Origin of the sequence: Pseudoalteromonas sp. 20-92 (genome assembly GCF_030847595.1) — a bacterium.
Taxonomy (GTDB): Bacteria; Pseudomonadota; Gammaproteobacteria; order Enterobacterales; family Alteromonadaceae; genus Pseudoalteromonas; species Pseudoalteromonas fuliginea.
Genome location: NZ_JANJGQ010000006.1, coordinates 115344 through 225679, shown reverse-complemented (window position 1 = coordinate 225679; position 110336 = coordinate 115344). Strand labels below are relative to the sequence as shown.

At 38.7% G+C, this 110336-nt stretch carries 103 protein-coding genes and 1 pseudogene (1 of these 104 only partly in view); 48 read left to right on the top strand and 56 right to left on the bottom strand.

Annotated elements, in window-relative coordinates:
• Positions 1–135 (top strand): annotated as a pseudogene (locus NRL14_RS08715) (IS110 family transposase); the annotation flags it as partial.
• A gap of 39 nt (positions 136–174) precedes the next feature.
• Here the strand turns inward: NRL14_RS08715 and NRL14_RS08710 are convergent.
• The 3 genes from NRL14_RS08710 to NRL14_RS08700 form a co-directional block, all read right to left on the bottom strand.
• A complete protein-coding gene (locus NRL14_RS08710) occupies positions 175–1515 on the bottom strand; it encodes a DUF4062 domain-containing protein (RefSeq protein ID WP_306724462.1) in 1341 nt (446 codons plus the stop codon).
• 613 nt (positions 1516–2128) lie between these two features.
• A complete protein-coding gene (locus NRL14_RS08705) occupies positions 2129–2308 on the bottom strand; it encodes a DUF6435 family protein (protein ID WP_149614761.1) in 180 nt (59 codons plus the stop codon).
• 153 nt (positions 2309–2461) lie between these two features.
• The gene (locus tag NRL14_RS08700) at positions 2462–3637 is read right to left on the bottom strand and encodes a PQQ-dependent sugar dehydrogenase (RefSeq protein WP_149614762.1); all 1176 of its coding nucleotides are present in this window, start codon (positions 3635–3637) and stop codon (positions 2462–2464) included.
• 266 nt (positions 3638–3903) lie between these two features.
• On the opposite strand from NRL14_RS08700, the gene NRL14_RS08695 reads away from it, so the two are divergent.
• The 3 genes from NRL14_RS08695 to NRL14_RS08685 all read left to right on the top strand — a co-directional run bounded on the left by NRL14_RS08695 (position 3904) and on the right by NRL14_RS08685 (position 7189).
• A complete protein-coding gene (locus NRL14_RS08695) occupies positions 3904–4947 on the top strand; it encodes a flavin reductase family protein (RefSeq protein WP_149614763.1) in 1044 nt (347 codons plus the stop codon).
• Positions 4944–5996 carry an acyl-CoA desaturase gene (locus tag NRL14_RS08690; protein WP_024595642.1) on the top strand — a complete coding sequence of 351 codons (1053 nt, stop codon included), beginning with the start codon at positions 4944–4946 and terminating at the stop codon, positions 5994–5996. The genes NRL14_RS08695 and NRL14_RS08690 overlap by 4 nt, the downstream gene beginning before the upstream one ends.
• A 191-nt stretch (positions 5997–6187) precedes the next feature.
• Positions 6188–7189, top strand: coding sequence for a branched-chain amino acid aminotransferase (locus tag NRL14_RS08685; protein ID WP_262501086.1), 1002 nt, complete (start codon positions 6188–6190; stop codon positions 7187–7189).
• A gap of 79 nt (positions 7190–7268) precedes the next feature.
• Here the strand turns inward: NRL14_RS08685 and NRL14_RS08680 are convergent, their stop codons facing one another.
• Positions 7269–9839, bottom strand: a complete 2571-nt coding sequence (locus NRL14_RS08680) for a TonB-dependent siderophore receptor (RefSeq protein ID WP_149614764.1) — start codon at positions 9837–9839, stop codon at positions 7269–7271.
• Positions 9840–10348: 509 nt separating this feature from the next.
• Entirely contained in the window at positions 10349–10663 is a 315-nt protein-coding gene (locus NRL14_RS08675; protein WP_149606031.1) for a DUF962 domain-containing protein, read from the bottom strand.
• 165 nt (positions 10664–10828) lie between these two features.
• On the opposite strand from NRL14_RS08675, the gene NRL14_RS08670 reads away from it, so the two are divergent.
• Positions 10829–12985 (top strand): prolyl oligopeptidase family protein, encoded by a 2157-nt coding sequence (locus NRL14_RS08670; RefSeq protein ID WP_306724461.1) that lies wholly within the window; start codon positions 10829–10831, stop codon positions 12983–12985.
• 613 nt (positions 12986–13598) lie between these two features.
• Here the strand turns inward: NRL14_RS08670 and NRL14_RS08665 are convergent.
• A complete protein-coding gene (locus NRL14_RS08665) occupies positions 13599–14462 on the bottom strand; it encodes a hypothetical protein (RefSeq protein WP_096792916.1) in 864 nt (287 codons plus the stop codon).
• A 157-nt stretch (positions 14463–14619) separates the two neighbouring features.
• Positions 14620–15912 (bottom strand): anti-phage deoxyguanosine triphosphatase, encoded by a 1293-nt coding sequence (locus NRL14_RS08660; RefSeq protein ID WP_306724460.1) that lies wholly within the window; start codon positions 15910–15912, stop codon positions 14620–14622.
• 249 nt (positions 15913–16161) lie between these two features.
• Here NRL14_RS08660 and NRL14_RS08655 point away from each other — a divergent pair, with 249 nt between their 5' ends.
• On the top strand, positions 16162–16968 hold the full coding sequence (locus NRL14_RS08655; RefSeq protein WP_306724459.1) for a glucosaminidase domain-containing protein: 807 nt from the start codon (positions 16162–16164) through the stop codon (positions 16966–16968).
• Positions 16961–17629, top strand: a complete 669-nt coding sequence (locus NRL14_RS08650; RefSeq protein ID WP_188085285.1) for a DUF2987 domain-containing protein — start codon at positions 16961–16963, stop codon at positions 17627–17629. The genes NRL14_RS08655 and NRL14_RS08650 overlap by 8 nt, the downstream gene beginning before the upstream one ends.
• A 64-nt stretch (positions 17630–17693) precedes the next feature.
• On the opposite strand, the gene NRL14_RS08645 is transcribed toward NRL14_RS08650, so the two are convergent.
• The 3 genes from NRL14_RS08645 to NRL14_RS08635 all read right to left on the bottom strand — a co-directional run bounded on the left by NRL14_RS08645 (position 17694) and on the right by NRL14_RS08635 (position 21685).
• On the bottom strand, positions 17694–18698 hold the full coding sequence (locus NRL14_RS08645; RefSeq protein ID WP_306724458.1) for a LacI family DNA-binding transcriptional regulator: 1005 nt from the start codon (positions 18696–18698) through the stop codon (positions 17694–17696).
• Positions 18699–18981: 283 nt separating this feature from the next.
• The gene (locus NRL14_RS08640; protein ID WP_306724457.1) at positions 18982–20310 is read right to left on the bottom strand and encodes a glycoside-pentoside-hexuronide (GPH):cation symporter; all 1329 of its coding nucleotides are present in this window, start codon (positions 20308–20310) and stop codon (positions 18982–18984) included.
• 46 nt (positions 20311–20356) lie between these two features.
• Positions 20357–21685 carry a GH1 family beta-glucosidase gene (locus NRL14_RS08635; protein ID WP_306724456.1) on the bottom strand — a complete coding sequence of 443 codons (1329 nt, stop codon included), beginning with the start codon at positions 21683–21685 and terminating at the stop codon, positions 20357–20359.
• Positions 21686–21952: 267 nt separating this feature from the next.
• On the opposite strand from NRL14_RS08635, the gene NRL14_RS08630 reads away from it, so the two are divergent.
• Together NRL14_RS08630 and NRL14_RS08625 are read left to right on the top strand one after the other, a co-directional pair.
• Positions 21953–23227 (top strand): sugar MFS transporter, encoded by a 1275-nt coding sequence (locus NRL14_RS08630; RefSeq protein WP_306724455.1) that lies wholly within the window; start codon positions 21953–21955, stop codon positions 23225–23227.
• Positions 23227–25779, top strand: a complete 2553-nt coding sequence (locus NRL14_RS08625; protein WP_306724454.1) for an exo 1,3/1,4-beta-D-glucan glucohydrolase — start codon at positions 23227–23229, stop codon at positions 25777–25779. The genes NRL14_RS08630 and NRL14_RS08625 overlap by 1 nt, the downstream gene beginning before the upstream one ends.
• A 186-nt stretch (positions 25780–25965) precedes the next feature.
• On the opposite strand, the gene NRL14_RS08620 is transcribed toward NRL14_RS08625, so the two are convergent.
• The gene (locus tag NRL14_RS08620) at positions 25966–26856 is read right to left on the bottom strand and encodes a TIGR01777 family oxidoreductase (protein WP_306724453.1); all 891 of its coding nucleotides are present in this window, start codon (positions 26854–26856) and stop codon (positions 25966–25968) included.
• Positions 26857–27026: 170 nt separating this feature from the next.
• On the opposite strand from NRL14_RS08620, the gene NRL14_RS08615 reads away from it, so the two are divergent.
• On the top strand, positions 27027–28064 hold the full coding sequence (locus NRL14_RS08615; protein ID WP_306724452.1) for an AI-2E family transporter: 1038 nt from the start codon (positions 27027–27029) through the stop codon (positions 28062–28064).
• A 69-nt stretch (positions 28065–28133) separates the two neighbouring features.
• Here NRL14_RS08615 and NRL14_RS08610 read toward each other — a convergent pair whose 3' ends face one another.
• The 6 genes from NRL14_RS08610 to NRL14_RS08585 form a co-directional block, all read right to left on the bottom strand.
• Positions 28134–29213: an FAD-dependent oxidoreductase gene (locus NRL14_RS08610; RefSeq protein ID WP_306724451.1), complete on the bottom strand. Its 1080-nt coding sequence runs from the start codon at positions 29211–29213 to the stop codon at positions 28134–28136.
• A 39-nt stretch (positions 29214–29252) separates the two neighbouring features.
• Positions 29253–29663 (bottom strand): hypothetical protein, encoded by a 411-nt coding sequence (locus NRL14_RS08605; protein ID WP_007375449.1) that lies wholly within the window; start codon positions 29661–29663, stop codon positions 29253–29255.
• Positions 29650–30987 (bottom strand): ATP-binding protein, encoded by a 1338-nt coding sequence (locus NRL14_RS08600; RefSeq protein ID WP_007375448.1) that lies wholly within the window; start codon positions 30985–30987, stop codon positions 29650–29652. The genes NRL14_RS08605 and NRL14_RS08600 overlap by 14 nt, the downstream gene beginning before the upstream one ends.
• Positions 30981–31655: a response regulator transcription factor gene (locus tag NRL14_RS08595; RefSeq protein ID WP_007375447.1), complete on the bottom strand. Its 675-nt coding sequence runs from the start codon at positions 31653–31655 to the stop codon at positions 30981–30983. The genes NRL14_RS08600 and NRL14_RS08595 overlap by 7 nt, the downstream gene beginning before the upstream one ends.
• A gap of 3 nt (positions 31656–31658) precedes the next feature.
• Positions 31659–31922, bottom strand: coding sequence for a PepSY domain-containing protein (locus tag NRL14_RS08590; protein ID WP_007375446.1), 264 nt, complete (start codon positions 31920–31922; stop codon positions 31659–31661).
• Positions 31923–32070: 148 nt separating this feature from the next.
• Positions 32071–32373 (bottom strand): YciI family protein, encoded by a 303-nt coding sequence (locus tag NRL14_RS08585; RefSeq protein WP_188085517.1) that lies wholly within the window; start codon positions 32371–32373, stop codon positions 32071–32073.
• Positions 32374–32562: 189 nt separating this feature from the next.
• On the opposite strand from NRL14_RS08585, the gene NRL14_RS08580 reads away from it, so the two are divergent.
• The gene (locus NRL14_RS08580; protein ID WP_007375444.1) at positions 32563–33987 is read left to right on the top strand and encodes a sodium-dependent transporter; all 1425 of its coding nucleotides are present in this window, start codon (positions 32563–32565) and stop codon (positions 33985–33987) included.
• Positions 33988–34056: 69 nt separating this feature from the next.
• Here NRL14_RS08580 and NRL14_RS08575 read toward each other — a convergent pair whose 3' ends face one another.
• Positions 34057–34698, bottom strand: a complete 642-nt coding sequence (locus NRL14_RS08575; protein ID WP_306724450.1) for a CPBP family intramembrane glutamic endopeptidase — start codon at positions 34696–34698, stop codon at positions 34057–34059.
• Between the two features lie 66 nt (positions 34699–34764).
• The gene (locus tag NRL14_RS08570; protein ID WP_306724449.1) at positions 34765–35340 is read right to left on the bottom strand and encodes an inner membrane-spanning protein YciB; all 576 of its coding nucleotides are present in this window, start codon (positions 35338–35340) and stop codon (positions 34765–34767) included.
• 191 nt (positions 35341–35531) lie between these two features.
• On the opposite strand from NRL14_RS08570, the gene NRL14_RS08565 reads away from it, so the two are divergent.
• Together NRL14_RS08565 and NRL14_RS08560 are read left to right on the top strand one after the other, a co-directional pair.
• Positions 35532–35801, top strand: a complete 270-nt coding sequence (locus NRL14_RS08565; protein ID WP_077538106.1) for an HU family DNA-binding protein — start codon at positions 35532–35534, stop codon at positions 35799–35801.
• 301 nt (positions 35802–36102) lie between these two features.
• Positions 36103–36681, top strand: coding sequence for a type 1 glutamine amidotransferase domain-containing protein (locus NRL14_RS08560; protein ID WP_007375439.1), 579 nt, complete (start codon positions 36103–36105; stop codon positions 36679–36681).
• 64 nt (positions 36682–36745) lie between these two features.
• Here the strand turns inward: NRL14_RS08560 and trpA are convergent, their stop codons facing one another.
• From trpA to NRL14_RS08530, 6 genes are read right to left on the bottom strand one after another with little or no spacing between them, the layout of a single operon-like run.
• Complete coding sequence (gene trpA / locus NRL14_RS08555; RefSeq protein WP_306724448.1) at positions 36746–37567, bottom strand: tryptophan synthase subunit alpha; 822 nt, start codon at positions 37565–37567, stop codon at positions 36746–36748.
• The gene (gene trpB / locus NRL14_RS08550; protein WP_306724447.1) at positions 37564–38748 is read right to left on the bottom strand and encodes a tryptophan synthase subunit beta; all 1185 of its coding nucleotides are present in this window, start codon (positions 38746–38748) and stop codon (positions 37564–37566) included. The genes trpA and trpB overlap by 4 nt, the downstream gene beginning before the upstream one ends.
• A gap of 7 nt (positions 38749–38755) precedes the next feature.
• Complete coding sequence (gene trpCF, locus NRL14_RS08545) at positions 38756–40120, bottom strand: bifunctional indole-3-glycerol-phosphate synthase TrpC/phosphoribosylanthranilate isomerase TrpF (protein WP_306724446.1); 1365 nt, start codon at positions 40118–40120, stop codon at positions 38756–38758.
• On the bottom strand, positions 40113–41150 hold the full coding sequence (gene trpD / locus NRL14_RS08540; RefSeq protein WP_306724445.1) for an anthranilate phosphoribosyltransferase: 1038 nt from the start codon (positions 41148–41150) through the stop codon (positions 40113–40115). Before trpD ends, trpCF begins: the two co-directional genes overlap by 8 nt.
• A gap of 11 nt (positions 41151–41161) precedes the next feature.
• Positions 41162–41764, bottom strand: coding sequence for an aminodeoxychorismate/anthranilate synthase component II (locus NRL14_RS08535; RefSeq protein WP_033028422.1), 603 nt, complete (start codon positions 41762–41764; stop codon positions 41162–41164).
• 1 nt (position 41765) lies between these two features.
• Positions 41766–43334 (bottom strand): anthranilate synthase component 1, encoded by a 1569-nt coding sequence (locus tag NRL14_RS08530; protein WP_306724444.1) that lies wholly within the window; start codon positions 43332–43334, stop codon positions 41766–41768.
• A gap of 464 nt (positions 43335–43798) precedes the next feature.
• Here NRL14_RS08530 and NRL14_RS08525 point away from each other — a divergent pair, with 464 nt between their 5' ends.
• From NRL14_RS08525 to NRL14_RS08505, 5 genes are all read left to right on the top strand, one after another.
• Positions 43799–44653 carry a PHP domain-containing protein gene (locus tag NRL14_RS08525; RefSeq protein ID WP_306724443.1) on the top strand — a complete coding sequence of 285 codons (855 nt, stop codon included), beginning with the start codon at positions 43799–43801 and terminating at the stop codon, positions 44651–44653.
• Entirely contained in the window at positions 44650–45270 is a 621-nt protein-coding gene (locus NRL14_RS08520) for an L-threonylcarbamoyladenylate synthase (protein ID WP_007375432.1), read from the top strand. Before NRL14_RS08525 ends, NRL14_RS08520 begins: the two co-directional genes overlap by 4 nt.
• Before the next feature lie 6 nt (positions 45271–45276).
• On the top strand, positions 45277–46113 hold the full coding sequence (locus tag NRL14_RS08515) for a ScpA family protein (protein ID WP_008138354.1): 837 nt from the start codon (positions 45277–45279) through the stop codon (positions 46111–46113).
• A gap of 145 nt (positions 46114–46258) precedes the next feature.
• Entirely contained in the window at positions 46259–46810 is a 552-nt protein-coding gene (locus NRL14_RS08510) for a cytochrome b (RefSeq protein WP_002961572.1), read from the top strand.
• A 1-nt stretch (position 46811) separates the two neighbouring features.
• The gene (locus NRL14_RS08505; protein WP_008138356.1) at positions 46812–47387 is read left to right on the top strand and encodes a YceI family protein; all 576 of its coding nucleotides are present in this window, start codon (positions 46812–46814) and stop codon (positions 47385–47387) included.
• Positions 47388–47454: 67 nt separating this feature from the next.
• Here NRL14_RS08505 and NRL14_RS08500 read toward each other — a convergent pair whose 3' ends face one another.
• Positions 47455–48264 (bottom strand): TIGR02285 family protein, encoded by an 810-nt coding sequence (locus NRL14_RS08500; RefSeq protein ID WP_373462526.1) that lies wholly within the window; start codon positions 48262–48264, stop codon positions 47455–47457.
• Positions 48265–48424: 160 nt separating this feature from the next.
• Positions 48425–48592, bottom strand: a complete 168-nt coding sequence (locus tag NRL14_RS08495) for a hypothetical protein (protein WP_007375427.1) — start codon at positions 48590–48592, stop codon at positions 48425–48427.
• Positions 48593–48959: 367 nt separating this feature from the next.
• Here NRL14_RS08495 and NRL14_RS08490 point away from each other — a divergent pair, with 367 nt between their 5' ends.
• A complete protein-coding gene (locus NRL14_RS08490; protein WP_306724442.1) occupies positions 48960–49508 on the top strand; it encodes a hypothetical protein in 549 nt (182 codons plus the stop codon).
• On the opposite strand, the gene NRL14_RS08485 is transcribed toward NRL14_RS08490, so the two are convergent.
• On the bottom strand, positions 49503–50306 hold the full coding sequence (locus tag NRL14_RS08485) for a hypothetical protein (protein ID WP_008138360.1): 804 nt from the start codon (positions 50304–50306) through the stop codon (positions 49503–49505). The two genes, NRL14_RS08490 and NRL14_RS08485, sit on opposite strands and share 6 nt — an antisense overlap.
• 187 nt (positions 50307–50493) lie before the next feature.
• On the opposite strand from NRL14_RS08485, the gene icd reads away from it, so the two are divergent.
• A complete protein-coding gene (gene icd / locus NRL14_RS08480; RefSeq protein ID WP_306724441.1) occupies positions 50494–51762 on the top strand; it encodes an NADP-dependent isocitrate dehydrogenase in 1269 nt (422 codons plus the stop codon).
• 12 nt (positions 51763–51774) lie between these two features.
• Here the strand turns inward: icd and NRL14_RS08475 are convergent, their stop codons facing one another.
• From NRL14_RS08475 to NRL14_RS08455, 5 genes are all read right to left on the bottom strand, one after another.
• Positions 51775–52206, bottom strand: a complete 432-nt coding sequence (locus NRL14_RS08475) for a hypothetical protein (RefSeq protein ID WP_033028414.1) — start codon at positions 52204–52206, stop codon at positions 51775–51777.
• A 411-nt stretch (positions 52207–52617) separates the two neighbouring features.
• Complete coding sequence (locus tag NRL14_RS08470) at positions 52618–52824, bottom strand: hypothetical protein (protein WP_007375422.1); 207 nt, start codon at positions 52822–52824, stop codon at positions 52618–52620.
• Between the two features lie 29 nt (positions 52825–52853).
• Positions 52854–53303 carry an N-acetyltransferase gene (locus tag NRL14_RS08465; RefSeq protein ID WP_306724440.1) on the bottom strand — a complete coding sequence of 150 codons (450 nt, stop codon included), beginning with the start codon at positions 53301–53303 and terminating at the stop codon, positions 52854–52856.
• On the bottom strand, positions 53287–53421 hold the full coding sequence (locus NRL14_RS08460) for a hypothetical protein (RefSeq protein WP_264299604.1): 135 nt from the start codon (positions 53419–53421) through the stop codon (positions 53287–53289). The genes NRL14_RS08465 and NRL14_RS08460 overlap by 17 nt, the downstream gene beginning before the upstream one ends.
• Before the next feature lie 562 nt (positions 53422–53983).
• Complete coding sequence (locus tag NRL14_RS08455) at positions 53984–54931, bottom strand: LysR family transcriptional regulator (protein WP_306724439.1); 948 nt, start codon at positions 54929–54931, stop codon at positions 53984–53986.
• 117 nt (positions 54932–55048) lie between these two features.
• On the opposite strand from NRL14_RS08455, the gene aceK reads away from it, so the two are divergent.
• The 4 genes from aceK (at position 55049) to lepB (ending at position 58968) form a co-directional block, all read left to right on the top strand.
• Positions 55049–56821 (top strand): bifunctional isocitrate dehydrogenase kinase/phosphatase, encoded by a 1773-nt coding sequence (gene aceK, locus NRL14_RS08450; RefSeq protein WP_306724438.1) that lies wholly within the window; start codon positions 55049–55051, stop codon positions 56819–56821.
• Positions 56822–56885: 64 nt separating this feature from the next.
• The gene (locus NRL14_RS08445; RefSeq protein ID WP_306724437.1) at positions 56886–57848 is read left to right on the top strand and encodes a zinc-binding dehydrogenase; all 963 of its coding nucleotides are present in this window, start codon (positions 56886–56888) and stop codon (positions 57846–57848) included.
• Positions 57849–57910: 62 nt separating this feature from the next.
• Positions 57911–58165 carry a DUF2999 family protein gene (locus NRL14_RS08440; protein WP_002963210.1) on the top strand — a complete coding sequence of 85 codons (255 nt, stop codon included), beginning with the start codon at positions 57911–57913 and terminating at the stop codon, positions 58163–58165.
• Positions 58166–58317: 152 nt separating this feature from the next.
• Positions 58318–58968, top strand: a complete 651-nt coding sequence (gene lepB, locus NRL14_RS08435; protein ID WP_306724436.1) for a signal peptidase I — start codon at positions 58318–58320, stop codon at positions 58966–58968.
• Positions 58969–59004: 36 nt separating this feature from the next.
• Here lepB and NRL14_RS08430 read toward each other — a convergent pair whose 3' ends face one another.
• Together NRL14_RS08430 and metG are read right to left on the bottom strand one after the other, a co-directional pair.
• Positions 59005–59652 carry a bifunctional 4-hydroxy-2-oxoglutarate aldolase/2-dehydro-3-deoxy-phosphogluconate aldolase gene (locus NRL14_RS08430; RefSeq protein WP_096792946.1) on the bottom strand — a complete coding sequence of 216 codons (648 nt, stop codon included), beginning with the start codon at positions 59650–59652 and terminating at the stop codon, positions 59005–59007.
• A gap of 128 nt (positions 59653–59780) precedes the next feature.
• On the bottom strand, positions 59781–61802 hold the full coding sequence (gene metG / locus NRL14_RS08425) for a methionine--tRNA ligase (protein WP_024597613.1): 2022 nt from the start codon (positions 61800–61802) through the stop codon (positions 59781–59783).
• Positions 61803–61989: 187 nt separating this feature from the next.
• Between metG and apbC the strand changes: the two genes are divergently transcribed.
• Positions 61990–63066 (top strand): iron-sulfur cluster carrier protein ApbC, encoded by a 1077-nt coding sequence (gene apbC, locus NRL14_RS08420; protein ID WP_306724435.1) that lies wholly within the window; start codon positions 61990–61992, stop codon positions 63064–63066.
• A 6-nt stretch (positions 63067–63072) separates the two neighbouring features.
• Positions 63073–63657 (top strand): dCTP deaminase, encoded by a 585-nt coding sequence (gene dcd, locus NRL14_RS08415; RefSeq protein ID WP_007375413.1) that lies wholly within the window; start codon positions 63073–63075, stop codon positions 63655–63657.
• A gap of 16 nt (positions 63658–63673) precedes the next feature.
• Here dcd and NRL14_RS08410 read toward each other — a convergent pair whose 3' ends face one another.
• Both NRL14_RS08410 and NRL14_RS08405 read right to left on the bottom strand, forming a co-directional pair.
• Positions 63674–64459, bottom strand: a complete 786-nt coding sequence (locus tag NRL14_RS08410; protein ID WP_306724463.1) for a CLCA_X family protein — start codon at positions 64457–64459, stop codon at positions 63674–63676.
• 24 nt (positions 64460–64483) lie between these two features.
• Positions 64484–65080 (bottom strand): tRNA-uridine aminocarboxypropyltransferase, encoded by a 597-nt coding sequence (locus NRL14_RS08405; RefSeq protein ID WP_306724434.1) that lies wholly within the window; start codon positions 65078–65080, stop codon positions 64484–64486.
• Between the two features lie 154 nt (positions 65081–65234).
• Here NRL14_RS08405 and NRL14_RS08400 point away from each other — a divergent pair, with 154 nt between their 5' ends.
• The gene (locus tag NRL14_RS08400; protein ID WP_008138386.1) at positions 65235–65366 is read left to right on the top strand and encodes a hypothetical protein; all 132 of its coding nucleotides are present in this window, start codon (positions 65235–65237) and stop codon (positions 65364–65366) included.
• A 279-nt stretch (positions 65367–65645) separates the two neighbouring features.
• Here NRL14_RS08400 and NRL14_RS08395 read toward each other — a convergent pair whose 3' ends face one another.
• A complete protein-coding gene (locus NRL14_RS08395; protein WP_306724433.1) occupies positions 65646–66578 on the bottom strand; it encodes a LysR family transcriptional regulator in 933 nt (310 codons plus the stop codon).
• Positions 66579–66678: 100 nt separating this feature from the next.
• Between NRL14_RS08395 and NRL14_RS08390 the strand changes: the two genes are divergently transcribed.
• The 5 genes from NRL14_RS08390 to NRL14_RS08370 all read left to right on the top strand — a co-directional run bounded on the left by NRL14_RS08390 (position 66679) and on the right by NRL14_RS08370 (position 71942).
• Entirely contained in the window at positions 66679–67893 is a 1215-nt protein-coding gene (locus NRL14_RS08390) for an argininosuccinate synthase-related protein (RefSeq protein ID WP_306724432.1), read from the top strand.
• 9 nt (positions 67894–67902) lie between these two features.
• A complete protein-coding gene (locus NRL14_RS08385) occupies positions 67903–68661 on the top strand; it encodes a 2OG-Fe dioxygenase family protein (protein WP_149606063.1) in 759 nt (252 codons plus the stop codon).
• Entirely contained in the window at positions 68645–69553 is a 909-nt protein-coding gene (locus NRL14_RS08380; RefSeq protein WP_149606064.1) for a DMT family transporter, read from the top strand. The genes NRL14_RS08385 and NRL14_RS08380 overlap by 17 nt, the downstream gene beginning before the upstream one ends.
• A 459-nt stretch (positions 69554–70012) precedes the next feature.
• On the top strand, positions 70013–70357 hold the full coding sequence (locus NRL14_RS08375) for an Hpt domain-containing protein (protein WP_008134104.1): 345 nt from the start codon (positions 70013–70015) through the stop codon (positions 70355–70357).
• Between the two features lie 367 nt (positions 70358–70724).
• Complete coding sequence (locus NRL14_RS08370) at positions 70725–71942, top strand: pyridoxal phosphate-dependent aminotransferase (protein WP_007375409.1); 1218 nt, start codon at positions 70725–70727, stop codon at positions 71940–71942.
• 66 nt (positions 71943–72008) lie between these two features.
• On the opposite strand, the gene NRL14_RS08365 is transcribed toward NRL14_RS08370, so the two are convergent.
• The 4 genes from NRL14_RS08365 to NRL14_RS08350 all read right to left on the bottom strand — a co-directional run bounded on the left by NRL14_RS08365 (position 72009) and on the right by NRL14_RS08350 (position 75085).
• Positions 72009–72476, bottom strand: a complete 468-nt coding sequence (locus tag NRL14_RS08365; protein ID WP_007375408.1) for a glycine zipper 2TM domain-containing protein — start codon at positions 72474–72476, stop codon at positions 72009–72011.
• A gap of 178 nt (positions 72477–72654) precedes the next feature.
• On the bottom strand, positions 72655–73275 hold the full coding sequence (gene lpoB / locus NRL14_RS08360) for a penicillin-binding protein activator LpoB (RefSeq protein ID WP_007375407.1): 621 nt from the start codon (positions 73273–73275) through the stop codon (positions 72655–72657).
• Between the two features lie 11 nt (positions 73276–73286).
• Positions 73287–73712 carry a YcfL family protein gene (locus tag NRL14_RS08355; protein ID WP_007375406.1) on the bottom strand — a complete coding sequence of 142 codons (426 nt, stop codon included), beginning with the start codon at positions 73710–73712 and terminating at the stop codon, positions 73287–73289.
• An 8-nt stretch (positions 73713–73720) separates the two neighbouring features.
• Positions 73721–75085, bottom strand: a complete 1365-nt coding sequence (locus NRL14_RS08350) for a COG3014 family protein (protein ID WP_306724431.1) — start codon at positions 75083–75085, stop codon at positions 73721–73723.
• Between the two features lie 224 nt (positions 75086–75309).
• Between NRL14_RS08350 and NRL14_RS08345 the strand changes: the two genes are divergently transcribed.
• The 4 genes from NRL14_RS08345 (at position 75310) to NRL14_RS08330 (ending at position 78452) form a co-directional block, all read left to right on the top strand.
• Positions 75310–75768 carry a hypothetical protein gene (locus tag NRL14_RS08345; RefSeq protein WP_306724430.1) on the top strand — a complete coding sequence of 153 codons (459 nt, stop codon included), beginning with the start codon at positions 75310–75312 and terminating at the stop codon, positions 75766–75768.
• A gap of 175 nt (positions 75769–75943) precedes the next feature.
• Complete coding sequence (locus tag NRL14_RS08340) at positions 75944–76774, top strand: DUF692 domain-containing protein (protein ID WP_007375403.1); 831 nt, start codon at positions 75944–75946, stop codon at positions 76772–76774.
• On the top strand, positions 76771–77544 hold the full coding sequence (locus NRL14_RS08335; protein ID WP_306724429.1) for a DNA-binding domain-containing protein: 774 nt from the start codon (positions 76771–76773) through the stop codon (positions 77542–77544). The genes NRL14_RS08340 and NRL14_RS08335 overlap by 4 nt, the downstream gene beginning before the upstream one ends.
• A gap of 38 nt (positions 77545–77582) precedes the next feature.
• Complete coding sequence (locus NRL14_RS08330) at positions 77583–78452, top strand: DMT family transporter (protein WP_306724428.1); 870 nt, start codon at positions 77583–77585, stop codon at positions 78450–78452.
• 22 nt (positions 78453–78474) lie between these two features.
• Here NRL14_RS08330 and NRL14_RS08325 read toward each other — a convergent pair whose 3' ends face one another.
• The 7 genes from NRL14_RS08325 to NRL14_RS08295 form a co-directional block, all read right to left on the bottom strand.
• Positions 78475–79161 carry a M15 family metallopeptidase gene (locus tag NRL14_RS08325; protein ID WP_306724427.1) on the bottom strand — a complete coding sequence of 229 codons (687 nt, stop codon included), beginning with the start codon at positions 79159–79161 and terminating at the stop codon, positions 78475–78477.
• Positions 79161–80291: a succinyl-diaminopimelate desuccinylase gene (gene dapE / locus NRL14_RS08320; RefSeq protein WP_306724426.1), complete on the bottom strand. Its 1131-nt coding sequence runs from the start codon at positions 80289–80291 to the stop codon at positions 79161–79163. Before dapE ends, NRL14_RS08325 begins: the two co-directional genes overlap by 1 nt.
• Positions 80291–80635: an ArsC family reductase gene (locus tag NRL14_RS08315; RefSeq protein ID WP_008134091.1), complete on the bottom strand. Its 345-nt coding sequence runs from the start codon at positions 80633–80635 to the stop codon at positions 80291–80293. The genes dapE and NRL14_RS08315 overlap by 1 nt, the downstream gene beginning before the upstream one ends.
• A 4-nt stretch (positions 80636–80639) precedes the next feature.
• A complete protein-coding gene (locus NRL14_RS08310; protein ID WP_007375397.1) occupies positions 80640–81137 on the bottom strand; it encodes a PTS glucose transporter subunit IIA in 498 nt (165 codons plus the stop codon).
• Between the two features lie 3 nt (positions 81138–81140).
• Positions 81141–81527 (bottom strand): ACT domain-containing protein, encoded by a 387-nt coding sequence (locus NRL14_RS08305; RefSeq protein ID WP_007375396.1) that lies wholly within the window; start codon positions 81525–81527, stop codon positions 81141–81143.
• Positions 81528–81760: 233 nt separating this feature from the next.
• Positions 81761–83914, bottom strand: coding sequence for a phosphate acetyltransferase (pta, locus tag NRL14_RS08300; protein WP_306724425.1), 2154 nt, complete (start codon positions 83912–83914; stop codon positions 81761–81763).
• Position 83915: 1 nt separating this feature from the next.
• On the bottom strand, positions 83916–85130 hold the full coding sequence (locus NRL14_RS08295; RefSeq protein ID WP_008134088.1) for an acetate kinase: 1215 nt from the start codon (positions 85128–85130) through the stop codon (positions 83916–83918).
• A gap of 285 nt (positions 85131–85415) precedes the next feature.
• Between NRL14_RS08295 and yfbV the strand changes: the two genes are divergently transcribed.
• On the top strand, positions 85416–85862 hold the full coding sequence (gene yfbV, locus NRL14_RS08290; protein WP_007375393.1) for a terminus macrodomain insulation protein YfbV: 447 nt from the start codon (positions 85416–85418) through the stop codon (positions 85860–85862).
• Between the two features lie 38 nt (positions 85863–85900).
• On the opposite strand, the gene NRL14_RS08285 is transcribed toward yfbV, so the two are convergent.
• The 3 genes from NRL14_RS08285 to xthA are packed head-to-tail and all read right to left on the bottom strand — an operon-like array spanning position 85901 to position 88157.
• Entirely contained in the window at positions 85901–86701 is an 801-nt protein-coding gene (locus tag NRL14_RS08285) for a putative RNA methyltransferase (protein WP_007375392.1), read from the bottom strand.
• Positions 86698–87345 (bottom strand): energy-coupling factor ABC transporter permease, encoded by a 648-nt coding sequence (locus tag NRL14_RS08280; RefSeq protein WP_306724424.1) that lies wholly within the window; start codon positions 87343–87345, stop codon positions 86698–86700. Before NRL14_RS08280 ends, NRL14_RS08285 begins: the two co-directional genes overlap by 4 nt.
• 5 nt (positions 87346–87350) lie before the next feature.
• Positions 87351–88157: an exodeoxyribonuclease III gene (gene xthA / locus NRL14_RS08275; protein ID WP_306724423.1), complete on the bottom strand. Its 807-nt coding sequence runs from the start codon at positions 88155–88157 to the stop codon at positions 87351–87353.
• 240 nt (positions 88158–88397) lie between these two features.
• On the opposite strand from xthA, the gene NRL14_RS08270 reads away from it, so the two are divergent.
• From NRL14_RS08270 to rluB, 4 genes are all read left to right on the top strand, one after another.
• Complete coding sequence (locus tag NRL14_RS08270) at positions 88398–88829, top strand: hypothetical protein (RefSeq protein ID WP_008134083.1); 432 nt, start codon at positions 88398–88400, stop codon at positions 88827–88829.
• 223 nt (positions 88830–89052) lie between these two features.
• Positions 89053–89574, top strand: coding sequence for an EF-hand domain-containing protein (locus NRL14_RS08265; protein ID WP_007375388.1), 522 nt, complete (start codon positions 89053–89055; stop codon positions 89572–89574).
• A gap of 151 nt (positions 89575–89725) precedes the next feature.
• Positions 89726–90316, top strand: coding sequence for an SMC-Scp complex subunit ScpB (gene scpB, locus NRL14_RS08260; protein ID WP_007375387.1), 591 nt, complete (start codon positions 89726–89728; stop codon positions 90314–90316).
• Positions 90313–91182 (top strand): 23S rRNA pseudouridine(2605) synthase RluB, encoded by an 870-nt coding sequence (gene rluB / locus NRL14_RS08255; RefSeq protein ID WP_002959716.1) that lies wholly within the window; start codon positions 90313–90315, stop codon positions 91180–91182. Before scpB ends, rluB begins: the two co-directional genes overlap by 4 nt.
• An 85-nt stretch (positions 91183–91267) precedes the next feature.
• On the opposite strand, the gene NRL14_RS08250 is transcribed toward rluB, so the two are convergent.
• Positions 91268–92014, bottom strand: coding sequence for a YciK family oxidoreductase (locus NRL14_RS08250; protein ID WP_007375386.1), 747 nt, complete (start codon positions 92012–92014; stop codon positions 91268–91270).
• Positions 92015–92220: 206 nt separating this feature from the next.
• Between NRL14_RS08250 and NRL14_RS08245 the strand changes: the two genes are divergently transcribed.
• Together NRL14_RS08245 and sohB are read left to right on the top strand one after the other, a co-directional pair.
• The gene (locus tag NRL14_RS08245) at positions 92221–94650 is read left to right on the top strand and encodes a VolA/Pla-1 family phospholipase (RefSeq protein ID WP_306724422.1); all 2430 of its coding nucleotides are present in this window, start codon (positions 92221–92223) and stop codon (positions 94648–94650) included.
• Between the two features lie 100 nt (positions 94651–94750).
• Positions 94751–95767 (top strand): protease SohB, encoded by a 1017-nt coding sequence (gene sohB / locus NRL14_RS08240; RefSeq protein WP_149614803.1) that lies wholly within the window; start codon positions 94751–94753, stop codon positions 95765–95767.
• 97 nt (positions 95768–95864) lie between these two features.
• Here the strand turns inward: sohB and NRL14_RS08235 are convergent, their stop codons facing one another.
• Positions 95865–97199 (bottom strand): dicarboxylate/amino acid:cation symporter, encoded by a 1335-nt coding sequence (locus NRL14_RS08235; RefSeq protein WP_033029520.1) that lies wholly within the window; start codon positions 97197–97199, stop codon positions 95865–95867.
• Positions 97200–97391: 192 nt separating this feature from the next.
• On the opposite strand from NRL14_RS08235, the gene NRL14_RS08230 reads away from it, so the two are divergent.
• The gene (locus tag NRL14_RS08230) at positions 97392–100673 is read left to right on the top strand and encodes an Ig domain-containing protein (RefSeq protein WP_306724421.1); all 3282 of its coding nucleotides are present in this window, start codon (positions 97392–97394) and stop codon (positions 100671–100673) included.
• Between the two features lie 252 nt (positions 100674–100925).
• Positions 100926–103634, top strand: coding sequence for a type I DNA topoisomerase (topA, locus tag NRL14_RS08225; protein ID WP_008134073.1), 2709 nt, complete (start codon positions 100926–100928; stop codon positions 103632–103634).
• Positions 103635–103931: 297 nt separating this feature from the next.
• Here the strand turns inward: topA and NRL14_RS08220 are convergent, their stop codons facing one another.
• Positions 103932–104174, bottom strand: a complete 243-nt coding sequence (locus NRL14_RS08220; protein WP_007375379.1) for a hypothetical protein — start codon at positions 104172–104174, stop codon at positions 103932–103934.
• A 241-nt stretch (positions 104175–104415) separates the two neighbouring features.
• On the opposite strand from NRL14_RS08220, the gene NRL14_RS08215 reads away from it, so the two are divergent.
• Positions 104416–104961, top strand: coding sequence for a TIGR00645 family protein (locus NRL14_RS08215; protein WP_007375378.1), 546 nt, complete (start codon positions 104416–104418; stop codon positions 104959–104961).
• Between the two features lie 92 nt (positions 104962–105053).
• Here the strand turns inward: NRL14_RS08215 and NRL14_RS08210 are convergent, their stop codons facing one another.
• Positions 105054–106676 (bottom strand): alpha-glucosidase family protein, encoded by a 1623-nt coding sequence (locus NRL14_RS08210; RefSeq protein ID WP_306724420.1) that lies wholly within the window; start codon positions 106674–106676, stop codon positions 105054–105056.
• Between the two features lie 660 nt (positions 106677–107336).
• Between NRL14_RS08210 and NRL14_RS08205 the strand changes: the two genes are divergently transcribed.
• Positions 107337–110153 (top strand): TonB-dependent receptor, encoded by a 2817-nt coding sequence (locus NRL14_RS08205; protein WP_306724419.1) that lies wholly within the window; start codon positions 107337–107339, stop codon positions 110151–110153.
• Between the two features lie 109 nt (positions 110154–110262).
• Positions 110263–110336, top strand: partial view of a tryptophan halogenase family protein gene (locus tag NRL14_RS08200; protein ID WP_149606084.1) — the start only. It continues 1420 nt past the right edge of the window; the window shows 74 of its 1494 coding nt (coding positions 1–74); the start codon lies at positions 110263–110265; its stop codon lies off the right edge, out of view.

Sequence of the window (110336 nt, the reverse complement as noted above, 5' to 3'; positions counted from 1 at the left end):
TTGGCATTTAAGTGGATACGAATTCTATTTAGGTGCTGGAAAACACATACGCCCTACGATGAATCAACTTACTTAACCGCATTGAAAAGTAAGGGTTCACCGCTGTTAAAATTTGCGGTGGAAAGTGAGTTTTAGCGCTTGCTGTCCACCTCAGGGCGTGTTGTTATAGCGCCTTTACACTGCTATTTCAATTGTTTGAATATTGATTCCCTCATATTCTTCACAAATAGTTTGTACTTCAATTTGATGACATCCCGATGCCAGAGGAACGATCATATATTCGTCATCAAATGTTCTTTGCCTTGTATGAAGCAAATTATTTAATTTTATAGTCAGTTTATTACCATCCAACTTTGTCCACCAATTCTCATTTATTGGGCGAATATTATCCATAAGTCTTTGGTGGTGCGATACCATATTCACAGCGGATAGCGTTCTATCATTCATCCCTAACACATCATAGAATGAGGAAAGTGGATTCAATTTTTTCAGAGCTTCTTCTTGTTTTTCTTGGTATTTAGATTGTGCTCTTTTAATAGGGTTGAACGGTAAAGGATTTTTTGGTTCACTAAACTCCTTACCTTTGCTATAAACTAAAATTCCCTCGGGAAAAGTAATATCTATAAACAAATTATTGGCTTTTGTGGAACCTGTATTGCTAACATTAATTAGAAGAGGGATTGAATAATTATCTAGCTTGTGTTTTTTCTCTTGTTCAGAGTTATAATGCTCAATCTCCAATTGAGTTGGAAATTCGTTGTTATATTTTTCAATGTCATCGCTTGATACAAACTCTCGCAAATGCTCTTCTATCTGGTTTATATCAATCTTATTAGGTACTAATAATCTTTCAAACTCATTAAACTTTTCATCAATTTTAGGCGCGTCTATGGCTAATTCAATCATGGGTATTTTTGGTGAAACTCTTGATTCTAAGTCAGAAATCTTCTCTCTTAGCTGTCGATTCTCTTTACTAAGAGAGGTTAGCTCTTTAGTAAGTGCCTCTTCAGAACCCAGTTTGTCGCCTCTAATCCAACCTACAGCAGGTTTTTGCATTATTTGTTTCATTAATGATATAGAAACATTTTTTATTAACTCTTCTTTTGATTTCCAGAATTGCGCCATTTTTGAGTTTTTTAAAACGAGATCTCGAAAGTTATTCATTTCAGTAAGATCATCATCTCTTTTATCTTTGGACAAAGAAACCATTTCATCCATGACAAAAGCAAGTACTGGAATTTTCTTTTCCAAAGCATATTCATATTCTTTTTGTGTAAAGCTAATATCGTCAGAGGTTTTGGATCCGTATCGTAAACCCAAAACAAGAATATAATAATCACTAACCTCAATAGTTCTTCTTATGATTTCCCATTGGTCCTCGTCTTCAGCACTGAACATTTCCATTCCAATTGGAATATGGTACATCTCAAGGATGGCTTTAATAATGCTTTCTCGTTCTTCTTTTAGGTCTGAATATGTTGAACTAATGAAGACTTGATATTTTGTTGAATTCACAATACTTCCTTGAGATTGATCATGGCGCTATCACAGCTTTATCGAGGACACTTTCCTCTTTTTATGAGCAAAGTATGTCCTCTTAATTATTTTTAATATTAATAACAAATCCTGTAACACATTGCGAGTATTAAACTTTAAGTCGGGCTGTTCTTTTAATAATATGCAGAAAAGAGGAAAACGTCCTCATTTTTTGACTTAGGAGGAAAAACGCCAGCGGGGTACGTATATGCAGCAATTAAATATTTAAGATGAAAACCAAACCCGATTTTAAATCATTTAATATTCACTAAAAAAAGTCAGCGATAATGTAAGTAACCGCTTTAAGTACACTTGTTTGTGTAAGCATATTATAGAAGATGGTTTACGGATGGTGGAAGCAGTAAAACGAGGTCATGAATTATTTACTAAATGCGTCTTCCTACTTTTAAAACAGGGCAGACGCGATGTTTATACCAATCGACTTAAATATTTAGCCTTTCTAGCGTGCTAAATAAAGCGTTAACGGCGTTATAAATTTCTCATGTAGAACAACTATATGTCGAAATTTATGCCTTGTTATCACTCTATTTATCCGTCGCTATAAATGTCTAATAACTTAACACGATTGGTATTATTTGGCTTTTTTAGTCTCTAGAGTTTCTATTTCACTCCAGATTTTTTCGGCTTCTGCACTTAACATAGCGAAGCTTTTAATGTCGCCTTTTCTTTGTGCCTGCATGCCTTGCTCTAGCTTTACGTCGTATTCTTTACGCAGTTTTTTTACGGGATCAGGCTTTAAAAATGAAAACATTAGTATTCTCTTAATTTATTAAATTATATGTAGTTAGTGTACGCATTAATGGGCTTAATAGTTCTTTGTTTGGTGAAAATGTTTACTTTTCGCTTTAAAAGCGCAAAGTAAACAGGGTGTAATTATTAACGTACTGTGTGCTAGTTTTAGTGCTTACGTTTCTGGCTCCAGGCGTTTAATACCTTGGCCATCAATACCTAAATAAATAAAACCATCACTGCCTTGGGCTAAGCTGCGTACTCTGCCAATTCCATCGAGTATTTTATATTGCTTAACAACCTTACCTTTTGAGAGCTCTAGTGCGCTAATGAATGCAAATTTCATTGATGCTAGTAATAGTTTACCTTTAAGCTTTGGGTATTTATCACTCGTTACATACAACATATCGGAGGGGGCAATAGAAGGTGTCCAGTGTAATGCGGGCGATTGCATGCCGTCTTTTTCTTTAAGGTCGGTAAACTTGGTACCGCTGTAGTTAACGCCATAACTTACCAAAGGCCATCCGTAGTTAGCGCCTTTTTTTATTATATTAAGTTCATCGCCGCCGCGTGGCCCGTGTTCGTGAGACCATAAAATATTATTTTGATTATCAAACCACATGCCTTGTGGATTACGGTGCCCATAAGACCATGCCGCATGTTTTGTATCTTTTTGTTTAACAAACGGATTGTCGCTTGGGATACGGCCATCATCGTGTAAGCGATAAATTTTACCGCCGTCCCGCGTGAGATCTTGTGGGTTTATGTCGCGCGAGCCGCGATCGCCAATTGAAAAATAAACATAACCTTCATCATCAAATACAATACGGCTGCCGTAGTGCTGGCCTTTGGTACTATTATGCTCGCCTTTGTATAGCAATTGCTGATCAGACAACTGCGTATGATCGCTATTTAGCTTGGCGCGCATTAAGGCGGTGTTACTTCCGCTTCCTTTGCCCTCACTACTTGAGTAACTAAAGTATAGCCATTGGTTTTGCTTACTATCGGTGTGTAGTGATAAATCAAGTAATCCACCTTGGCCATTAGCGTCAATGTTGGGCAGCCCAGAGACTTTAGTTAATTTAGTGGTATTTTTAGGTAATAAAAATAACGTTCCACTGCGCTCAGATATTAACAAGTCACCATTAGCTAGAGGCTCAATAGCCCAAGGTATAACCACACCTTCTGCCGCTGTTATTGCGTTAACGCTAAGCGCTAAAGTATCGAGCTGTTTATAGTTTTTTACGTAATCGCTTTTTGCATGCACGGGTGCGTTAATAGCAAATATAGCAACGGCTAAGCCTGTACTTATTAGTTTAGGGAGTGTGTTATGTGACATTAAATTTATCATTATGGCTTCCAAAATTAATCCAATCTTACATAACCTTAACATGGCATAAATAAATTTGTTAAGCGTTGAGTTGAATGAAAAATGCACACTTACATATTTTAAAATTACCTCTTCACAGGAAATTGTTTAAGCAAATTGCGCTAATAAAAATTGAATAATTACTCTATTGGGGTTGAAAACTTAAAATTTGAGCGTACACTTGTGCGCTGAAGTTTGGGCGTACACGTGTAAGTTCAAAATAATTAAGATTTGATAGAGATTTAACCATGATGACTCAAGTATTAAACCAATTTTCAAAATGGTTTTTACACCATCAAAGTTTTGCAGGCTACATAGAGCCCGTAATGCAGGTGTTTAAACCTGCGTGGCGTGCAGGGCAGTTTAGAGCGCAAGTAGTTAGTACAACTGTACTTGGTGGCGGTTTTTTAAGTGTGCAACTTAAGCCAAGCAAACAATGGCAGGCGCATACGTCAGGGCAGCATATAAGTTTAACGGTTGAAATTAATGGGCGATTATTAACACGCGTTTTTACCGTGGCCTCAAGCGCTCAGCAATTTAAAAATACAGGTTTGGTGCGCTTACTAATCAAAACAAATGCGCAAGGGCGCTTTACTGGCTTACTAAGCAGTGCATTAAAAGCGGGGTTGTGGTGCAATATTTCTGCGCCAAGCGGCGATTTTGTATTTAAAAACACACATACGCCAGCCACTTTTATTGCAGGCGGCTCGGGTATAACACCTATGCTAGCTATGCTTGATGATTACTTAAGCCAAACAACGCAAAAAGTCTCGTTGGTGTATTACGCAAAAGCCACTGAGCATCAATGTGTTGATGAGCTAAGTGAGTTGGCAGCGCAGTTTGAGCATTTTTCGTTTTTATTATTAACGCGTGAGCAATCAAGCGATATAACCAGCAATATTAAGCCGTGGGAAAACCCAGACATTTACTGCTGTGGTCCTGCAGCATTTATGCAAACGGTGAGCGATTTCGCTAAAACGCATAAGCTAAATTACTACCAAGAAGCCTTTGGTTTAGCGTTGCCTAGCTTAAACGACGACAGCCAATTTAATGTAAAAATTAACGCCAGTGCCCATGTTGTGTCGGGCAACGATGTTTTACTGACTCAGTTTGAAGAAAAAAAGCTACCCGTTAAACGCGGTTGCGGTATTGGTATTTGCCATCAATGCCAATGTATTAAAAAGTCAGGCGTGGTACGTAATTTAAAAACAGGTGAATTGAGTGATAACGGCGAGCAATTAATCCAACTTTGCGTAAGCCAACCTGTTAGTGATTTGGAGTTACAATTATGAAAAACATTAACTATGACATGCTCGCAAGCGAGCTAGATGCCATTAAAATGGATACCCTTGGCAAAGTTGGCCAACAAGATGCCGACTATATTCGCTCTGTTGTGCGCAAACAGCGAGTGTGTGAATGGAGCGGGCGAATTTTGCTAATGCTTGGTTTTATTCAACCATTATTGTGGGTTGCAGGTGTGTTGCTATTAGCGCTTGCTAAAATTTTAGACAATATGGAAATTGGCCACAATGTAATGCATGGTCAATACGATTGGATGAACGACAAGCAACTTAACTCACAGCATTATGAATGGGACATAGCGTGCGACGGGCAAAGTTGGCACCGCGTTCATAACTTTGAACACCATACATATACTAATATTATTGGTAAAGACAGAGACTTTGGTTATGGCTTGTTGCGTTTAAGCGATGATTTTAAATGGCGCTTTAAAAATGTATGGCAGTTTTTTACGTATATTAATTTAAGTGTGTTATTTCAGTGGGGCGTGTCGTATCACGAGCTAGCTGCAGAGCGTGTTTTTATTGGTAAAAAGAAAGAAAACCGCGAAGGGCTTGTTTCACACTCTACATTAAAGCAACGCTTTTTTAGTAAAGGCGCTCGCCAGTTAATTAAAGATTATGCGATATTTCCGTTACTTGCAGGGCCATTATTTTTATGGGTATTGGCGGGTAATTTAGTAGCAAACTTAATCCGTAATTTATGGACGTCGACCATAATATTTTGTGGTCACTTTACTGAAGAAACGCAAACATTTAAACAAGAAGACTGCGTAAACGAAACGCAAGGGCAATGGTATTATCGCCAAGTACTGGGCTCGTCTAATATTAAAGGGTCGCATTGGTTTCATGTTTTAACGGGGCATTTGAGCTGCCAAATAGAGCATCACTTATTTCCTGATATGCCGTCTTCGCGCTATCAAGAAGTAGCGCCTCAAGTACAAGCCGTTTTGAAAAAACACGGTATTGATTACCATACAGGTAGCTTTTTTAAACAGTATACCTCCGTGTTAAAACGTATTATTAGGTATTCGTTCAAGTAAATTATTTACCTTTAAGAATCGGCTAGTGCAACTGCATTAGCCGATTTTTTTGTTTATAGCACCCAATGCGGTTGATTAGTAAACAGCACTTGCAAAAATTTCTCATAGTTAATTAAAAAAGCCTTACTTTAGCTATGGTTAAATAGCGTGTGATTGTCATACAATGGAGGAAAATAGACCACACAAGAGAGATTAAAATGGCCGCATTTGGTACCGTGTTTATGCCGCAGATGATTCAAGCTCGTTTTTCTGATAATAAATGGAGCGAAAGCTCAATTGTCCCTTCCGATAAACTTGAACTTCATGCTGGTGCGCACGTTCTTCATTATTCAAGTACATGTTTTGAAGGCTTAAAGGCCTTTCGCCATGAAGATGGTTCTGTTTATCTTTTTAGAATGGATGCAAACATTGCACGCATGCAACAAAGCTCAGCGCTATTAAGCTTACCGAGTTTTGATGGCGATATGCTAAAAACGATGATTATCGATATTATGCGTGAATACGCAGATGAAACGCCATTACCACCGGGCTCTATGTATATTCGCCCAACTCATATTGGTACTGAGGCGGCAATTGGTAAAGCGGCAGCGCCATCAATGAGCTCGCTTTTATATACGTTACTATCGCCAGTAGGTGATTACTTTGCGGGTGGTGCAACTGCACTGCGCGTACTGCTTGAAGAAGATGGCATGCGCTGCGCGCCACATATGGGTATGGTAAAAAGTGGTGGTAACTACGCCAGTGCTTTAGCACCTATTAGTGCTGCACGAACTAAGTATCAAGCAGATCAAATTTTATTTTGCCCAGGTGGCGACGTTCAAGAAACCGGTGCTGCTAACTTTATACTTATTGATGGCAACGAAATTATTACTAAAGCGCTTGATAGCACGTTTTTACATGGTGTAACGCGTAATAGTATTTTAACCATAGCCAAAGACTTAGGTATGACGGTAAGCGAGCGTAACTTTAGCGTTACTGAGCTACTAGAGCGTGCAGCAAAACCAGGTACTGAAGCGGCGCTTTCGGGCACTGCTGCGGTACTTACTGCGGTAGGTACGTTTATTCATAATGATAAAGAATATAAAGTAGGTACTGGTGAGCCAGGCCCAACGACTGCGCGCCTTCGCCAAGCATTGAACGATATTCAATGGGGTAAAAGTGAAGACAAGCACGGTTGGTTAACTAAAATCTAATTATAGATTTAGCAGCAATTCGCATTAAAAAGCCACCTAATCGGTGGCTTTTTTGTTTGGTTACTTTAAGCTGTGCTTATTAAAACTTCATTTCTATTTTGCCGTACACGTAGCGTCCGTTAAATCCATACGCTGAGAAGCTAGAGTAAGCAAATAAACGCGAGAAGGTTGTTAAATCGTCAACATTTTCACGGGTTGCGTCTGGGTAAACATCAAAAATGTTATTAGCACCTACGCTCAGCGATACGTTGCTAGTAAGCGAATAGGCAACATCTAAGTCGGTTATCCATTTAGGCTTTAACACTTCGTTACGTTCTGGATTATCTGAAGGGTCTTGAGTTTCTCCGTAACGTGTTGTTCTAAGCGTGGTACGAATATCATCGTTAGTCCATGTTGCACTTAAATTGTATTTATTACGCGGTGTACTTACTTCAAAACGACGTAGTTCGTTCCCAGAGAATAAGTTGTCTTGATCAAACCCTGCACCTTGTAGCTCTGCTGGTGGGTCAATTATATCGGTAACTTCATTTTTACCGTAGTTATAACCTAAGTTAAAGGCAACATCGCCGTAACCATCGGTTGCTACATTATAAGAAGCTACAACATCAACACCGCGCGTTTTACTGTCAATTGCGTTTAAGAAGAAACGACCTTGGTTAGCGCCTGTACCTTCAAGAAGCTGCTCAATAGCAGCGCCCGATAAGTTGTTTGATAGCACAATGCGGTCATCAATTAATATTTGGTAGTAATCAACCGATAAGCTGAAATTAAAGTCGGTAGACCATGTAAAACCAACACCGTAGTTTGTTGCTTCTTCAGCATCAAGACCAGGTGAGCCCAGTGCTTTCGCTACATCGCTGCTTGGTGCAAACGTACCTGTTTCGGTTGGTTCGCCATCAACAAATACAGTGGCCACTGAGGTAAAGTATTGTTGCTGCAAAGAAGGGGCTCTAAAACCAGTAGATACAGAAGCGCGTAGCGCTAGGTCTTCAGTTAATGAATAACGAGTCGCAACTTTACCGTTAAGTGTATCGCCAAAGTCTGAGTAATCTTCATAACGGGCGGCAACCGCTAAATTCCAATCGTCGGTTAGGTAGGTTTCAAGGTCTATATACAAGCTCACGTTGTGGCGGCTATTGTCGCCCTCTGATTCGGGTGTAAATCCCGGAAATACTTGTGCGCCCGCTGCGCCAAATGGGCCATCAACAGGGTCGGTTACTGCGCCGCCTGGGCCAAATGACCCTTGTGCATATGATGCTTCTTCGCCTGCATCTATTTGGTATCCTTCGCGGCGATATTCAGCGCCTACAGCGACACTTACTGAACTTTCTAAAAAACTGACGTCTACTTCGCGGCTAAAATCAACGTTTAAGGTAAGTTGATCGTAAGTAAGGGTGCCGGCATCAAAGCTTGTTTGGCTAGTAGGGCCATAAGAGGTATTTAAGCTATTTATAACACCAAACTCGAATGCATCTTGACCATATACGGCCGACACATCGTAATTCCATTCACTTACAAAACCTTTAGCGCCAAGTGCCAGTGAAAAATCATCTATATCTGAGGTAATAACAGGTAAAAAGCCATCAGGATAAACTTCTTCTATATTACGGCTATCGCTTGCACGACGATAAAAACCGCCGCCTTCGCCTTCGCGTTTGCTGTAAGAGCCAAACGAATATAAATCTACTTCGTTTGTTAATTGATACCCCGCGTTATAAAACACTGAAAAGTCTTCTACATCGCCATTACCAAAGTTATGGTTATATCGATTTACGGTAAGTTCACGTGGGTCGAGGGAGCCATCATCTAATCGTGCGTAGTTTTCGCGTTGGTCGTAATCAGAGCGGTTAGTTGAATGGCGGTCGCGGTATTCTGTTGAGATGTTTAAAAAGCCATTATCGCCAAGTTCAAAACCCATATTACCTTGCAGCGTTAATGTTTGACCATCGGTTAAAGAGCGCTCGCCCCCCTCGGTAAAGGCTAAATTACCATCACTGCCTTCAGAAACTGATTTTAGCTGTGGTACACCGTCCATTTCGGTTACGTTAGCGCCATATATAGCTGCCACTGAGCCACCGCTGCTAGCACTTTTAAGCACAATATTAATAACACCGGCTATAGCATCAGAGCCATATTGTGCTGCTGCACCATCACGTAATACTTCAATGCGGTCGATAGCATTTGCTGGAATTGCATTTAAATCAACCGATGATGAACCACGACCCGTTGAGCCATTTAAGTTAAGTAATGCGTTGCTATGGCGACGTTTACCATTAACAAGCACTAAAGTGTGATCAGGTGCTAAACCACGAAGTTGAGCGGGGCGTACATGGTCACTACCATCAGTAAGTGATGCTTGCGGAAAGTTAAAGCTAGGTAATAAACTGCTAAGTAGAGCATTGGTTTCAGTAAAGCCTGAATTTTTAAGTGCATCTGCACCAATTATATCGATGGGTACTGCACTGTCTTCTACTGTACGGCCTAATCGGCGAGAGCCAATTACGCTTATTTGTTCGATGTTTTCTTCTGCTTTAGTGTCTTGCTCTGCAGCATTTACTGAGAGCGAACCAAGTAGTGCAGCTGATGCGCTCATTGCGAGTAATATTTGTGGTACTGATTGCTGTAATTTAAATAACGGTTTTCTATTCATGCTGTATTTCCCCATACCCATTGAATTATTTTATTTTTGTACAAAAAGTGGGTAAACCTCTTTGTTACTTTGAACATATACTTAATTAACAAAGTCAGTCAATTGAATAACATTCAATTAATCTAGGGGTTTTTATAATTACATTTGGTTGTTTTTTATAATGACCATTGTTTTAGTTATATAGCTAAGGTGATTGCTAAGTAATTGATGAATAGTGAATTATATTTAAAAGTTAAATTTAACGTTTAGTTAACTGGTAAGATGAGGTTGGTGGGTTTAATTAATTGAGAGTAGGAAGCCGTTTTTATTGGGCTGGCAATAAACAGCTGTTGAGCTATAAATATTTTTAAAAAATGTAAAATACAAAACCACCCATTAAATGTTAACTAAATTAACATTTAATGGGTGGTTTATAAATTATGTACTACTTATTAGAACCTATACTCTAAAGCATGAAGTAATTTTGTTTTTATAAGTAATTGGTATAAAAAAGAGTGCTAAAAATAGTGTTAAAATTTAATTTTTCCAATAAGTATGTCTTTAAACATTACCCAATCTCCCCACAAACTGTAAAAAGGGTGTTTAAAAGTAGCAGGGCGGTTTTTTTCAAAAAAGAAATGCCCGACCCACGCAAACCCATATCCAATAACAGGTAATAGCCATAATAAACTGTATTGTTGTTTTATTAATGCTATTGCGCTTACAGCAAGAACCAGTGTACTTCCTATAAAATGTAAGCGGCGGCAAGTAACGTTGCGGTGCTCTTTTAAATAATAAGGGTAGAAGGCTTTAAAACTTTTAAATGTGGGGGTTGTACTTTGCATTGCGTGCTCTTTTATTGTTTTTTATTTTATGAGGGTTGTGCTATTAAAGCGCACCTTTACATTTGTTTACAACGACAAATGGGATTGAACGCATCTTAATAGACAAAAGGATTAAAAGTTAATAACTTCTTATGCTATTAATAATAAATAAGAACCGAACTCACTATGTTTAAGCAAACTTTAACATGTGCTGTACTTATGGCACTTAGCGGCTGTTCAGAGCCAACTAATACGGTAACTCAAGAAGAAGTAAAAGCACCTATGAAGCAAGTTAACGCAGTTATATACCCAGAAACAAAAAAAGGCGATGTCGTAGATACCTACTTTGAAGAAGCGGTTAGCGACCCATATCGTTGGCTTGAAGATGATATGAGCGATGAGACTGCCGATTGGGTTAAAACGCAAAACAATTTAACGTTTTCTTATTTAGAACAAATCCCTTATCGCGATAAGTTAAAGCAGCGCCTTGAAAAACTAATGAACTACGAAAAAATAGGCCCTCCTTTTACTGAAGGCGATTACACTTATTTTTATAAAAACGATGGTCTGCAAAATCAATATGTTTTGTACCGCAGTAAAGATGGCGGCAACGTTGAAGTATTTTTAGATCCAAACAAGTTTAGTGAAGATGGTACGACGTCTATGTCGGGTTTATCGTTTTCGAAAGATGGCTCGTTGCTCGCATATCAAATATCTGAAGGTGGTAGCGACTGGCGTAAAATTATAGTGATTGATGCACATACTAAAGAACAAGTTGAAGAAGCGCTTGTTGACGTTAAATTTAGTGGCATAGAGTGGCTTGGCAACGAAGGTTTTTACTATTCAAGTTACGAAAAACCTAAAGGCAGTGAGCTTTCGGCTAAAACAGATCAGCATAAAGCGTATTACCATAAGCTAGGTACAGATCAACCTGCTGATAGTGTTGTATTTGGTGGAACTGATGAGCAAAAACATCGCTATGTAGGCGCTGATGTAACTCATGACGGCCGCTACTTACTTATTTCAGCTAGTACGTCTACCTCAGGCAATAAGCTGTTTATAAAAGACTTAATAAAGCAAAACAGTGAGTTTGTAACGGTTGTTGGAAATACTGATTCAGATACATCAGTGATTGATAACGAAGGCAGTAAGCTGTTTTTAGTTACCAACCTTAATGCACCAAACAAAAAAGTAGTGACAGTTGATGCAAGCAACCCAAGCCCAGAAAATTGGGTTGATTTAATTCCTGAAACCAAAAACGTACTAAACCTTACAAAAGGCGGCGATACCTTTTTTGCCAACTACATGGTTGATGCTATTTCGCAGGTAAAACAGTACAACAAAAAAGGCGAGCTAATTCGCGAAATTACATTGCCAGGCGTGGGTACTGCACGTGGTTTTGGCGGTAAAAATGATCAAACAACACTTTATTATTCGTTCACTAACTACAAAACACCAGGTACTACTTATACGTTTGATGTAGCTACGGGTGAATCGGGTGTTTATCGTAAGTCGGCTATTGATTTTAATAGCGATGTTTACACGTCTGAGCAGGTGTTTTACACATCAAAAGACGGTACTAAAATACCGATGGTAATTACCTATAAAACAGGCATTAAGCTTGATGGATCTAACCCTACAATTTTATACGGTTACGGTGGTTTTAATATTAGTTTAACGCCAAGCTTTAGCCCCGTTAATGCAGTATGGCTTGAGCAAGGTGGTGTATACGCCGTTGCTAATATTCGCGGTGGTGGTGAGTACGGTAAAGACTGGCATAATGCAGGCACTAAATTGCAAAAGCAAAATGTGTTTGACGACTTTATTGCCGCAGCTGAGTACTTAAAAGATAAAAAGTACACCTCTAAAAAACGCTTAGCACTTCGTGGTGGATCTAACGGTGGTTTGTTAGTTGGCGCAGTGATGACGCAGCGCCCAGACTTATTTCAAGTGGCTCTACCTGCTGTAGGTGTACTTGATATGCTGCGCTACCATACATTTACTGCGGGCGCTGGTTGGGCATACGACTACGGCACCAGTGAGCAAAGCAAAGAAATGTTTGAATACATTAAAGGTTACTCACCACTTCATAATGTAAAAGCAGGTGTTGAGTATCCAGCCACTATGATCACAACTGGCGATCATGATGACCGTGTTGTCCCTTCGCATTCGTTTAAGTTTGCAGCTGAGCTTCAAGCAAAGCAAACAGGTAATAATCCAGCGCTTATTCGCATAGAAACCAATGCGGGGCATGGTGCAGGTACTCCAACGAGTAAAACAATTGAGCAGTACGCTGATATATTTGGTTTTACGCTATATAACATGGGCGTAGAGTCGTTATAAAAGCGCTTTAACAAAATAGTCAAAACAAAAAAAGCCGAGTAAAGTTAATTTACTCGGCCTTTTCTTTTTTTTTGTGTAAGCTAATGGATATAGGTTGTTTTTTAAGTATTTTTATTTGGGTTAATAATAAAAACCAGATTATAAAAATGAAAGTTAACTTTCCTTATTATCATGATACGAGCTCTTACAATTTAATATTCGCTCGATCACAAAACACATACACTGTAATAGCAGCATACTAGCACTCACCCACTGTAATCCATCATAGTTAAATATTATTGATATCAAAAATAAGCTACCAAATAGCCCAAGATATAATTTGTAATCTTTTAAATTAATAACTCTTATCTTACAATTTTCATATGAAAGTATAGTTAGCAATAAAATACTAAAAATTAAATATATTAAGGTAATAATGTAAGAGCTTATTGAACCAAAAGCAAAAAAATACAACCATAAAAGATAGTAATTTATAAAGCTTTCAAATGTTTCTTTACCAGAAAATTCAAAAATTTTAATACAAATAAAAGGTGATATAAGCGGTAATAAAAATATAAAAAGTATATCCATAATAACATCCAAAATAGGAGGGTGAAATTTTTAGATTATATGATTAATAACAGACTTGCTGTATTATGTCTCCCCCACCAGAATTAGTCCAGACGTTCATACATACAAAGCCTCTTTCAAGGGTTTCGACTCCATCCCAGTTACTCCCACCCTCTGAGCCACTTCCTGATGATTGGCTTGAGCGTATATTAATCAATTTACCGCCCTTAATGACTAGCGTATCACCTGCTTTTAAATCAGTTTGATACCAATTAGTACTAGTCAAAACCTCGTTTGTGGCTACAGCAGTAGCAGTAGCAGTGAGGTTCGCACTAATAAAAACTTTTAACGCTTTTGCAACCTGTGTTGCTAGCTTCCCCACCCGATGTGAAGTTATTAAGGAAATTGCAATTCTTCTCGCATCATTATTACCATCGATAAATGGCTGATTTATCGTAAGTTCTATTTTTTGGCTGGATATGTAATTTATAAAATCATTTTTCACCCATTGCTCACAGCTATAATCTGGGTCGTATTTACATTCTAAAGGCATATCTAATAACCCAATAGCATTATCTTTTTCTATATTATTACCCGCTAATAAAGTCGAGGATGTAGTAACGCCAGAATAAAATTCATCCAAGTAATCTTTTAGAGTAATGCTTTCAATGAATTGATCATCACTAAAAAAATTAAAAACCTGTGATTCACTCAAAAACGTATCATAAAAACTGAATAGATATTTCAGTTCTTTATGTATATCACAACCAAACTTACAGGTAATATTCAAATGCCCATTATCGTCTAGAGGGTAAATTGTAGGTTCCTTGGGTTTTATGGAGTTCATGTATTTTGTTAAGTCATTTGCGTTGACCACATTAGAAAAGCTTAGTACGGAGAGTAAAACAACTGAGCATAGTATTTTCATGGAATTTCCTTATAAATAAATTTTAATCAGTGAACCATAGCTTTTGTTTAACAAAAATTCAATAATTAATTTATCTTGTATCTCATTTTTTACTTTGTTTTTTAATTTAACAGGTAAGTGGTTTAAAATTAGTTGAACTTTACTTCGTATTACATTTTTATTGCATAGGTGAAAACAATCGTTGATAGGTTTTATAAGCGTACTCGTCGGTCATTCCGCTCAAATAATCGCAAATTATACGCATCCCTTGGTTTTGTTTTTGCGCTTCTATGTATTGTGCTTGTGTTGTTTCTGGCAATAAGCGCAGCGGATCACTAGCAAACGCGGTAAATAACTCTATTAGTAAGTTTTGACCTTTGAACTCTATTTGCTGCATTTCGGGGTCACGTATTAAGCGTTGAAACACAAAATGCTTCAGTATTTGCAATACGCTGTCGTATTGGGCATCTAATTTAGCGGTGTACTTTAAAATAGGGCATTCAAAGTTATCGTTTTGAATATCCAAATGTATATGAATAATAAAGGTATTAACCAGCTCACCTATGGCATCTTTTCGCTCATAATCATTTTTTGAAAACAAGCGCTGGGTCAGCGATTCAAGCATGTCGTTTAGCCAGTCAAAGTTTAGTGCTTTTAAATGGGGCAGAGCATGGGTTTGCCAATCGTCTAATGTGAGTACGTGGGTTGCAATGGCATCTTCTAAGTCGTGTACCGCATATGCTATATCGTCGGCATGTTCCATTATGGCGCTATCGAGCGATTTATACATTGTTTTAGCGCGGTACTTATCAATAGCGGCATGGTTACCTAACAATGTTTTATCGTTTTGACTCAGTGGTTCTACTATCCAATTGAATATGGCTGCATCGTCGTTGTATAACCCTTTGGCAGGTCGCCAATCATCCGCTTTAATAAATGCACGGCCTGTTGTTGCATCGGGAATGGTATGCCAAAGCGTATTAATAAACGCGGGGTATTTTATAAATCCTAATAAAGTACGACGAGTTAGGTTCATACCGTGGCCATTACTGTAAGGCTCAAGTTTTGCAACTATGCGCAGTGTTTGTGCGTTACCTTCAAAACCACCATGATCGCGCATCATGTAATTTAGCGCTATTTCACCACCATGGCCAAAAGGCGGGTGGCCAATATCGTGCGCCAAGCACAGTGTTTCTAGCAGTCCAGTTGATGGAAAGTGCGTAAAGTCGCTATGCTGCGCTTTTAAATGGCGCAATATGCCGGTACCAATTTGCGATACTTCTAAAGAGTGGGTAAGACGAGTGCGGTAAAAGTCGTTTAGGCCAATGCCCATAATTTGGGTTTTAGCTTGCAAACGCCTAAATGCAGCTGCATGAATAATACGCGAACGGTCGACCTGCCACGGCGAGCGGTTATCGTTAGGGCGATGTTTATATTGCTCTATTATTCGGCTTTGCCATTGTTTATCCATACTGCTTACTCACACATAGTTAATATTATTAAACTTTGCTCAGTATACCCATGCACTTATAAATTGCGAATGAACAAATGCACTACATAGGCTCTGTTTTATCTAAAACCCAAATACACTGCTGAAAATTCAACCGTAAAAGGTCATCAAACCCCAGTTATTCGCGTTTATAAAGTGGCTTAGGTATAATGCGCCTTCGTATGCTTGTGTATTAACCATGCATAATTAGTTGTTTGAAAGAGAGAATACATGCTAAGAATTATTTTTCAGTTTTTGTTAACCGTATTTTTTGTATGGGCGCTTGCATATCCGTTTATACAAAGTGACGATGTTGAATCGGAAGAACAAACGTCAGAACAACCAAAAAAAGTGAAGAAAAAAGAAAAACCATTACATAATGTAAAACTGCCAAAGTTTTCAGAATTTAGTGATGTTAAAGAAAAAAAACATGCATTTTTTAGCTTTATTCGTCCGCACGTTGAAGCCGAAAACAAAAAAATATTACAGCAACGCGCTAAGCTTGAAATAGCACGCATGATGCTACAAAACGAATTACCTTTAGAAAAAAAGCAAAGCAAAGATATTGTTAAAATTTTAAAGTCGTACGGCTTACCAACCACGATTGATACGCTAATACTTACACAAGCACTACGTCGTGTTGATATAATTCCTAAAGAATTAGCGCTTATGCAAGCAGCGAATGAATCTGCGTGGGGCACATCGCGTTTTGCACGTATTGGCCTTAACTTTTTTGGTCAGTGGTGTTATTCAAAAGGTTGTGGCATGGTGCCAAGACGCCGTAATACAGGAGCTGTGCATGAAGTGGCTGCGTTTAAGTCGGTAAGAGCGGCTATAAATTCTTACTTTAAAAATATCAACACGCATCCTGCTTATAAAGATTTACGCGCGATTCGCGAAAATTTACGCCTTGAACAAAAGCAGATCAAGGCGACAAAACTAACGCAGGGTTTAATGTCATATTCTGAACGTGGTGAAGCGTACATTGAAGAATTGAACACCATGATCAACCAAAATAGAGCTTACTTTGATGAATAAACGTATTCTAAATTGCGTGAGTGTTATCTCGTTGTTGTTGCTTAGTACGACGGTATTTAACGCCAATGCGAGAGAGTTTGTAATGTCGTACGACGGTTTTTACGATCGCTTAAAGGTAGTTAACAAAGGCGATTTTCAATATGCGCGAGTTAACTTTTATATAAGTGATATAGCAACTAACGAAGCGTGCGCAATAAAAAGCGGTACTATTTTAACCGAAAAAAACGAGTATCCGCTCAACTTTACCGATAAAGCACAGCTACTATTACCGTTCGATAAACAACTTGATAGCGATAAAGCGGTGATTGTTGTTCAGCCACAAAACCCTGAACATGATTGCCAATTAAAGTTACAAATAGAAGCAAATGAACTTGAAGGTTTAGCGCTTTCAAAGCAGTCGTTATATACCATTAACGAAGAACTTGATGAGCTGTTAACTGATCTGTCGGGCTTTTTTGTAAGTAAATTAATGTGGTTTTTATTACCAGAGCAAAAGGGCGTAGCAGTTACATTTAAAAGCCCAATGCAATTTGATGATAAGAGCATAACGTGTGAAAAGTCAGTGTGTTACTTTGCAGTTAAAGATAGCTGGGAAGATGATACCGCAGCACTTGGCGATATATCGCAGGTTATTAAAGTAACGCCTTGGATTGTTAAGTAGCTCACATACAAAAGCGGCATTTAGCCGCTTTTTTTGTACCAAAATCAGTATTCGCTTTTAGTCTTTATTTAATAAGTGGTGCAGATGAATCGCGCTGCATTAAAGTGGGTTCAAAAAAGCGATTTATAACAAGGTTTTTATTTTGATAAACGTCTTTAAGCACTAATTTAGCGGCCATTTCGCCCATTTTCCCTACCGGATTATCTATGGTCGTGAGTGTAGGGTACAGATAGTTTGCAAAAATAACGTTATCAAATCCAACAATCGATAAATCGTTTGGTAAATTATAACCGTGCTCTCGAGCATATTTCATAGCACCGGAAGCCATTTCGTCATTGGCGCACACTAGTGCAGTAAAGCTGAGCTTTTCATTAATAAAATGTTTTAAGCCTTCACTACCACCGGTTTCGTTAAAATCGCCAATGTAATAAAGCGCAGGATCAAATTTAATACCAGCCTCTGTGAGTGCTTGTTTATGACCTTCTAAGCGGTTAAAAGCATCGGCTTTAAACTGCGGACCTGCAATGTACGCTATTTGTGTATGGCCTTGATTTAATATCGATTTAGTGGCTAGGTAGCCACCTAATTGATTATCTAAACTGATACAGTTATCTTTTAATTGCTCTACGTAACGGCTCATTAAATAAACGGGCGTAGAGCCTTTACTTAGTTTTATTAGGTAGTCGTCTGAAACGGCTTCTACGTGCAAAATAATAGCATCGCAGCGTCTGCTAATTAAAAACTCAATGCCTTCTTGTTCTTTGTCTTCTTCACTGTGCCCGGTGGTAATAATAACGTGTTTACCCGCAGCACGAAGCTCCGACTCAATACCTGCCATCATTTGGGCAAAGAAAGGACCATGTAACTCAGACACTAAAATACCGACACTGTTAGTACAGTTAGAGGCTAAAGATTGCGCTATTGAGTTAGGCTTGTAGCCAAGCTGCTCCATGGCATCAAGCACTTTTTGTTTGGTTTTATCGCTTACACGGGTATTTTTGTTCATCACGCGAGAAACGGTGGCTAACGATACGCCCGCAAGCTCTGAGACTTGATAAATTGTTGCCATGTTATTTGTTCACTCGCTTATCCTTAACTAGGGTCTGTTGATCTTTGCGGATTAAAATTTGTTCAAACTAGGGGCTATTTAATCGCGGCGCGAGGTTTGTAACCTAGTGGGCTAAGTAAAAACCGAGCAACAAAGAGTAAATAGCCCCTAGAAAGAACCCTTTGGGCTGCGCCTGTTTGGCATTAATGCTACGTTATCGCCCATTTATGGGGAATAACCACACTACATAGGCTCTGCCTTGCCTAAATACCAAACAGACTGCTGCAAATTTAACCTTGAAAGATCAACAGACCCTAGTTGTTAGTTTAGATTGAATATTTTCAACAACCTGATTAGTCAGTGTATATTTTTTCATTATGTAGGCAACAAATAAAGATCCAAAAGCAGGTAAGACAGTAAATGAAAGTAAAATACCGTGTTGAGTATCAAGTGTTTGTACTGCATCGGCCTGATAGCTGTAAAAAGATAACAACCAGCCTGCAATTGCGCCGCCTACCGCCACGCCCATTTTAATAAAAAATATGACGCCTGAATAAACTAAACCCGTAATGCGTACACCTGTTTTTTCATGCCCGTAATCTATGGTGTCGGCCATTTTCGCCCACAACAACGGGGTTGCCATATCTAAAAAGAATTTCCATAAAATAAAGGCAGTAAATGCGAGTACTAATTGATCTTTACTAATAAAGTAGCTAAAACCACAAATAGCGGCAGCAATAACTTGTAAGCTTATATAGGCTTTTATTTTACAAAAGCGCTTTGCAAGCGGTTGAGCTAAAGCACACCCTAGCATGCTTGCTGCAACGCCTAATGTCATAAATAAGGTGATTAAATCGTCTCGACCTAAATAGTATTTTACGTAGTAAACAGCAAGCGTAAGCCTTAATACTTGACCGGTAAGTAAAAAGAACGCAGCTAAGCAAAGCGTTCGCCATTGATCGTTTTTAATTAATGCTTTAACACTTTGGGCAAAAGGAATGTTTTGCTCTTTTGGCTGTTGTATACGCTCTTTTGTGCCTAAAAAACAAAGTAAAAATAGTACAAAGCCTAAAATGCTCATTGCAGTCATGGTGTATTGATAGCCCTTAGCTGCATCGCCTTGGCCAAAGTACTCAACCATTGGCATAGTACAACCCGCTACTATTACGCCGCCTAGCATACCAAATACAAAGCGGTAAGACTGAATAGTCACGCGCTCTTTTGCGTCGCTTGTAAGTACACCGCCCAGTGCACAATAAGGAATATTGACAGCGGTGTAAGCCACCATAAGTAGTGTGTAAGTAGTAAAGGCGTAAATTATTTTATCGGTGCCTTCTAAATCAGGCGTAGTAAACGCTAAAATACTAATAATGGCAAAAGGAAGCGAAAGCCAAAGTAGGTAGGGGCGAAAGTGCCCCCAGCGCGTATGTGTTTTGTCAGCAAGGTTGCCCATTAATGGGTCGGTTACGGCATCAAAAATACGTACTGCTAAAAACATAGTACCGACAACAGCGGGTGATAAACCCACTACGTCTGTGTAGTACAGCATTAAAAACATCATAACTGTTTGAAAAATAATATTACTGGCGGTGTCGCCTAAGCCATACGCTATTTTTTCTTTTACACTGACCATGATTATTTATCCCGCTTTATACTTGTTTTTAGTTATGGGTATATTCTTATCTTTTAGAGATGAGTTCTTTATAAGCTAAGCCACTGTTTTTAATAGTGCGTTGCTGGGTTTTATAATCTACATACACAATACCAAAACGTTTTAAATAGCCTTCAGCCCATTCAAAGTTATCCATTAAGCTCCAAGCAAAGTAGCCATGTATAACAACACCTTGTTCAATTGCATTATGAACCGCGTTTAAATGAGTATTATAATAACTTAAACGGTCTAAGTCGTTAACTTCACCATTATTATACGTATCGGGCATTGCTGCACCATTTTCGGTTATATAAATAGGCGGTAAGGTGTATGTTTTATTAAGCGATACGAGCAAGTCAGTGAACGATTGCGGATAAATTTCCCACCCCATATCAGTTAGCGGGCCCGTAGGTGCAATAGGCTCATAAATGTCAGTAGGGTGCGCTTTATAAACTTGGCGGGTATAAAAGTTAATACCTAAGTAATCAATAGATTGAGAAATTAGTTCCATATCGCCCTCAAGAATCTCAGGCTGATGGTTTAATGGTAATTGATTAATTATATCGGGGTATTGGGCATCAATTATTGGTTTGATATACCACTGATTAAGGTAGTCGTCTGCAAATGCAGTGGCTTTTAAGTCTTCATCACTTTGAGTTAGGCTATAACACGGCGTAAAGTTTAGCACTATGCCATTTAAAGTATTAGGCGAGTTTTGCTTTAATACGCTCATAGCGAGTCCGTGGGCTAATAATAAATGGTGCGCTGCTTTACGACCATATTCTTTACCCACTTTACCCGGGGCATGGATACCAATTTCGTAACCCAAAAACGCGCTGCAAAAGGGTTCGTTTAATGTAGCGTAAGAATACACTCGTGTTCCAAATGCGTTAGTAATTAGTTCTACGTATTGCTCAAATGCGTAAGCTGTTTTTCTGTTGAGCCAGCCGCCTTCATCTTCAAGGTGTTGCGGTAAATCCCAGTGGTACAAAGTAACAAAGGCTTTTATATTTTTTCGTTTTAGCTCATCTAAAATATCAGTATAAAACTTCACGCCTACAGGATTTAACTTTGCGTCTTGAGTTATCACGCGCGGCCATGAAATAGAAAGCCTGTAAGCATCTACGCCAAGTGACTCAATAAGGTCTATATCATCACGCCAAAGGTTATAGTGATCGCACGCGGTATGACCGTTTGAGCTATCGACTATTTTATTGGGCGTATCGCAAAAAGTGTCCCAAATACATGGGAGACGATCTTGTGATCCGCCTTCTATTTGAAAAGAAGCCGTGGCCACACCGTACACAAAGTTTTTAGATAAAAGCGGTGAATGGGGCGGTAGTGATAATTTTGTCATTAATAACAAACCTTTTGTTGGTCATTTACAGAGAGATCAGCCCTGTGTTTTTACTTAATTAATGCTGTATGCGTGGTACAAAAAATAAAAAGTGTTGAAATATACAGCTTGTTCGTATTTAATTGCATATGAAAGCGCTTACATTTAAGGTTAGTGTTTATTAATTCTTAGGTCAACTCTTTAATGCTTCTGGATGGTTTAAAGACAGCTAAAACTAAAACAGAGCAGCTTAAGAATAGATTTATAATAATAAAATACGGAGAACACATGGCAAGTTCAGCACCAGTGACAACACACACACAGTCGCAAAACTATCAGGATAAAAATTACAGTTTTGCATTAACTTCTTTAACAACATTATTTTTTATGTGGGGATTTATAACCTGCTTAAATGATATTTTAATCCCACACTTAAAAGCCGTATTTAACCTAACGTATGTACAAGCAATGCTTGTGCAGTTTTGCTTTTTTGGCGCTTACTTTTTAATGTCACTTCCAAGTGGACACATTGTTAAAAAGCTTGGTTATAAAAAAGGAATCGTGGTTGGGCTTTTAATTGCGGCAGTCGGGTGTATATTATTTTACCCAGCAGCGTCTTTACATAGTTATCATGTCTTTTTATTCGCTTTATTTGTACTTGCCAGTGGCATAACGTTATTACAAGTATCTGCAAATCCTTATGTAAGTTTGTTGGGTTCAGCAAAAACAGCGTCGTCTCGACTTACGCTTACCCAAGCTTTTAATGCCTTAGGTACTACTGTTGCGCCATCATTTGGTGCTCTGTTAATTCTGGACTCAGCGTCGGATGCCTTTTTAACACCGGCTCAAAATGCAGAGTCAGTTCAACTTCCTTACCTCCTTTTAGCTGCGATGCTTATTTTACTAGCAGGTATTTTTGCTTGGCTTAAATTACCAGACATTATGAGCGAGCAAAAAGCAGAAGCCGAAAAATCAGAAGCAATTGAAGGCAGTGCTTGGCAGTATCGCCATCTTGTATTAGGTGCTGTGGGTATATTTATGTATGTAGGCGCCGAAGTGGCAATTGGTAGCTTTTTAGTAAGCTTTTTAGCACAAGAAAATATAGCAGGGCTAAAAGAGTATGTTGCAGCTCATTACATCACGTATTATTTTGGTGGTGCTATGGTTGGGCGTTTTATTGGCGCTGCTGTAATGCAAAAACTACCCGCAGGTAAAGTACTTGGCTTTAACGCAACCATGGCTATTATTTTAGTCATTATTGCCATGAGCACGTCGGGTCAATTAGCAATGTGGTCAATACTATTGGTTGGTTTATTCAATTCTATTATGTTCCCAACTATTTTTAGTTTAGCGTTAAATGGACTTGGTAAGCATACCGCGCAAGGCTCTGGTATTTTGTGTTTGGCGATTGTAGGTGGTGCAATAGTGCCACTTTTACAAGGTGCGCTTGCTGATAGTGTGGGTGTTCAACTTTCGTATGTTTTACCTATTTTATGTTACATATTTATTGTTTTTTACGGCCTACGAGGCAGCAAACCAGTATTAGTGAAGGAGCCATCATAATGAAAACGACTTTTAAACTTAATGCATTAGCAATTGCAACGTTAGTAGGAAGTGTTACTGCACTAAGCGGATGTACTAACGAAAGCAATGTTGAAAAAGTAAATGTTGAAGCGCAATCAAAGCTTGAGAAAATTTGGCCAAAACTTTCAATTGCAGTGAAAAAAGATCCAGTTATTGAAGCTCAAATTGTCACGTTTTTAGAAAATATGACGCTTGAGCAAAAAGTAGCGCAAATGATTCAACCAGAAATTCGTGATATTACCGTTGAAGACATGCGTAAATATGGTTTTGGCTCTTACCTTAATGGCGGTGGTGCTTTCCCTAATGGCGATAAGCATGCAACGCCAAAGGATTGGGTTGCACTTGCAGAAAAAATGTATCAAGCATCTATTGATGACTCAGTGGATGGCAGCAAAATTCCAACTATGTGGGGCACCGATGCAGTACATGGTCATAATAACGTAATTGGCGCGACACTTTTTCCACATAATATTGGTTTAGGCGCGGCTAATAACCCAGATTTAATAGAGCAAATAGCGTCTATTACCGCAGCAGAAGTAATGGCTACGGGGATAGATTGGGTATTTGCACCCACTGTAGCAGTAGTACGAGACGACCGATGGGGCAGAACGTACGAAGGCTATTCTGAGGATCCAAAAATTGTTCACGATTACTCAGCAGCGATTGTAAATGGATTGCAAGGTAAAGCCGATGGCGACTTTTTAAGTGATAAGCGCGTTATTAGCACGGTTAAGCACTTTATTGGCGATGGCGGCACTGTTGATGGGGATGATCAAGGAAATAATATAGACAGCGAGCAGTCGCTATTTGATATTCATGCCCAAGGTTACGTAGGTGGTTTGTCGGCGGGTAGTCAATCTGTTATGGCGTCTTTTAATAGCTGGAATGGCGTTAAAAATCACGGCAATAAATACTTACTTACAGATGTATTAAAAACACGTATGGGTTTTGATGGTTTCGTAGTGGGTGATTGGAACGGCCATGGGCAAATTAAAGGCTGTACTAACGAAAGCTGCCCAGAAGCGGTAAATGCTGGCCTTGATATTTTTATGGTGCCAACAGGCGCGTGGAAGCCGCTATATGAAAATACAATTGCACAAGTAAATGCAGGTAAAATAAGTATGAGCCGCATTGATGATGCGGTTGCACGTATTTTACGCGTTAAGTTACGCGCTGGGTTATTTGATAAACCAAGTCCGGCTAAGCGTCTTTACTCGGGTAAAACAGAGCTTATTGGCGCGCAAGCGCATCGCGAAGTAGCACGTCAAGCTGTGCGCGAATCGCTTGTATTACTTAAAAATAAAAATAACCTATTACCTATCGCAGCTAATCAACGCGTGCTTGTTGCAGGTGATGGTGCCGATAATATAGGTAAACAGTCGGGTGGTTGGAGTATTACGTGGCAAGGGACTAATAATAAAAATGCAGACTTCCCTGGAGCAACGTCAATTTACAAAGGGCTTGAAGAGCAAATATCTACAGCAGGTGGAAGTGTTACTTTAAGTGCTGATGGTACGTTTGAACAACGTCCTGATGTTGCCATTGTTGTATTTGGTGAAGAACCTTACGCAGAAGGGCACGGCGATAAAGATAACCTTGAGTTTGAGCGCGGAAATAAAAAGTCATTAGCACTTTTAAGCTCGCTAAAAGAGCAAGGTATTCCTGTTGTATCGGTGTTTATATCAGGTCGACCTATGTGGGTTAACAGCGAGCTTAACGCATCTGATGCGTTTGTGGCTGCATGGTTACCTGGTACAGAAGGTGCAGGTATTGCTGATGTTTTATTAAAAGCGGCAGACGGCACCATCCAAAATAACTTTAAAGGTAAGCTATCGTTTTCTTGGCCTAAATCGGCGGTACAAACTGCGGTTAATAAAGGCGATGAAAATTACGAACCATTACTTCCTTATGGTTTTGGTTTAACGTATGGCGATAAAAACGTGCTAGCTGACGACCTTGATGAAGACTCTAAACTTGATAACTCAGGGCTTACGAGTATGGATATACTTGTTGGTGCACCTGTAGCACCATGGCGCTTATTGTTAAAATCGGGCGATGAGCTTTTAGATGTATCGAGTAGTACCCATGAATTTGGTGCAATTAAATACCGAACTGAGGACAAAATAGTACAAGAAGACGCGCGCCAATTTAACTTCAGTGGTGCAGAAAAAGCCAGTGCTGAAATAGTAACAAGCTTTGCAGAAGATACCATTGCCTACGTTGAAGCAAACAGTGTGATTAGCTTTGATATTAAATTAAACGAAGTACTAACGAGCGATGTAGCACTTGCTATGACTTGCTCAGGTGAATGTGGTGCAAGCATTGATTTAGCAAACGTAGTGGACAAAGCTATTGAAAATAAATGGCAGTCAGTATCAATCGATTTAGGTTGTTTTGCTGATAAGGGTGTTAACTTTGCAAACCTAACAAGCCCATTTAGCTTACGCAGTAATGGTAAAACATCAATTTCTGTAGCTAATATTCAGTTTTTGCCAAATATGGCAGGCGAGGCTACGCTCTCTTGTAAGTAGTTTATTAACTCTATTGTGTGTTTACCAAAGCCCTTCAAATGAAGGGCTTTTTTTATGTAGAGGATTAATACTAACCTGCATACATACTTGAGTAATTTAACGAATTAAATAATTCTTAAACGTTGTTAATTTAGAACAACTAGATACAAAATCTAGCTTAATTTTGGCGCAGTTTATTTATAATGACTAAGTCAAACTTTCTAGGGCTGATTTAATATCAGGGTGATGAAAGCGATAATTATGAGCTTGCGCCTTACGTGGGATAACAAATTGCCCAGTGGTTAATAAATCTGACATTTCACCCATTAGCAGTTTAAGTACTGCGGTTGGCATAGCGATAAATGCAGGCCGCGACAATGCATTCCCTAAGCTTTTACTAAACTCGGCATTACTGACCGGGTTTGGTGCTGTTGCGTTAACTGGGCCTGAAATTTCTGGATGCTTAATTATAAAGAGTATTAGCTGAATCATATCGTCAATGTGTATCCACGACATACCTTGCTCGCCGTTACCAATCGGGCCGCCTAAGCATAATTTAAAAGCGGGTAGCATTTTACCTAATGCCCCACCTTTTTTAGCTAAAACAATACCCGTTCGTAAAAGGCACACTCTGGTTTGTTCTGATTGCGCGAGTAAAGCTGCATTTTCCCACTCTTTACAAAGCTGGTGGCTAAATTCGTCGTGTGGTTTTTCAAAAGTTTCATCAATAGGATTACTATTTTGTCGACCATAAAAACCAACGGCACTACCTGATATAAAAGTATGTGGGGGAGTGTTACTGGCTTTAATTGCTTCACTAATTTGCTGTGTAACACCAATACGGCTGTCTCGTATTATGTGTTTTTGTTTGTCACTCCAACGTTTATTAACAATCGGTTCGCCAGCTAGATTAATAACAATATCAACGCTGTTAAAATCCACTGAATTAACATTGCTTACGGCTTTAACTTTACGGCCCAATAATACGTTTGCTTTAGTCGGGTTTCGGCTAAGCACAGTAACCGTATTATGGTGAAGTAAAAAAGGGCATAAGTGCTTACCAATTAATCCGGTCGCGCCAGTAACAAATATATGCATTATTAATCCTTACAATAAAATAGTAGCAAGTGATTAAAAAATATACTCGCTAGCAAACAGCTTTGCAAATTTATACGTAAAGCAGACTTTTATGATCACTTGGTAATTATTTCATTTCATTAGCTTTTGCCTTACACTGGGGCAATATAATTAATAAAAGGATTAGTGAGTTGGCAAATTTAACTGGAGTGAATAAAAGTTTAATAGTTTTTGCTGCCTTGGTCGTTGTACTTGCGGGTATAAAAGCAGCAAGTGTAATTATTATTCCATTTATTTTAGCGGCGTTTATTGCCATTATTTGTAATCCATTTATTAAGTTTTTCGCGCGATATCGAATTCCCAAAGGTATTGCTGTTATGTTAGTGGTACTAATTATTGTTGGTTTAGGCGTAAGCTTAGGTGGGCTTGTTGGGCAGTCCATAAACGATTTTTCGCAGCAGCTTCCTGAGTATAAAACACAGCTTAAAGAAGAGTTTGTATGGCTGGTCGATTTAGCATCTCAATACAACATATTGATTAATAAAGAACAGTTAATCAATATGTTCGATCCAGGAAAAATGGTCGATGTAGCCACGGATATGCTCACTGGTTTAGGTGGGGTAATGGCCAACATGTTTTTAATTATTTTAACGGTTGTGTTTATGTTGTTTGAAGGACCGATGCTGAGTAATAAAATACACATGGCCCTTGATGATCCCGATAGTAAAATGAAACAAATAGACCGCTTTTTAGAATCGATAAACTCCTATCTTGCTATTAAAACATTAGTGAGTTTAGCCACCGGTATAATCGCTGCATTTTATTTATGGATTTTAGATATCGATTATTTTGTACTGTGGGGAGTATTAGCGTTTATGTTTAATTACATTCCTAATATTGGATCAATTATCGCAGCTGTACCTGCGGTATTACTTGCCCTTATTACTCAAGGCCCATTAGTGGCAGGACTTGTTGCTGCAGGATATTTAACAATAAATACGGTAATGGGTAATATTGTAGAGCCTAAATTTTTGGGTAAAGGGTTGGGTCTTTCAACGTTAGTGGTGTTTTTATCATTGATATTTTGGGGCTGGTTATTAGGTACCGTGGGTATGCTTTTATCTGTTCCATTAACGATGATTGTAAAAATAGCCCTAGAAGCCAGTGTAGAAGGTAAGTGGGTTGCCACTTTACTGGGCAGTGGTGAAGACGTTACTAAAAACAACTAATATCTATAACCATCAAGGCCTGTAGAATTAAAGCCCTTGATGGTTGAGTTATCAGTAAATACAGAGCTATTAATTAATAAACGACTTAATAGCGTCATCCACAGCGTTTATTGCGCCTTCTAAATATCCTGCTTCTTGTTTTGCAAACTCACTCGCTACAAAATGAATATTAAGGTTACTTAATTGCTCTTCCAAGTTTGAAAAATCAAATTCTGGATGCTGTGAAGGCTGAGTTTGATCGTCTCTATTAGCTACAAATTTATCCTCTGCCCAGTCTTTAATAAAGTACCCTGTTGCCTTTTTAGCATCCTGACCATAAAAGTAGCTAAGCTGCTGGACACAGGCTTGAATTAACTGCTCTTTAGTTACTTCGCTTCGTGATAAGTAGGGCACACCTATAAAACCAAATAATGCGGCGTAATTATCATCTTCAGCACTGGCATCGTGAATTTCGACCATAGGGCCGACACGGCTAAAGCATTGTCCTGATAAGTTATTATCACGCCAAAATGCATGTTCAAAAGTAGCTATAAACTTTGCTTGTCCTGCCATCCATGTCGGTACGCTGTTGAGGCGGCTTATGAGTGTTGGAGTAGCCCATTGTTCAGGTGTTAAATGGGCTGTCACCATGCGTGCAGGAATTGCTGACATTAGTTTGTTCGTATTTAAGTGTTTTATATTACCTAAATGATTCACTGTAATTTGCCAGCTATCACCGCTCTTTTTAAGCTCAGTGACATTGTGGTTTAACAATACAAAATCTGGATTAAGTTGCTCATACAATGCAGTTATTAAGGTATTCATACCGTGTTTGAGCCTAAATAATTGCATCTCTCCAGCGCCTGCAATTTGCTGTGGTTGCTCTGAATGTGGCGATTGGTATAACACATCGCCTTTGGTGTATTGCTCAAATAGACTTAAGTTGAGTGACTTGATTAGCGCTTGAATTTTTGGCTGGTGAGGAAATATCCACGTAGGGCCCAAATCAAAACTAACACCACTATTTATTGGTGATTGCGCCGAATAAATTCTGCCACCTAATTGCGATTTAGCTTCTAATAATAAATATGGGGCATTAAGTAGTTGCAACTGATACGCACTGTATAAGCCCGCCAGCCCGCCACCTATAATAATTACAGGTTTAATCATTTTATTACCTATAAGCAATCGATTAGTAGATTGCTTGTTTTAAAATGGTTTTTTAAGTGCATCAGTAAATTGGTTGATAAGTTGGATTTCACAGATTTTATAACTAATAGCCGCAGTTGTTGCATTAGGGAGTTTTAATAAATAACGCCATTGGCAAGCGCTTTCTATGTATTTTTCATTATTACTAATGCTGCGCATAAATAATGGAAGTATTTGGGTATTACCTGTACTTTCCTGTGATGTAGTGAGTTCGTATTTACGCTTTTGTATCCAACTGCCTTGCACTAGTTTTGCTTTATTTATTTGTGTATCTAGGCATTGTATATAACGCTTAGCTTCATCCGTGGTTGCTTTTTTTACTAAAGTACACGCTTCATCAGCAAAACTGTATTGGCTAATTACTAACAGTACAATTGCAGTTAGCCTTAATAAATTATTACTTTTTATCATTATAATTAAACTCTAAAATAAATTGAGCACCGCCCAAGTTATCAGCTTTAGTGATAGTGAGAGTACCGTGATACGACTTAACTAAATCAGATACAATTGCCATGCCTACGCCATGTCCGCTTTCGTATGTATCCAGACGAGTACCACGAGTGAGTAAAGACTCGCGCTTGTCTTCTGGTACACCAGGACCATCATCGCTAATACCAATACACAGAGTTTTACTTTGGGCTACTTGTATTTCGACTTGTGAACGACATGCTTTACAGGCGTTATCAATTAAATTACCCAATAGTTCCATTAAGTCGGTTTGATCACCTAAAAAGTAGTCTTTATCTGTTACTGTGCAACTAAAAATAATATCTTTATCACGATAAACTTTTGCCATAGCACTTAAAATAGAATCGAGAACTGGCTTAATTGGCGTTTGTTTCTTCCAAGTATCAGAGGCACCGGTTGCTGCCCGTTTTAATTGGTGCTCGATCATCACATTAATACGGTCAAGCTGCTCTTGTGCATCTGCATCATTAGCCAGCGGGCTTGATTTCAAAACAGCTAGTGGTGTTTTAAGCGCGTGTGCAAGGTCGCTCAATGAGGCTCTGTAGCGCTCTTTCTGACGTTGTTGAGAATCAAGGAGTAAGTTTAAATCGGACTTAATAGTTTGCAACTCAATGGGGTATAACCCTTTAATTTCTTGGATATCGCCAGACTCGATCGCTTTTATTTCTTTATCAAGTCGTTGCAGTGGCCGTGCACTCCAAATAAAACCAACCGCCATAAGACCTGCGATTGCAATGCCCATTATAAACATCCAATCAACAAGTGTTTGCTTAAAACCGTCCATTAAACGCAGTAGGGCATCGTTACGTTTAACTAATATGAAGCGTGCCTGTTCTGATTGATCTATGTTGTTTAAAATAACAGTAAGGCTAAGTTGCCAGTACGCAGTGTTTTTATATTCAACTCGTCTAAAGTCCGCTGCACCTGCTTTTGTTTCTACTTGTTGAGGTACAAAATTAACATTAACTGCTGATTCAGAATGCCAAATGGGTTCATCGTCACGATAGATCATTGCGTAGGTATCGGAGTTTAGTCTATTTAACTCAGGCGCTAAAATTGTACTTGGCATAATAATGCCATGCTCAGTAAAGTCGACTTCAGATATAAGCGAGTATAGCTGTGCTTCGAGAGTTTTTTCTGTCGCATCAACAAGTGAAGCGTAATACGCTTTGCCAATTGAATAAAACAGGATTGGGAGTGCGACTAACAAAACAAAGACAAGGATAAATCCTTGCCTTATTTTTAACGATATTTGCGGTATTACCACTGACTTTTAAGCCTGTAACCGCGCCCACGTAGTGTCTCTACTGGGTTTAATACACCTTCAGGGTCAAGTTTCTTGCGTAAACGCAGTACAAATACTTCGATAACATTTGAATCAAGGTCAAAATCTTGATCGTAAATGTGCTCAGTCAATTCTGACTTTGAGATTACTTTTTGCGGGTTTACCATTAAATATTCAAGCACTTTATATTCGTAAGCGGTTAGGCTGAGCTCTTTATCATCAACCCAAACTTGCTGCGAGCGTGTATGGATTTTGATTGGGCCTGCTGTCATTTCTGGGTTTGCCTTACCGGCACTACGACGAATTAATGCATTACAACGTGCAATAAGCTCTTCAACGTGAAATGGTTTTGTAAGATAATCGTCTGCGCCAGCATCTAAACCTTCTACTTTGTCCTGCCAGCGATCACGCGCTGTTAAAATCAGAATAGGGATAGTAATACCTTGTGCACGTGCTTTATTAATCAGTTCGATACCGTCTATTTTAGGTAAACCTAAATCAACAACGGCCATATCAAGCGGATATTCAGTAATATGGAAAAGACCTGCTTCACCATCGTGGCATAAATCCACGCTGTAACGTTCTTTTTCTAAAGCATTACGTAGGTTATCTGCTAAATGTAAATCGTCTTCTATAACTAAAATTCGCATCGGTTAATCCTTTTTTACTTCGCCAGTTTTTTTATTTATATGTAAATCGACGACATGGCCGTCAGATTTGAGTATTCGCACTGTATAAAAGTCAGTTTGTTCCGAAATCTTAAGCGTTTTACCGTTAATGGTTTTTTTTGCGAGTATTACAGCCTTCTTTTTGCTTACTTCAGCTTTAGCCGTTGGATTTGTGGCTGTTGTATTTACTTGAGAAAAGCTAGCAAAGCTAGTACAAGCAATAAAAGTAAGACTTAATAATATGCGCATGATAGAACCCCTAGACCAAACACACTTAGTTTAATTAACTAAGTTACTAAAATTCAAGTAAAAACACTAAATTAGCTTTTACTTTAACAATTTTAATTAAAAACCCGTGAACAAACCCTGAACTATGTTAATAAGCGATTATTTATAGTTAAGCAGGGAAAACTTTTTTAAATGGTTTAACAACAGTATTTTCATATACGCGTGCGGCAACATACGGATCAGCCGCAGCCCATTCACGCGCGGCTTCTATTGAATCAAACTCAGCCACAACGAGTGAACCGGTAAAACCAGCCTCTTGAGGATCTTCACTGTCAACTGCTGGAAAAGGACCTGCAGTAAATAAGCGATTTTGTGAATCAAGCTCATTAAGACGTTCCAAGTGTGCTGGGCGTGCTGCTTTTCTAAGCTCTAAGCTGTTTTCAACATCTGTTGAGTGAATCATGTACAACATAAGAAATCTCATAAAAATTGTTAAATTTGATTAACGCAATACTATCACAGCGTTGAAAATTGGTGAATTAAAAGCGTATTTAGGCAGGTTTACACTTCGATTTTATTTTTACACTGTATTTGCTTGAAAATATCTGTGTAACACTGGTAGAGTCGCTGAAATATACAAAATAATAAAAAGGTTTTATGCATGAGCGATAACAGAGAGCGATTTAGTTCCCGTCTCGGATTCATACTAGCGGCAGCAGGTTCTGCTGTGGGTATTGGTAATTTAGTTGGTTTTCCTGTTTCTGCTACCAAAAATGGTGGTGGCGCATTTTTATTAATTTATGCTTTATTTGTCGTATTCATTTGCTTACCTGTCATGATGGCTGAAATGGCAATGGGCCGTAATGCTCAAAAAGATCCACTCGGCTCGTACAAGTTGTTGGCAAACAATGACAAAAAGTGGAAGTTTGCAGGGTTTTTAGCTGTGCTTACGCCATTTATGATTGCAGTGTTTTACATGGTAATTACAGTGTGGATTTTCGGCTACTTAATGCAAACTGGTTTGGGGAATTTAGATTTACTTGCTGAACCTAGCCATTTTGGTGTTTTTATTAATAGCTACACTGTTTTTGGTTACATGGCGGTAGTGGTAATTATTGTTAACTTAATTTTATTAGGGGGTGTTAAGCAAGGCATAGAAAAAGCCGCTAAATTTCTGATGCCAGCACTTCTAGTCATGCTTCTTGCTTTAGTTATCTATGTATTAACACTTGATAATGCAATGGCAGGTGTTAAATATTATATTATCCCTGATTTTTCTAAAATGAGTGCAAGCGTACTTAATGGGGCGCTAAGCCAAGCATTTTTCTCGTTGTCGTTAGGTATGGGTATATTAATGACTTACGCGTCGTATATATCTAAAAAAGATGACATTGTAAGTAGTGCAAAAATGGTAGCAATTACAGACTCGTTAGTCGCCTTTGTCGCAGGCCTTATGGTGTTACCGGCTATATTTAGTTTTGATCCAAACACAGACCCATCAGCACTTTCTGACTCGTCAGTGTCGATGATTTTTGTGTATTTGCCGAAAATATTATTAGCACTGCAAAATGATATCGGATACGTAGGCGCATCAATTGTAGCATTCTCGTTTTTCTTGTTGGTATTTTTTGCTGCAATTACGTCATTGGTATCTATTGTTGAAGTACCGACAGCCACATTAAGCGACCGCAAAGGAATTAGCCGTAAAAAAGCATTGGGTATTTTAACACTTACAACTGGCGTGCTAACTATTTTATGTACTATGTCGTTTGGTATGATTGACAGCCTTACCTCGTTTACCAGTTATGGCGGTGTAAATAAGAGCTTTTTCGATATTATTGTTGATGTATTCTACGACACAATTTTACCGCTTAATGGCTTAATGGTGTGTTTGTTTGTAATGTACCGCTGGAAAAAAGCACGTTTAACACAAGAGCTAAGCTTAGGCTCGCCTAATTATGCTGGTAGCTTAATGGAAAAATACGTTAATTTTTCACTTTCAACGTTTATTCCAATTATTTTAGCGGTAATATTTATAAATACAGTCGCGACTAAGTTTTTTGCTCTAAAAATATTTGGCTTTTAAATACAGACCCAATTATATAAGCCGTACTTGTTGCGGCTTTTTTGTATGTAAATTTAAATAAAGGTTACTTTAATTAAATGCGCCTGAGTCGAGGTAGCTGCCAATGCCAAGGGTAAACATCCAAAGCCCCCATAAGCTATGCTCAATAACGCACACAAAGGTTGAGCGGCTTTTTGCGTAGGTATAAGCAAACAGTAAGCCACCTAAAAATGCTAAGGCTACTGCAATCCAATTTGCATACACAATATGCGCCAACGCAAATACACTCGCACTAACTACAATACGCACTGCTTTTTTTTGCATAATGCGTTTATAACGATGAAAAAAATACGTTCTGAATATTAATTCTTGAGGAATAACCGACAGTATTGGGTACAGCACCAACAGTAAAAGCCAATCATTAAATGAGTTACGGGGAAGGGTAAACCAGTTGCCTTGATGAATAATCCCGTAAAACATGCCTGAGAACAGCGCACCTAAAAAAAAGAAGCTAAACACACGCCTTTTAACAGCAGAAAATTGCCCAAGGCTTGTGAGTCTAAACCGTTTAAAATGGGGATCGCCTAGTAGCAACATACAACACACACTCATAAGTATAATAAGCGCAGGGATAAGCCAATTAGCTAAATGCTCGCGTAATCCAAAACCCAACAAGGGCAGCAATATAAAAATGAGGGTAAATTCAAACCAGCGGTATTGATTAGCGTTCAAGGTCGTCTCAACTTGCTTTTTTTAATAAGCTAGCAAGCTAAGACGACACTTTTATGACGAGGGGGCTTACTTTGCTGTTTCCTCTTCATCAGGGAGGTATTTGTACAAGGCAATAATGGTGGCAAAAATACTTACAAAGGTAATACCCATTAAACCAAATACTTTAAAGTTAACCCAAAAGTCGAGCGAAAAATTATATGCAATATAAATGTTTAGTGCTGCGATGCCAGCAGTAATTACAACCCACATTAAATTAAGCTTATCCCATAACGGTTCTGGGACAACAATGGCTTGTTTTGTATCATTAGCGTTTTCGAGGATTGAGCTAAGCGCTTTTTTAACGAGGTTTTTGTTAAGTACATAACGGCTAACAAGTAACGTTAAACTTAAACCTACATATATGAGTGTTGCTTTCCATTTAATGTATTGCTCATCATGAAGTACCAGCGTTAACGTACCAAACACGGCAGCAATGCCAAAAAATATCCAATGGCGAGTAGGCACATTGCCATGTTTAAAGTAGCTATAAGCAACTTGAATAAGCGTAGTGGCCATTAATAAACCAGTAGCCCAGTAAATATCGACGAGTTTAAACACTGCAAAAAACAGTATGAGTGGAATGTATTCAATTAATGCGTGCATAGTCTACCTAAATTATACAAAAAAGAGTCAAAGGCTTTTTACCACATAAAGCTTAGCAACTACAAGGTTGACTTGTTGCCCTGTAACCCTTAGCCTGCGTGGCTTTATTACCAATTTGGTTTGGTATTTTTCATATCATCATATTCCCACGCTTAACCAACACTGATTTGGCGTGTATTTAGGAGCCTAAAATGAATAAAGCAGAACTCGTTGCTGCCATTGCACACAAAAGTGAATTAACAAAAAAAGATGCTCAAGCGGCACTTTCAAGCTTGCAAAAAGTCATTACTAAATCGCTTTCTGAGGGCGATCAAGTTCAAATTAATGGCTTTGGTACCTTTGCACTAAGTTACTATCCAGCGCGTACTGGGCGTAACCCACAAACAGGGGCTGCAATTGAAATAGAAGGCGCAAATAAAGCGGTTTTTAAACCCGCGAAAGCGTTAAAAGATCTGCTTTAAATTTATTTAAGGTTTTAAACCTCGTATTGATAGATAAGTTACATGAGCGCGAAGTAAATTCGCACCTACGGGTATATGCTGTAGATCAGGATTACACGTCGCGTTTAATGGCTTTAAATTACATGAGCTGGAAATAAAGTAGCACTTATGTACATTATTCATAATCTCTAAATAATTTACATGGCAGCATAAACTCTATTACAATTTACTCCTTTATTTTCAATTGCTTGTTATCGGCACGCATCGTGCTTTTTTGATTGTGTATTTTAAATATAACTTTTAAGAAAATAAGGAGATCTCAATGAGTACATTACAAACAAGCACACGTTTACAAGGCAAAAAAATTGCAATTTTAGCCACTGATGGATTTGAGCAAAGTGAGCTTTTATCTCCACGCAGCGCATTACTTGATGTTGGTGCAAACATCGAAATAGTATCAATTAAAGAAGGCCAAATTACTGGTTGGAATGAAGACAAGTGGGGCGATAAAGTAACAGTAGATAAATTAGTTACAAATGCAGACCCCGCTGATTACGACGCGCTTATGCTTCCTGGTGGTTTATTTAATCCAGACAGTTTACGCCAAGATAAAGATGCTAAAGCCTTTATTGATGGATTTTTTGGCGCAGAAAAAAACAAACCCGTTGCTGCTATTTGCCATGCGCCGTGGTTGTTAGCTGAAATTAATAAATTGCGCGACCGTACTATTACCTCTTTTCCAAGTATTAAAAGCGATTTAATTAATGCAGGTGCTAATTGGGTTGACCAAGAAGTATGTGTAGATAAAGGTTTAGTAACAAGCCGAAGCCCAGCAGATTTAGAAGCATTTAATGCTAAATTTATTGAAGAGATTTTAGAGGGTAAACACCAAGCTCACTAATTTGCTTTTCAAAAACAAAAAAGGGCATTTAATTGCCCTTTTTTTATGTGTAAATTTACACTTTTTATAATGCGGTTGCGGCTTTCATTTCACTAACAAATGCTTTTAACTGCGTTGTCATTGCGTCTAAATTGTTAAGGTTAGCTTCAATAATTTTAACTACAGCAGAGCCTGAAATAGCACCTGCTGCGCCTGCGTTAAGTGCGGCTTTTACATCATCTGGTGTTGAAATACCAAACCCTAAAAGAGCAGGAGCTGCATGGTATTCTTTTAATTTAGTGACAATATTACCCGCTGGCATTTGTGCTTTAGTATCGGTACCGGTAACACCAGCGCGCGATAGTAAATACGTATAACCACGACCGTAAGAGGCGCATTGGCGAAGTGTGTCATCATCTGCATTAGGTGTGGCAATAAAAATTGGGTCTACACCGTTATCCATTGCCGATTTTCTAAATATTTTAGATTCATGCAGAGGCACGTCAGCCACTAAAATAGAGTCTACACCTACCGCTTTTGCATCTTTGTAAAATGCTTCTATGCCGCGCTTAAAAACAAGGTTTGAGTAAAGCAATAATCCAATTGGAATATCGGCGTTATACTCGCGTATTTCTTTAATAATATCAAAGCAATCTTGCGTGTTAATGTGCACATCAAGTGCGCGAATATTAGCTTTTTGAATTACTGGACCATCTGCAATTGGATCTGAAAACGGAATACCAAGCTCAAGCGCATCAGCGCCGCCGTCAATTAGACTTTTAATAATCGCAATACTTTGCTCTTTACCTGGGTCGCCAATCGTTACAAATGGTACAAATGCACCTTGTTTTTGCTCGTTAAGCGCTGCAAACATTTTGCCGTAACGATCCGTTTTTACTTGGCTCATAGCTGACCTCTTTCAGTTAGTACATTGTGAACGTGTGCTAAATCTTTATCGCCACGACCACTTAAATTAATCACTATAACACTTTCCTCGGTTAGCTCCTCTGCGTACTTAAGCGCATAAGCTAGCGCATGGCTTGATTCAAGTGCCGGAATAATCCCTTCATTTTTAGCAAGTGATTGAAACGCATCAAGCGCTTCTGTATCGGTAATACCCACGTATTGAGCGCGACCAGTTTCGTGTAAAAATGCATGCTGAGGACCAACTGCTGGGTAATCAAGACCCGCTGATACAGAGTAAGACTCTTCAATTTGGCCATCGTCGTTTTGCATAATGTACGTATAAGTACCGTGCAATATGCCTTTTGTGCCTTTACAAATTGTTGCACCGTGCTCATTTGTATCAAGACCTTTACCAGCTGGCTCAACACCAATTAATTTAACGCTTGGTTCGTCAATAAAGTCGGTAAACATACCAATCGCGTTTGAACCACCACCAACACAGGCAATAACAGCGTCAGGTAAACGACCTTCTGCTTTAAGTACTTGTTGTTTGGCTTCTTCACCAATAACTTTTTGATACTCACGTACAATTGTTGGGAATGGGTGAGGACCTGCGGCTGTACCTAGTAGGTAATGCGCGTCTTGATAATTTGCTGACCAGTCACGCAGCGCTTCATTTACTGCATCTTTTAATGTGCCAGAACCCGCTGTAACAGGAATAACTTCTGCGCCCATTAACTTCATTCTAAATACGTTTGGTTGCTGACGTTCAACGTCTTTTGCGCCCATATAAATACGACATTTTAAACCCAATAATGCACATGCAAGCGCGGTTGCAACACCGTGTTGACCTGCACCGGTTTCAGCAATCACTTGTTTTTTACCCATGCGCTTAGTAAGTAACGCTTGGCCAAGTACTTGGTTGGTTTTATGTGCGCCACCGTGTAATAAGTCTTCACGCTTTAGATACAGTTTTACTTTTGGGTTTTTAACTAAATTGCGCGTTAAAGTAAGTGGGGTAGGACGACCCGCATACTCGTTTAATAATTTACTTAGCTCAGCCTGAAACTCAGGATCTTTTTGTGCTTTGTTAAATTCGTTTTCTAACTGCTTAAGCGCAGGGACAAGTAACTCGGGTACAAACATACCGCCAAACTCGCCAAAATAAGCTGGATTTTGCATTTTAACCTCAATAATTTCTGATGCTTGTAAAAGCATTATGTAATTTGTTAGGGCACTTTTTACCCGCAGATTCTTCAACGCCTGAGTTTAAATCAAGGCCTAAGGCACCTTTAAAAAGCGCATCTTTAATATTGTCTGGATTTAAGCCTCCAGCGAGCATAAATGGAGTGCTTGCATCATGAAGCACCGACCAATCAAATGCTTTACCTGTACCGCCAGATTGTGTATCGCTGTGTGTATCGTAAAGATGTCGGTCAACGCCATTTACAGGCGTTGGCAATGCATCTTTTATTGCTTGGGCTTTCCAAATCTCGCAGCCGGTAGGTAACTGTGTACGCAGCTGAGCGATGTAATCGTCACTTTCTTGACCATGTAATTGAACTGCCGCCAATTTTAGCACACTTGCGTATTGAGCAACTTGCTCAATGGGGGCATCTACAAACACACCCACAAAATTAAGCGGGGCACTTTGGCTTAGCTCTTTTGCGCAATCTAAATCAACATAGCGAGGCGATTTAGGATGAAAAATTAAACCACCATAAACAGCACCGTTTTGATATGCCGTTTGTGCATCTTGGCTACGTGTTAAACCACATACTTTATTGTCGCCTAAAATAACACGGCGACATGCTTGCTCTAAATCACGCTCGCCCATAAGTGAGCTGCCAATTAAAAAGCCATCGCATAATGGAGCTAAACGTTTTACGTCTTGATGGGTATAAATACCCGATTCCGAAATAACCACTTTATCAGCCGGAATAAGCTTTCGTAGTTTTTCAGTAGTGGCTAAATCGGTGCTTAAATCGCGTAAATCGCGGTTATTAATACCAATAACTTGTGCATTAAGCGCAAGTGCGCGGTGTACTTCTTCTTCATTACTTACTTCTGTTAACACCGACATATTAAGTGAATCGGCAACAGCATGCAGTGCTTTATAGCTCTCGTCATCGAGTACTGAAAGCATCAGTAATATAGCGTCACCGCCATAAATACGCGCCATATATACTTGGTACTCATCTATAAAAAAGTCTTTACAGATAAGCGGTTGTTCTACTTGGCTGCGCACAAATTCAAGATAGTCAAAACTGCCTTGAAAATATTTAGCATCAGTTAACACGCTCATGCAGGTGGCGTATTTTTTATAAACTGAGGTAATTTCGGTTAAATCAAATGGCTCTCTAATTAACCCTTTTGAGGGCGATGCTTTTTTACACTCTAAAATAAACTGTGTGCCTGGGGCTGCTAATGCTTTGTAAAAACTACGGCTTGTAGGCACTGCAAGGTGTTTAAAGCTTTCAAGCGGGCGTGCGGCTTTACGCTCAATGAGTTCTAATTTTTTATCAGCAACAATTTTGTCTAATACATTAGCCATTACTTACCTCAATAATTGCATTTAGTGTGTTCATGGCTTGCCCTGAACTTAATAATGTTTGTACTTGTTTTGCCCCTTCTTTTAACGTTGCAGCTTTACCTGTTAGGTATAAAAGGGCAGCTACGTTAACCACAATAGCAGCATTATGTGCATCTGTGCCTTTGCCTTGCAAGATGGCGAGGCTAGCATTTGCGTTGTATTGTGGGCCTTCACCAGCGAGTTGTTCAAGTGAATAGTTTGCAAGGTCAAAGTCGCTTGGGTTTAGCGTGTACTGCGTAAGCTCGCCATTATTTAGCTCAACTACCGTTGTTGGACCGTGTAGAGCTATTTCGTCAGTGCCTGAGCCGTGAACAATCATAGCGCGCTTTGTGCCAAGGGTTTTAAGTGTTTGTGCCATTGGCATACATAACGCTTCGTTATACACACCTAACAATTGCACATCAGGTGCTGCTGGGTTAGCAAGCGGGCCTAAAATATTAAAAATAGTGCGTGTTTTAAGCGCTGTACGCACGCCCATCGCATGGCGTACGCCACTGTGATAGTGCGGTGCAAATAAAAAGGTAAAATTGGTTTGCTCAAGGCATTTTGCTGCCTGCTCTGGGCTCATATCTATATTAATGCCCAGCGCTTTTAGTAAGTCGGCAGAGCCTGAATTACTCGATACACTGCGATTACCATGTTTTACCATGTTAATGCCGGCAGCAGCGGCAACTATGGCTGCTGTTGTGCTTATATTAATTGTGTTTGAACCATCGCCGCCAGTGCCACAGCTATCGGCAAGTTGTGTACTGCTGGTAGTAAAAGCAACAGCGTTTTCGCGCATTGAGGCTGCAGCACCTGCTATTTCACCGCTTACTTCGCCTTTAATTTTAAGGCTTATTAGTAGGGCAGTTAGCTCAATCTCGCTCATGTTACCTTGCATTATTTCATCAAACAGTGCTTTGGCGTCTGCGTAGCTTAATGATTGCCCTGTAATTAGTTGTTCAATAGCGTGTTGAACATTTATGGGTTGTTCTGGTTGTGTACTCATAATGTCCTCTTTTATTTGGCGCGTGTTAAGTAAGCGACACTTTGCTGAAGTAGCATTGCGCCGTTTGGCGTCAGTATTGATTCTGGATGAAACTGGTAACCCAATGTGTTGTCATCATGATGATAAATAGCCATTGGGATATCTTCGTACTGGGCAATAACCTTAATATTATCAGGCACTTTTGTTGCCATTAATGAATGGTAACGTGCTACAGGCATTGTATTGCCCATACCATCAAATACAGGATGTTCGCCTAAATTAATAATTGAAGACTTACCATGTACGGTTTCACCCGCGTGACCGATTACTCCGCCATAGCTTTGTGTTAACGCTTGTTGGCCTAAACAAATGCCTAACATTGGGAAGTGGCCTTTAGAGAGTTCGATAAGCTCCATTAAACAGCCTGCATCGCTTGGTGTGCCAGGACCAGGGGAAAGTACTAAGAGTACTTGGCCTTGCTCTTGGCGCATTTTATTAAAAATAACCTCAGCGCTAATGTTGTTTCTGTAAACAACGAGTTCGCAGCCAAGCATCGTTAGCTCATCAACTAAGTTATATGTGAATGAGTCAAAGTTATCTAAAAAATAGATTTTAATAGGATTCGCTTTGCTCATTTTATACCGCCTTATACGTAGATTTTATGGCGGTGATAACCGCTTGTGCTTTAGCGCGAGTTTCGTTTGCTTCTGAAATAGGATCTGAGTCAAACACCACACCTGCACCTGCTTGCACGTAGGCTATGTTATTTTTAACAAAAGCTGAGCGAATAACAATACAGCTATCCATTGCGCCATCACCGGTTAAGTAACCAACAGCGCCGCCATAACTGCCACGGCGTTTCCCTTCTGTTTGACGTACAAGCTCAGCAGCACGTACTTTTGGTGCACCAACAAGGGTGCCCATGTTCATACACGCTTGGTAAGCGTGTAGTGCATCAAGTTCTGGTTTTAATGTGCCAACAACGCGTGATACTAAATGCATTACCTGTGAATAGCGGTCTACTTTTAATAACTCTTTGGCAAAACGCGTACCTGCAACACTGATGCGGGCTACGTCGTTACGTGCTAAATCAACGAGCATTAAATGCTCGGCGCGCTCTTTTTGATCGTTTCTTAGTTCCAACTCAATGCGGCTGTCTAGGTCTGGGTTTATTTGCCCGTTAGTAAATTTGCCGCGCGCTCGAGTACCAGCAATTGGGTAAACTTCTACTTGCTGATTACTTACGTCGTACTTAAGGGCCGACTCAGGAGACGCGCCAAATAATGCAAAGTCTTCATCGCGCATATAAAACATGTAAGGGCTTGGGTTTTGCTTTTTAAGCTGGCTATACGCATGTAAAGAATCAGGGCAAGGTAGTGAAAATGTACGCGACGGCACTACCTGAAAAATATCACCATCTACAATGTTCTTCTTAAGCTTAACAACTTGCTCGCAGTAAGTGTCATCGTCTATATCAACGCTTACCTCACATTCGCCACTTTGCATATCCGCACTAAATTCTGCTGCGTTATCGCACAGCGTATTTAAGCGCTCTAACTCTTTACCTACTTCAAAGCAGTTAGCGTGTACGTCTGGGCCGTTAAATACATTACCAATGAGTTCGGTTGTTTGCTTTTGATGATCAATAACAACTAAGGTTTCGGCTAAATAAAATACGTAATCTGGGCAGGTGTTTTCGCCATCAGGTACATCACTTAACTGCTCAAAGTTTGCTACCATATCGTAGGCAAATACACCGCCTAAAAATAACGAAAATGGATTGTTAGTTGTGCTTTTAATACTGTTAATACAAGTTCTCAGAGCGCTAAATGCGTTATCAGCAACGAGCTTGCTCGCTTCGTCAGTATCGCCGCTAGTGTCTAAATAACAAAGGGTAAGTGTTTCGCCGTCTAAAGTGGCATCACAGCTTTTAACATTTGCCTGCAAGTAGCTAAGTAGTTGTTGCCCATTATTAGATTGAGCATTAATAGTGACTGTTTTACCTTGGCATACGATGCGCAGTGCACAGTCGACTAAAATTAAACTTTTTACACTGTCTTTAGAATCAATCTCAGCCGATTCAAGCAGTAGTGAGTTAGGCTTATCAAGTGCCGCGTATAATGCAAGAGGGCTACTAATATAGTCGCGTACTTGCGTAATGCTTGTTACTTCGCCTGGTGTGGTAGTTATATGACTAAAAATCAAACCTCATTCCCTCAAAAAATTAAACCCCGCAATGCGTTAGCAGTGCGGGGTTTGAATAACGATATCTAAATTACAAACAGATCATTACCGTCCCGCTATATCAGGCGCCACCACCAACGATGTGTAAGAGTAAGACCGTTATTCATGTTTTTCTGCCTCAAAATTTATTAAATATTTTTAACGTATATGTTTCGTAAAATTTAGTTATAAAAAAACCCGCATAGTTGCGGGTTTTGAATTTTTGTTAGACACGACAATTCATCACCCGAAAATTACGAGTGCCACCACCAAATAGTGTTTAAGTTTGAATTGATCATTATTGTTAATTCTTAATGTGTCTGAAAGTGGCTACAGTAAAACGTATCTTATGCTTTTGTGTCAAGTGTTTATTTAAAACAATTTAGTCAAAAAAGTTGTTATACTTACATAAACACCAGTAACCCTTAATTTTAAGCAGTTTTCTTTTGATAAAATATGATTTACATAGCCATACCACACATTCAGACGGGCGTTTAACGGTTGAAGAATTATTGCATCGCGCTGTTGATAAAAATATTGATGTGTTTGCTATTACCGATCATGACACTGTGGCAGCTATTAAGCCTGCTCAGCAATTTATTAAAGCAGAAAACTTACCGCTTTCATTAATAACGGGTACCGAAGTGTCTACCAAATGGGAAAGCTTCGAAATTCATATTGTAGGTTTAAATATTGATATTAATAATATTGACCTTACCTCTTTATTATCAGCTCAGCAGCAAAAGCGAGAAGAGCGTGCGCTAGAAATTGGCGCACGCCTTGCAAAAAATGGATTTGATGGCATTTACGAGCAAGCTAAAGAGCTGGCAAAGGATGCGCAAATTACGCGCGCACATTTTGCACGCGCCCTTATTGAGCGCGGTGTAGCTAAAAATTTCCCGGGTGTTTTTAAAAAGTACTTAGGGCGTGGTAAAACAGGCTACGTGCCAAGTTGCTGGTGCACTATGCAAACCGCTATTGAAGCAATACATGCCGCTGGTGGTGTTGCTGTACTTGCGCACCCAAGTAGCTATCAAATGTCAAACAAGTGGCTACGCAAATTATTAGTAGAATTTAAAAGTGTAGGAGGAGACGCAATGGAAGTTGCACAACCTCAACAGGCGCCAAGCGAACGTCAATTTTTAGGTGAACTCAGCCGTGAGTACAAACTACTTTGCTCGCAAGGGTCTGATTTTCATTTTCCGACAAGCTATTTAGAGCTTGGCAAAAATTTATACTTACCGAAAGACTGCCAAGGTGTTTGGCAAGTTTGGGAAGGACAAGAAGGGGCATTAACATGAGTCAATTATTCCATATTCATCCTGATAACCCGCAACCAAGATTGATTAGTCAAGCCGTTGATATTATTAAGCAAGGCGGTGTTGTTGTTTACCCAACAGATTCGGGCTATGCCATTGGCTGTAACATTGGTAATAAGCAAGCCAAAGAGCGCATAGAGCGTATTCGTGGTATTGAAAAAAACGATAATTTTACGCTAGTTTGCCGTGATTTATCGGAGCTATCTACTTATGCTCGTGTAGATAACCAGCTATTTAGATTAATTAAAAATAATACGCCAGGGCCTTATACCTTTATTTTTAAAGGCACAAAAGAAGTCCCTAAGCGTTTATTAAACGACAAGAAAAAAACCATTGGCATGCGTGTAATTGAACACCCAATTGCTTGTGCGTTACTTGCCGAACTTGGCGAGCCGCTAATGTCGTGTTCTTTAATTTTACCAGGGCAACAATTTACAGAATCAGATCCTGATGAAATATTAGAGCGATTAGATAAGCACGTTGATTTAATTATTCACGGTGGTTACTTGCCAGAGCAAGCAACCACAGTAATCGATTTGTCAGAAGATGAAGTTCAAATATTACGTGTTGGCTGTGGTGATACAAGCCCGTTTGAGTAATAACAAGTGAGCGAAAATACTGCTGATACAAAAAGTAGTGAAAAGCCAGTGCAGCAAAAGCTGCCACTGGCTTTTTTGCATGGTAAAGCGGTTGTAGATAAACCAGAAGACTTATATATTCCGCCCGATGCGCTCGAAATAATATTAGAAACCTTTGAAGGCCCGCTCGATTTACTGCTTTATTTAATTAAAAAGCATAAGCTTGATGTGCTCGACCTTTCTATTTTTAGTATTACAGAGCAGTATGTAAGTTACGTTGAAATGATGACCGAGTTTCAACTCGAACTTGCCGGTGAATATTTAGTTATGGCCGCGTTACTTGCACAAATTAAGTCGCGCTTATTACTTCCTGTACACGAAGAGCTTGAAGAGGAAGAAGACCCTCGCGCTGAGCTTATTAAACGTCTACAAGAATATGAGTTATTTAAAAAAGCCGCCGAAAACCTCGATGATATCCCCCGTGTTGGGCGTGATATTTTTATAGCGCATGCCGCTATGCCAATAAATGAAGACACAAGTCAAAACCTCCCCGATATTGAACTTAAAGACTTAATGCTGGCGCTGAGTGATGTAATGGCGCGAGCAAAAACGTTTGAACATCATCAAATTACTGCCGAAGTACTCTCAACCCGAGAGAGAATGAGCCAAATATTACAACAGCTATCGAAAGCAAATTCAGCAGTGGTGTTTAATGCGCTTTTTACGCCTGATGAAGGGCGTAGTGGTGTGGTAGTTAGTTTTATAGCCATGCTTGAACTCATTAAAGAAGGACTTGTTACTTGTTTGCAAGTAAGCCCAGAGAGCTTAATTTATGTCAGCTTGAGCGAGCAATCCACTCTATAAACTTATCTGTTTAATCCTCAACTTCTAAAACTGACTTTAATTATCAAAGTTCTGTGCGTATACGCACGTAAAGTGTTTGTAAATGTTATTTTCATTTAAGGCTATGCACTATATTGTAACGTCATAGCATTATAGGACGTTACACATGTTTAAAAATACACCTTCATCTTACGGACTTGTCGCCATTATTTTACATTGGCTCATGGCGTTGACTATTTTTGGCCTGTTTGGTTTAGGTTTATATATGGTTGAGCTTACTTATTACGATAGCTGGTATAAAGGCTCGCTCGATTTACATAAAAGCATTGGTATTACGCTTGTGGCCGTATTCTTATTTAGAATTTTATGGCGTGCTTTATCTACACAACCTAAACCATTAGGTGAAAGTAAAGGCATGAACCAATTAGCACATACTGCGCATATTGCTATGTATATTATTTTGGCTGTTATTGTTGTTGCAGGGTATTTAATATCAACCGCAGACGGGCGTCCAATAGAAGTATTTACTTTATTTAATGTATCAGCGCTTGATTTTGCCTTTGATGACCAAGCCGATATTGCAGGAAAAGTACATTATTACGGCGCGTGCACATTAATCGGGTTTGCAGTATTGCATGCACTAGGGGCGTTAAAACATCACTTTATCGATAAAGATAAAACCTTAATTAGAATGATCAAACCATTAAAGGATGATTAAAATGAAAAAATTATTAGTAAGCACAGCCGTTTCGGCTGCAATGATGTTATCGGTAACAACTGCTAATGCAGCCGACTACGTAATTGACACAAAGGGTGCTCATGCATTTGTAAACTTTAAAATTAAACATTTAGGTTACAGCTGGTTACATGGCCGTTTTAATACCTTTGATGGTAAATTTAACTACGATGCTAAAAACCCTAATGCGTCGCAAATTATGGTTAATATAGATACAACAAGCCTTGATTCTAATCATGCCGAGCGCGATAAACACCTTCGTGGTAAAGAGTTTTTAAATGTTGATAAATACCCAACAGCGACGTTTAAAAGCACCAGTATTAAATTTGAAGACGATTCAGGTCAAGTAACAGGTGATTTTACGCTGCATGGTGTAACCAAAACCATTACTTTTGAAATTGATAAAGTGGGTGAAGGTAAAGATCCATGGGGTGGTTACCGTGTAGGCTTTGAAGGTGAAACAAGCCTTAAGCTTACCGACTACGGTATTGATTACAATTTAGGGCCAGCCTCTACCCATGTAGATATAGGTTTATTTATTGAAGGTATTCGTCAGTAATATATAAAATACTTAATTATAAACAATAAACAGCGTCATTTTTAATGGCGTTTTTTTCTATAAATACTTATTTTTCTATACGCTCTTGTAATAAAGGCCTTAAATGCTCTGGCAACCAGCGCATTAGCACATCATTATAAGCTGGTGTTTTTTTTATTACTTTGAGCTGCTCATTAAGCATTGCTATATCTTTTGCACCTTGCTCATTTTTAGTGCAACCAATAAAGCCATAACTTAACGCAGGGGATTCGGTTAACGGTCGTTGTGTTAAATTTTTATCAAAATTCATTAATTTAGCTAAATAATAATGTTCGCTTGGGTAACCCAATAAAATATCAATCCGTTTTAAATTAAGCATATAAGTAAGGCTCGCTAAGCTGTCGCGAGTAGGTCTTATTACTAAATCTATATCGGGAGTTGTGTTTATAACCGAATCTATCTCTTTTCCATAAGAACGACTCATTGATATGCCGAGTGTTAGCTTTTTATCACGTATTAAATCTAATAATGACACTTCAGTCGCATCAGGCAATTCAAGTGCGTCTGCAAGCTTGCTATGCATAGCAACAGAAGGTGATAGGCCTGTAGTTGAGCTTTCGTCTGTAAAGTAAATATGCTTTTTTCGGTAATCATTTTTATAAAGAGATAATGCGCAGGTATTATTGGACGTATTTGATAGCTCTTGGATTACTTTTCCCGAAGGGATGATAATTTGATTAAAGGTAATAGCGGGTAGTTGTTTTTCAAGTAGGGATATAATGCTTTCATCGCGGCCTTGGTGTTGATATTGGCCATTTAAAATGTAGTACGGTGCAAAGTCGTGCGTTAACCAATTAATGGTTTTAGCATTACTTACAGGGCTTACAAAGCAAAACATTAAAAAAAGTATACATAAACGGAGCATTACAGCAGTTGCCAATAATTATTATTGTAAAACTATTGTAACCATTAAAGGGCTAAAAAGTAAAATGCCAGCAACGAGGCTGGCAAAATATATTTTCAATAATCACAATAATAAAAAGCAATTAAAGTTTTGTTTAACTAGCTTTTAGCCATTTAACAAATTGGCGTGCATCACTCGCTTTTTGAAATAATGCATTTTTTAAACCTTGTGTATCACTAAAGATTACACGATGTTTATTTACTGAAATTGATTGCACTGGATGTGCAATTTGGATCATAGACCCATTATATTTATAAGACATAATAAAACTCACTTTATTCTTGTTATTTATTCTGCGCTATATTTTATAGCTTCGTGCAGTCAATAAATAAACGATGTTGTGTTTAGCTTCATTACAGTGTTGACGATCTTTATGACACTTTTGCGATGATAATAAAATTCATCTCGGTATTATTTAAGGGGTTCTCGCCGTACAATAACTTAGCTTTCAAATATACGTTTTGCGGGGCTTACTGGATCAGGGTAAATGGTTAACCGCGGCGGTTTCTTTAAACCAGAGAGGGAAAGTAACTTATATGTATATTATGTGCAAGCTATTTTTTATATTTATTTATAATACATTTTATCAACTGCCTATGGCCTCCAATTTTATTTACTAAAGGATAAGTATGAATTACCTAATTGCGAGCGATATTTTTGGTTTAACACCTGCTTTTACGCAGTTTACAGAGGGGTTTGACACTAAGGTAACGGTTATTGATCCTTATGATAATGAGTTACAACCTATTGATAGTGAAGAATATAACTACAATAAATTCATACAGAAATGCGGGCATGATAAATACACCGACAAACTTCAAAAATGTTTTGCGCATTTGCAAGCACCAACAACTTGTATCGCATTTAGCGCAGGGGCAAGTGCAGCATGGCGCGCACAGTTATTAACAGGCAATACACACCTTAAAAAGTTAATAGGGTTCTACCCATCACAAATTCGTAATTATTTAGCATTAGATGCAAACGTACCCTGTGAGTTTATTTTTCCTAAACATGAGGTACATTTTAATGTTGATGAAGTGATAGCCATTTTAAATAATAAGTCCGCAGTAAAGTGTAATAAAACAAACTACCTACATGGTTTTATGAACGAGCACTCAGTCAATTATAATGAGCAAGCGTACAACTATTTTAGCCATTACTTAAAAGTAGCGTTATAGCTGATTAATTTGCGCTTTTGTAATATTAGGAAAGTCAGTGCGGTTATTGTATTGTGCGTATAGAGTAGAAAAAACACTGCTTCTAGATTGTTTATCAAGCTCTTTTATAAACATTTTAGCGTTAGAGCGTGCTGGCCTACAGCATAATTGATACGCCTTTATAACACTTGCCAAAGTTTGCCCTTGTTTTTGCAATGCTAGATCTGCTTGGGCAAAAAAAGCTGCGCCTGTCCAGTAAACACGTTGCTGAGCACGTTGTTTCCACATATCGGCAGAGAGCTTATTAAGTGGCTGTGTTTTAGTTTTGGTTTGCAGGCGGGCACGATCAAACCCTGCATTTAAGCGTTGTACAAACTGCGGCTGGGTGATTATACCGCTGTCACGCATTATTACGTTTTGCATATAACTGGCAAAACCCTCGCTTAGCCAAAAACCGGAGTAGGGAAATAGCGGCAAATATAAATGTGAAAGTTCATGGTATAGCGTCCAATCTTTAGTGAATGCTTTTAAACTGGCGTAACGATCTATATGTAGTTCTAGCCCATCGGGATTATTTCGCTTTACAGTAGCCCAAGGTACTGGCTCAAAAGCAAAATATTGCGGTTTTAAATAAATAGGTAAGGTACTTTGTTTTAGAGGCCCTAACGTATTTTGTGTTTTTTCAACACTTTGATTCACCCAAGTAGACACCGTCCTTTGACCACTACTTGAGAGTGAATTGAGGTTGTGTATTACTACCTCAACGGCTAACGTTTTAAACGAGTTGATTGATAGTAGCAATATAAAAAAGAGTTTCATTAAAGTGTTCCACTGTAATTTAATAGCTAATACGATAAGGCTAATTAAACAAGACCAACTCATGACGTAAATAGTCACAGTTAATTTGTTATTTTTTTAAATGATAGTAACTATAAAAGTACAAATACAGACACTCCTTAATTAGCATGCTTTAATCATATTTATAGAACCTTTGTAGGTGTTAGCAATGCAGTACCAACATATAAATGCGCCAACGCAAGGTCAAAATATCACGATAGACCAATACGGACAGTGGCAAATTCCGTTAGAACCTATCATTGCTTCTATTGATGGCGATGGCGTGGGTTTAGATATCATGCCGGTAATGCGCCACGTTGTTGATAGTGCAATTGAGCATTGTTACAAAAACGCTCGTAAAATACATTGGATGCAGGTTTATAACGGCGAGCAAGCCGCAAAGCTGTATGACGGTGACTGGTTTCCACAAGAAACAATTAACGCAGTACGCGCCTGTAAAATTGCCATAAAAGGGCCGTTAACAACGCCGCTGGGTGGTGGCTTTCGCTCACTCAATGTAGCCCTCAGGCAAGAAATGGATTTGTTTGTAAATATGCGCACTATAAAAGGCTTTAGTGCACTCCCTTCTCCTTTAAAAAATCCTTTTTTAACAAACATAACCGTGCTGCGCGACAGCAGCGAGGATGTGTATTCAGGTATTGAATGGCAAGCAGGCAGTGTAGAAAGCGAAAAAATGCTCGACTTTTTATGCGAAGAAATGGGGGTAACGCGCTTAAGGTTTACACAAGAGTGCGGTATTGGCATTAAAAATATATCCAAAGAAGGCTCTGAACGACTAATGCGCTTTGCAATTAAGTATGCACTTAAAAACGATAGTGAATCCTTAACACTAGTGCACAAAGGCAATGTACTTAAATTTACCGACGGGGCATTTAAGCGTTGGGGGTTTGCACTTGCACAAAGCGAGTTTAATGCCACCGCACATGAAAATGGGCGTTGGCTGCAAATAGAGCGAGGACACCAAGCGCCCTTAATTATTAAAGAAGTCATAGCTGATAACATGCTGCAACAATGTTTAATGCATCCAGAGCAATTTGATGTAGTGGTGACGACTAACCAAAACGGCGACTTTTTAGCGGATATGCTAAGCGCACAAGTTGGTGGGGTTGGCATAATGCCCGCAGCTAATTTAAATAATGATGTTGCATTTTTTGAGCCCACACACGGCACGTTTGAACGTATAGCAGGGCAAAATAAAGCAAACCCCAGCAGTAGTATTTTAAGTGCGGTATTAATGCTTAAATTTATGGGATGGGAGGAGGCCGCATTACTGATAGAAAGTGCGTTAGAGCAAACATTTAAAAGTGGTGAAGTAACCTTTGATTTAGCGCAAGAGCAGAGCGATAACTCAAGTATTCATAACTCGACAACCTTAACTTGTACTGGCTTTGCAAAGAAGGTTATCGAGCACTTTTAAACACATTCATTATTAAGCTGCTGAGGCAGTTTTTACTCTGTGCATACAAGGGCGGTTGGTTAACTGCGCTGCACGATGGTAAATATCATGTGCTTGAGGTTCATCGCATTGTGTACCGCTAAGCGTATCCATTAGTGCGACAACAATAATTGCAGGAACCTGGCAGCAATATTCATCTAAAACAGCTTCTGTCGTTTGCGCATCAACATGGCAAAGCGGGTGGTTTTTAAGTTGGTATGCGTTTAATAATGTATCTACTTCTAATACATCATCTGGCTGATGTTTTGTTTTACGACATTTACAACCAAACTCATCAACTAAAGTAGCTAATGCTTGATAAGTCTCAGTGGTGTTAGCTTTAGTGCATAACTGCTCTTCAATAAACTGATGTAAATTAGCATCAATAAATAACCCGTCTTGTTGTGTGAAGCTTGATGTTGTCATAATTATTACTCTTAGTTTGTTGGCTTAACTTCACTCTAGCGCTAAGTGTATTATTAATGAAATTATTGTTTTCAATAACTGATATTGATTTCATCAATAGTAAGTTTTAAAACTAAATAAAAAATAGAAAACATACCTAAATTATACTAATTAATTTGGTGCAGAGTGGTAAAAACGTGCACAAAACTGGAACAAGGGGAGTCATTGAGGAATAAAGATGGATTCTTAGTTAATTGTTTTTATTGAATTTTAATTTTATTATGAAGTTGGTACTAAGCTTGCTAATCATACACTGTAGGTAGACTCCTATATCGACGATTTCCAAAAGCGCCATGGTATTTTCCCAAAGTTGAATACCACGGCGCTTTTTATTTTTCGCGTGTATTTTATTTAGTCGTAACAATAGTAATGCTAAATTTTAATAAAGTAAGGAATAGCAACCAAAATAGCGCCTACAATCAACAGCATGCTCACACTGCTCATAAAATACGGAAATACCAATAGCGATAAACCAATACAAAGTGGCACTACGGCTTTTTTTCTTCGCCCGTAAGTAAGGTAGCCAATACCAATGCCGCCAAACAAAACACTCCACGCAATTATTGATGCACTATCCATTTGTAAATTACCTATTGTGAAATACTGATTTAAATTACGACCGACATAGCCAGCTTCTCAATACCATGTGAAGGAGTCCATCTTTTAAATTCCACGAAGCCATGCTTTTTATATAAATTTATTGCAGGAGTATTAGCAACCGCAGTCTCCACTATTGCATGAGATAAATCACCCATTGCTAAAACATAACTTATTAGCTTACTTGCGATACCTTTTTTAAAATGATTAGGATCAACGGTTAAACTAAAAATATCTAAACACTCGTTGTTTGTATCTACTTCAATAACGGCTGCTAAACATTCATTTTCGCTGTAGCCATAAAAAGTTGTTTCTGACTTTTTTATACCTTTAATATTACGCGCTAAAGGAGGAAAGTTATGCGCGCCGATCAGTTTAGCCTCCATAGCATAGGATTTTTGAAAGACAGCAAAAATTTTATTTGCAGTATCGTTATTCTTATTATTAAGTTTGTTTATCATTGTCTTCTTTTTTAGAAAATAAAGTATGAATACCATATGCCGTAATAAAACCTCCGGCACCAATTGTGAAAAAAAGAAATAAATAAAACTTTTTCGGGTTATTTTCTAAAGATGCCACTGCCGGCTCATTGTATCTCTTATGAATGACACCACTTTCGTAATTAAAATAGCTGCGTAAAAGAATAAACAAACCTAAAACAATACACAGGAGCGCTTTACTTATTTTCTTAGTGTTATTTTCAGCTATTACTATTTGTTGCGCAGATTTCGGCTCGTTACGATTTGGTTTAGCTAATTCATCTTTAAGTCGTTTGTAGTTTTCGGGATATTTATGCGCATCAATACTTTCAAGTGCTTCGTTTAATTCACTAAGTGAATAAGTAGAGTAATCAATATTTATAAGAATGCGTCCTTAAGTTTTTATTATATAGAGTTGGTGTTTGATTAATGACTGTAAGCAGAACTTCAAACGATTTAATCAGAGTCCAGATTATTTAATAATTCTACTGATTAACTGTAGTGTTAACAACTGGGGTCTGTTGATCTCTGCGGATAAAAATTTGTTCAAACTAGGGTCTATTTAAGTACGGCGCGAGATTTGTAACCTTGTGGGTGAAGTAAAAGCCGAGCAACAATGAGTAAATAGCCCCTTAGTAAATGAATAAACAATTCATATTTAATTACCTATCTGCAATTGTTGTAGCAAACGCTAATAACTCACGCCTTAACCATTGGTGCGCTGGCGCATGGTGCAGCAGTGGGCTCCATATCATTTTTACTTCAATAGGCACTATTTGAAATGGTACAGGGCTGATAACTAAATCAGTATGAGAGGTTAATAACTTAGCTTGCCTGCGCGGTAGGGTGGCAATAAGTTGCTCTGATTGGCAAAGCAGGCTTGCAACCATATAGTGGCGAGTAAAAACTCGTATTTTACGGGTTTGTTCTAGTTGCCAAAGTGCTTCGTCTACCCAGCCTAATTTTTGCTTTCCTGATTTATTAGTAACAGCGGCTTCAGGCCCCCAGCCGGCACGATTTACCCAAATATGCTCTTTTTTTAAGTAGTCGTCTAACCCTGATTGTTGTAAAAATGTATTTTTAGGATGCGTTAAACAACAGTAGTTATCTCGCCATACACTGGCTTGATGAAACGAGCGTGGCAGGCCATTAAAGCGATTTATTGCTAAATCTATAGTGCCTTTTTCCATATCTTGTAGGTTTACGTCGCTTGGACTTAATACATCAAAATTAATACCGGGGTTTTTACTAAGCTGCGCCGTTATAAAAGGGGCTATTAGGGTCGACTCTATGTAGTCGTTTGCCATTATTCTAAACGTAACTTCAGCCGTTGTAGGGTTAAATTGCTCACTAGGCTGCGTAATTGCTTCGGCCATTTTTAATAGGGCCTCAACTTCAGGCTTTAATGCAAGTGCCTTTGCCGTTGGCGTCATAGAGCCTGCAGCACGCACAAGTAGCGGGTCGTCAAATAAATCGCGCAAACGTTTTAGCGCATTACTCATAGCCGGTTGCGTAAGCGCGAGTTTATTGGCAGCTTTCGACACACTTTTTTCATCGATGAGTACATTTAAGTAAACGAGAAGGTTAAGATCGACGTTTCTTATATTCATAGAATCAATTCTATTTATATGGTTTATTAATTATCTAAATTAAAGCCTGCTTGCTAAGGTGTAAACAATTAATAAAAAATAACCGCCATAACTGGCATCAATATAAGTGCTGTATTTATGCAAAATAGGCTAACAAATCAATCTAATAATACGCTGCAAAACGTTATTGCCAGCAAGCTTGCACGATCTGTTTTTGCTGGATTTGAGGCGATGTTTTCGCAATTTTTAAATATTACACTGGGTGCACAAAGCCGTTTTGAACAACGACAGTACCATAGTGTGCAAAGTGCTATGCGTGAGCGTTTACAGGTTTACGAGCGCGGGGTAAAAAACGTGAGTGAAGCCGTGAGAGTTATTGCTTATGCTGAGCTTACTTGCCCGCAAACGTGGCAGTTAGCTAAAAATATTTACGGCGATATGGTACAAAATCACGAAAATAAACCTATTGCGCATACTTTTTTTAATTCAACATTTGGTGCAATTTGGGACGATAAAAAAATTCGTACAGTGCATTTGTTTGTATTAAAAGCAAAGTATCGTAGTGAGCCACGCTCTTATGAAAGCTTAGTAAGTAGAGTATCGCTACACAATGGGTTTAATAACGCCGTTAAAACGCTTATCACTAATCAAGTATTTAGAGTGCCATTTAGTCAGTTAGAGCATGATGTAGCCATATTACAAAGTACGTTAATGCAAGGCGCTAAGCAGCAATGCAAACAGGTGTACGAACTTATAAATTTAAACGACGGTTATATTGAATACGCCAACTCATTATTTTTTAGAAACAAAGCCTGTTATTTAATTGGGCGCTGCATTGCTAAAAATGGCGACAATATGCCTTTTGCTATCGCTATTTTAAATACCGATGAGGGACTAAAGCTTGATGCTGTAATGATGGGCGCCGATCAATTAAGTTTATTATTTGGTTTTGCACGCACCTATTTTATGGTTGATACCGATAAGCCCGCTCGTTATGTAGATTACTTAAGTGTCTTAATGCCACATAAACAACGCTTTGAGTTATTTAACGCCATTGGTTTTATAAAGCACGCCAAAACTGAGTTTTATCGACACAAGGTTGATACGACTAAAAATAGCCCAGCCAACTTTAAGTATGTTAAAGCGCCAGGTACGCCGGGTATGGTAATGCTGGTATTTACTATTGAAGGGCTAGATTACGTTTATAAAGTAATTAAAGACAAATTTAGTGCGCCAAAAACAGCCACCAAAGCACAAGTGAAAGAAAAGTATAACTTTGTAAAACAAGCCGATAGGGTTGGGCGTTTGGTAGACACACACGAATTTAGATATTTAGCGTTTGATTTAAGCCGTTTTAGCGACGAGCTGCTTGAGCAGATGAAAAGCCAAATTGGCAGCAGCATAGTTATATCTGGCAAGGCACTCATTTTAAAGCACGTGTATGTTGAGCGTAAAATGACCCCGCTTAATTTATATATTAACCAATGCGATAACAAAACCTTAGAGAGCGTGATGCATGACTACGGTAAAGCAATTAAAGAGTTAGCGGGCGCTAATATATTTCCGGGCGACATGCTAATGAAAAACTTTGGCGTAACGCGATGGGGGCGAGTGGTGTTTTACGACTTTGACGAAATTTGCCCGCTTACCGATTGTAACTTTAGAGACGTGCCACAAACCCAAAATGCACTCGAAGAGCTAAGTAGTAACTCGTATTTTGATATAGCTGAAAACGATATATTTCCGAGCCAATTTAAGGTGTTTTTTAGTGCCAACGATATTGCGTTTAACTATTTTAATAATGAGCACAGTAACTTGTTTTTAGCGACGTTTTGGCAGAGTTGTCAGCAACAAATACATAATGGTTATCTACCCGATGTTTATCCTTACAAACAAAGTTGGCGCTTTTGAGGTTGTTTGAATCTGCGTTCATCCCCATCTATATGTTATTACAGTTTTTAAACTTGGAGTAATAATGAAATATATTTCTCATGAAGATGGCAACCTTGCATTTAGTGAAACCGAAAAGCCGGTTTTAAAGAGCCATGAAGTACTTGGTAAAGTTGCAGCAATAGGTGTAAACCGTGCAGACAGTATGCAGCGCCAAGGTAAATACCCGGCCCCTGCGGGAGATAGCCCGATTTTAGGTTTAGAATGTGCGGGTACAGTTACTGAGCTTGGAAAAAATGTAGATAAAAGCTGGCTAAACAAGCGTATTTTTACGTTGTGCTCAGGTGGTGCTTATAGCGAATATGTAGCAGTTGATGCAAAACAGCTTATGGAATTACCCGATGATGTAACAATGGCAGAGGGCGCCGCAATAAGCGAAGTGTATTTAACGGCATTTGGCGCATTATTTGAGCTTGGTAAATTACAAAAAGGGCAAACAGCGCTTATTCATGCAGGTGCTAGTGGCGTAGGCGGTGCAGCAATTCAAATGGCTAAAAGCGCAGGTGCTACCGTGGTTATTACCGCTGGTACGGATGACAAATGCCAACACGCAAAAGAGCTCGGTGCCGATCATGCAATTAACTATAAAACCACCGACTTTGTAGAATATATGAAAGCAAATGAGTTAACAGCAAATGCAATTGTAGATCCTGTTTCGGGTAGTTACTTAAATAAAAATGCCGCTATTGCAGCCATGGATTGCCAAATTGTAATGCTTGCATTTTTAGATGGACGTTTTGCAGAAGTTGATTTTGCGGCACTTTTACAAAAGCGTATTTCGTTTCATGCCTCAACGCTTAGAAATCGTAGTATTGAGTTTAAACGCCAGGTGCGCGACGACTTTGTAGCACGCTTTTACAATGATATTGCCACTAAAAAGTACGACTTTAACCTGTATAAAACATTGCCTTGGAGCGACGCAAACGAAGCCCATGCTATTTTAGAGCGTAATGAAAACGCAGGAAAAGTGGTTTTACTTGTAGAGTAACTCTTTAATTTTAGGGTTTAGCCCATATACTAAGCCCTATAAAAAATATTTAAGGTTTAATAATGAATCCAATACTAGCAATACTTAAAGAGCACAATGTAAGCGACGAAAAAGTAAAAGCATTGTTTGAAGCGTTTACTCAAAACCCAATGATGGCAATGGCGCTTGTTCAAGAGCTTGGTATTCCGCCAGAAAAGTTACAACAATTAATGGCAGTCGTGATGACTCAACCGCATCTTATTAAAGAAGCGACTGACGAACTTGGTTTAGATTTTGAAAAAGTAAAAGAAGCGAAAGAAAAACTAAATCAACAGTAATTGATAATCTAATTTTTAGATTGATCATATAGCAAGGTAAGCAACTACCTTGCTATACCCGCCGTAAAGCACACACTTTTTGTTACACTCTACATTGAACTGCTCAGCATTTAGTTAGTCATAATAATACTTAATTAACGCAGGGAAATAACATGAAACCGCTTTATAAGTTTTGGAAAAACAACCGCTCTCTTATCGTATTTATTGCACTAATGAGCGTATTTAGAAGCGCTGTAGCCGATTGGTACGAAGTGCCAACAGGCTCAATGAAACCAACAATTCAAGAAGGTGACAGAATACTTACCGATAAAATGGCCTACGATATTCGAGTCCCATTTACGCATATAAAACTACTTAAACTAGCGGACCCAAAAACCGGTGATATTATTGTTTTTGACTCACAAGCTGCCGATAACCGTTTAATTAAACGTGTAATTGGTGTGCCAGGGGATACCGTTGCGCTTGAAAATAATGAGCTTATTATTAATGGTAAAAAACTTAATTATGCTGATCAGCAAAGCAACATAGACTCGCTTGATAAAATCGAAGATTTAAACGGGTTAGCGCATTCGATAAGAGTGGCAAATATTCCTTCACGTTTATCGGGCTTTGACGCAATTACAATTCCTGATGATTATTATTTAGCAATGGGCGATAACCGCGACAATAGCGCTGACTCGCGTGTAATAGGTTTAATTCCGCGTAATGAGTTATTAGGAAAAGCAGAGCGCGTTATAGTGTCTCTTGATTACGATAACTATTACCTACCACGTAAAGATCGCGTATTGAAAAAGCTCAATTAAAAAAGATGATTAATTTTATAGTTAAAATATAACTGCCTATTTAGGCAGTTCACTTATATATTTTTTTACAAGCTTGGTAAGAACACTACGCTCTTGTTCGGTATTTAATACCTTACAAAAATCGCCACTGACTGCAGCGCCACAAGCACCTGCTTCAAACCACTGAGATATATTATCTAAATTTACACCACCAACAGGCATTAATTGTGCTTCTGAAAAAGGACCGGTTAATGCTTTAAAGTAACCGACGCCCATACTGCCGGCAGGAAATACCTTAATAATATCAGCGTTATATTCAATTGCATTTGCTACATCGGTAGGTGTTAGTGCGCCCATTAATACGGGTAACCCGTACTGGTGGGCAAGTTCGACAACCGATTTGTTGGTATTTGGCGTTACGATAAACTGCGCGCCCGCATCAATAGCTTGCTGGGCAAGGGTGGTGTTAATTATTGTGCCAGCACCAATAAGTGCGTTTTTATGCGCTGCGCGAGCTTTTGCTATTTCTTGCTCAAAGCCAGGTGTGTTTGAAGTGATCTCTAATGAGTGTATGCCCGCATTTATTAAACAATCAATTAATGGAGCTACATCGGTTTGTTGTTTTAAGCGCAGTATGGCGACTAATTTGTGTTGCTTTATTTGGCTACTTACTTTTGTTCTGTTGGTATCTAAAATTTGGGTCATAATTTCAATTCACTTTATTTAATGCAAAGGCGTTTGTATAAACGGCTAGGCTTAATATACGACTAAATATTAATTTTGCCCATAAAAAAACCGCTGACATATCAGCGGTTTTTATTGTATGAGTAATATTACATTACGCGCATACCAGGCTCTGAACCGTCATCTGGGTTAAGAATATAAATTTCTTTTCCGCCAGGGCCTGCTGCTAATACCATGCCTTCAGACATACCAAAGCGCATTTTACGAGGTTTAAGGTTAGCAACCATAACGGTTAGCTTACCTTCGATATCCTCAGGTGCATAAGCCGATTTAATACCTGCAAACACTTGGCGAGTTTCGCCGCCTAAATCAAGTGTTAGCTTAAGTAGTTTATCTGCGCCTTCTACGTGCTCTGCTTTAGCAATCTTAGCTACGCGTAAGTCTACTTTTGCAAAATCATCGAACTCAATTTCGTCGCTAATTGGCTCTTTTGCAAGCGGGCTGTTAGGGTCAATTGTTACTTTTGGTGCTAAGCTTTCTTTAGATTCTTCAACCATTTTGTTCACTTTATCCATTTCAACACGTTGCATTAACGGTTTAAATTTATTGATAGGGTGGCTTACTAGTGCATTTTGAACGCCGTCCCATGCAAGGTCGTCATTTAAAAACGCTTGTACGTTATCAGCCATTCCTGGTAACACGGGTTTTAAGTAAGTAATTAAAACGCGGAACAAGTTAAGACCAAGAGAACACACTTCGTGTGCTTCTTGTTGCTTAGTTTCGTCTTTAATTAATACCCAAGGCGCTGCGCCATCAATAAATTGGTTTGCTTTGTCGGCAAGCGCCATTATTTCGCGAATTGCGCGGCTGTAATCGCGGTTCTCGTAGTGTGTTGTAATGCTCGGTGCAGCAGCTTGAAACTCTGCTAAAAGCTCTGGTTGCATAATAGTGTTGCTTAGCTTGCCATCAAACTTTTTAGTAATAAAGCCAGCACAACGGCTCGCTATGTTGACTACTTTACCTACTAGGTCTGAATTTACGCGCTGTGCAAAGTCTTCTAGGTTTAAATCCAGATCAACAATACCGCTACTTAATTTTGCTGCGTAGTAGTAACGTAAGTACTCTGGGTTTAAGTTATCTAAATAAGTACGCGCTTTAATAAACGTACCCTTTGATTTAGACATTTTTTCGCCATTCACAGTTACAAAACCATGAGCGAATACGTTAGTTGGCTTTCTAAAATTAGCGCCTTCTAGCATTGCTGGCCAAAATAAGCTGTGGAAGTAGATAATGTCTTTACCAATAAAGTGATAAAGCTCTGCGTCTGAACCTTCAGCCCAAAACGCATCAAAGTCGAGGCCTTTTTCGTCACATAGGTTTTTAAAGCTCGCCATGTAACCAATAGGTGCATCTAACCAAACGTAAAAATATTTGCCTGGTGCATTTGGAATTTCAAAACCAAAATAAGGTGCATCACGGCTAATATCCCACTGTTGCAGGCCATCGGTAAACCATTCGTCTAGCTTGTTAGCCATTTCTTGTTGAATAGTGCCCGAGTGTAACCACTCCTTTAGCATGCCTTCAAATGCTGGCAGGTCAAAAAAGTAATGCTCAGAATCTTTAAGTACAGGCTCAGCGCCCGACATTACAGAACGCGGATTGATAAGTTCGGTAGGGCTGTATGTAGCACCACACGAATCACAGCTGTCGCCGTTTTGGTTTTCAGACTTACACGTTGGGCAAGTACCTGTTACAAAACGATCGGGTAAGAAAATACCTTTTTCTGGATCGAATAATTGCGAAATAGTGTGCTTTTTAATATGACCGGCATCGTTTAGGCGGTTATAAATAAGTTCGCTTAATTCTTTGTTTTCTTGGCTGTGCGTGCTGTGGTAGTTATCAAATTTGATATTAAAGTCAGCGAAGTCGCGTTGGCGCTCTATGCTCACTTGTTTTACCATTTCTTCAGGCGTGATCCCTTGCTTTTGCGCATTAAGCATAATTGGCGTGCCGTGGGCATCGTCTGCGCAAACATAATAAGCTTCGTGGCCTTGTAGTTTTTGAAAACGTGACCAAATATCAGTTTGAATATATTCCAATAAATGACCTAGGTGAGTAGGGCCATTTGCATAAGGTAATGCGCTGGTAATCAGGATCTTTCGCTGCGTCATAATCATTCCGAATTGAGGATAAAACGCCGTTTTTATTATACAAACGGCAATTATCATTAATTTATCTACAAGCTATCTGCTTAGAGTGCGCACAGCTTATGGATTTTTATTAATTGACTGGTGTTAATGCCCTGAATGTTACATAATTCCGTGGCACTTTTCATCAAAGAAACGCTATTTAATTGCTATGTTTGGACTGTCGAAACTATTCTCTTCTAAATCGGTGCAAAAACAACCGATTATAATTGCCTTAGCGGCATATCGTAGTGCGGCTTTTGCCGTCGGTATTGACGAAAGCTTTATCGATACTATTACTCAAAATGACGATAAATCACTACACATTAAATTAACTCTGCCATTTGCTGGGCAATCAGAAATGCCTTTAGTTGAGCAACACGTAAGTGAAAGCTTAAATGTGCCTGTAACAATTAGCGCCAAGGTTATCATTAAAGAGGTGGCTAAGTTTAAAGCGATTAAACATATTGTACTTATTGCCTCAGGCAAAGGTGGGGTAGGTAAGTCGACTACTGCTGTTAACTTGGCAGGCGCGCTTAAAAATGAAGGCGCAAAGGTGGGTATTTTAGATGCTGACATTTATGGCCCATCTATCCCAATGCTTTTAGGATTAGTGGGCGCAGAGCCCGTCACTAAAGATAACAAACAGCTACAGCCTTTTGATGCAAATGGCATTAAAGCGCAGTCAATTGGCTTTTTAGTTCCAAGCGATGATGCCACGGTATGGCGTGGACCAATGGCGTCAGGCGCGCTGAGCCAGTTACTTAACGAAACCGATTGGGGCGAGCTTGACTACTTAATTGTTGATATGCCACCTGGCACCGGTGATATTCAACTTACAATGAGCCAAAAAGTACCCGCTAGCGGCACAGTTATTGTCACTACGCCGCAAGACTTAGCCCTTGCCGATGCGCAAAAAGGCATTGCTATGTTTAATAAAGTAAACGTACCGGTGCTTGGCTTAATAGAAAATATGAGCCACTACATTTGCAGCCACTGCGGTGAGGCAAATCACGTATTTGGTAAAGACGGTGCACAAAAGTTGGCGCACAAGCATGGCGTGCCTGTACTTAGCCATATTCCACTTGCAATAGATATACGTGAGTATTCTGAGCAAGGTAAACTTATTGCAAACGATAACGACGCAACAATAAGCAAAACATACAGCGCAGCAGCGAGGCTAATAGCCAGCACGCTCTATTATCAACAGCATCACAATGCGATTGAAATTGTGATTACAGAAGATTAATAAATAATGAGACTTTCAGACACACATATTAAAGAATACCTAAGCGATGGCCGCATTGTTATTGAGCCTGCACCAACAAGTGATATGATTTCAGGCGTGACTGCCGATTTACGCTTGGGAAATAAATTTAGAACTTTTAATGCGCATAACGCCGCATATGTTGATTTAAGTGGTCCAAAAGATCAGTTAAATAAGGCCATGGAATCGATCATGAGTGAAGAAATAGTGCTTGATGAAGGTGAAGCATTCTTTTTACACCCAGGTGAACTTGCACTGGCTATTACCCATGAAAAAGTAACGTTGCCAGCAGATATAGTAGGTTGGTTAGATGGACGCTCATCGCTTGCACGTTTAGGTTTAATGGTGCATGTAACCGCGCACCGAATAGACCCAGGCTGGAGCGGTAATATTGTTTTAGAGTTTTACAACTCAGGTAAATTACCACTGGCACTACGCCCACTGATGAAAATTGGTGCTATGAGCTTTGAAATGTTATCGGGTCCGTGTGAAAACCCATACAATATTCGTAAAGATGCAAAATATAAAGATCAAAGCAGCGCAGTAGCAAGTCGTATTAGTGACGATAAATAATCACCAAATATAGGCATTACTCGTCTATTTTATGAAGCGCATAACCCAGTAGTTCAAAATACTGGTTAAGCGCTTCATTTGCTTTATTGATATGCTCACTATTTGGGTATATTAAATTACTACTTTTTAAGCCTCCCACTAAAAAGCTATTTTTTATATATGTGTGGCCTTCAATACAGGCTTCAAAACACCGTGCTGCAAGCTCTTCTGGCATGCTCATATAATTCATATTGTGGGCTTTATCGTGTTCTATACACGCTTGTACAAAATTATTTGCATCAATACCATCTTCATCTAAAAATACATGTTTATAAAAACTGTTCAAAGCATTATTAAGTGGATGCGATAAATTAGGCGTGTTTGAAAGCCACAATTTTGAGGCAAAGCCAAAGCGTGGTTTTGCTGCAAATAAGTGCTCGTTTATATGATGGTCAAACGCATGGAACCATTCGTGAGCAAGTGCACCACCGCCTGCATTTTTTGCAAGAGCAAGTGTTTGAGAGGCTGCGTAATAATGCGCTTGCACACCTTTTTGACCACCATGACCAAACGCAAAATTAAGCTTGCCGCGCAGGCCAATTGCTTTAGGTGGTAAATGCAGTATTTGTGCTAGGTCGGCCAGTGCATCGTAAATTAAGTTGGCGCTAATATAGCGCTCTTCTTTAGTTACCCATTTACCAACGACCATTGACCTAAAGCCGAAGGTATCTCTTATATCGCTAAAGTCGACTTGGTCGTCAAAGCGATAGTCGGGTCCTTGGCGAGTAAAGCCACGTTTTAGTCTGTTAGGGTAGTTACGCATTGCAAGTTTCATATAGTAACGAATTTAATCTAAGTAACGTGCTTTTACGTGCTCGGGCATGTGTTGGGTTTGTTTTTGTATTAATTCATTAAGCGTATTATAAAGTGGTGCGGGATTTAGCTGCTCTATTAAAAACAAACTATGCGCTACAGCCTCAAGTGTGGATAGGCTGTCGGCCCGAGGGGCTTTACGAATAGCATAACGATTTTTAGGTAGCTGTTTAAAACTGACCGTTTTAAATTGATTTAGTAATGTGGTGAGCTGCAAAATTTTGTAGGCTTTTTTCCATGTGCCATCAACCACGATTAAATGGGTAATGTTTTTTACACTGGGTTGCTCAGCGTTATCGTCTAAATTTATAGCGTTTTCGTTAGGGTAGAGTAAAACAGTTGAGCTTATTGGCAGCGTTTTTAGTATGGCAAAGTCATCATTATTTTCGCCTTTGATTATTTGGCAATCAGTTAGGCATAAATTGAGTAGCTTAGCGGTATTTTTTGCTGTTTTTTCTTCGCTTGGGTGCTGTAGAATAATAACCGTAACTTTGTTGTTTATATTTGTAATTGCGTCGCAAATACAGGTATTTAGTGCAAAGTTACAATGAGTACAAAGTGTGCGTGCCATTTAATAAACTTTTTGTTGCCAGTATGATCTTCACAATTATACATTTATAAGGTAATTAAGTTGGTTTTTTTACGCATCGATATAATGTAGCAACGTGGTTCAATGGATTCGACTACTTCAGTTAAGAGATAATCAACTTAACTGGAGATTGATAATGACAAAACGCAAAAAGTATTTCAAAGAATTTAAAGTTGATGCTATCGCACTAGTTGTTGAACAAATCTACTTTGGTATGGCCGTTAAAGCTATGAAACTTGAAATAAGTGACAGAATTAATAATCAGTAGAAATAACTATCTTTGAATGTTGTAACAGTAATTCAAAATGCTACGTTTATTTTTAAAAACAAGACATTGAGAATACAGGTAGACAAAAAAGTAACGTAACCGTTGCTAAACTCGGTAAGTATAATATCGCATAGCTCACTAGATAGTATTTTGACAGTCATTCATATCTAGGTTTGACGCATAAAGCGCAATAGGTTTCTCGGACACATGTACGCGCGAAAAATAGGCTGTTAAGTAAGATTATTTATTAAGTTTAAGCAGCTGATAATACAGAATTGACTATTCAATATTATTTGGTGATTCAACGTTGAAATAATCCTGCATATATTTAACAAAAACTTTAATCTGATTAGGTATATATTTTGATTGGGCATATTGAGCAAGTATTTCGCCCTGATAACTGCCACTTACATGCCAATCAGGTAACAATTCCACAGCTTCATTAGACTCAATATCTCGCAATATTACAAAATCAGGAAACACCGAAATTCCTGTCCCATTCAATACCGCTGCACGTCTTATTTCACTATGATTAACAACAAATGAACCACTAACATTGACTACGACTTTTTGAGTGATATTAGTGAATTTCCATACTTGATCTATCGGGTTTTCCCCAAGGCATAAGCAGTTATGTTGAGCTAAATCGTCTGGATGAATCGGTTTACCAAATTTTTCCACATAACCTGTACTCGCACATAATATAAGCCTGCATTCGCCAATACGTTTTGCAATAAGGCCCTCAATAGGCTTATTAGTGAGGTGAATGAGTACATCAACTTCATCGCCAATAGGATCAATCATAATGTCGGTGACTTTTAATTGAAATGTAACGTTAGGGTACTTTTGAATAAAATCGAGAATCATAGGCATCAAAACCTGCTTAGAAAGAGCTTTGGGTGCAGCGACTATCAATGAACCAGCAACATTATTTTGATCAGATTGAGCTGCCGATACAGCCATTTTTTCAGACTCTAACATATCACGACAAAGCATAAAAACTTCCTGTCCAGTTGAGGTTAATCTCATATTCCTTGTCGTTCTTTCTAAAAGCTTTTCATTCAAGAAGCCTTCTAAGCGTGAAACAGCACGACTGATTGATGATGGGGATACACCAATATTTTGAGCTGCACTTGAGAAACTACCTAATTCTACAACTTTTACGAATATTGCCATCTCATATAAAAATGGTAGTAATTTATTTGTGTTCACAGCGCAATTATCCTTTTCATTTCAGACTGTTGTTTCACTTAAGGTACTTATAGATAATTCACAGGTCAACAATTTCGGATAATTTAACTAGGAAATAGAAGTGAGAAAGATCATAAGTATTAATGATGTACGTGTATTAGCCGACAACACAAGTCACATTTTAACCTTATTTAGTGGTGGACTAGATAGCTCTTATATTCTTGAGGAATTAAAAAATAGCAAAGCAAAAGTAACTGCATTAGCTATTGATTTAGGAGATGGTGTAGATGAATCAAGTTTAAAAAAGATAACTAATCACTTTGGGGTTGATTTAGTAGTGATTGATGCAAGGAAAGAATTTGTTGAACATAGTTTAGTATCTGCTATTCACTCACAAGCATACTACCTTGGCGACTATCCAGTAAGCTCATCACTATCTAGACCTATTATTGTCAAAAAAGCAGTTGAATTAGCTAATAAACTGAATTGTGATGCGGTAATCCATACCGCAAATCAATCACAAAATAGCTTGCGCCGTTTGAATGGTGCACTAGAAACTAGTGATTTTAAGGGCTATTACGGATCACCTTACGAGTTTTCAGCGATTACAAGAGAGGAAAAAACGGCTGTATTGGCAAAATCTGGACTACTCAGCTTCCAAAACCGAAATGTTAGTGGCGACTCTAATCTCTGGTGCAGAGAATTTGAATCGGGTATTTTAGACGATCCAGAAAACTTTACGATGCCTGAAAACCTATATACATGGTCCTTATGGAATCCAGATAACCACTTACCTGATGACAAATTAAAGATTACCTTCCACAAGGGATATCCAGTAAGCATCAATGATCAGGCGATTAACTTTATGGATATGATTAACTTTCTAAATATCCACGCAGGTTCATATGAAATTGGTAGATATGTTGGCTTCGATCACCTAGATGATGATGAAAAAGTATTAGAAATTCGTGAAGCACCTGCTGCTTCTGTATTAATGAATGCTTATAAGTTATTAGAAACAGCTATCCTTCCTACTGACGTATTAAAAACTAAATCCACGCACAATGAAATATGGACACAAGAAGCTGTTGAGGGGCGCTGGGAAAGTATGTTACAAAAAGCATCTTACGCATTTACTTCTTATACAGCTGAGTATATCTCGGGCTCAATAACATTCAAACTTTCTCGAGGTCAAGCGCTAGCTAATCGAATTGTTGCTCAGGCTCCAATGTATTTACGTGACAGAGATAACTGGGAAGTTAATATCACCAAAAAACGCAGTATTAGTGAAATTAGCACTCCAAAATTAAAAACCGTCATTGATCAAGTCGCGTAAGGAAATAATATGAACGGTATAACAGCGTACAACAGTATAGTTACAAAGCTTTCTGAACAACTTAATCAAAAAAAATATGTATTAGCAACGGCTAAAAGTGTAAATAAAGTACTGAACATAGATAGTAATGATGTTGCTCTATTCAAAGAGTGTTGGAACGAATTAAAACGCGATACTTATATGGCTGATGGTGGAAAATATCGTTATCGCCGCTATGGGGAACTTGCAAAAGAATCAAATAGCGAGGGTTTCGCAATTTTACCACATGCTCCATATACGCAGCCATCCTACATTAATTCTCTTAACGGAGATATTGAACGTCACTTCTATCCATTAACAGATGAATTCACTTCTTCGCCCGTATTAACGAAAGTACTTAGCTTATTGAGCAGTGTTTATGATTCTGCTGAAGGAAAAAAACAAGACTGGAGTATACGCCTACACCCTTATCGAATTAAAACAACTGAAGCAGAGCTGGGTCACCCTGCGCCAGAAGGGTTACATCGAGATGGGGTTACATATATTGCATCGATGATGGTTTGTAAGAATAACATTATTGGTGGTTCTACGTTACTCACTAACAATTATAAAGAGGCGCTTACAAGTGTAACTTTAAATGAAACACTTGACATCATCATGGCAGATGATGAAAAAACTATGCATCAAGTCTCCCCAATAAAACCAGCTACACGGTATAAAGAAGCATATAGAGATGTGCTTGTTATTGCCTTTACTCGAAAGGAGAAGTCTAATGGACTTAATAGCTAATACTTATAAAAAAGCGCGTTATAAATTTCCAATTACTGAGTTAATGCTATTGATGGTAGCCCTTTTTTGGGGAACTAGTTACGGCTTAACTAAAAGTGTACTAATTTACACTAGCGTATTACTTTTTATTGCACTTCGTTTTTCTTTAACTTTTCTTTGTATGTTGCCAATGGTTATCTCGGATTTCCGTAAAGGTTTGAATAACGACTGGAAAATTGCAATCCCTACGGGGTGTATTCTATCAGCCATCTTTTATTGTGAAGTATTTGGAGTCTTACACACAACAGCGTCAAATGCAGCTTTTCTAATTAGCTTATCTATCGTATTAACTGCACTTGCAGAGCCCATTATCAATAAAAAAAGGATATCAAAAGCTTTAATCCTCCTCACTGTCACAAGTGTATTAGGGATCTTCTTTTTAACTAGTAGTGAAGAGTTTGAATTGGTGTTAAATAAAGGCGATTACTTTATTCTATTGGCTGCGTTGTTAAGAGCATTAATGGTGACGACAACAAAGCGATCAACTGAAAATAAAAAGATAACAACGCGTTCTCTTACTGCTATCCAGTCATTCATCGTAGCAATCAGTTCCCTAATCGCATTAGCACTCTTTTCAACTGAGGCAGAGTTATCTATCCCAACTGTAATTGAATTCTGGCTGATAATGTCATACCTAATTATATTTTGTACATTATTTGCATTTTATATACAAAACTATGCAGTGCGCCGAACATCACCAACAAGAGTATCTTTATTAATGGGAAGCGAGCCATTATTTGGAGCCATTTTTGCCATAATTTGGCTAAATGAATCATTAACATTATTACAAATATTTGGCGGTAGTTTAATTTTTGTTAGTGTAGTAATTACATCGCTGCAAAAAACACAGTAGCCTAAAAACACTCCACTAATCATGTAAATAATTGAGTACCTTAAAAATGTTGTGGCTTAAGTAATACTGGCTACAACTTTATAATTTTCTATTTCGCTATGGAGGCGAAAGCGTGGTGGTTTATTATAAAGGAAATAGGCACATAAAAGTTATACTGTAATTTTCTTAGATTACAATGTAATGTTTACGTGTCTGTTTAAGATATTCATGGCCCATAATATGAAGTAGCTTTTAAAGATAAGAGTTAATATTAATGTGCTAGATTTAGAACCTGGTTAGAGAAAAACATTAGTGTTCACATAGGGACTCTTTAACCTAGAAAATGAGATGTAATTAAGTGGTAAAACGAATATAATTATCTGATTAAACTCCAAGATTCAAACTAAAAGTGTAACATCATAACTGTTCTTATAAAACAATGGCTTAATAACTGTTACATGTAACGAGGTTTAGATAAAAATGACAGAGATAAATATTGATACATCGGCATTAGAGAGTATGGAATCGTTATTGGGTGAGCAGTTTGCTGACACGCTTGATTTTTGTTGCGCAGAGTTTGAACGTTTAGGCTCTGAAGTTTTAGCAACTATTGGTAAAGACAGAGAAGCGGCTATTCGTCACTCTCACAGTTTAAAATCGAACGCGGCGCAGTTTGGCGCTTCAAGCCTTGCTGAAGTATCGCGTGTTATTGAGCAAAATTTAAACCTAGATAACTTAGCTGAAGCTATCGACGCATCTAATAGCTTAATGGCTCAAGTAACAGGCTCTCAAGCTAAGCTAAATGAATGGTTAGCATCTCGCTAATTATTGAAACTGAAACGTGAATTTATTTCAGTATTAAGTAATCAAATACACTGGCATTTTACGCCTTTACTAGGTTAGTCTAAAGGCTCACTAGGGCGTGTTGATCTTTCGGGATTGAATTTGCAACGAGTGTCTGGTTTTTAGGTTAGGCAGAGCCTATGCAGTGTGGTTTTTCCACATAAATAGGCGATAACAGCACATAAAAACCAAACACGCATTGCCCAGAGGGTTCTTCCTAGGGGCTATTTTCTCTTTGTTACTCAATTTTTACTTAGCCCATTAGGTTACAAATCTCGCGCCGCGATTAAATCGCCCCTAGGTTGAACAAATTTAATCCATAAAGTCAATACGCCCTAAAGAGGTAAAAATGTCTGATATTAAAAAGAGTCACAAATTAGAAGGTGTATGTTATGACATTCGTGGGCCGGTTTTAGCACAAGCTAAAAAAATGGAAGACGAAGGTCAAAAAGTATTAAAATTGAATATAGGTAATCCGGCTGCTTTTGGTTTTGATATGCCAGAAGATATGCACCGCGATATTATCCGCAACTTATATTCAGCCCAAGGTTATTGTGACTCTAAAGGCCTCTATTCAGCCCGCGTGGCTATTTATCAGCACTACCAACAACGTGGATTACATAATTTAGATGTAGATAGCATCTATATTGGTAATGGCGTAAGCGAACTTATTCAGATGATCACCCAAGCGCTATTAAATAATGGCGATGAAGTGCTTATTCCAGCTCCAGATTATCCACTTTGGACTGCTTCTGTCACGTTATCGGGTGGTAATCCGGTGCATTATTTATGTGATGAAGAGCAAGATTGGTTTCCGGACATTGCAGATATAAAAAGCAAAATAACATCTAAAACTAAAGCGCTGGTATTAATCAATCCTAATAATCCGACAGGTGCGGTTTACAGTGACGATTTGCTAATGCAATTAATTGATATAGCGCGTGAACATAAACTACTGTTATTGAGCGATGAAATTTACGAAAAGATTTTATACGATGATATAACGCATACTTCAATCGGCTCACTTTGTGATGATGTACCAATCATTACTTTTAACGGTTTAGCTAAGACCTACCGTGCAGCGGGGCTGAGAATGGGGTGGATGGTGTTAAGCGGTCGTACCTCAGTTATGGATGATTTACGCAAAGGTCTAGAAATACTGTCATCTATGCGTTTGTGCGCTAATGTACCTGCGCAATATGCAATTCAACAAGCGTTGGGCGGGGTGCAATCAATTGATAATTTAATTAACCCTGGTGGTCGCTTATACGAGCAGCGCGATATAGCATGGCGCGGGTTAAACGCTATTGAAGGCATTAGTTGTAAAAAACCAAAAGGCGCACTCTATGCGTTTGCCAAAGTAGATACAGCACTTTTTAACATTAAAGATGATGAAAAGATGATGTACGATTTGCTAAAAGCCGAAAAGATATTACTTGTGCATGGCAGGGCGTTTAATTGGCCCGAGCCGGATCATTTTAGGTTGGTATTTTTACCAAGCAAAGATGATTTATCCGATGCGATGTTAAAAATGAAGCGCTTTTTTAAAGACTATCGCCAAGTATAGTTATTTAAAAAATAAAAAAACGAGCCAAATTTGGCTCGTTTTTTACTTTAGTCATGAATATATTAGCTAATACGCTTTATCTACACGTACCGTGTTGTCGTTCAAGTACACTAATCTTACATTATCGCCTTTGCTAAAGCGCATTGATTGGTCTTGATCTTGAACAACCATAAACTGATCGCCGTTTTCAACTTGTATTAATAACTCTACAAAATGATTTTGCTGATAATGACTTTGCTGCTGCCTATTATGCGCAACACTGCCGCCAATTACCGAGCCTAATATTGTTGCTACTGTGCGGCCGCTGCCGCCACCAAACTGGTTGCCTACAACACCGCCGAGTAATGCACCGCCGAAGGTTTTCCAGCCGTTGTTTTTGTCTTGAATGATTTCTTGTTCGGTAATATTGCGTACCGATTTTACGTCACCAAATAAAACTTGCTGCACAGGGACTGCTTTATTGCGCTCGTATTTAGCAAACGTAGGCGCACTTATTGTAAGTAAAGCGCACATCATTACAGTAATTGCTTTCATAACTTGCTCCTTTTATACCAACCTGCATAAATCTTTGATTAATTTAACGAATTAAATTGCGCTATAACGTCTTTAAAAATTTTTTATTTAGAACCACTAGATACAAAAATTTTTGCCTAGTACTAGCGTAATTTTCTTAACGTTAAATAGACCCCATATATAAGCCGATTGGTATTAGCTACCAGCCAAAGGTTGATTTTTCTTTCGTTTTACGAATTTCAGTTTCGTCTGCCCATTCAACTAGGCCGCTTTCCATATCCATTAGACGCATCGTAAATTTATAGTATACGTCTGACTTATCAGCATTTGATTTAACGATACTTGATAAATTTCCGTATAACATATATTGCGCGCCAATTTGTTTACCAAATGCAACTGCTGTAGCAGGGTTAACAAGGGCATCTTCGTTTTGAAAAGTTAATTGCTCACGTACTGACTCAACACGAGTCATATCTACAAAACGGAACTTACCGCTGCGTAGCATTTGTGTTGAGATTGAATCGGTGATTGATTCAGTATCAATGTGTTCACTGGTTTTGTTTTTAATACGCTCAACAAATACTACAGGGCGTTTATTAGCGGTCATTGTGCCAACAACGGGTGAGCTGAGTAATGAATCGGTCATTTGGCTCGCTACTTTTTGTAAGTCAGTAGAGCCAAAATTAATATCGGTTGTCTCTACTGCTTGTGCATCGCCATAACTTACTACGGCTTTATTAGCACAGCCACTTAATACTAAAGCGCTCAAGCCAACTAAAGCGTAAGTTGATGCTGTTTTAAATTTGTTACTGATGATCATGGTTGTTTCCTTTAATCTTTAAATTCTTGTGATTCGGTAGACACTTCTCTTACTGCTAAAGAAAAGGTAACTGCATCAGAGCTTGGTGCTAAGCCCGGTAATTGTGTTTTTGCAAAACCAAATAAGGTGAGTGCTTGCCAAGGTGAGTGGTTGCCTTTAATAACAAAGCCGTCTTTATCAAACCAATTAAATTGATACTGTAAATACTGTGATTTTTTATACTGACTCGAAAGTGTCACTACCACATCGGTTAACTGGTTTGTTTGACGGGTCTTTATGTCAGTTATAGTCAGCTTTTTACTTAAAGCTGGGTTATCAACACGTAATTGCTCATTAAACTGGCTTTTATTTTGTTCAACAGAAATACCGGATGTAATCGGTTTACTTGAACATGCACTTAGCATTAGTACTGCTAATAATGGCGCTATGTATTTCATGATGGCTCCTAAAGTTGAACTACGTGGTAATTAAAGTAGTTATTGATAGAGGTTAAGTAAATTAACGTTAACCCTTGCTTACTAATGGTGAAATTTATAGGCGCTTGTGTGCCTATGTGCAGAGAATGCTCACCTGTATTTAGGTTTTGCCTTGCAACACTTATTTGATTTGGAAGCGTAAGCCAACTGCGTGTATCAGCTTGCTCAGATGCCAAATTATAAATATTGGCAATTATGTTACCTACATCACCGGCGCTGCGAGTAAACTCTGCACGCACTTTTTCTTTTGCCACTAACCTAAGTACTTGACGGGCTACTTTTGCAGGTATTTGATCTTCTAATGTTTTGGCTGCAAGTGCTTCAATGTGTACCAGTGGACTAAGCGTTAAGCTTTGTGCATCAATGTTTATGGTGTTAAGACGGCGCACATAGGCGTTATCTTTATATACCGGCATTGCTAGGCTATAAAAGCGTGCATCGCCACGTGATGAATAAATTGGTAAGCGCAGTTTAAATTCATCTTGTTTTGGTACTAAGCCTTGTTCAAATAAAACAATCACTTCGCCTTGTGATGAAGAAATAGTTGGCGCATCACTAAAACGTTTTTTGAATTCACTTAAGTCTTGCGCAAACCCTTGTTTTTTAGCAAGGCGTATTACGTCCTGTTGTAAATAAATATTGTTAGGTTGTATAGCGAGTGCTTTTTTATAATCAATATAAGCATCGTCGTATTGTTTAGCACTTTGGTAAAGCAAAGCAGATAAGTAAAACGTGTAGGCATTTTGATAGCCATTTTTTACATCTCTGGTTACATTGTTCATACTCGGGTAGTGCTGTTGCGCTTCTTTTATTGTTGAGTCTACTTCAGTTTGATTTTCTGCAAGTGCATCAACTTGTACTTTATTAGCTCTACGAATTTCTACTAAAGCGCCTTCAATATCATTTTTATATACATAGTTAAGTGCTTTATAGCTATGAAGCATGCTCATTTCGTAAGCAGGTGGAACATAGGTAATGGCTGAGTCGTTAGTAAATAACGCATTACTTTGTTCAAGCCCTGCACTTACCTGTATTTTGGCGGCTTCACGTTTTTTTTGCATTTGCGTATACACATTCTCGAATTTGCTTTGTGCATCATTTGCTGTATTCGCTAAGTCGTTTAAACGAGCTTGCTCGAGTTGGTTGAGTAAGTAGCTGCTGTGCAGGGTGCTATTATTAGCAATAAGGGATTGCGCTTCTTCGATATTATTTTTCTCGATCGCATTTCTTATTGGTGTCATTTGCGTGGCATAGTCATTAAATAGGTCACTAAAACCTATTGTGCTACACCCACTTAAAATAAAACAAAAGCTTAAAGTTATACTTAGGCGCACTGCGCACTCCTCTTAATTTACCTGCATACATTAACATATTATTTTTAGCTAAATGTGTGAAATATTGTAAAAAATCGTAGAGTAAAATTGCCTGCTAATCTAAAAATATAAGATCACACTGGTGAACAAAACGTGAATTCTATTAATTTTTATCAACTACACTGAAATAGTAATTTAGCTTTTACGGTCTAGCTATTTGTTATATCACTCAGAGGAAATAAAAAATGAAAAAGTTCACAGGTGCAGCAATGGCTGTAATGGTTGCAGGTTTAGTTGGTTGTAATGCTACAGAGGCAGAAACATCACCATCAAGTTCTGTTGCAAATAATGGCGCAACAACTGATCTAGTTCATTGTTACGATGCAAATGTGTGTGGCGGTCATAACGATTGTAAAACAGCTGAAAATGCATGTGCTGGTCAAGCATCATGTAAAGGTACTGGTTTTGTAGCTATGCCTGCAAAAGCGTGTGCTGACGTTGGCGGTAAAGTAAAAGATAAATGGGTTGGCAGTGTAGCTAAAGCTGATTTAGTACATTGTAATGATGTAAATGTATGTGGCGGTCATAACGATTGTAAAACAGCTAATAACGCGTGCGCTGGACATGCATCGTGTAAAGGGACTGGTTTTGTATCAATGCCAGCAAAAGCATGTGGTGACATTGGTGGTTCTGTAAGTAGCTAATACCAATTTTATTAAAAATATGATCTTTTTATCGCATTAAATAGCACACTTATTGCGTTATTTTCTTAGCGCTATAATAGATCACTAATTTAATGCAATTGGTATAAAAATTTATCGAACGCATAAAATAAGCCTGAACGATGTATTTTATTATTCAGGCTTATTAAGGAAGTTTATGACAAATCGTTTTTTAGGTTTTGGTTTAGGACTAAGAGCCCCTCATTTTGAGCAAATTATTGCAGAGAAACCAGCTGTAGATTGGTTTGAAATTATTTCAGAAAACTATTTTGTAGCCGGTGGAAAACCTTGGCATTATTTAAATAAAATCAGATCTGATTACCCCATTGTGATGCATGGTGTATCAATGTCGATTGGTAGCACAGACGCAATCAACAAAGACTATTTAAATCAGTTAAAAAACACCATTGCAAGAGTAGAGCCGCAGTGGGTGTCTGATCATTTATGCTTCACTCAAGTTGGCGGCATAAATAGCCACGATTTACTGCCAATGCCTTACACCAATGAGGCGCTTGAACATTTAGCTAATAAAATATCGCAAGTTCAGGACTACCTAGGCCGAGAGATGATTTTTGAAAATGTGTCGAGTTATTTAACATACAACGCTTCACAAATGAGTGAGTGGGAATTTTTAGCGCAATTACATAAGCAAACTGGCTGTAAGTTTTTAATGGATGTAAACAATGTTTATGTAAGTGCACGTAATCACGACTTTAACGCAATGGATTATTTATCGGCTATTCCGAGTACTGCTATTGCGCAAATTCACTTAGCAGGACATCAAGACTTTGGTACGCATATTATAGATACTCATGATGAAGATGTCCCAGATGCGGTATGGGACTTATATGCTCAGTATGCAAAAACATTAGGTCCTGTAAGTACTATGATTGAACGCGATGATAATATTGGCTCCCTTGATGATTTAATAACTGAGCTTGAGCATGCTAAAACGCTAGTGAAACCGTTTTGGGATATTAGAGCATGAGCGATTTAGCGAAGCTGCAACAACAGTTTATGGATTTACTGCAAGGTGAAAGTTCGGATATTAGCGAGCAAATTGCGCAGCAAGGGCAGTTAAATACACAACAGCGACTCTCTATTTATCAAAACGCTTATAAAATTCGTTTAAGAGCTGTTGTAGAACAAGATCACGAACAGTTGGGCATTTACTTAGGTGATGATTTATTTGAGATGATGGTTGATGGTTATTTAGCTTTATATCCTTCAACTCATACGTCACTACGAATTTTTGCAGATAAATTACCTGATTACTTAGCCACCAATACTCCTTTTAACGATTACCCCATACTTGCAGATATAGCCAAATTTGAACGACTATTGCTAAGCGCGTTTGATGCAAGCGATAAAACATTACTCAATGTATCAGAGCTTGAAAGTATTGAACCACAGCAATGGCCAAATTTACTATTAAAATTACATCCAAGTGTACAGTTAGTCGCGTTTAATACGTTGGCGGTTGAAAGTTGGCAGGCAATAAAAGAAAAGCAAACACCGCCAGAACCAATAGCCTCAGAACCTCGTTTTTGGGTTATTGCACGTGATATTGACAGGCGTACACAATATTTAAGCGTTGATGCACAAGAGCATCGCTTACTGAATCTATTAAAACAAAACACACCCTTTGCACAGTTATGCCAATCCTGTTTAAATGAGCTCCCTGGTGAGCAAATCGCTGGGTTTTTAATTACTAAAATTAATCAGTGGCTTGAATGTGGTTGGTTAATTAACGAGTAAGTTTAAACAACAATGTTTTTTGTTGCAAAGGAATTTTTTTGAAAGCCACCATATACACAATCATTGCTTTAATTGCGTTTGCCGCAAATTCTCTTTTTTGCAGAATGGCTTTAGCCGAAGGCTATATAGATGCTTGGAACTTTACAGCTATTCGCTTACTAAGTGGTGCAGCGTGTTTGGGCATTATAATGGCTATTTATACCCATAATTTAAAACGTAAAGGCACATTTAACCCCGCTATTATAAGTGACAGAGGAAGCTGGCAAAGCAGTATTAGCCTTTTGGTTTATGCACTTTGTTTTTCGATTGCCTACGTAGAGCTCGATACAGGCACTGGCGCACTTATTTTGTTTTCCGCTGTGCAACTTACTATGATTGGCTGGGGTATTTATCAAAAAGAGCAATTAAATGTGCTTCAGTGGTGCTCGTTTATAGTGGCGCTAGGCGGCTTTGTATATTTAATGCTGCCATCCGCTGCAGTGCCTTCACTGTTTGGTGCATCACTTATGGCACTCAGCGGTATAGCATGGGGTATTTACAGTATTCGCGGTAAAGTGTGTGTATCGCCACTGCGTACTACTGGGTTTAACTTTATAAGAAGCTTAGTGGCTATCCCTGTTTTATTACTTGTAGGTATGAGTTATTTAAAAAATATGAGTATTGAAGGGGTGTTACTTGCGTGTGCCTCGGGTGCGATAGCATCTGGGATTGGTTACAGTGTTTGGTATGTAGCTATGCCACTGCTTAAAAGTACCCAAGCTGCTGTTGTGCAGTTGTGTGTGCCGGTACTTGCAGCCATTGCCGGGGTTTTGTTTTTATCAGAGCAGGTAACAATGGAGTTTGTAGTCGCAAGCGCGTTAATTTTAGGCGCTGTGCTGGTATTTATTTTAAATAAAAAGAAGGCATAATATTATTTGAGCGAGCCTTCTTTTAGGGGGGGCTTACGTTTGTTACAAAGCGTGTATAAATAGCAGGTAAGTTATCAAGTATTGCCTGCTTGCCCTGTAGTTCACTGTTTTTTATACATTCAAAAAGTACTTGCTCGCTAAGTTTATTCACTAATAATTGTGATTGCTTAATATGGCTTATATGCCAAAGCTCAGGTGCGACGCCACCTAAATCATGCTGGTAAGGGCGATAAAAGCCAAACTTACCCAAGTTGTCATCAAGCCAGTTACTTAAAGGTGCAAACGGCCCACCTTGCAGGTATTCATCAGGTGCTAGCTGCAGTTTATAATCATCACTTACCGCAGCTTTATCAAACACATCTAAGTCAGTCCCTAAATGATGCCTGCTTGCCCCAGGTAGTGCAGAGTAGAGCATTATTGCTATACATTTATCAATCTCGCTTAGCTTAGTTAAATCTACAACTTCTTGCTGTTTATTATAAACAGGTCGACTACCTAAAAACTTATTATTCCAAATAATTGACTGACGTTCAAAGTCGCGAAAACTTGAGGCAATAGTAAGATCAAATCCCGCTTTTTGAGCTGCACTTTGCAGCGCTAAAAAGTCGCTAATAATAGCGCTGTGCAAGCGATGATTTTGTATATCAGTTAAATGTGTATCACTTTGCCCTGTAATACACATTATTGGTGTTGGTTGAGTGGCATCCATTATGTTAAAAGTTGCTCTAATATTTGCTCGTAAATGTTGGTAAGGGCTATTAAATCATCGGTACTTACGCATTCATCTACTTTATGAATAGTAGCGTTACGTGGCCCTAGTTCAATTACTTTAGCACCTGTTTGCGCAATAAAACGCCCGTCAGATGTGCCACCTGTGGTTTCTAGGTTTGTGGTTAAACCGGTTACCGATTTAATAGCATTGACTGTGGCATCAACAAGGGGGCCGTGCTCGGTAATAAAAGGCAAACCATTTACTATCCAACTTAATTCATAATTTAAGTTATGCTTTTGTAGAATGTCATTTACACGTTGTTGTAATTGCTCATGCGTTACTTGCGTACTAAATCTAAAGTTAAACTGTATTTCTAGTTCACCCGGGATCACGTTACCAGCACCTGTGCCGCCATTAATATTTGAAATTTGAAAGCTGGTAGCAGGGAAGTATTCATTTCCGTTATCCCACACCGTTTGGCTAAGTTCAGTAAGTGCAGGGGTTGCTAGATGAATTGGGTTTTGTGCTAAATGTGGGTAGGCTACATGCCCTTGTACGCCCTTAACGGTTAAAAAAGCGGTGAGTGAGCCTCTTCGACCATTTTTAACAACATCACCTAGTACATCTTTTGATGAAGGTTCGCCAACTAGGCACATATCGATTTTTTCACCGCGTGCTTCTAGCGTATCAATTACACGAGTCGTCCCGTTTACAAATGGACCTTCTTCGTCAGAAGTAATTAAAAATGAAATTGAACCTTTATGATCTGGGTGCTTAGTAACAAAACGCTCGGTTGCTACAAGCATTGCTGCAAGTGAGCCTTTCATATCGGCAGCGCCACGGCCATGTAAGAGACCGTCTTCTATTAATCCTGAAAACGGCGGATGTTGCCAATTTTTTTCAGGGCCTGTTGGCACCACATCGGTGTGACCTGCAAAACAAAAGTGCGGCGATTGTGTGCCTTTTCGAGCCCAAGTGTTAAGTGTGTCGGTAAAAAATAATGGCTCTATATTAAAACCAACCGCAGCAAGGCGATCGTTCATCATTTGTTGGCAGCCAGCATCTTCGGGGGTTACTGACTCTCGTTGGATTAGCGCTTGAGCGAGTGCAATTACGTCAACAGTCATTATTTAAAAATCTCATCGTATTGAACTGCTTTAAAACCTAAATGGTAGCTGCCATTGTTTACGAGTACCGGACGTTTGATCATTGCAGGTTGTTCAACTAACAGTGAAATAGCACTCTCTTTAGTTAAGCTTTGTTTTTGCTCATCAGTTAATGCACGATAAGTAGTACCACGTTTATTAACAAGCTGTTCCCAATCAAGCTTATCAGCAAAGTCACTCACCATTTGCTCATTCACGCCATCTTTACGGTAGTCGTGAAAAGTAAATTCGACATTGTTATCGGTTAAATATTTTTTAGCTTTTTTAATCGTGTCACAATTGCTAATGCCGTATAAGGTAATCATAGATTTAATTCTTCTTAATAATAGTTAATAGAGTGTCTTCACCCGCTTGTACCAGTGAGTGAGAGTAATGAAATGTACCAAGGTTGTGGCCATTTAGTAAAATTAGGCTAGCAAGCATAGGAGTATCAAGCTCTCGTAAATCAAAATAAGCAAGGCGTTGGCCTTTGATTATTTTGCTACCATTGAGCTGTGCTATATGAGTGTGTGTAATTGGTTGCGATGTTGAAATGGTTAAGTTGATTAACACTTTTAACCCATTTTTTGCTTGTAATATAAACTCCGTGCCTGCATTTTTTACCTGTAATAAAGTGCCATCAAACGGCGCTAAAATTTTATGGTTAGTTAGTTGCACTATAATACCTGGCCCAAGTGTGCCAAAGCGAAACAAAGGTTCTGGATGTTCATTTAGCTCCAGTACTTTGCCTGAAAAAGGGCTGGTAATATTAATGGCGTTACGAGGTATTTTGTTTTGCGCAATATATTCTACTTTTTGTGCTTTCATAATTTATTCAGCCACCACATTGTAGCCATCTTTTTTTAGTGCCGTAATAGCTTGAAGTGCAGTCTGCTTTTTTACAAGTATGTAATCGGTATCGTAGGTTGAAATTGAAAATATAGATATTTTAGCACGTGCTAATACGCCCGAAATATTGGCCATTATCCCGGTCAGCGAAAAACCAAGTGGGCCAACAACTTCAAGTGCTTGCCAATTTGGCTCTGTGTCTAGGCTGTTTATTTCAAAGCTACTAGGGCATACAATTGAAAGTTCGTCGTGGGTTTTAGAAATAAAAAACAACGGGAGTTTTAACAGCGCCGCAGGTATGTCGGCATCTATATCTAAGCTATGTATAGATAAAACGGTGCTGTGTAATTGTAATGTTTGTTTTGACATTAAAAACCTGCGAAACAGCAATATCGGTAGGTTTATAGTATAGATTATTAGCTTTAAATTAAAGGTGTAACAGTAACTAACCTGATAGTAAGTGAGTTAATTCCCGAAGGTAGAAAAACTTACCCACAATTTCTGTGGATAAGTATGGGGGTTGCAGGGTATAAATAGCCTAACTAGTTAATTATTAAATAAATAATAGCTAGGCTATAAAAAGCACATGTGAGTGTTGATGTTTAATTAAGTGCTTCAGCTTGTGCTGCTTGAATGGCCGTTAGTGCAATGGTATACACAATATCATCAACTAATGCACCACGGCTTAAGTCGTTAACAGGTTTGCGCATACCTTGTAGCATTGGACCAATACTTATTAAATCAGCGCTACGTTGTACTGCTTTATAGGTAGTATTGCCTGTATTTAAATCAGGGAATATAAATACAGTCGCTTTACCTGCAACAGGGCTATTAGGTGCTTTTTTAAGTGCCACGTTTTCCATAATGGCTGCGTCGTATTGAAGTGGCCCATCAATGATTAAATCAGGACGCTTTTGCTGCGCTATTTTTGTGGCTTCGCGTACTTTTTCTACATCAGCGCCCGTGCCAGACGTACCCGTACTGTAACTGATCATAGCTACACGCGGCTCTATACCAAATGCAGCAGCAGAGTCGGCAGATTGAATAGCTATATCTGCAAGTTGTTCAGCATTAGGGTCGGGGTTAATCGCACAGTCACCATAAACTAACACTTGGTCAGGCAGCAGCATAAAAAACACGGATGATACTAACGATGATCCTGGCGCTGTCTTAATTAACTGCAGTGGTGGGCGAATTGTATTGGCAGTGGTGTTTACTGCACCCGACACTAAGCCATCTACCTTACCTTGCTCAAGCATCATTGTGCCAAGTACGACGTTATCTTGCAGTTGCTCTTGCGCGACTACGGCAGTTAGACCTTTGCTTTTACGAATTTCGACCATAGGCGCAATATAATCATTAATGATGCTTTTAGGCTCAATAATACTTACGTGTTCGTTAAGCTCAATCCCTTGTTGCTCTGCAATGCGCATTATTTCTTCGCGATCGCCAAGCAATATAGTTTTAGCAATGCCGCGTTGGCCACAAATAGCAGCCGCTTTAATGGTACGAGGTTCATTGCCTTCTGGTAGCACAACTGTTTTTCCGGCTTTACGGGCTTTGTCTGTTAACAAGTAACGAAATGCTGGAGGCGATAATTTACGTGTTTTACCTACGCTTTTTGCTAACGTGTCTAACCAGTCAGAATCAATATGTTCAGCGTTATGATCTTTTACTTTTTCAATTCGTTGGTCGTCGTCGTTTGGTACTTCCATATTAAAGTTATGCAGTAATAACGAGGTGCGCCATGTATCGCCATCAGTAGCGAGTATAGGCAAGCCAGTTTGCATAGCTTGCTCACACAAGGCCATAATACGTGGCTCTGGCTCAAAGCCACCGGTGAGTAATATAGCGCCAAGCTTAGTGCCATTCATAGCTGATAAACATGCAGCTACGAGTATGTCTGAGCGATCGCCTGGTGTTACCAATAAGGCACCTGGGGTAAAGTAATTTAAAATATTTGACACTGTACGCGCACAAAAAGTAATACGACGCAGACGACGATGCAGCATATCGCCTTCGTTAATTATCGTTGCTTTTAAATACGCGCTTAAATCTTTTACGCGAGGTGCGACTAAGTCAAAATCCCAAGGGATTGCACCAAGTAGCATAAACGGGTTTTTTCTAAAAATAGGTAACGACGCTAAACGATTTAATTCGTTTTCAAGTTCTTCTGGTTTGTATGTGTCAACTAAATCGGCGCGAGCGCGGCCCTCTTCATCAAGTGGCGCATTTACTTTATTAAAAATACAGCCAAGTACGCGAGGGTGATCAATTCCACCATAGTTACCCGCTGCGATTTCAAGGCGGTCTTCTATTTGTGTAATGCTGTAATTACCGGGGGTGAGTACAAATACAATGTCGGCGCCAAGTGTTTGTGCAATTTCACGATTTACACGTCCAGCGTAAGGTTGACGACGAGTAGGGACCATACCTTCTATGATGGCTACTTCATCGTTGTTTATTTTGCTCTCAAAACGCTCAACAATTTCCTCTAGTAGGTCGTCACCTTTGCCATCGCCAATCATTTGCTCTGCGTAATCGAGTGCAAAAGGTGTAGGTGGGTTAATCGGTGAGCCTTGGGTAACTATTTGCGTTGATTTTTCAGGGCCCGTTTCACCCGAGCGGGGCTGCGCAATTGGTTTAAAAAAGTTAACTTTAACTGTTTTTTGCTCAAGAGCGCGGACTAAACCAACAGAGACAGAGGTTAGACCAACACCTGTAGAGACAGGAATTAACATAATACGACGCGCCATATTAAAGCTCCTTTGCTATGTTTGCAGCATCAAGTGCAATAACCCACTCTTCATTTGTGGGCATGACAACGGCTTTACTACGTGCCTGTGAAGAGCTAATAATACCTTCTTGGCCAAAACGAGCATTAAGATTAGCTTGTTGATCGCAATCGAGTCCTAAAAAGGCAAGCTGTGAGATTACTTTTTCACGAATAATATCAGAGTTTTCGCCAATACCGCCGGTAAAAATAATCGCATCAAGGCGTTGTAGTGGTACCATATAAGCGGCAATTTGTTTTGAAAGACGGTAGCAAAACATATCAAGCGCGAGTATTGCTTTTTTATTACCGGCAACAGCCGCTTCTTCGATTGTGCGACAATCATTAGAAAGCTCGCTGATACCTAATAAACCACTTTTTTGATTGAGCAAGTTATCTATTTGCTGTGCAGTGTAATCGAGCTGCGTGGTTAAAAAGTTAAACAGGCCTGGATCTATATCGCCACTACGGGTGCCCATCATTAGGCCCTCTAGTGGTGTTAGGCCCATACTGGTATCTACACTCTTACCATTTTTAATAGCACACACTGAACAACCATTACCTAAGTGGGCACTGATAAAGTTACTTTGCTCAATAGGTTGATTAAGTAGTTTTGCTGTTTGGCCTGCAACATAAAAGTGGCTTGTGCCATGAAACCCATAACGTCTAACGCCAAATTCTGTATATAGCTTATATGGCAGTGCATAAAGGTAAGCTACTTCATTCATCGTTTGGTGGAACGCAGTATCAAATACGGCTATTTGTGGTAAGCCTTCGAACGATGCCTGTGCAGATGCAATGCCTAACAAATTAGCATGTCCGTGAAGTGGCGCAAGTGTTGCTGCCTGTGTAATACCCGCAATGACCTTCTCGTCAATCAAAACAGATTGCGTAAAATGCTCGCCGCCGTGCACAACACGATGACCCACAGCAATAAGTTGCTCATCTAAGCTATGATCTTTTATTAGGCTTACTAACGTATCTATTGCCTCTGCATGGGCTTGACCTGCTACTAAGTTAATGACAGTTTTAGCGCCGTTGAATTTATATTTTATAGAAGGAGTTGTTGCACCTAAGCGTTCTGCTAGACCAGATATAATTTCGTGGCCCGTGTTTGCATCAATAATGGCAAATTTTAAGCTGGAGCTACCACAATTTAGTACTAAAACGTGTTGTGACTTAGGGGAGGTTGTTGGCATAAATTCATTTCCATAAACAAAATTTAGTAAGTGAACGTGAAACATTAATCGTTACACTCAGAGTGATAAATAAGGCTAAAACATTTAATTAAGCTAAACTAAAATGTAGCTGAATCAATGCGAAATATTTTACCCCAGTTATGGAATTTAGTTTAGTGTTTTGCACACTTTAACAGCAAAATTAAGCACTTTTACTGAGAAAGTAAAAGCCCTTAAAATTGTGTTACACTTTAGAGATAATCAATTTAGTATTGTGTTTTAATAGAGTCACTGTGAGGAGTCATGATGCAAAAAAGTGTGATGTCACAAGTACAAACAGGGCGGTTGTATGCAAAACAATGGCCAATGAGAAAAGAGTTAGCACCTCTATTCATCGAGTTTAAGGTTATTAAAGCTACTGATCTTGCGATCACAGTTATGCCTATTTTAGCCATGCTTACGTTATTTTTTCAGCTGAATTACCTAGGTCCAGACTTCTTACCGCAAGCTATTGCGAGTGCTTTATTTTTTATCTCGTTACCGTTACAAGGGTTGTTATGGCTAGGTAAGCGTGCGCAAACACCTTTAGAGCCAGCCATGCAAAAGTGGTATCACGAGCTTTATACAAAAATGGTTGCCAACGGTTATCAAGCGCAGTTAAGCGAAAAAAAGCCTCGTTATTTGGAGCTTGCGAGTCTACTTAAAGACATGTTTGATAAAATGGATAAAGCGTTTACGAAAGAGCAATTTTAGACGTCGTTAAACTTACGCCTAAATAACCCCAAATTTGATTATGCAGTTTTTGTAAACTGCGTAATGTAAAATGACAAGGTGACAGTATGCTCGCCTTTTTCCTTAAGTGCTTCCCAATGTTCTGGCCTGAACTTCCATGCAAATGGCGTCATCATTATTAAGTTTTTAATATCAGTAAAGCTAAGCGCGACATGCTCTGTTAAAAGAGCTTGCTCTGATTTTTGAAACCCTTTTGGCGAAGATATTTCAGTATGTTCGTTTACTTTTGAATATATATACGACTTTAACTCTTTTAAATGACAAGGACCTGGGCTTGCAACCACTAACGTTGCACTTTGATTTGCAAGGCGCTCAAGCTCTTGCTCAAACAAAGGTGCAAATACGCTAACAAGTACATCAGCAAATTGGCTTTCAAAAGGCGCTTGGCTAATTGATGCCACACTAAAGTTGCAATTAGGGTAGCGCTTTGCTGCATATTTAACCGCAGATTTTGAAATGTCGACGCCGTACACAACTGCGTTTGTTTTACTTGCTATTGCTTGAGTATAAAACCCTTCACCGCATCCCAAATCAATAATAGTATTTGCACTTATATTACTGATTATGTCGCTAAGGTTTTGTTGCAAAAAGCCATAATAGCCACGCTCTAAAAATGCACGCCTAGCTTGTACCATTTCAAGCGAATCGCCTGGTTGTTTTGAGTTTTTTTGTTGCACAGGCAGTAAATTAACATAGCCCTCTTTAGCAACATCAAAGCTATGGTTGTTAGCACAACGAAGTGTTGAATCAGTTTTCAAAAGTGCGTGGTTACACAGTGGGCATTGATATTGTAGACTCATGAGTCTAGGTAGTCCTTATCGTAAAAAGTTTTTACCCAATGCGGGCGATAGGTGATCATAACTGTTATAGCCATACCGTTGAGCATTGCTTCAGGAAACCAAATTATGGCACTTAAATAAACGTAGTTATCTGCGAGTTCTTGCCAATTGTATTGCCCTATAGCTAAGTAAAATAAAGCACCTAGGCTTATTTTTATACAGGCTATAACCCCTGCAGTTATGAACGCACAAACAAATATATAAACAAAAAAATGACGAGGTAAATACTGGTAACTAATTATAAAGCCAAAGTAGCTTAGTAAAATAGGAATAAACGCACCAATAAGCAGTTGAACTGGTAACAGTTCAAGTTCAATTTGACCAAATGCAGTCAGTAGGGCTGTGGCAAGTAGGCTACTTAAAATAGTCAATCGCCAGCCTAAAATTAATGTTGCAGCTGTAACGCCTAATATGTGTAAATCGAGGCCAGTTAAAATTCCTGCTTTTATTCGCCAAAGCACTGCAAACACTAACGCACATGCAAGCACGCCAGTTTGACGGGCTGGCGTATTAAGCAATGTTTTATATGTTTTTTTATCAAAGCTTAGTAGGGCAATAATAATTACAAGGGCCCAAAGTAGCCCTTGTATTGTTATGCTGAGCATAGTAATTACTTAAATGTTGACCATATAGGGGCATGATCTGAGGGTTTTTCAATACCGCGCAGTTCGTAATCAATACCAGTATCTATACAGCATGCTGCAAGCTCATTAGTTGCAAGTACTACATCTATTCGAAGTCCTCGGTTATCTACAAACCCCTTAGAGCGATAGTCAAACCATGAGTATTGATCGTCTGTTTCTGGGTTTTGTTCTCTAAAGGTGTCTTTAAAGCCCCAATTAAGTAATGTTGCAAGCCATTCACGCTCTACCGGTTGGAAAGAACATTTACCCGTTTTTAACCAACGTTTAGCATTTACTTCACCAATACCAATATCTAAATCGGTAGGTGATATGTTGATATCGCCCATAACAATTATATCTTGATCGGGTGTATGGTTTGTTTCAAGGTGAGTCATCAAGTCAATATAGAACTGGCGTTTATAAGGAAATTTAGTTTCGTGATTGATATTATCGCCTTGCGGGAAATAGCCATTCACTACGGTTAAATCACGGCCGTTTTCTTGCTCTACAGTAACGCTTATCATGCGTTTTTGCGATTCCTCTGTATCGGTAGCAAATCCTTTTAAGACCGATTTAGGCTCTTTCTTGCATAACATAGCCACACCATAATGTGCCTTTTGACCATGGTAATAAACGTGGTACCCCATTTTTTGCACATCTTCTAGTGGGAACGCCTCATCATGAACCTTAATCTCTTGCAGTCCAATCACGTCTGGTTGATGTTTATCGATAATTGCTTGTAATTGATGAAGACGAGCACGCAGACCATTGATATTGAAAGAAATCACTTTCATTGAATTTACCTTAAAATTGGTTCTATTTAATGCACTAAATTGTATCAGTATTTACGCGTACATAACATGACTGAAATGGATAAAATCGCTGCATAATTGTTGACCAAATGGTGTTTAAAGTTTAAACATTGTTAATGCTATATTAATTTGTTAAATAAATAAAAAATTCAATTGATATCTAAAAAGCAGGTTATATAATGCGCGAAATCACTCAATAAGCTCGTTCAAATAGGATCTCACATGAAAACACAACTAATTTTAGCTGCAGCACTTTTAGCATCAACTACGGTCTCGGCACAAAGTAATTCGTATTTTAGTAAAGATAATAAAATAGAATCTAAATTGTGTGTATTAAGTGCCAATGAAGGCTTTTCTGCCGCTCGTAAAGAAGCAGCCCAGCATGGTGTGTTTTTATCACGCTTTTCACAAAGTATTTTGTGTAATGGCGAAGATATTCGTGATATTGCTAAAAAAGGAACAACTACTGAAGTGATTAAAACTAAAGTTGAAGTGTTTGCTAAAGACACTCAACAAGAAACACAACTGTGTATGACTGCTTTGAAACAAGGTTTAGCGCCAGTTCGTCAAAAAATCGGTAATTTAAACTCTCTAAAGTGTAATGGTCAAAAAGTAACTGATTTTGTAAAACGTTATCAAAATGCGGCTATTTAATAACACAAAAATTTGAAAAGCATGCCCAGTATATTTATATATACTGGGCTTTTTTTTGCAAAAATTACAAAGCACTTTGCAAAGTTTTCAGATATAACTTATTGAAATTGTTTGTTAAATGCTCTTTTTATTTGTAACTATTTGATTTTAATTAGTTAATTAACATTGGCATCCGAATTGTATTAGCTAAAGTGACATTTATTTAATTACAAGGACACGTCTTATGAAAAAGTTAACATTAGCAACAACAATTTTAGCATCTTTGAGCCTCGCGGCTTGTTCTTCAAATCAAGGCCTTGAGAAAATAGACAGTGATTTTGCAAGCCTGGACAATGACAGCGATGGCTACATTTCAAAAGTCGAAGCGGATGATGATAGCATCTGGGAGCATTTTTCGAATATTGATACCAATATGGATAATGAAATTAGCCGTAAAGAATTTAACGCCTACATGCAGCTAAATGCAGGTAAAGTGGCGACTGATAGTGACGTAAGTGAATCAGCGTTTAAAGCTGAAATAGCTAAGTTTGATAAAATTGAGAGTAGTTTTTCAAGTTTAGATAATGATAGCAACGGTTATATTTCGATTGCTGAAGGCAACGATGATGATATTTCAAATCATTTTGGTTATATGGATGAAAACCAAGATAAGCGCATCAGCAGAAGTGAGTTTAAGGGTTACATTAAAAAATACGGTAATGCTGTAGCCGAAGATGACGCACTAGAAGCAATTAAACGCAGCTAATTTTTGCTTTTAAAATAATCAAGTTAGAAGCCAGTGATTGTCACTGGCTTTTTTGTGTTTTAAATCTAGTTATTTGGTAGATATATTTTCCTAGTTTGGTGTTGTTCTGTCATAATAGATGGCTGTGTATTTTTATTTGTTAAGAGTGTGTATGGCGGGTCGGCGAATTAGTGATGAACAACTAGTTGAGATCATTGAAGCAGCTATTTTTGTTGCAGATAAGCCTGTTAGTAAGCGCCACCTTAAAGACGTAGTATTAATAGATTTAGCTATTTCTATGGCGCGAATAAACGACGCAATAGATACTATACAAGAACATTTTCAAACTCGTGGTATTCGTCTAGTCGAGGTTGGTAGTGGTTATCGCTTTCAGGCATGTAGCAGTTTAAGCCCTTGGTTAAATAATTTGTGGCAAGAACGTGCGCCTAAGTATTCACGTGCTTTACTGGAAACATTATCGCTTATTGCATACAGGCAGCCCATTACACGTGGCGAAATTGAGCAAGTAAGGGGAGTTACTACGGGTTCGAATATTATAAAAACCTTACTCGAAAGAGAGTGGGTTAAAGTGGTAGGGCATAAAGAGGTTCCGGGTAAACCGGCTTTATATGCAACTACTAAACAATTTTTAGATTATTTTTCGTTAACAGGTTTAGATAATTTACCAGCGCTGCCAACAGAGCAGCAAAGTAAAATTAACCAGTTATTAAGTGATCCTTCTGTGAGAGAACCATCCGAATGAGTATACAAGGTGAAAAGTTACAAAAAGTCCTAGCCCGTGCAGGCGTAGGCTCGCGCCGTGAAATGGAAAAATACATTGATGCAAACCGCGTTAGTGTAAACGGTAAAGTGGCAAAGTTAGGCGACCGTGTTGAGGAAACAGACTTAATTCGTGTTGACGGACACACTGTGAAAATTGAAGAAAAAGCAGATAGAATTTGTCGTGTAATTATGTATAACAAACCAGAAGGTGAGCTAAGTACACGTAAAGACCCAGAAGGGCGTCGTACTGTATTTGACCGACTTCCTCGTATTGATGGCGATCGTTGGATTGCAGTAGGCCGCTTAGACGTTAATACATCAGGTTTGATGCTGTTTACTAATGATGGTGAGTTAGCAAACCGTTTAATGCACCCAAGCTATGAAGTAGAGCGTGAATACTCTGCACGTGTATTTGGTGAAGTAACCAACGAAACGGTTAAAAACCTACTACGTGGTGTTGAGCTTGAAGATGGCCCAGCCAAATTCACGACTGTAACCCCAATGGGTGGCGAAGGTGTTAACCGATGGTTTAACGTAACGTTAAATGAAGGGCGTAACCGCGAAGTCCGCCGTTTATGGCAATCTCAAGATGCGGAAGTATCTCGTCTTATTCGTATTCGTTACGGTAAATTGGAGCTAGATAAGCGCGTACCGCAAGGTGGTTGGATGGAGTATGATCTAGAAACGGTAAACTATTTACGTAAAACCGTTAAATTAGGTCGCGAGACGCAGACTAAGCTTTCTGTTATGCCAGAAAAGCGCAAAGATAAACGCGCTAAAATCAACCAAATCCGTAAAGCAGTTAAAAAACACAATCAACGTGTTAAGCCGACTAAACGTAAATAGTCAATTAGTTATTTATTTAACACAAAAAAGCCGCTAATTGCGGCTTTTTTAATGTGCTTTTAAATAACACAGGACTTAGGCTGGGTTATTTTTTTACCTGAGCATCTAACGATTCGCCATTCACTTCACTAGAATCGTCACTCATTAGATATAAATAGGTAGGCATTAAATCCTCTGGTGTAGCAAGCGCGTCTCTATCTTCACCTGGATATGCAGCCGCTCGCATTGAAGTGCGCGTAGCACCTGGGTTAATACAGTTTACACGAATGTTTGTTTTACCTACTTCACATGCCCATGTTTGCATCATGCCTTCTACTGCAAATTTCGAAATGGCATAAGGTCCCCAAAATTCACGGCCTTTGCGACCAACACCTGATGATGTGAATACGATTGATGCATTATCAGATTTACGAAGAACCGGAAACAAGGCTTTAGTGATCATCGCTTGTGCAGTCACGTTTACTTTCATTATGTTTTCGAACGTAGATGAGCAAAAATGCTCAAGTGGGCCAAGCGAGCCTAAAATACCGGCATTATTAAGAAGCCCATCTAGGCGGCCAAACTGATATTCAATCGTTGCGGCAAGGTCGCGGTAGTTTTGCTTCGTTGCGCCTTTTAAATCCATAGGCACAATTGCAGGTTTAGGATAACCTGCATTAACAATTTCATCGTAAACACATTCAAGTTTATTAGTTGTTTTACCTAATAAAATAACCGTAGCACCATACTTTGCATATGTAATGGCTGCTACTCTACCAATGCCATCGCCGGCGCCTGTTATTAAAATAACTTTATCTTTGAGTGCGTTTTCAGCTGCTTGATAAGTGTGCATAAAAGTACCAAATTGTATGATTTTTTTAATTTTAACATAGCAAAACGTGAAGTAATCGAATTTATTGCAAAATTAGGTGGCGAAAATAGAAACTTTACGTTAAGTTTAACTGGTCTAATGTCTCATTAATAACCTGATTACATTGTTTTAACTTAATACACTGATTAAACACACTATAAAAATAAAATATGTGCGGAGCCAACAATATGAAAAAAATGCTACTTTCACTCTCGGTTACAGCTGCTTTAGCAGGTTGTGGCGGTGGAGAAACGTTAAAAGATGTTAAAAACGACACAGCCCCAGTTATTCCAACGGCAACAGTAAGTTTTGACCCTGCTAATGGAGTTATATCTGTTCCAAACGATTTGTTAATGAGTGGTACCCAAGACGGTACATTAAACATTCCTGGTGAATTAGATGATGATAACGTGTCTATTCCACGCACAGCTTATGCCAACCCACAATTGGCTCTAGGCGCACTTGACGGTTGGTCTTCGCAGGTTCCTTATAAAATTGATTTAACATTCCCACCGAGTGTGAGTTTAGATGAAGCGTCTGCTGGGGCTCCTGGTACGGTTAGAATTTTTGAAGTAATAATGGGGGCAAGCTTAACGGATGAAGAATGTTCGGTAGTAGCTGCAGGTACTGCTTGTAAATTAGTGGGCGAACTTACCTTTGGTGTTGACTTTGTTACTCAAGCTTCAGGTAATGCTGTTGCAATTGTTCCTCTAAAACCATTTAAAGCTGGTAGTTCATACATTAATGTATTAACAACAGGGCTTAAAGACTCATTGGGTCGCTCTATTGAGCCATCTTCAACTTATGGGTTAGTTAAACAAGAAGCGCCATTAATTACAGCAGCCCAACTTGGTTTGCAGGGCGCAGTTAATAGCTACGAAAATGTAGTTGTTAGTTCTGGAAATATTACGAAAGACGACATTATTTTCTCAGGTGCGATGACTATTCAATCAGCAGGACCTGTGCTGGGGACTATCAAGCAGTTGTTAGCAGTGAGCTTGCAACAGCCAAGTATGGCAACACCTGCTGTGCAAGTACCAGAACAACCAATGGTAAATGTACAACAAGTATTTGCTTCACAAGGTGTTGAAGTATCGCCTGCTTTTTCTGGTGTTCAATATCAAAAGGGTAGCATTATGCTTCCTATGTACCTAGGGACTCCAACAGGCACTGAGATAAGTGATTTAAACGATACATATTGGCAAGGTATGTGTGATAACGCGGTAGCAATACTTGGTTATAAAGCTGTTGCCGGTGATGCTTTTCCTGCAGAACCTATTAGTGAGAATGACGGGTTATGTTTTGCATTGAGTAGTGGACAGCTTCGAGATTTAGGTTTAGACAGCACGCGTCATTTAACTAAATATAATACCATTCCAAAAGTACAAAGCATGGCGAATGTGCCAGTACAATTAACAAAACCTATTTTACCAATTATTAACGGTGTTCGTGCGCAACTACAATTACCGGCTATTGAAATGCCAGAAAATGGCTGGCCTGTTGTAATTATGCAACATGGTATTACTACGCAAAAAGAAAGTATGCTAGCGTTAACTGCCCAACTTTCTATTCAAGGTTTTGCAACTGTAGCAATTGACCACCCAAGACATGGTGAACGCGGTATCGATGTTGATGGTGATGGAAGTGATGACTTTAATGCAACAACAGGTTCGGTACTTAGTTATATGGACTTGAGTTCATTACTTGTTGCGCGAGATAGCCTACGTCAATCAGCGGCTGATTTATTAGGCTTACGCTTGGGTTTAAACTTTATTAACGATACGACTATCAATAGTAAAGATGTTACCTACATCGGGCATTCGTTAGGGGCTATTGTAGCCCCGGCATTTATTGCTCAAGCTAATAGCCCAATGGCGCCTACTGTTGACCCACTGTTTAATGTAAATACAGTAGCACTTGCAAGTGGCGGCGGTGGCATAGCAAGCTTCTTACTTGAATCTGCTGCGTTTGGTCCATTTATTCAAGGTTCAGTACTTTCACAAGCTGGTACAACCGAAGCTGATGAACTTAATGTCTACCTACAAGGCGCTGCGCTTTCTAACTGTGGCTCATTAGTACCAGACATGGAAGCTTACTTAACATGTGGTTACAATGAATATGTTGCATCACTTACTACTGCGGGTGAAACGACTAAACTTACTAACATTCAAGGTGTATTTACACAGTTTGCATTTGCGGCACAAACAGCACTTGATAGTGGCGATCCAACTAACTACGCTGCCACGGTGAAAGCATTAGGTACTCCTGTTTATACTAATGTTGTTGTGGGTGATGGTGTTGATAACAAGCCCGACCAAGTGATACCGCCAATGGCAGCTAATAATCCTATTTCTGGCACAATTCCATTAGCTAACTTGATGGGTCTTGAAACAGTAAGTACTTCGCAAGCATTAAATGAAACACCTTCGAGCTATTTAGTTAAATTTACTAAAGGGCATCATGGTTCTATATTAACGCCAGCTCAAGATGCTGCAAAGGCTTCAACTGTTGAGGGCAGTGCTGCTGCTAATGCAGAAATGCAGCTGCAAGTAGCTACTTATTTAGCTGCACGTGGACGTATGTTATTAGTTTCCAACCCTGAGGTTGTGATTGATTAATAACCAGTAAAATAATTAACCTTTAAAAGCCACTGAAAAGTGGCTTTTTTTTGTTTTAAAGCATGTTAAATTAGCTGAAATTTATAAATGGAGAAACCAGTTGGAATTTTTATACGAGTACGGTTTGTTTTTTGCTAAAACAGTTACTTTTGTTATCGCTATCGCAATTATTCTAATGTTAATAGTTGGCGCTGCAGTTAAGCCAAAAGCTAAAAAAGGTGAAATACAAATAGATGATATATCAGAGCAATTAGAAGAACTTAAGGAAAGTTTTTTGCAAAATACGCTCGGTAAAAAAGAGCTTAAAGCACACCAAAAACAGATTAAATCGCAAAGTAAAAAAGCAGATAAAGACGAAGCTAAACCTCGTTTATATGTAATTGACTTTGTGGGCAGTATGGATGCACACGAGGTGGAAAGCTTACGAGAAGAAATAACAGCCATTATCTCTATTGCTGAACCTAGTAAAGACAAGGTCCTTATTCGTTTAGAAAGTGGTGGCGGGGTTGTACATGGGTACGGACTTGCTGCTTCGCAGCTACAGCGTATTAAAAATGCTGGCATACCCTTGAGTGTCTCAATTGATAAAGTGGCTGCCAGTGGAGGGTACATGATGGCATGTGTTGCCGATGAAATACTCGCTGCACCATTTGCAATTGTTGGCTCTATTGGGGTGATTGCTCAAATTCCTAACTTTAATAAAATATTGAAGAAAAATGATGTTGAATTTGAACAAATAACTGCTGGTGAGTTTAAGCGTACACTGACTTTATTTGGTGAGAATACGGATAAAGCTCGTGAAAAATTTCGCGAAGAAATTGAACAAACTCACGACTTATTTAAAACATTTGTGAGTACACAACGCCCAAGTTTAGATATAAATCTAGTTGCGACAGGCGAGCATTGGTTTGCAACGCAAGCTATTGAAAAAGGCTTGGTAGATGTTATAAAAACAAGTGATGATGCTTTATTAGAGCAGCAACATGAACGCCAAATCTATAAAATTAAATATAAAGTCAAAAAAGGACTGAGCGATAAGCTAGCGCTTGGCTTGAGTAGTGGCGTAAATAAAGTCGGGATAAACTTACTTTCTAAATTTAAGTCCCTAAATCCTTAGATTAGAATTTTTAACCTGAGAACAAGCTAATTATTTTTACTCGAAAAAAAACCTTGATGCAAAACATCAAGGTTTTTTATAACTCAATAGTCATAGATTATGAATCAATAGACTTATGATAATCTTCTAAATCTTTAGCTGCGTTAGGGTCATTGAATACGCTTTCATCAAGTTCACCTTCAGACTTGGCAACAACACAGGTAACCATACAGTCACCAGTAACATTTACCGCAGTACGGGTCATATCTAGCAATCTATCTACGCCAATTATAATAGCAATCCCTTCTACAGGTAAGCCAACTTGGTTAAGTACCATTGCCAACATTATTAAGCCAACACCAGGAACACCGGCTGTGCCTACAGATGCGAGCGTAGCTGTTAATATGACCATTAAATAGTCAGAAATCGTTAAATCAACACTAAACACTTGTGCAATAAATACGGTTGCGACGCCTTGCATAATCGCTGTACCATCCATATTAATGGTTGCACCTAGGGGGATAGTAAATGAGGCAACTGAGTTGCTTGCACCTAACTTTTTAGTCGCAGTTTCAAGTGTAATAGGCATGGTTGCGCTAGAGCTTGATGTACTAAATGCAAATAAACAGGTGTGCTTCATTTTAGCTAAGAAAATACGCGGGTTTAAGCCCGTTAGTATTTTTAATAGTAATGTGTAATTTACAAGCGCATGTAATAGCAGGGCCAAAACAACAACGCCAAAATATTTAGCTAGGCTCACAATTAAATTGAGCTCTATTGTAGTGAACAGCTTTGCCATTAAAAAGAACACGCCATATGGTGCAATGTTCATTAATAAAGTAACTAATTTTAAAATAACTGTGTTTAAGTCTTCAAATACATCAGCAACGCGTTTGCCTGCTTTACCACTTAGTGCCATAGCAATGCCAAATAGTAATGCAAATACAATGACTTGTAGCATGTTGCCTTTAGCCATTGCTTCAAATGGATTTGTTGGGAACATGTCTATAATAACTCTAGCTAGAGTAGGTGCTTCTTTTGCATCGTAACTCGCTTGAGAAGGTAAGCCAATTCCTTCCCCGGGATTAAATAATAAGGCTAGGGAGATTGCTACTGTAATAGCTATAGCTGTAGTTAGTAAATATAAACTAATAGATTTGCCACCTAAGCGTCCCAGTTTTTTTGGATCGCTAAGGCTGCAGGTTCCACAGACAAGTGAAACAAAAACGAGCGGGACAACTAACATTTTTAAGCTAGCGATGAATATTTGCCCACCCACATGAAAAAGGCCATCGACAAAAAATGCTTTAATTGGCAAAGAGAATAACCCAAGTGGTATTAGATAATCGTCTTCACCAGCTAAAATAGCCTGAAATATAAAGCCTACTATAACCCCTAACCCCATACCTATCATGATGCGAGTGGTTAAACTCATTGAACGGATTTTTGACATATACCCTAATCTACTTTTAATAAATTTTGTCATAGACTACCAGTCTATAAATATTTATACAGAAAAAGTTAGTATTTATTGAAAATTATTTTATACAAAAAAGTAATAAAAAACTGTGATTTTAAACTAGGTTATAGGTTAATATTAGGTAAATAACGTTTAGTTAATAATAACAACACTAGGGAGAGGTCAATGCCTTTAACGCGATTGCTCAGTATTATGTTACTTAGCTTTTTACTCATGGCTTGTGGCGGAGGTGGAACGCTTGAAAAAGATGGCACAGTGGGTGGTGATACTGATACCGACACAACTGTTTATACAGTAACCCTTCAAGGGTATTCTCAAACTAGTGACTCTGAATCAAATGCAGTAACTGCTGACGCGCCAATAGATTTACGTGTAACACTTAAACAAAATGATACCCCAGTTGCAGGTAGACGCATAACGTTCAGTTTAGCTGATGGTGTGGGTGAACTTAATCCAGAGTCGGCATTAACCCAAAGTGACGGTATTGCCACTGTTGAACTTTCTGCGGGAACAATTACTGGCGCGGGAGAAGTTACTGCGACGTATACTATTGATGGCGCAACGTATACAGACGTTTTTGATTTTCAAACTCAAACTGAAGTTATACCTAAAGTAGAGCTGGCCGTTAGTTTACAAACATTAAATGGAGGAGAGGCCAGAAATGTAAATTTTTTAACGCCCGCAATTGCACAAGCAATACTTCTATTAGACGGTGAACCAGCTGCTTTTCAGCTAATACAATTTAATCTATCAGGCTTTGGAACAATAAATCCGTCTAATGGAACAGCAATGACCAATAATGAAGGCATTGCTAAAATAGATATACTTGCTGGCACTGAAGCTGGTGCAGGAACTGTTTCAGCTACTTATATTACTGAAGATGGCAGTAATATAAACTCTAATGCTTATACTTACACTACAGCAGGCGACGCTCCTGTGCTGGGATTGTCGGAAGATTTTACGATTGATTTAAGCTTACTTTCGGCGACAACACTGGCACAAACGAGCCAGATTAGTGCAAGTGAAAGTGGTTTAATTAAGGCGCTTGTTCTAGATTCTGATAGTCAACCGGCGGTTGGAGAAGTTGTTACTTTTAACTCATCGCTTGGTAGTTTATTGCCCAGTTCAGGGACTGCACTGACTGACTCAAAGGGCATAGCTACGCTCAATTTGACATCAGGAACAATTGAAGGGGCTGGTATTGTTACCGCTCAGTTTGAAGCGGTTGAATCTACATTGGGCTTTTATACCAGTGGGGATGCGATTGATCCAAATCAAAGCAGTGCCGATATAGCATTTACAATATTCCAAAACTGCCCACCTGACTTCAAAACGACGAAGGATGTGAGTTTATGTGAAGAGACTGCCGGTATTTCTGGTGATTCAATTGGCATCCTTTATATTAAAGTTAATAAAAAGGATTCAACCATACCACTAACTCAAACTCTCGTTATGGCAACAACAACGATTGGCTCTATTTCACCTACAACGGGCACCGCAATCACCGATGTAAATGGTATTGCAATACTTGATATTATCCCCGGCAGAGATGTAGGGGCTGGAGAAATAACTGTTTCAGTATTGGGGAGCAGCATTACCAAAGCATTTCAGATAGCTGCTGTAGATATTGATATTACTATAACAAGCTCTTTAGCTGATGATGAATTTTTAGCCGCAGGTGCTACAGCACTAATTTCTATTGAAATTACTAAAGATGGTGAAGCCTATACAACCCCATTAAATGTAGAATTTTCATCAGGCTGTGTTGCAAGTGGTTTAGCTGTGATGGATGAAGCTGTTACCAGCATTGGTGGTTTCGCTCGTTCAACTTACCGACCTTTAACGTGTGTTGGCGGCGATATTATTACTGCAACAGTTGTTACTGGTGGTGATACTGTATCAGGTACGGCAACGATTAATGTATCTCCAGCTGATATTGGCTTCATCCAATTTATTGAAGTAACACAACCTGTTATTTCATTAAAAGGTACAGGTGGAGCTAACAGAAGTGAAATTTCAGAAGTTAGATTTAAACTAATTGATTCTAACGGTAATGCACTAGCTTCTAGAACTGTCGACTTTACATTATCCACTTCAGTAGGTGGAATTACGCTTAGTACCGCTTCGGCTATCACCAATAGTGCTGGTGAGATACAGACTACAGTTCAGTCTGGTGCAGTTGCGACGCCTGTGCGTGTTATTGCTTCAAGTAAAGATGATGTTGGTGGCGAAACTGTGGTTGTAACAGCGCCTTCGGATATTTTAGTTATAAGCACAGGGATTGCTGATCAAAATAGCTTTTCACTATCTCGCTCAGAGTTTAATACGCATGGTTTAAATGTTGATGGGACTTTAGTATCTGTTAATGCGCGCTTAGCCGATCATTTTAATAACCCGGTACCAGATGGCACTGCTGTAAGTTTTATTACTGAAGGTGGTGTTATCGAACCAAGCTGTACGACTACGAATGGCGTTTGTAGTGTTACGTGGACAAGTAGTAATCCACGCCCGTTTACCGATTCAATGTACGAAAATACAATTGCTCAAAAATGTGATGGTGGATTACCGTGTCCATTAGGTATTTTAAATAATGATCTAACATTAGATTTACCATTAGGGGGGCGTGCAACCGTTCATGCATATGCTATTGGTGAAGAGACTTTTTCAGACTTAAATGGTAATGGTTACTTTGATAGCGAAGACTTCTTTGATGATTTATTTGATATTCCAGAAGCTTTTATTGATAACAATGAAGATGGCACTTTTGGCGGTAAAGACTGTAACGATGGAACGGATCCTTGTTCACGTGATAACTCAACAGGCGATGAGTTTGAAGAGTTTGTAGATTTTGATGGTAATGGTTCTTGGACTACAGAGAACGGTTTATATAATGGTTTACTATGCCGTCAAGAAGACGAAACTGCTGGTATATGCAGCCGCCAAATGGTTAACGTATTTCAAAACCAAGAAATTGTAATGTCTGGTGATGCTGCATTCTTTAGGCTAATAACTTATGCCAATGATTGTGCTGCTATTACAGGCGTAACAGCGACTGAGGTGCGTGTAAATAGTGACCCTACAGGGCCTTTAGTGCGTAGTTCAACAGGCCAGCTAATGTGTGGAGTTGATTCAATAGACTTAACAGAAGCGACAGGAACTAATAGTGTTGGATTAACCGTGTTCATAGCTGATGCCTATAATAACCCTTTACCCGTTGGGAGTGAGGTAAGTATCGCCTCTGAAAATGGTATTCTAACGGGCACTAACAGTTATATCTTTCCTAATACAACAAGTTTTGTGCCTGTAGGTATTTCCTTTGGTATAACAAGAGAGCCAGCCGATGGAAGAAATGATATAACTGATGGTTTTTTAACAATTAGTGTTGAAGCTACATCGGGTCTTATTTCGTCAACTTCAATTGCAGTTACTGACGACGCTAAGCTATAATTTTATGATGTTTTAAAAAAATGCCAACCTTTAGGTTGGCATTTTTGTTTGTGTTCTATATATTCCACAACAATTATTCTAAAAACACCTGTTTGTTTAAATTAGCAACAGAAATTGTTCGTTTATTCAGTAAATACTGAAAAGTTTGTATTAAAAGCTTGTAACAACTAGTGTTTGTAGATATACCTATAAATATTCGCGCCGCTTAGAGCGGTAAACACATTTTTAATATTTGGTTAGAAATAGGCAACTATGGGCAAATCGCTAGTAATTGTAGAGTCACCTGCTAAGGCTAAAACAATTAATAAATATTTAGGTAATGATTTCATCGTAAAGTCTAGTATTGGACATGTACGAGATTTACCTACTTCGGGTTCAAGCAAAGCTAAAGTGCCGGCAACTAAAACGCCAGCAGAAGTTCGTAAATTGCCACCTGAAGAAAAAGCAGCGTATAAAAAACAACGAGATTATACCAACTTAGTTGCACGTATGGGAATTGACCCTGAACAAGGCTGGGAACCGCATTACGAAATATTGCCGGGTAAAGAAAAAGTTGTCCAAGAATTACAAAAACTGGCAGAAAATGCAGATCAAATATATCTCGCAACGGATTTGGATAGAGAAGGGGAAGCGATTGCTTGGCACCTTCAAGAAATCATTGGTGGAGAGCCTGAAAAGTATAAACGCGTAGTTTTTAACGAAATTACTAAAAATGCGATTCAACAAGCGTTCGAAACGCCGGGTGAGTTAAATACCGATATGGTTTTTGCTCAGCAAACGCGACGCTTCTTAGATCGCGTTGTTGGCTTTATGGTGTCGCCATTACTGTGGGCAAAAGTCGCTCGCGGACTTTCTGCAGGTCGAGTTCAGTCAGTTGCAGTGCGTTTATTAGTTGAACGTGAACGTGAAATTAAGGCATTTATACCAGAAGAGTTTTGGGATATTCATGCTGATGTTAAAAACACAGAGTCAGAGTTACGTTTAGAAGTAACCAAACAAGACGACAAGCCATTTAAGCCAGTAAATGAAGCTCAGGCTAGCGCAGCAGTTAAAAGCCTTGAGAATGCCGAATATAAAGTTGTTAATGTTGAAGAAAAACCAAGTAAGAGTCGTCCAAGTGCGCCTTTAATTACTTCAACAATGCAACAAGCGGCAAGTACACGTTTAGGTTATGGCGTTAAAAAGACCATGATGCTTGCTCAGCGTTTGTATGAAGGTGGTTACATTACGTATATGCGTACCGATTCAACTAATCTGTCAAAAGATGCAGTTGCTATGTGTCGTGAATATGTAACGGAGCAATTTGGTGAAAAATATTTACCAAAAGATCCAATTAACTACAGTTCTAAAGGCAATGCACAAGAAGCGCATGAGGCTATTCGTCCATCAAGTGTAACAGTGCTTTCTGGTCACATTGAAGGCGTTGACGCTGATGCTAAAAAATTATACGAGCTTATTTGGCGTCAATTTGTTGCATGTCAAATGGTGCCTGCAGAATATGATCTAACTACTTTGACTGTTGCAGCAAACGATTTTCAGCTCAAAGCAAAGGGTCGCGTATTACGCTTTGATGGTTGGACTAAAGTACAACCTGCAATTCGCAAAAAGAATGAAGAAGATCAATCATTACCACCGGTTACATTAGGTGAAACACTGACTCTTGTTGAACTTGATCCTAAGCAACATTTTACCAAGCCGCCTGCGCGTTTTAGTGAAGCGAGTTTGGTTAAAGAGCTTGAAAAACGAGGTATCGGTCGTCCTTCTACGTACGCATCTATTATTTCAACGATTCAAGACCGTGGTTATGTACGTGTTGAAAATCGCCGTTTCTTCGCTGAAAAAATGGGTGAAATTGTTACCGATCGTTTAGTTGAAAACTTTACAGATTTAATGAATTTTGACTTTACCGCTAAAATGGAAGGTCGGCTAGATGATATCGCGGAAGGCGAGCGCGTTTGGACTGAAGTACTTGATAAATTCTATGCTGATTTTTCAACGCAACTAACTGTCGCCAAAGATGAGCCAGAACAAGGTGGTATGCGTCTTAACGAGATGGTTGAAACAGATATTGAATGCCCTACGTGTAGCAGAAAAATGGGTATACGCACGGCCTCAACCGGTGTTTTCTTAGGGTGTACTGGTTATAGCCTTCCACCAAAAGAGCGTTGTACTACAACGATGAACTTGGTATCGGGTGATGAAGCTGTAGCTGCAGATGTTGAAGATGTAGAAACTGAAAAGTTAATGCAAATGAAGCGTTGTCCAATTTGTGAAACAGCAATGGACTCATACCTAATTGACGAAACTCGTAAATTGCACGTGTGTGGTAATAACCCCGCATGTAAAGGCCACGTAGTTGAGGAAGGTACCTTTAAAATTAAAGGCTATGATGGACCAATTATCGAATGTGATAAATGTGGTTCGGACATGGAGCTTAAATCGGGTCGCTTTGGTAAGTACTTTGGCTGTAATAACGAGGAATGTAAAAATACTCGTAAGCTACTTAAAAATGGCGAAGCAGCGCCGCCAAAAGAAGACCCTGTTCACATTACTGAATTAGAATGTGAAAAATCAGATGCGTATTTTGTTTTACGTGATGGCGCTGCGGGTATATTTTTAGCCGCAAATACTTTTCCTAAGTCACGTGAAACACGTGCACCTAAGGTAGAAGAGTTAAAACGCTTTAGAGACCGCATTTCGCCTAAGTTTTATTATTTAGCAGATGCACCAGCTAAAGATCCTGATGGTAATCTTGCTGTTGTACGCTATAGCCGTAAAAATAAATCTCAGTATGTTATGACTGAAGTTGACGGTAAAGCTACCGGCTGGACTGCTCATTATGAAGCGGGTAAATGGACAGAAGAAGCGAAGAAAAAAGCAGCACCTAAAAAGAAACCAGCGGCTAAAAAAGCCCCTGCTAAAGCAAAGGCTAAGCCAAAAGCAAAAAAAGAGGCTGAATAAGTAAGTAAATAATCACTTATTCATCGCTTTTAAAAGCTATAAAAAAAACCGGAACGCACAGCTTGTGTCGATTCCGGTTTTTTTTATCTATTTATATGTACTTCGCAATGGCTTTGTTAGCCGCACATATAATACCAACCTGCATAAATATTTGAACAATTTATCGAATTAAATCACTCTACACGTTGTTAAAAATTTTTATTTATAACAAATAGATACAAAATTTTTGCCTAGTTCTAGCGCGATTTTATTATCGTTAAATAGACCACATATACAAGCAGATTGGTATGAATATTATTAAATTTTTACAGAAGATATTTTCTTGTATCCTTCTGATTCAAGTTCATCATTTACACACTTTAATACGTATGCATTTAGATCTTCATTACTTACGTCGTCATCTTTAGCCCAGTTAACACACATTTCTGTGTATTCTTTTATTGTTTCGGCTGAGGCGTTTGTCGCATCGTCTGCTACTGCGTAAGTTGCAGATACTGCAAATAAAGGTGCTACGATTAATGCTAGCAATGCTTTGTTCATTCGTTTATTCCTAAAAAAATGGTGTGACGACTGAATTACGCTATTTAAGTTGAAGCGTAAAACAATAGTGCCCAGTACAGAACAATTCTGTTGGTATGCTGATTTTTAAACGAAATTGAGATAAAAGATAACGAAATATTTTTATCGTGAAGATGAGTAATTCATCTATCGGTATTTTCACATCATTGTGTTGTTGTGAGTTATAAGCTAAGGTCGCTTTTTTAAATTAAAAGACCAAAAAATGTCATCACATACACCTCAAAAAAAGCCACGCCAAGCGAATAAATTAGAGCATGCGTTAGAATCTTTTATCTTTAAAGGACGTTGGCTTCTGGCCCCATTTTTTGTTGGTTTACTCTTTGCAGTTGTATTGTTACTAATAAAATTTTTTAAACAGCTTTATTTAATGGGTATTGCGACGTTTTCAGCAACTAATCAAGAATTACTTGTTGGCATTTTAACCTTAGTCGATACCGCACTATTAGCAGGGCTATTACTAATCATTACATTCAGCGGTTACGAAAACTTTGTTTCAAAGCTTGATATTGATAATCATGAAGACAGACCATCTTGGATGGGGAAAGTCGGTTTTTCAGGGCTAAAAATGAAACTAATAAGCGCAATCGTGGCTATTTCAGCTGTTGAATTATTAAAAGTATTTATTAACTCAGGTGCATACCCAAACGATGAATTACTGTGGAAGGTGATTATTCATGTTACGTTTGTTATGTCTGGTGTTCTATTTGCGCTAACTGATTACTTAAACAGTAAAACCCAAAGTCATTAGAAAAATTAAATGTACAAAAAAGCCCAAGTAATTTACTTGGGCTTTTTATGTTTAGAGCTTAGCTGTAACATTAAGTGTAACTATTGATGTCATTAACACTCTGCATAAAAGCAAGCGTAAGGCTCAAGCGTTAGTGTATCTTGGCTTAATTTTGCGCTGTGGTGGCAAAGCTCAGTGTATTCTTTAACGATTGATGTTGGCATATCAATACTTACTTGTTGAAAGCTTAGATTAAACATGCAAAGCATTCTTTGCGTTCCAAGGGTTCTATAAAAAGCAAGCACAGGCTCAGGCGTTTCAATAAACTCAATATCACCCTCAAGCAAAACCGTTTGCTTTTTTCGCCAGGTCATAAATTCACGGTAGGCATTTAAAATTGAGTTGTTATCATTTGTTTGCATCGCAACTGATTGTTTTTTGTGTGCATCATCTACTGGGAGCCAAGGCTTGGCTTCACTAAACCCAGCGTGCTGCGATCCAGTTTGCTCCCAAGGCATTGGCGTTCTACAGCCATCACGCCCTTTAAAGTTAGGCCAAAACGTTATGCCATACGGGTCTTGCAAGTCTTCAAAGGCAACACTTGCTTCACCTAACCCTAACTCTTCGCCTTGGTACATACACACGCTGCCACGAAGAGAAGCAAGTAGGGCGGTTAACATTTTACATTGCTGAGAGTTGATTTTGCCGTTTTCGCTCCAGCGGCTTGCTACGCGCTCTACATCATGGTTGCTAAATGCCCAGCATGGCCAGCCCTCAAGCATATGTTGTTCTAGGGTTTGAACCGTAGTTCTAATATATTCACTTGAATAATCATTTGTTAAAAGCTCAAAGCTATAACCCATATGCAGTTTGTCGCCGCCTTGAGTATATTCTGCCATAGTTGCTAATGAATCTTCTGACGATATTTCCCCAAGTGATACAGTACCTGGGTATTTATTAAGTAATGCACGAATATCTTGCATAAACTCAATGTTTTCTGGCTGAGTATTGTTGTAATAATGGTACTGAAACGCATACGGATTATCTTCACTAAAACCACGGCCTTGACGCTTATCTTTTGGTTTAGCTGGATTATCGCGTAGTCGTGCATCGTGATAACAAAAATTAATAGCATCGAGTCTAAAACCATCAACGCCTTTTTTAAGCCAAAACTCTACATTATCAAGCACTGCTTTTCTTACATCTGGATTATGAAAGTTAAGATCCGGTTGTTCGGTTAAAAAATTATGCAAGTAGTATTGCCCGCGACGAGGTTCCCACTGCCAAGCCCCACCACCAAAAATAGAAAGCCAGTTATTTGGCGCTGTACCATCTTCTTTTGCATCGGCCCAAACATACCAGTCGGCTTTATCGTTTATTAAATTATCGCGGCTATCTAAAAACCACTGATGTTGATCAGAGGTGTGACTTAATACCTGATCAATAATTATTTTAATATCACGATCATGGGCTTGGCTTATTAGCTCATCAAAATCATTTAAATCACCAAAAAGCGGGTCAATGTCGCGGTAGTCACTAATATCGTAGCCAAAGTCTTTCATTGGCGATTTGAAAAAAGGTGAAATCCAAATAGCATCAACGCCTAAGCTTTTAATGTAATCAATACGATTAATAATTCCTTTTAAATCACCAATACCATCGTTGTTGCTATCTTGAAAGCTACGCGGATAAACCTGATAAATAACCGCACCTTTATACCACTGCTTTTGGGTCATGCTTTTCTCCGTCATTCCACACAGTATTTAGACTATTCTTATTTGTGATTAAGATTAATCACGTTATTTGAAAAAGCATACGTGAAGCCTTGAACACTGTAAAAAGCCTGCATACGTATGCACTAAAATTAATACAATTAAATTATTAAAAATAAGTACTTAGGCATCATTAAAAATGTTCGATTTGTGTGTTTTTTTGTTTACCAATTATATAATTTAGCTATTTTCTTACTCGAACTAAACCTAATAGCTTGTCCTATAAGGGAAATATATTTTATGTTTCACCTTTAATGGTCTGACCAATTCAACACTTGGTTGATGCTTAATAGTTCTTATTTTCCATAGCGGTACTAATTAGTTTCACTTTGTTTACATCAAGGTCAGTGAGCTATTAACTGTTAATAGAGTAAATTTAACGAGCAATGTTTTACAATTGAATTTATTTGTTTTTATATGTAATTAAATCAATTGGTTAGTCTTTGTTTTTTCAAGTTTATGTTAATGTTAAATCCTTCTGTAACGGTTGAATACGTATGCATAAAGTTGTTAATAAAATAAAGCTGGCGTTAATATTCATCCTGACAACAAAATTAGCTCGCCTGTTTGACTATCACTCAAACAATGAATGCGGGTATCACAATATGGGTAACGGGAAACATTATGTCTATGTTCAAACCAAGTATATTAACTTTGGCATTAACAGCTGCAGGCTTATCAAGCTTTGCAACACTAGCTGCTCAAGAAAATACAATAAAAAAAGATGACGTAGAGGTTATCGAGGTTAAAGGCTTTCGTGGCAGCTTAATTGAATCTATAAACACTAAACGCTTTTCTACACAGGTTGTAGAATCTATTTCTGCAGAAGATATAGGTAAGCTACCTGATTCGTCTATTGCTGAGTCTATTGCACGTTTACCAGGTTTAACTGCACAACGTTTAGATGGCCGAGCAAGTCGTGTGAGTGTTCGTGGTTTCAGTGAAGATGAAAGTGCGACCACTTTTAATGGCCGTGAGCAAGTGTCTATTGGTGACAACCGAGGCGTAGAGTTTGATCTTTACCCATCTGAAATAATGAGCGGTGTTACTGTTTATAAAACACCTAATGCCAGTATTGAAGCCGAAGGTATTGCTGGTGTCATTGACATGCAAACGGTTAAGCCTTTAAGTAAAGGTGAACGTGTTGTTATGTTTAATGGTCAGCTTGAAAAAACAAGCTTTGACAAGTTAAACCCAGATGGCGATAACCAAGGTTTCCGCGGTACTTTTTCGTATATTGACCAATTTGCAGATGACACTATTGGTGTGGCATTCGCGTATAACAAAATGAGTTCTCCAAACCAAGAAAAGCGTTGGAATTCGTGGGGTTATCCTGATTACAGTGTTTCTGAAAATAAGCTTAAAGACGATACAACGGTTGGTCCATATAGCTCAATACTAGGTGGCGCTAAACCTTATGTGCGTTCATCTACATTAGATCGTGACTCAGCAATGCTTGTTATAGAAGCATCTCCGAATGATCGCTTGAATATGACATTCGATGCATTATATGTTGATTTTTCTGACGAAAGAATTTTACGCGGTATTGAAATTCCATTTGCATGGGGTCAAAGCAAAATAGAACCAAACAGTGTTACTGTAGACGAAGAATCTGGTTTTATTACTAGCGCTAAGCTGCAACAAGGACAACGTGTTGTTGTTCGAAATGATTATGAAGAACGTAATGCTGAACTAAAGCAATTCGGTTTTAATACAAAATACGATATTAATGATGCATGGTCTGTAGAGTTTGATGCAAGTGTATCTGAAGTAGAACGTCAGCTTTGGAGTATAGAAAGCTACTCAGGAACTGGTCGCGGAGACAGTAATGGTGTTGCTGATAACTTAGGTTATACCTTTAATGGTGGCAACACGGGCGCGCAATTTACCCATGAACTTGATTACAGTGACTATAACTTAATTCAACTAGGTGGACCGTTATCTTGGGGCGCAAGCTCTGCGTTAAATGATAAATACGGCCTAAATGATACGCCTTACCAAAATACAGCACAAGATGGCTTCATCAACGCACCAGAAATTAATGATGAGCTTCAAACATTAAAGTTAGCTGCTAGCAAAGTGCTTGAAAATGACTACATAAGCGCTATTAAATTTGGTATTTCGTACCGTGACCGTGAAAAAACTAAAAAGTCAGAAGGTTATTTTATGACTTTGAAAGATTTTTCACTTGATAACCCAGGAATGGTCTCAGTACCTGAAAAATACCGTTTGGGCACTGCAAGTTTAGACTTTATTGGTATGGGTAATATGATTGCTTATGACACTAATGGTCTGGTTAATGACGGTTACTACAATCTCCTACAAGAGAGCTTAACAGATCAAAAACATAAAACGCAGTCTTGGACAGTACAAGAACAAGTTACAGCTTTATTTTTGCAAGCAGATATTAATACTGAACTAGGTTCAATTCCTGTTTCAGGTAACGTTGGTGTGCGTTATGTTAAAACGGAACAATCATCACAAGGTTCTGCTGCGACGACCGAAAACGGTTTAGTTGTTGTATCTCCAACAGACATTAGCCATGATTACTCGCATGTATTACCTAGCTTAAACTTATCATTTGCAATAGATGAAGAACAAACGGTTCGTTTTGGTGCAGCTAAAACTATTTCACGTGCTCGTTTAGATGAAATGAACGCTTCTGTAAATGCAACATATAGCCCAACTCAAGACTCTAACGGTAATAACTGGAGTGTATCTGGTGGTAATCCGCAGCTTGAGCCTAAAGAAGCCACTGGTTTTGATTTAAGCTATGAAAACTATTTTCATGAAGAAGGTTATTTTGCAGCAGCGTATTTCTATAAAGATATTTCTACTTGGATTTTTGACGGTAACTACGCAATAGATATGACTGGTGTCGCTAATCCATCAACAGGTGAAATACCAGCAAATAGCCAAGGTTCTGGCTCAGGCAAAGTAAATGGTGGCGGAGGTGACCTTTGGGGTTACGAGCTATCTCTTTCTTTACCATTGAGTATATTTAGTTCATCACTGGAAGGCTTTGGCTTAATTGCCAGCCATACTGGTGTAGAGCAAGATATTGAAGATCAAAATGGGAATGAATATGAACTGCCAGGTTTATCAGAGAAGATCGATAGCTTAACTTTTTATTACGAAAGAAATGGCTTTCAAGCGCGTACAAGTATGCGTAAACGCTCTGACTTTAAAGGTAATGTTAACGGCTTAGGACTTGCAGCTACGCAAGTAGATATTAAAGGCGAAACAATTTGGGATATTCAAACTGGATATGATTTTGCTGAATCTGGCTTACAAGGTCTGGAAGGGTTATCTGTTACATTCCAAATTCAAAACTTAACCGAAGAGCCATTTACTTCGCTTTCGGGTGATAACAATTTACAAGTACGTGACTACCAAGATTACGGTCGCACTTACTTGTTAGGCTTTAGCTACAAGCTATAATAAAAATTGTGTGTAGAAGCCCTTGTGATTTATTTTACAAGGGCTTTTTTATAGCTACTTTACCTAACTTTTTAATCATACTTTGATTTAATAAAACGTGGATAATAAGATGAAATCAATAAAACACGTCGTGATCGCAGGCGGTGGTACCGCAGGTTGGATAACTGCAGCACTGCTTAATAA

What these genes read in the sequence shown, in the direction of transcription:
- NRL14_RS08245 (WP_306724422.1), top strand. Translation starts at nt 92,221, where the DNA reads ATGAAAAAAATGCTACTTTCACTCTCGGTTACAGCTGCTTTAGCAGGT.
- NRL14_RS08365 (WP_007375408.1), bottom strand. Translation starts at nt 72,476, where the DNA reads ATGAAAGCAATTACTGTAATGATGTGCGCTTTACTTACAATAAGTGCG.
- NRL14_RS08520 (WP_007375432.1), top strand. Translation starts at nt 44,650, where the DNA reads ATGAGTCAATTATTCCATATTCATCCTGATAACCCGCAACCAAGATTG.
- NRL14_RS08285 (WP_007375392.1), bottom strand. Translation starts at nt 86,701, where the DNA reads ATGAGTCTACAATATCAATGCCCACTGTGTAACCACGCACTTTTGAAA.
- NRL14_RS08370 (WP_007375409.1), top strand. Translation starts at nt 70,725, where the DNA reads ATGTCTGATATTAAAAAGAGTCACAAATTAGAAGGTGTATGTTATGAC.
- NRL14_RS08345 (WP_306724430.1), top strand. Translation starts at nt 75,310, where the DNA reads ATGAAAAAGTTCACAGGTGCAGCAATGGCTGTAATGGTTGCAGGTTTA.
- NRL14_RS08310 (WP_007375397.1), bottom strand. Translation starts at nt 81,137, where the DNA reads ATGAAAGCACAAAAAGTAGAATATATTGCGCAAAACAAAATACCTCGT.
- NRL14_RS08560 (WP_007375439.1), top strand. Translation starts at nt 36,103, where the DNA reads ATGAGTACATTACAAACAAGCACACGTTTACAAGGCAAAAAAATTGCA.
- NRL14_RS08535 (WP_033028422.1), bottom strand. Translation starts at nt 41,764, where the DNA reads ATGAGCAAAGCGAATCCTATTAAAATCTATTTTTTAGATAACTTTGAC.
- NRL14_RS08375 (WP_008134104.1), top strand. Translation starts at nt 70,013, where the DNA reads ATGACAGAGATAAATATTGATACATCGGCATTAGAGAGTATGGAATCG.
- icd (WP_306724441.1), top strand. Translation starts at nt 50,494, where the DNA reads ATGCAGTACCAACATATAAATGCGCCAACGCAAGGTCAAAATATCACG.
- NRL14_RS08470 (WP_007375422.1), bottom strand. Translation starts at nt 52,824, where the DNA reads ATGGATAGTGCATCAATAATTGCGTGGAGTGTTTTGTTTGGCGGCATT.
- scpB (WP_007375387.1), top strand. Translation starts at nt 89,726, where the DNA reads ATGGCGGGTCGGCGAATTAGTGATGAACAACTAGTTGAGATCATTGAA.
- NRL14_RS08665 (WP_096792916.1), bottom strand. Translation starts at nt 14,462, where the DNA reads ATGAAAATACTATGCTCAGTTGTTTTACTCTCCGTACTAAGCTTTTCT.
- xthA (WP_306724423.1), bottom strand. Translation starts at nt 88,157, where the DNA reads ATGAAAGTGATTTCTTTCAATATCAATGGTCTGCGTGCTCGTCTTCAT.
- NRL14_RS08635 (WP_306724456.1), bottom strand. Translation starts at nt 21,685, where the DNA reads ATGACAAAATTATCACTACCGCCCCATTCACCGCTTTTATCTAAAAAC.
- NRL14_RS08230 (WP_306724421.1), top strand. Translation starts at nt 97,392, where the DNA reads ATGCCTTTAACGCGATTGCTCAGTATTATGTTACTTAGCTTTTTACTC.
- trpA (WP_306724448.1), bottom strand. Translation starts at nt 37,567, where the DNA reads ATGAGCCAAGTAAAAACGGATCGTTACGGCAAAATGTTTGCAGCGCTT.
- NRL14_RS08655 (WP_306724459.1), top strand. Translation starts at nt 16,162, where the DNA reads ATGCTAAGAATTATTTTTCAGTTTTTGTTAACCGTATTTTTTGTATGG.
- NRL14_RS08340 (WP_007375403.1), top strand. Translation starts at nt 75,944, where the DNA reads ATGACAAATCGTTTTTTAGGTTTTGGTTTAGGACTAAGAGCCCCTCAT.
- NRL14_RS08495 (WP_007375427.1), bottom strand. Translation starts at nt 48,592, where the DNA reads ATGTCTTATAAATATAATGGGTCTATGATCCAAATTGCACATCCAGTG.
- NRL14_RS08475 (WP_033028414.1), bottom strand. Translation starts at nt 52,206, where the DNA reads ATGACAACATCAAGCTTCACACAACAAGACGGGTTATTTATTGATGCT.
- NRL14_RS08265 (WP_007375388.1), top strand. Translation starts at nt 89,053, where the DNA reads ATGAAAAAGTTAACATTAGCAACAACAATTTTAGCATCTTTGAGCCTC.
- NRL14_RS08250 (WP_007375386.1), bottom strand. Translation starts at nt 92,014, where the DNA reads ATGCACACTTATCAAGCAGCTGAAAACGCACTCAAAGATAAAGTTATT.
- trpCF (WP_306724446.1), bottom strand. Translation starts at nt 40,120, where the DNA reads ATGGCTAATGTATTAGACAAAATTGTTGCTGATAAAAAATTAGAACTC.
- NRL14_RS08510 (WP_002961572.1), top strand. Translation starts at nt 46,259, where the DNA reads ATGTTTAAAAATACACCTTCATCTTACGGACTTGTCGCCATTATTTTA.
- lepB (WP_306724436.1), top strand. Translation starts at nt 58,318, where the DNA reads ATGAAACCGCTTTATAAGTTTTGGAAAAACAACCGCTCTCTTATCGTA.
- NRL14_RS08625 (WP_306724454.1), top strand. Translation starts at nt 23,227, where the DNA reads ATGAAAACGACTTTTAAACTTAATGCATTAGCAATTGCAACGTTAGTA.
- pta (WP_306724425.1), bottom strand. Translation starts at nt 83,914, where the DNA reads ATGGCGCGTCGTATTATGTTAATTCCTGTCTCTACAGGTGTTGGTCTA.
- NRL14_RS08235 (WP_033029520.1), bottom strand. Translation starts at nt 97,199, where the DNA reads ATGTCAAAAATCCGTTCAATGAGTTTAACCACTCGCATCATGATAGGT.
- NRL14_RS08325 (WP_306724427.1), bottom strand. Translation starts at nt 79,161, where the DNA reads ATGGATGCCACTCAACCAACACCAATAATGTGTATTACAGGGCAAAGT.
- yfbV (WP_007375393.1), top strand. Translation starts at nt 85,416, where the DNA reads ATGCAAAAAAGTGTGATGTCACAAGTACAAACAGGGCGGTTGTATGCA.
- NRL14_RS08335 (WP_306724429.1), top strand. Translation starts at nt 76,771, where the DNA reads ATGAGCGATTTAGCGAAGCTGCAACAACAGTTTATGGATTTACTGCAA.
- NRL14_RS08610 (WP_306724451.1), bottom strand. Translation starts at nt 29,213, where the DNA reads ATGATTAAACCTGTAATTATTATAGGTGGCGGGCTGGCGGGCTTATAC.
- NRL14_RS08630 (WP_306724455.1), top strand. Translation starts at nt 21,953, where the DNA reads ATGGCAAGTTCAGCACCAGTGACAACACACACACAGTCGCAAAACTAT.
- NRL14_RS08705 (WP_149614761.1), bottom strand. Translation starts at nt 2,308, where the DNA reads ATGTTTTCATTTTTAAAGCCTGATCCCGTAAAAAAACTGCGTAAAGAA.
- NRL14_RS08680 (WP_149614764.1), bottom strand. Translation starts at nt 9,839, where the DNA reads ATGAATAGAAAACCGTTATTTAAATTACAGCAATCAGTACCACAAATA.
- NRL14_RS08380 (WP_149606064.1), top strand. Translation starts at nt 68,645, where the DNA reads ATGGACTTAATAGCTAATACTTATAAAAAAGCGCGTTATAAATTTCCA.
- NRL14_RS08695 (WP_149614763.1), top strand. Translation starts at nt 3,904, where the DNA reads ATGATGACTCAAGTATTAAACCAATTTTCAAAATGGTTTTTACACCAT.
- NRL14_RS08650 (WP_188085285.1), top strand. Translation starts at nt 16,961, where the DNA reads ATGAATAAACGTATTCTAAATTGCGTGAGTGTTATCTCGTTGTTGTTG.
- NRL14_RS08280 (WP_306724424.1), bottom strand. Translation starts at nt 87,345, where the DNA reads ATGCTCAGCATAACAATACAAGGGCTACTTTGGGCCCTTGTAATTATT.
- NRL14_RS08215 (WP_007375378.1), top strand. Translation starts at nt 104,416, where the DNA reads ATGTCATCACATACACCTCAAAAAAAGCCACGCCAAGCGAATAAATTA.
- NRL14_RS08270 (WP_008134083.1), top strand. Translation starts at nt 88,398, where the DNA reads ATGAAAACACAACTAATTTTAGCTGCAGCACTTTTAGCATCAACTACG.
- apbC (WP_306724435.1), top strand. Translation starts at nt 61,990, where the DNA reads ATGTTTGGACTGTCGAAACTATTCTCTTCTAAATCGGTGCAAAAACAA.
- NRL14_RS08580 (WP_007375444.1), top strand. Translation starts at nt 32,563, where the DNA reads ATGAGCGATAACAGAGAGCGATTTAGTTCCCGTCTCGGATTCATACTA.
- NRL14_RS08570 (WP_306724449.1), bottom strand. Translation starts at nt 35,340, where the DNA reads ATGCACGCATTAATTGAATACATTCCACTCATACTGTTTTTTGCAGTG.
- NRL14_RS08485 (WP_008138360.1), bottom strand. Translation starts at nt 50,306, where the DNA reads ATGAAACTCTTTTTTATATTGCTACTATCAATCAACTCGTTTAAAACG.
- trpD (WP_306724445.1), bottom strand. Translation starts at nt 41,150, where the DNA reads ATGAGTACACAACCAGAACAACCCATAAATGTTCAACACGCTATTGAA.
- NRL14_RS08465 (WP_306724440.1), bottom strand. Translation starts at nt 53,303, where the DNA reads ATGATAAACAAACTTAATAATAAGAATAACGATACTGCAAATAAAATT.
- NRL14_RS08440 (WP_002963210.1), top strand. Translation starts at nt 57,911, where the DNA reads ATGAATCCAATACTAGCAATACTTAAAGAGCACAATGTAAGCGACGAA.
- rluB (WP_002959716.1), top strand. Translation starts at nt 90,313, where the DNA reads ATGAGTATACAAGGTGAAAAGTTACAAAAAGTCCTAGCCCGTGCAGGC.
- metG (WP_024597613.1), bottom strand. Translation starts at nt 61,802, where the DNA reads ATGACGCAGCGAAAGATCCTGATTACCAGCGCATTACCTTATGCAAAT.
- NRL14_RS08315 (WP_008134091.1), bottom strand. Translation starts at nt 80,635, where the DNA reads ATGATTACCTTATACGGCATTAGCAATTGTGACACGATTAAAAAAGCT.
- NRL14_RS08205 (WP_306724419.1), top strand. Translation starts at nt 107,337, where the DNA reads ATGTCTATGTTCAAACCAAGTATATTAACTTTGGCATTAACAGCTGCA.
- NRL14_RS08220 (WP_007375379.1), bottom strand. Translation starts at nt 104,174, where the DNA reads ATGAACAAAGCATTGCTAGCATTAATCGTAGCACCTTTATTTGCAGTA.
- NRL14_RS08355 (WP_007375406.1), bottom strand. Translation starts at nt 73,712, where the DNA reads ATGAAATACATAGCGCCATTATTAGCAGTACTAATGCTAAGTGCATGT.
- topA (WP_008134073.1), top strand. Translation starts at nt 100,926, where the DNA reads ATGGGCAAATCGCTAGTAATTGTAGAGTCACCTGCTAAGGCTAAAACA.
- NRL14_RS08620 (WP_306724453.1), bottom strand. Translation starts at nt 26,856, where the DNA reads ATGCATATATTTGTTACTGGCGCGACCGGATTAATTGGTAAGCACTTA.
- trpB (WP_306724447.1), bottom strand. Translation starts at nt 38,748, where the DNA reads ATGCAAAATCCAGCTTATTTTGGCGAGTTTGGCGGTATGTTTGTACCC.
- NRL14_RS08675 (WP_149606031.1), bottom strand. Translation starts at nt 10,663, where the DNA reads ATGCAAAGTACAACCCCCACATTTAAAAGTTTTAAAGCCTTCTACCCT.
- NRL14_RS08445 (WP_306724437.1), top strand. Translation starts at nt 56,886, where the DNA reads ATGAAATATATTTCTCATGAAGATGGCAACCTTGCATTTAGTGAAACC.
- NRL14_RS08590 (WP_007375446.1), bottom strand. Translation starts at nt 31,922, where the DNA reads ATGCGCATATTATTAAGTCTTACTTTTATTGCTTGTACTAGCTTTGCT.
- NRL14_RS08585 (WP_188085517.1), bottom strand. Translation starts at nt 32,373, where the DNA reads ATGTTGTACATGATTCACTCAACAGATGTTGAAAACAGCTTAGAGCTT.
- aceK (WP_306724438.1), top strand. Translation starts at nt 55,049, where the DNA reads ATGCAAAATAGGCTAACAAATCAATCTAATAATACGCTGCAAAACGTT.
- NRL14_RS08595 (WP_007375447.1), bottom strand. Translation starts at nt 31,655, where the DNA reads ATGCGAATTTTAGTTATAGAAGACGATTTACATTTAGCAGATAACCTA.
- lpoB (WP_007375407.1), bottom strand. Translation starts at nt 73,275, where the DNA reads ATGATCATCAGTAACAAATTTAAAACAGCATCAACTTACGCTTTAGTT.
- NRL14_RS08305 (WP_007375396.1), bottom strand. Translation starts at nt 81,527, where the DNA reads ATGTCAAAACAAACATTACAATTACACAGCACCGTTTTATCTATACAT.
- NRL14_RS08670 (WP_306724461.1), top strand. Translation starts at nt 10,829, where the DNA reads ATGTTTAAGCAAACTTTAACATGTGCTGTACTTATGGCACTTAGCGGC.
- dapE (WP_306724426.1), bottom strand. Translation starts at nt 80,291, where the DNA reads ATGACTGTTGACGTAATTGCACTCGCTCAAGCGCTAATCCAACGAGAG.
- NRL14_RS08505 (WP_008138356.1), top strand. Translation starts at nt 46,812, where the DNA reads ATGAAAAAATTATTAGTAAGCACAGCCGTTTCGGCTGCAATGATGTTA.
- dcd (WP_007375413.1), top strand. Translation starts at nt 63,073, where the DNA reads ATGAGACTTTCAGACACACATATTAAAGAATACCTAAGCGATGGCCGC.
- NRL14_RS08385 (WP_149606063.1), top strand. Translation starts at nt 67,903, where the DNA reads ATGAACGGTATAACAGCGTACAACAGTATAGTTACAAAGCTTTCTGAA.
- NRL14_RS08690 (WP_024595642.1), top strand. Translation starts at nt 4,944, where the DNA reads ATGAAAAACATTAACTATGACATGCTCGCAAGCGAGCTAGATGCCATT.
- NRL14_RS08660 (WP_306724460.1), bottom strand. Translation starts at nt 15,912, where the DNA reads ATGGATAAACAATGGCAAAGCCGAATAATAGAGCAATATAAACATCGC.
- NRL14_RS08490 (WP_306724442.1), top strand. Translation starts at nt 48,960, where the DNA reads ATGAATTACCTAATTGCGAGCGATATTTTTGGTTTAACACCTGCTTTT.
- NRL14_RS08640 (WP_306724457.1), bottom strand. Translation starts at nt 20,310, where the DNA reads ATGGTCAGTGTAAAAGAAAAAATAGCGTATGGCTTAGGCGACACCGCC.
- NRL14_RS08405 (WP_306724434.1), bottom strand. Translation starts at nt 65,080, where the DNA reads ATGGCACGCACACTTTGTACTCATTGTAACTTTGCACTAAATACCTGT.
- NRL14_RS08400 (WP_008138386.1), top strand. Translation starts at nt 65,235, where the DNA reads ATGACAAAACGCAAAAAGTATTTCAAAGAATTTAAAGTTGATGCTATC.
- NRL14_RS08430 (WP_096792946.1), bottom strand. Translation starts at nt 59,652, where the DNA reads ATGACCCAAATTTTAGATACCAACAGAACAAAAGTAAGTAGCCAAATA.
- NRL14_RS08700 (WP_149614762.1), bottom strand. Translation starts at nt 3,637, where the DNA reads ATGATAAATTTAATGTCACATAACACACTCCCTAAACTAATAAGTACA.
- NRL14_RS08605 (WP_007375449.1), bottom strand. Translation starts at nt 29,663, where the DNA reads ATGATAAAAAGTAATAATTTATTAAGGCTAACTGCAATTGTACTGTTA.
- NRL14_RS08565 (WP_077538106.1), top strand. Translation starts at nt 35,532, where the DNA reads ATGAATAAAGCAGAACTCGTTGCTGCCATTGCACACAAAAGTGAATTA.
- NRL14_RS08295 (WP_008134088.1), bottom strand. Translation starts at nt 85,130, where the DNA reads ATGCCAACAACCTCCCCTAAGTCACAACACGTTTTAGTACTAAATTGT.
- NRL14_RS08455 (WP_306724439.1), bottom strand. Translation starts at nt 54,931, where the DNA reads ATGAATATAAGAAACGTCGATCTTAACCTTCTCGTTTACTTAAATGTA.
- NRL14_RS08410 (WP_306724463.1), bottom strand. Translation starts at nt 64,459, where the DNA reads ATGCGTAACTACCCTAACAGACTAAAACGTGGCTTTACTCGCCAAGGA.
- NRL14_RS08500 (WP_373462526.1), bottom strand. Translation starts at nt 48,264, where the DNA reads ATGTTTTGCTTTGTAAGCCCTGTAAGTAATGCTAAAACCATTAATTGG.
- NRL14_RS08210 (WP_306724420.1), bottom strand. Translation starts at nt 106,676, where the DNA reads ATGACCCAAAAGCAGTGGTATAAAGGTGCGGTTATTTATCAGGTTTAT.
- NRL14_RS08645 (WP_306724458.1), bottom strand. Translation starts at nt 18,698, where the DNA reads ATGGCAACAATTTATCAAGTCTCAGAGCTTGCGGGCGTATCGTTAGCC.